Below are 109793 nucleotides of genomic sequence, written 5' to 3'. Positions count from 1 at the left end.
GTCAACGCGACCACGCCGGCGCTGCCGCCCGCCAGCACCGCCTGCCAGCCCGCCACCGCCAGCGCCTCGGCGGCGGCAATCGAGCGGAAGCGCCCCCGCGTGCCCCACAGCATCGGCGGGCGGAAATCGGCGATCAGCATCACGCTGCGGTCGCGGTCTTCCTGAAAGCTGCGCACCTGCAGGCTGCCGCTGCGCGCGGTGGCGGCGGCATCGAGATGGCGCAGGTCGTCGCCCTCGGTATAGGGGCGGATCTCGCGGATCTCATGCCCCTGCCCGCGCAGGCGGGTGGCGGTCACCCCGGCTCGGCGGGTGATCTGCACCGCCCCGCGGCCCGGCCGCCCCAGCCGCGCGCCGATCGCCAGCAGATCCTCGGCGCGCAGGTCTGTAATGGCGGGGGCGAGCATCTGCGACCCCTCAATACGGCCGGACCTGCGTCAACAGCCGGGCCACGATGTCCCGCGCCGACAACCCTTCGGAGGTGGCGCGCCAGCTTGGCACCAGCCGGTGCGCCAGCGCATCGGGGGCCAGCGCCTCCACATCCTCGGGCAGGGCATGGTTGCGGCCGGCCAGCGCCGCCCGCGCCCGCGCCGCGGCGGCCAGCGCCAGCGTGCCGCGGGGCGACACGGCATGGTCGATCAGACCGGCCAGCGGGGCATCCTCGCCAACCGCGCGTGTGCCCATGACCAGCCGCACGATGAAATCCTTCAGCGCCGGGGCCAGATGCACCGCCGCCACCGCCGCGCGGGCGGCGTGCAGCCGGTCATGCCCCAGACGCGGGCCTTCGGGCGGGGGCGGCGCCCGCAGCTCCCCTTCCACCAGATCCAGGATCGCGCGTTCCGCCGCTGCCCCCGGCAGCGCCAGCTGGACGTGCAGCAAGAAGCGGTCCAGCTGCGCCTCGGGCAGCGAGAAGGTGCCTTCATGCTCGATGGAGTTCTGGGTGGCGATAACCATGAACGGGTCGGGCAGCGGCCTCGTGCTGCCGCCCACCGTCACCTGATGCTCGGCCATCGCCTCCAGCAGGGCCGATTGCACCTTGGGCGGGGCGCGGTTGATCTCATCCACCAGCACCAGCGAGTGGAAGAGGGGGCCGGGGGCGAACTCGAAGCTCTCGGAGGCGCGGCGGAACAGCTGGGTGCCGATCATGTCCGATGGCATCAGGTCGGGGGTGCACTGGATGCGGGCGAAGCTGCCGTCGAGCCCCGCCGCCAAACGCTTGACTGCGCGGGTCTTGGCAAGGCCCGGCGGCCCCTCGATCAGCACATGGCCATCGGCCAGCAGCGCGATCACCAGACGCTCGACCAGATGGTCATGGCCGATCAGCCCCGCCGCCATCGCTGCGGTCAGCTCTGCAACCTCGGCCGCCGCAGAGGGCGCCGAAACGCTTTCCAAGAGTGCCACGCCTCACCTCCCCGATCGGCCATGTCCGGGGCAGAGTGGCAGAGGAACGCGCCCCCCGCCACCGCCCGCGCCTCATACTTGCGGATGAGCGGGGAGTGGCCGGGCGCGCTTGCCGAAGGGGCGGGCCGCGCTAGCCTTTCGGGTGCCCCGCTGGCAGGGCGGGTCGCTGCAACAGGGAGGATGGCATGACACGGCTGACGGCACAGGACTTTCCGGCAGAGCTGCTGGAGCTTTACGATTTCTACGCGCATGGCCGCATCACCAAGCGCGAGTTTCTGGACCGCGCTGGCAAGTTCGCCATCGGCGGGCTGACCGCGGCGGCGCTGCTGTCGTCGCTGATGCCGAACTACGCGCTGGCGCAGCAGGTGATGTTCACCGATCCCGGGATCGTGGCGGAATACATCACCTACCCCTCGCCGAACGGACATGGCGAGGTGCGCGGCTATCTGGTGCGGCCGGCTGCCGAGGGCGTGGCGAAGACGGACGCGTTGCCGGGAGTGGTGGTGGTGCATGAGAACCGCGGGCTCAACCCCTATATCGAGGATGTGGCGCGTCGGCTGGCCAAGGCGGGCTTCGTGGCGCTGGCGCCGGATGGGCTTACCTCCGTCGGTGGCTATCCCGGCAATGACGAGCAGGGGCGCGAGCTGCAGCGGCAGGTCGATCCGGCCAGGCTGATGAACGATTTCTTTGCCGCAGTGGAATGGCTTATGGCGAGCGAGATGACGACCGGCAAGGTCGGCATCACCGGCTTTTGCTATGGCGGCGGCGTGTCGAACGCGGCGGCGGTAGCCTACCCTGAGCTGGCGGCGGCGGTGCCCTTCTACGGCCGGCAGGTGCCCGCCGCGGATGTCCCGAAGATCGAGGCGCCGCTGCTGCTGCAATTCGCCGAGACGGATGAGAACGTCAATGCCGGCTGGCCCGCCTATGAGGCGGCGCTGAAGGAACATGGCAAGACCTATGAGGCCCACATCTACCCCGGCACCAACCACGGCTTCCACAACGATTCCACTCCGCGCTATGACGAGGCGGCGGCGAAACTGGCCTGGGAGCGGACGCTGGAGTGGTTCGAGCGTTATCTGGTGTGAGGGGGGCGGGGGGGGCGTCACGTCGTTCCCATTGGGCGGGTGTCACGGGTAGGCTGCTCCCTGACGGAGCTCCGCACATTGAGAGCAGAATTTCGGCGATAGCGGCAGAACAGGCTTCGGGCCGTTATCTCACCTTGGACCGCTCGGTTCGGGCGGGATACGGGAAGCACTGCATCGCCCCCCGCCCGTGCGGGATCTGTCGCCCGGAGCCACCGGCAACACGACACCGGAGAGGCCAGCGCCCGCCGAGGGCGGGGCGGGCGCTGGCCGGGCCCTTTGGGGGCCCGTCGGTGCCAATGGAGAGCGCAGAGCGTGGCGAAGGCGATGGCCGTCGCCAAAGCAAACGAAGCGTGGGGCATAAGTATTCTGACGCGCAGGGATACTCGCCCTCTGAGAGCCAAGCCCGATATGTAACGACCAGATGATATTCACCCCCGCCCGGCGCCCGCCCCCGCCCGCACCGGAACCCCCCGGAGGCCAAGACGTTGGGGGCCCATGCAAGACAGAACCCCCACCCGCCGCACCATCTCGCTCGTCGTTCTCGCGGCCGCGCTGATCCTCCTGCTCCTCGTCGCGCCCGATGTGCTGCTGGTCGTCTTCGCCGGCATCCTGTTCGCGGTGTTCTTCGGCGGCGGCGGTGGTTGGATCGCCCGCAAGACCGGGATGCCGCGACCCTTGGGCATCGGCCTCTTCATCCTGCTGATCGTGATCGCCCTCGCCGCCGCGATGCTGGGCTTCGCCCCCGCCATGGCCGAGCAGTTCGACCAGCTGACCAAGGAGATCCCCGCCGCCTTTCAGAGCCTTCGCGACCGGGTGGAGCAATACAGCTGGGGCAAGCGTGTGACGGATGCTATCGACCCCTCCAGCCTGATGTCGAGCGAGAGCGGCCTTGCTGCCGCCTCGGCCGTGACCGGCACCTTCGGTGCGCTTGGCAATTTCGTCATCATGCTTTTCATCGGCATCTATGGCGCGCTGAACCCCGGGCTCTACCGGTCCGGCGTCCTGGCGCTGCTGGCGCCCTCGCTGCGGCCCCGGGCGGATGAGGTGATGGACAAGGCCGGGAACACCCTGCGCAGCTGGCTGACGGCGCAGCTGATGGCGATGACGGCGGTGGGCGTGCTGACCGGGCTGGGGCTGTGGCTGATCGGTATCCCGCTGGCCTTCATCCTTGGCCTGATCGCCGGGCTGCTGGCCTTCATCCCCAATATCGGCCCGGTGCTGGCCGCGGTGCCCGGGATCTTGCTGGCCTTCCCCGAGGGGCAGAGCACCGTGCTGATGGTGCTTGGGGTCTATGTCGCGGTGCAGGCGCTGGAGAGCTACATCCTTACCCCGCTGATCCAGCAGGAAAAAGTCTCGCTGCCCCCGGCGGTGATCATCACCTCGCAGCTGCTGCTGGGGGTGCTATTCGGCATCCTCGGGCTGGCAATGGCGACGCCCCTGGCAGCTGTCGGGATGACGCTGATCGGCGCGCTCTATGTCGATGACTATCTGGAGCAGGAGCGGGCCTGACACCTGCATTTTGCCGGAACATCGGGCGCGGGCAGGGGTTGGGTCCGCAGAACGGGCCTGCGGGCCTGACCCCTAAAGCAAGGAGACGACCATGCTGAAATTCATCGGTGGCACCATCGGTATCATTTTCCTGATAGGGCTGGCGGTCGTGGTCGGCCTGCTGATGCTGATCTTCTAACCGAATGGGCGGGCCGCAAGGTCCGCCCTTTTCACGTGCGCTCACACTAGGAAGTTGGCTGGGGCGCCAGGATTCGAACCTGGGTATGTCGGTACCAAAAACCGATGCCTTACCACTTGGCGACGCCCCAACTGGCGCGCTGTTTACTCAAGCCGCCGGGGGGCCGCAAGCCCAAAAATCGGCGGGCGGGGGATGACCATGCAAACTCCGTCCTCGTTGCGCCGCGCGCTGGCTGGGGCTAAGGGCAGGGGATGGAAACTGCAGACGTCCTGATCCTTGGTGCCGGCGCGGCTGGCCTGTTTGCCGCGGCCGAGGCCGGGCGGCGCGGGCGGCGGGTGATCGTGCTCGACCATGCCGTGCGGCCGGGCGAGAAGATCCGGATTTCCGGCGGCGGGCGCTGCAATTTCACCAACCTGTCGACGGCGCCGGAGCGGTTTTTGTCGAAAAATCCGCGGTTTGCACTGTCGGCTTTGCGGCGGTTTACGCCGCAGGATTTCATCGCGCGGGTCGATGCCGCCGGGATTGCCTGGCACGAGAAGACCCTTGGCCAGCTGTTCTGCGACGGCAAGGCCACGCAGATCGTGGACATGCTGCTGACCGGCGCGGACCGTGCGGGCGCGAAACTGGTGACGGGGGCGGAGATCGGCGCGGTGCGGCGTGAGGGGGGGCGGTTCACGGTTGAGACCTCGCGCGGGGCCTTTGCCGGGGCCAGCCTGATCGTGGCGACGGGGGGCAAGTCGATCCCGAAAATCGGGGCCTCTGGGCTGGGTTACAAGGTCGCGGAACAGTTCGGTTTGCCGGTGCTGGAAACGCGTCCGGGCCTTGTTCCATTGACGTTTGCGGAGCAGGAGCTGGAGCGGCTGAGGCCTTTGGCGGGGGTGTCGGTGAGCGCGCGGGTGAGCTCGGGGAAGACCGGGTTTGACGAGGCCTTGCTGTTCACGCATCGCGGGTTGTCGGGGCCGGCGGTGCTGCAGGTGTCCAGCTACTGGCGCGAGGGGCTGCCGATCACGGTCGATCTGGCGCGGGGGCAGGATGTGGCGGCGGCGCTGAAGGCGGCGCGGGGCGCGGCGGGGCGGGTGGCGCTGCAGAGCGCGCTGGCGCGGTTGCTGCCCGAGAAGGTGGCGGCGCTGGCGCTGGCAGAGGCGGGGCTGGACGGCGCCAACCGCTTGGCGGATCAGGGAAATCCGGTGCTGGAGCGGCTGGCCTCTGGCATCCACGGCTGGGTGCTGCGGCCGGTGGGGACGGAGGGTTACCGCACCGCCGAGGTGACGCTGGGCGGGGTGGATACGGATGCGCTCGACGCCCGGACGATGGAGGCGAAGGCGGTGCCGGGGCTCTATTTCGTCGGCGAGGTGGTGGACGTGACCGGCTGGCTGGGCGGGTACAACTTCCAGTGGGCCTGGTCCTCGGGCTGGGCGGCGGGGCAGGTGGCGTGAGGTAAGGCTTTGATTCCGTTGAAAAGCCCTATGTGGAAACCATGCAGAAGGCATATGTATTTCATATGCATAGGGGAATTGTCGGGAATTGGTGGGGGTCTGGCCGCTGGGGTGCGGTTTGAGACAGTTTCCCGGCAATACTTTTTGGTATATCCTTCCCCCACCCAGCAACCCCAGAGGCAACCCACATGCCCCGCAACACATCCGTGACAATTGGCGATCACTTTGCCAGCTTCATCACCGAGCAGGTGAAGGCCGGGCGCTACGGGTCCACCAGTGATGTGGTCCGGGCGGGGCTGCGGCTGCTGGAAGAGCACGAGGCGCGGGTGAAGGCTCTGCAGGAGGCGCTGTTGGCCGGGGAGGAGTCGGGCGAGCCGGGTGAGTTTGACTTCGAGGCGTTCAAGGCCCGGAAGCGGGCGGGCCATGCCGAGTGATGAAGGCCCTTGGCTTCTCGCCCGCGGCGCAGGCCGATATCGAGGGGATCTGGGATTACAGCGCGGACAGGTGGGGGCCGGATCAGGCCGACCGCTACACCGATGAGATCCGCGATGCCTGCCTTGCCCTCGCGGGCGAGCGGGCGCGGGGGCAGGCGGTTGACCTGCGGCCCGGATACCTGAAGTACCGGACCGGATCGCATGTAATCTATTACCGGGATCGGGGGGGGCCGGCTGGATGTCATCCGCGTGCTGCACAGCCGGATGGATGTGGAGCGGCATCTGTAGGGGCTGGCATTCTATACGATATGGCTTTGGCGAATGCGGCTGTCTATGCTTGGACCATGGCGGCTCCAGACTTCTCCAAACCAACCATCGATACCCTTGCCAGACGAGCGCGCTTCCAGTGCTCCAATCCTGATTGCGCAGTTCATACCGTTGGGCCGAACAGCGATCCCGAGAAAGCGACGATGATTGGCGAGGCCGCGCACATCATGGGCGCTAAGCTTGGGGCAGCGCGCTACGATGCGGCTATGTCAGACGTGACCCGTGCGGCGATCACGAATGGCATCTGGCTCTGTCGAAACTGTCATGGAGAGATTGATCGGGATGCGGCGGCGTACCCTGCCGAACTGCTTTTCGCTTGGCGGAAAGAGCATGAGGAGCGCGCGGCGCGTGAGCTGGGGACGCGAGGAGATCGCATTCGATACGAGACCGAGATGGCTCCCTTCGATTTCCTTTCAGGGTACCCGCCCATCATTCAACGCATCGTGATCGACAAACCTCCCGGCTGGGAATGGCGCTTCGTCGCGGAGCTGATGAGGCACCTGAACAAGCCTCAGTTCAAGCGCCTCAAGAACCTTCAGGCCGGTCACTATTACAGTCCGCAGCCTCGTGTTCAAAGTGACCAGTTCCTCAGCTGGGTTGTGGAGCGCTCGCGCGTCATGTCGAACCTTGTTGGGCTGCTTGCAAGCCTCATCGGCCGGCTGACAGCAAGTTGGGGAGAACCAGGTGAGCCGGGTGATGTCGAAGAGATGCACGACGTCTGCATTCTGATTCATGGCGCCCTGACTGCCATCATTGATTGCGAGGAGTCCCTGCACTTTGCGCACGTTCCCAATGAGGGTGAGGCCATACGAACGCTTCTAATGAATGTGGTGGGACCCAATGCGGCGAATTTGGCCGAGTTTCCGGATAAACTCGATGAGGTGGTGGCAATGATTCCGACGGATCATGGAGGAACGGCTGAAGAGCCGCTGATCATCCAGTGGACATTCCCTTTCAGTCTTCCCGACAGATTTAATGAACGATTCGAGGAGGCCTTGCGGCTGTACGAACGTGACATCCTGGGTTGATCCCGCGCCAGATTGGCGCGACCCCACTCACCTCGCCATCCTTGGCGAAGGCCATCGCCTTCGCCACTCACTGCCGTTTCATCTTGCACCGGACGGGCCCCCAAAGGGCCCGGCCAGCGCCCGCCCCGCCCTTGGCGGGCGCTTCTCGCCCGCCAGGTCGGGCGCTGGCCTCACTCGGTCTTGGGGTGCCGATGGCACCGGGTGCTTTCGTCGCGCACGGGCGGGGGCGAGGCAGTGCCTCGCCTATTCCCGCCCGATGTGAGTGGTTCGAAGTCGAGGAGGCTTGCCCGAAGTCCGCCAAGGCCTCCCCGCCCCCCCTCACACCCTGACCGGATCCGCCTTCGCCACCGCGTCCAGCGCCATCAGCACCCGCAGCAGCCCTGCCATCTCGTCCAGCGGCACCATGTTCGGCCCGTCGGAGGGCGCGGTGTCGGGCGCCTCATGCGTCTCGATGAACACGCCGGCGATGCCGAGGCTGACGGCGGCGCGGGCCATGGCCGGGGCGAACTCGCGCTGGCCGCCGGTCGAGCCGCCCTGGCCGCCGGGCTGCTGCACGGAATGGGTGGCGTCCATGATGACCGGGTAGCCGGTCTTGGCCATGATCGGCAGGCTGCGCATGTCGGCGACCAGCGCGTTATAGCCGAAGCTGACGCCGCGCTCGGTCAGCAGGATCTTCTGGTTGCCGGTGGAGGCGACCTTGTCGGCCACGTTGGCCATGTCCCAGGGCGCCAGGAACTGGCCCTTCTTGATGTTGATGACGCAGCCGGTCTGGCCCGCAGCCAGCAGCAGGTCGGTCTGCCGGCAGAGGAAGGCCGGGATCTGGATCACGTCGACCACCGCCGCTGCCTCGCGCGCCTGATCCGCATCATGGATGTCGGTCAGCACCGGGCAGCCGAAGGCGGCGCGCACGCCCTCCAGCACCTTCAGCCCCTCGGCGATGCCAAGGCCGCGCTTGCCCGACAGCGAGGTGCGGTTGGCCTTGTCATAGCTGCCCTTGAAGATGAACTGGGCGCCCACCGCCGCGCAGGCCTCGGCCATCGCGCCTGCGATCATCTGGGCATGGTCCGCGCTTTCCAGCTGGCAGGGGCCGGCGATCACGGTCAGGGGGCGGTCATTGCCGGTGGTCAGCCCGCCGATCATCACGTCTTTCATGGTCTTCTCCTTGGGCCTGGTCTAGGCCGAAACCTGTTCCCGCAGGATCGAGGCGGTCAGCGACAGCATCAGGTAGAGCCCGCCGAAGATCAGCATCGCCACCAGGGTGTTCTCAAAGGCGCGCGGATAGGTCGGCTCGTCCGGTGGCAGCGGCTTCACGCCGGTGGAGAGGTAGCGCACCTGCTTGTTCGCCTCGATCCGCGCCACCTCCATCTGCTGCGCGGCCTGGCTGAGCATCAGCTGGCGGGTTTGCAGGTCGGCCTCGGCAATGCGCATCTGGCCCGAGATCATGGCAAGGGATGTGGTGCCGCCGGTGCTTTCGGTCAACTGCGCGCGCAGGCTGCCGATCATGTTCTGCAGGCGGACGATATCACCCTCGGCCCCGGCCACGCGGGCGGCGTTGGGCTGGGCATTGTCGTTGAGCTGCTGCAGCTCCAGCCGCTTTTGCGCCAGTTGCACCTCGAAGGTGCCGATCTGCTGCATGACCACGGCGTTTTCGCTGATCGGGTCCAGCACGCCCAGCTTTTCCTGCATTTCCAGCACCCGGGCCTGGGCCAGCAGCACCTTGGCCTCGGCATCGGCATAGCTTTCGCGGGCGCCCTGCATCTGGTCTTCACGCAGGCGCTGGGTCAGGTGATCGACCTGTTCCTCGGCATAGCCGATCAGCGCCTCGGCGAAGGCGGTGGAGACTTCGGGATCGGCGGCGATCACCTCCATCTTGATGATGCCCTCGGTCGGGTCATAGCCGATCTTCACGTTGCGCTTGTAGGTGCGGTAGGCCGCTTCCTCGGTGGCATCGGGGGCGAGGCGCTGCAGCGGGTCGATGCCCGGCTGGCTCCAGTGATCGCGGAAGCCAAGGTCACGGTCCAGCCGCTGCATCGCCTCGCGCGATTGCATATAGCCCTGCACGGTGATCGAATCCTGGCTGGTGGCGAATTGCGTGCCCGAGAACATCGAGCCGATGCTGGAGGCGCTTTCCGCCTGCTGGATCACGAATTCCGAGCGGGTGGCGAAAAGGGGCGTCGCGATGGCAAAGTAATACCAGCCGGCGATCAGCGTCGGCAGCATCACGAAGAAGGCCAGCCGGGTCATCAGCAGGGCCAGCTTGCGGCGGCGGCGCTTGGCGATGCCGCGCTGGACCTTGAGGATTTCGGAGGCGCGCCGTTCGGGCGTCAGCTGCTGCGAGGCGGGCAGTTGCGGCGTCTGGCGCGTGGTCTGCGGCAGTTGGACCTTGCTCTCCTGCGCTTCCGACACCACGAGGTCGAGCATGTTGGACCGCTGGAACGGGTCGATGCCGCGGCGACGCAAGATGCGCACCGCCTCGAAATCCGAGGTCACCTCGATGCCGTGGCGCTGCGCGACGCGGCGGGCCATGCGCAACTGGCGGCCGGTCAGCCCCTCGGCGCGGATCGCGGCGATCTCTTCCTCGGGTGTGCGTTCGGACGGGCCAAGCACGGTATCGGGCGCGGCGGTGGGATAGCGGTCGGGGCCGAAGCCATCATCTTGCGCGGTGTCGGGCACCATCAGCATCGGTGCCTCGCCCGGGTGCTGGCGCGGCATCGGGGCCAGCACCGGCGTGCTGCGCGGCGGGCGCTGCGGCTCGGGTGCAGCCGGCGCTTCGGTGGCGGGCATCGGGGCCGGCTCCGCCGCGGCGGGCGGGGCGGGCTGAGGGGGCGTGGCCCGGCGGATGCGGAATTTCTTAGCCTTGGTAGGAGTAATCATAAAGCTGTTTTGCCTCTTCCAAGGTCTCGAACATATGCAATTGGCCGTCGCGCAGCACGGCTGCGGAACGGCAGAATTTCTCAAGCGTCTGCGCCTGGTGTGACACCACGATCACCGTGGCGCTTTGCAGGCGGTCGCGCAGGATTGTGCCGGCCTTGCGGTTGAACTCGGCATCCGTGGTGGCGGGCATCCCCTCGTCGATCAGATAGATGTCAAACTCCAGCGCCAGCAACAGCGAAAAGCTGAAGCGCGCCCGCATCCCGGAACTGAAGGTGCCCACCGGCATGTCGAAATATTCGTCGATCCCGCAGAGCCAGCGGCTGAACGCCTCGACATAATCGGGGTCGAGGCCGTAGAGGCGGGCGATATATCGGCAATTCTCGGTCGCGGTGTGCTTGTTGACGACGCCGCCCATGAACCCCAGCGGGAAGGACACGCGGCTGGTGCGGGTGATCTTGCCCTCGTCGGGCTTCTCAAGCCCCGCCATCATGTTGATGATCGTGGTCTTGCCGGTGCCGTTGGGGGCGAGGATTCCCAGCGAGTTGCCGAGTTCAACGCGGAACGTGGCGCGGTCAAGGATCACCTTGCGCTGCTTGCCCGTCCAGAAGGACTTGCTCACGTTCTCAAATTCCAGCATTCGCCTCTGCCCCGTCCTGCTCTCGCAGTTCCGTTCTGCCGCCCGCTGGCCCGCAGGCTGTGGTTGAGGAGGCAGCATAGCCCCCCATTTTGCCCGCATTATGGCGGAACGGTTACAAAAAATCCAATGGCTTGCGCGTCACCGGGGGGACGGGGCGGCGCACAACCGCGGAGTTAGTATTCGACCTTCTGGATGCGCAGCAGCTTGCCGGCCAGCAGCGCGATCCCTGCCGCGGCAAAGCTGAACAGCGCGCCCATCTTGGCGGCGTCCTGCACCAGCCCGGCATCGAAGGCGACCGAGGCGACGAACAGCGCCACGGTGAAGCCGATGGCGGCGACGCAGCCCAGAACGAACACGTCGCGCATCGTCATCCCCTCGGGCAGGCCAAAGCCCAGCAGACGCGCGCCGACCCAGCCCATAGCCAGGATCCCCAGCGGCTTGCCGATCAGCAGCCCCGCCATCACCAGCCAGGTCGGTTCGGAAATCGCGCTGAACTCCACCCCCGCATTCAGCAGGCCGAAGAACAGCAAGATGATCTCCACCGGGTATTTCAGGTGGTGTTCCATCGTGTTCAGCAGGTCATGCATATGCTCTTCCGCCTCGGCGAAGATGCCAAAGCCGCGGTCGGCATGGGGGATCGTCGGCACGATCGGCAGCAGGCCAAGCGCGGGGTGGATGCCCGCCTCCTGGAAGGCATACCAGCTGAGGCAGCCGGCGATGAGGTAGGGCCAGAAGGACAGCACCTTGCGCGCGAAGGTCGAGTTCGGGCGCAGCTGGTTGCCGCGGTCCATGTAGCGCGGCAGCCAGTTGGCCAGCACGAAGACCGCAGCGGCGGCGCCGAAGGACAGCAGCAGCCATTCCGGCGCCAACTCGCCCGAGGGGTAGAAGACGGCAAGGATCAGCAGCCCGCCCGCGTCATCGGCAATCGCCAGCAGCAGCAGGAAGCGGATCGCCGGGTGCCCGGCGCCAAAGACCATGCGGCCGACGAGGTAGGAGAAGGCGATGTCGGTGGCGGTGGGGATCGCCCATCCCTGGCTGACCGTGGCATAGACCCCCAGCACCGCCGCGAGGCCGAGGTAGACGGCCACCGGCCCCATCATCCCGCCCAGGGTGGCGATCAGCGGCGTGACCGCCTTGGACCCGCGCAAGGAGCCTTCCTCCAGCACGACGGCTTCCCAGACTTCCTTGGCGGCCATCGCGAAGAACAGCGCCATCAGCACGTCATTGACCAGATAGTGCAGGGTCAGCGTGCGGTGGATCTCACCGTTCACCTCATGGGCGTGGCCGATGATGAAATCGTCGATCAGCACGAACTCGACCACATCATGATAGCTGTTGGGCGCGATATTGGCCCAGATCAGGGCGATGACCGCGCCCCCGATCAGCAGCAGCGAATAGGTGGTGACAAAATTCCAGACGCGATACATCTCTGCCCCTTGTCCCGATTTCGCATTGGCATAATCGATAGGGTACGGCGGGGCAACAACCGCGCGCAGGGCTTTGTGAATTGGCCGCAGGCACCGGACGCGGTTTTGGCGGGCACAGCAGAATTTGGCACTCTTCGCACCAGGCCGCACCCCCCTTGCCCTGCGGCTTGCGCCTCTGGGCCCTGTTTATCCGCCGCACAATCCCTAGATCTGGCGGATGACCGACATCCCCCTCTCCCTCCTTGAGCGCATCGGCGCCTGCCGCCTCTGCGCCGCCGATTTCGCCTGCACCGCCACGGCCCATGCCCCGCGCCCGGTGGCGTGGTTCGACACTGCGGCCACCCCCGGCGTGATGATCGTCGGGCAGGCGCCGGGGATGCGGGTGCATCTGGCGGGGCGGCCCTTTGCCGACCCGTCGGGCGACCGACTGCGGGATTGGCTGGGGATCGGGCCCGAGACCTTCTACGACCGCGCCCGCGTGGCGATCGTACCGATGGCCTTCTGCTTTCCGGGCTATGATGCCGCGGGGTCCGACCTGCCGCCGCCGCCGCGCTGCGCCGCCACCTGGCGGGCCGAGGTGATGGCGGCGCTTGGTCCGGTGCCGCTGGTGCTGCTGGTCGGCGGCCACGCGCAGCGCTGGCATCTGGGCGTAGCGGCCACCCGCGGCGGGGTCGGGGCCACCGTCGCCCGCTGGCAGGGCCATACGCCCGGCGTCTTCCCCTTGCCGCATCCCTCCTGGCGGAATACGGGATGGCTGAAACGCAATCCCTGGTTCGCGGCCGAGGTGCTTCCCGCCCTCCGCGCCCGGGTTCAGGAGGCCTTGGCATGACCGACACTACCGTTCTCGACCTCGCCCATGCCGCGATGAGCGCCGCGCCCGAGGATGACGCCGCCCGCCTGCGCTTTTATGAGCGCATCGCCGATGCCGAGCTGTTCGTGCTGCTGGAGGAGGAGCCTGCTGGCGACCAGATCCGCCCGCAGGTGTTTGCGCTGGAGGAAGGGCAGTTCGTGCTGGCCTTCGACCTCGAGGAACGGCTCTCGGCCTTCACCGAAGCCCCGGCCCCCTATGCGGCGCTGCCGGGGCGGGTGGTGGTGCGGATGCTGGCGGGGCAGGGGATCGGCCTCGGCCTGAACCTTGGCGTTGCCCCGTCCGAGATGCTGCTGCCGGTGGAGGCGCTGGTCTGGCTGGCGCAGACGCTCGATGCCGGGCCACAGGCGGTGGAGGCGGTGCCGGAGCGGTTCCACCCCCCCGCGCAGCTGCCGCAGGCGCTGCTGACCGCGCTGGACGTCAAGCTGGCGCTGGCGGCGGGGCTGGCGGTGCAGGCGCTGCTGGCGGGCGTCAGCTATGCGGGCGGCCGCCGTGGCCACATGCTGGCCTTTCTGGGCGCCCGGCCCGAGGCGCATCCGGCGCTGGCCCATGCGGTGGCCGAGGCGCTGACCTTCTCGGGCGTGGAGGCCGGCGAGATCGACGTGACCTTCCTCGATCCCGCCAGCCCGGCCGCCCGCCAGATGGCCGCCGTGGCGCTGCGCTTCGACCTGCCGCAACCGGCGGAGGAGACGGAGCAGGTGGTGTCCCCCGCCGCCCCGGGCATGGACCCGAGCAAGCCCCCGATCCTGCGCTGATCGCCCCAAACTCCACCGCCCGGTGACCAAGGCGGCGCACCCACCGCCAACGCCGCGCCTTACCCTTTGCTTTTTCCAAATATCCTCGGGGGGCGCGGGGGGCAGAAGGCCCCCCGCTCCTTCAGGTCAAGGCGGTCCCCTCAATACCCGCGCGACCGATCCACCAGATACATCAGCGGCTCCCCCACCTCGGCGCGGCGGATGTTCTCGGCGACCACCACTGCGGCGGTCTCGGGGTAAGTCTCGGCGGCGATATGCGGGGTCACCGTCACCTTCGGATGCGCCCAGAAGGCATGATCCGCGGGCAGCGGCTCCACCCGGAACACATCGAGCGTGGCGTTGGACAGATGGCCGCTGTCCAGCGCCGCCAGCAGCGCCGCGTCGTCGATCAGCGGGCCGCGGCCGGGGTTGATGACCACCGCGCTGGCCGGCATCGAGGCGATCCGTTCCGCGTTCAGCAGGTTCTCCGTCTCCGCCGTATAGGGCATCAGCAGCACCAGGATCTGCGCCTCGGCCAAAGCCTGTGCCAGCCCCGCATCGCCCGACAGGCAACGGATGCCCGGCAGCGACTTGGGCGTGCGGCTCCAGCCCGTCACCCGGAAGTTCAGCGCCGCCAGCATCCTCGCGCAGGCGCTGCCGAGCTCTCCCAGCCCCAGCACCGTCACCGACCGCGCCCGCGCCGGGCCGGGGGCCGTCTCCGGCATCCAGACTGCATCCGCATTCAGGATATGCCGGTCGAGGCCCAGATGATGCCGCAGCACATGGCCGGTGACATATTCCACCATGCTCTCGGTCATCGCCGGGTCGACCATCCGGCACAGCGGCTGGGTCAGGGTGTCATTCCCTACCAGCTTCTCCACCCCGGCCCAGAGGTTCAGCACCGCCTTCGCGCCGGTGAAGGGCGCGAAATCGCTGACCACGCCGCCATTCGCCACGATCAGGTAATCCACCGCAGCCGGATCGGCGGGCGCCGCCTCGGTCACCACAGCCTCCACCCCGGCGGCGGCCAGCGCCTGCGCCAGCGGCGCCTGATAGCGGGGCCACATCCTGGCCCCCGCGGCGAAATAGACATTGAGCATGGCTTACCTCGGTTTGTGGATATGGGCGCTCTGCACCAGCCCGAAGGCCACCATCAGCACCATCATCGCCGACCCGCCGTAAGAGACAAGCGGCAGCGGCACCCCCACCACCGGCACCAGCCCCATCACCATCGACATGTTCACCGCGAAGAACAGGAAGAAGGTGCCGGCAATGCCGATGGTCAGCAGGGCAGAGAAACGGTCCTTGTTGTTGATCGCCGACACCAGGCAGAAGCCGATGATCAGCACATAGAGCAGCAGCAAGGAGAAGGCCCCGACGAAGCCGAACTCCTCGGCCAGCGTGGTGAAGATGAAGTCGGTATGCTTTTCGGGCAGGAAGTTCAGCCGCGACTGGGTGCCCTGCATGAAGCCCTTGCCGGCCCATCCGCCCGAGCCTAGCGCGATCTTGGCCTGGCTGATGTGATAGCCCGCCCCCAGCGGATCGGCCGAGGGGTCCAGAAACGTGTCGATCCGCCGGAACTGATAATCGTGCAGCAACTGCCACGGTGTCCCGCGCGACGACAGCACCACCGTCACCAGCCCGATCCCCGCGCCGATCACCACCGCGAAATAGATCCAGCTGACCCCCGCCGCGAACATCACGATGGCGCCGCCAAAGCTTACTTGAATGGCGGTGCCAAGGTCTGGCTGGGTCAGCACCAGACCCACCGGCAGCAAGATCAGCACCGCGGGCATCAGCACCCACAGCGGCCGAGAGACCTTCTTGACGTCCAGCCAGTCGTAATAGGCGGCCAGCAGCATCACGATGGAGATCTTCATCAGCTCCGACGGTTGCAGCATCATGAAGCCAAGGTTGATCCAGCGCTGCGCGCCCATGCCGACATGGCCGAAGAACTCCACCACCAGCAGCAGCACCAGCGAGATCAGATAGGCCAGCGCCGCCATGTTGCGCCAGAACCAGATCGGCACGAAGCCGACGATGAACATCAGCGTCAGGCCGACGCCGAAGCGCTTCATCTGCGGCTCGGCCCACCGGTCGAGATTGCCGCCCGCGACCGAATACAGCATCACGAACCCGGCCGAGGCGACGGCGGTCAGCAGCAGCACCAGCGGCCAGTTCACATACAGCACCTTGCGGATGCCGGTGGGCACGGTCTTGACGTTATATTCCAGATAGCTCATCGGCCCGCCGTCCCCTCAGGCCCGCGTCGGGGTGACGGGGCCGGTCTCCGGCGCGATCAGCGGCATCAGGCTGCGCTGCTCCTCGATCTTGTCGCGCTGGCTTTCGGGATAGGCAGTCAGCGGCGGCAACCCGCCCGCCAGCGCCTGCAGCAGCATGTCGCGCGCGATCGGCCCGGCAACGCCGGACCCGCCCGAGCCATGCTCCACCACCACGCTGACCGCGACGCGCGGCGATTCATAGGGGCCGTAGCTGACGAACAGCGCATGGTCGCGGCGGTTCCAGGGCAGCTGGTCGTTCGACACCACCCCCGCCGCGCGTTCGGCGGCGGTGATGTTGCGCACCTGGCTGGTGCCCGACTTGCCGGCCATGACCATCGCGTCATCGACCACCCGCACGCCATAGGCCGTGCCGCCGCGGGCGTTCACCACCGCATGCATTCCGCGCCGAACCAGCCGCAGCTGGCCCTCGTCCAGCCCCAGCGACTCGCCGCCCAGGACCGGCTGCTCGACCCCGTCGATGGACCGCACCAGCCGCGGCGTGACCGCCCGCCCGGTCGCCACCCGCGCCGTCATCACCGCCAGTTGCAGCGGCGAGGCCAGCACGAAGCCCTGCCCGATGCCAGAGTTGAAGGTGTCGCCCACCTGCCAGTCGACACCGCGGTTCGCCACCTTCCAGTCCTTGGTCGGCATCAGCCCCTCGGCCACCGCCGACATCGGCAGGTCATGGCTGATCCCCAGCCCCAGCCGGCGGCCCATTTCCGAGATCTTCTCGATCCCGACCCGCTGCGCGATCTCGTAGTAATAGACGTCGCAGGAATGCTGCAGGCTTTCGATCATGCCGACAGAGCCGTGCCCGCCGCGCTTCCAGCAGTGGAAGCGGCGGTTGCCCAGTTCGGTATATCCCCGGCAATAGACGGTCTCGTCGAAGCCGATCACGCCCGCCTCCAGCGCCGCCAGCGCCACCACCATCTTGAAGGTCGATCCCGGTGGATAGGTGCCCTGCACCGCCTTGTTCGCCATCGGGCGATGGTCATGCTCCATCAATGCCCGGTATTCCGGCCCGCTGATCCCGCGCACGAACATGTTGGGGTCATAGCTGGGCGAGGAGACGATGCCGAGGATATCCCCCGTCTCCACATCCATCGCCACCGCCGCCGCGCTTTCCTCTCCCAGACGCGCCTGCATGTAGTTCTGCAGGCCCATGTCGCAGGTCAGCTGCACCCGGGCGCCTTGCTGGCCTTCCTGCCGGTCCAGCTCTCGCATGACCCGGCCCACGGCATTCACCTCGATCCGCTTGGTGCCGGCACTGCCGCGCAGCTGGTCCTCCAGCTTCGCCTCCAGCCCCAGCTTGCCGATCTGGAACTTCGGGATCTGCAGCAGCGGGTCTGGGTTTTCCATCCGCGCCAGATCATAATCGCTGGCCGGGCCGACATAGCCCACCACATGGGTGAAATCGCCCTTCAGCGGGTAGTAGCGCGACAGGCCCACCTCTGGCGTCACGCCGGGCAGGGCGGGGGCGTTCACGGCAACGCGGCTGAAGTCCTCCCAGTCGAGCCGGTCGGCCACGGTGATCGGGACAAAGGCCGAGTGCTTCTTGGCCTCGGCCAAGGTCCGCTCGATATCCGCGGGCGTCAGCGGGATCAGCCGCGCCAGCCGGTGCAGCACCTCTTCGACGTCGCCCGCATCCTCGCGGGTGATGACCACGCGGTAATTCTGCTCGTTCCCGGCCAGCAGCGCGCCGTTGCGGTCATGGATCAGCCCGCGCGCCGGGGGGATCAGACGGATGTTGATGCGGTTTTCCTCGGCCAGCAGGCGGAAGTTATCGGCCTGATCGACCTGCATCTCATGCATCCGAAGGCCAAGGACGGCGACCACTGCCGTCTGCGCCGTGCCCAGGAGCAGCGCCCGGCGGGTGATCTTGCGGGCGCTTTCCGCGGTGTCTTTTGGTGAGCGTCTCATGCCCGGCTCCCCATTCCGTCAATCTCGCTGGGGGCGCGCAGCCCCAGCGCCAGATGCGACACTGCCACCACCAGCGGATAGGCGATCACCGTCGTGACGAATTGCAGCAGCGTCAGGCCCAGCCCGGTCTGTGGCACCACCACCAGCGCCAGCACCGTGCGGTTGGCCAGCAGCATGAGCGCCATCACGGCCGTCACTGTCGCCCATTCCGCAAGGAAGGGCAGCCCGCGCATGGCACTCGCCCGGTCGCGCAGAAACTCCGACCCCAGCAGTACGACCAATGCCCAGAGGCCGGGCGGGCGCATCGCCAGCATGTCCTCGATCAGGAACACCGCGACGATGGCAAGCGCCGGCACGAAATCGGGTCGCCGCAGCACCCAGGCGCAGGTGATGCACAACAGCAGGTCCGGTCCCGGAATCCGCGCGGGCAGGGTGGACAGAGGCAACAGCCGCACGAACAGCAGGGCGGCGGCCAGCGCCACAAACAGCGCGCGATAGCTCCAGCGGCGGGTGGTGACGGGGTCGATCATCCGCCCGCCTCCGTTTCGCTCGCCGCAGGCGCCTCGGCCCCGGGCTCCACCGGCACGGCAGGGGGCACTTCCGGCGGGATCAGCACGCCGGCATCGGTGATCCGCTCGGCCGGGTGGCTGCGCAGCACGCGCAGGAAATCGAGCCGTTCATAATCGGCAGACATCCGCACCCGCAGCCGGCGGTCGGCGCCCTGCGCCACCTGGCCCACCAGCAGCCCGGCCGGGAACACCCCGCCATCGCCGGAGCTGACGACACGGTCGCCCGGGCGCACCTGTTCGGGGTTCTCCAGAAACTCCAGCGGCGGCGCGGCGGAATTGTCGCCCGCCAGCAGCGCCTTTTGCCCCGAGGGCTGCACCGTCACCGGAATCCGGCTGGTGCTGTCGGTCAGCAGGATCACCCGGCTGGTGCTGTTGCCCACGCCCGAGATCCGCCCGACCAGCCCCAGCCCGTCCATCGTCGCCCAACCATCGACGATGCCATCGCGGCTGCCCACGTTCAGCAGCACCGACTGGCGGAAGGGTGACCCCGAATCCGCCAGCACCACGCCAGACACAGAGGTCAGTTGCGGGTCCAGCCGCACCTGATTCTGCGCCAGCAGCTTGGCATTTTGCTGTTCCAGCTGCACCGCGGCCTCTTTCCAGGCCTTCATCTGCTGCAGCTCGCGCTTCAGCTCGGTGTTCTGCTCATGGATGCGGGCATAGGACCGGAAGCCCTCGACCATGCCCACGGCCTTGGTGACGGGCAGCAGTGCCCAATCCATGTTGGGCACCACCTTGTCGACCAGCGCCGCGCGGAACCGCTCTACCCGCGGGCTGTCAATCCGCCACAGCAGAAAGGTCGCCGACAGGGCCAGTGCCAGCACCACGATCAGGATGCGGCGCACCGGCCCGGCAAAGTCGATGTCGGCGTTGCGGTCTCGTGCCACGGATGGTCCCCAGAGCGGTCAGGTCAGGTGCCAGCGCGGCCCTGGTGGGGGGCCTCTGCCTCAGCTGTCGTAGTCTATCACATGCCGAAGCTGCTTCTCGTATTCCAGCGCCTTGCCGGTGCCAAGCGCCACACAATTGAGTGACTGATCGGCGATGGAGATCGACAGCCCCGTCTGCTCGCGCAGCGCAAGGTCGAGGTCCCCCAGCAGCGCACCGCCGCCCGTCAGCATCACGCCGCGGTCGACGATATCGGCAGCGAGGTCGGGCGGAGTGGCCTCCAGCGCGATCATCACCGCTTCGCAGATCTGCTGCACGGGTTCGGCCAGCGCCTCGGCGATCTGTGCCTGGTTGATCTCGATCTCTTTCGGCACGCCGTTCAGCAGGTCGCGCCCGCGGATCAGCATGCTGGCGCCGCGCCCGTCATCTGGCATCCGCGCCGTACCGATGGATGTCTTGATCCGCTCGGCCGTGGCCTCGCCGACCAGAAGGTTCTGGTTGCGGCGCAGATAGCTGATGATCGCCTCATCCATGCGGTCGCCGCCGACGCGGACCGAGCGGGCATAGACGATGTCGCCGAGCGAGAGCACCGCGACTTCCGTGGTGCCGCCGCCGATATCCACGACCATGCTGCCCGTCGGGTCGGTGATCGGCATCCCCGCGCCAATCGCCGCCGCAATCGGTTCGGCAATCAGCCCGGCGCGGCGTGCGCCGGCCGACAGCACCGACTGGCGGATCGCCCGTTTTTCCACCGGCGTCGCGCCATGCGGCACGCAGACGATGACCTTGGGCTTGGTAAAGGTGGTGCGTTTGTGGACCTTGCGGATGAAATGCTTGATCATCTCCTCGGCCACGTCGAAATCCGCGATGACACCATCCCGCATCGGGCGGATCGCCTCGATGCTGCCGGGCGTGCGGCCCAGCATCAGCTTGGCATCCTCGCCGACCGCAAGCACCTGCTTCTTGCCGTCCTTGACGTGATAGGCCACGACCGAGGGTTCATTCAGGATGATCCCCCGTCCCTTGACATAGACCAGCGTATTCGCGGTCCCAAGGTCAATTGCCATGTCCGACGAGAACAAGCCCCCAAACCATCCCATATGTATTTCCTGCTGCCAGCCCCGCCGGCCCGCGACTCGCGTTCCGCGCGCGGACCAAGGCCCCTTATAGGCAGGCGCGGCGCAGGGCGAAAGGCCCCGCACCGCGCCCATAGGCGGCAATTCGCGCTTGTGATGCGCCCTATCCGGCCGAACGGTAGCTGACCGCCTTCACATCGGCATCGGGCGCCGACTTCTCGCGCCGCACCCGCAGCCGGTTCAGCGCGCCGACATAGGCCTTGACGCTGGCCAGGATCGTGTCGGTATCGGCGGCTGACCCGGTGACGATGCGGCCGTTCTCCTCCATCCGAACGCTGACGGTGGCCTGCGCATCGGTGCCCTCGGTCACGGCATGGACCTGATACAGCTGCAACCGCGCCTCATGCGGGAACAGGGTGCGCACCGCGTTGAAGGCCGCATCGACCGGCCCGTCGCCGGTGGTGGAGGCCGATTGCTCGGTGTCCCCCACCAGCATCCGCAGTTCTGCCGTCTGCGGGCCTTCGGTGCCGCAGACCACGCGCAGGAACTTCACCTGCAGGTAATCGCTGTCGGTATTGGCCGCAGAGTCGGCCATCAGCGCGATCAGATCCTCGTCATAGATTTCCTTCTTGCGGTCGGCCAAGGCCTTGAAGCGCACGAAGACGTCGTTCAGCTGGTTGTCCGCCAGCTCGATCCCCAGATCGGCCAGTTTGGAGCGCAGCGCCGCCCGCCCCGAATGCTTGCCCATGGCGATATTGGTCTCGGTGATGCCGATATCCGCCGGGCGCATGATCTCGAAGGTCTCGACATTCTTCAGCACCCCGTCCTGATGGATGCCGCTTTCATGCAAGAAGGCGTTCTTGCCGACGATGGCCTTGTTGAACTGCACCGCAAAGCCCGAGACCTGGCTGACGCGGCGCGACAGGTTCATGATCTTGGTGGTGTCGATGCCGGTGCTGTAGGGCATGATGTCCTGCCGCACCTTCAGCGCCATCACCACCTCTTCCAGCGCGGTATTGCCGGCGCGCTCGCCGAGGCCATTGATCGTGCATTCGATCTGCCGCGCGCCCGCTTCCACCGCCGCCAGGCTGTTGGCCGTCGCCATGCCCAGATCGTTATGGCAATGGGTGGCAAAGATCACCTGATCGGCGCCCGGTACCCGCTCCAGCAACATGCGGATCAGGGCTGCACTTTCGCGCGGGGCGGTATAGCCCACGGTGTCGGGGATGTTGATGGTGCTGGCCCCGGCCTTGATCGCGGTCTCCACCACGCGGCACAGATAGTCATGCTCGGTCCGCGTCGCGTCCATCGGCGACCATTGCACGTTGTCGCACAGGTTGCGGGCGCGGGTGACCGTCTCATGGATGCGCGTCACCATGTCGTCCTGGCTCAGCTTCGTGATGTCGCGGTGCAGGGGCGAGGTGCCGATGAAGGTATGGATGCGCGGCTGGCGGGCATGGCGGATCGCCTCCCAGCAGCGGTCGATATCCTTGTCATTGGCGCGGGCCAGCCCGCAGATGACGGAGTTTTTCGCCTGTTTGGCAATCTCGCTGACGGCGGCGAAATCGCCTTCGGAGGCGATGGGGAAGCCGGCCTCGATGATGTCGACGCCCATCTCGTCCAGCAGGGTGGCGATCTCCAGCTTCTCGGCATGGCTCATGGTGGCGCCGGGGGACTGCTCGCCATCGCGCAGGGTGGTGTCGAAGATCAGCACACGGTCAGCAGCGGCAACGGCGCCCGGCGCGGGGGACTTGGTCGTGTCGGTCATGGGAAATCTCTCTCGGATTCAGTCTGCTTCTGTCTCTGGGTCCGGCGCTTGTCACCTCCGAGCGGTCGCGCCGAAAGGCACGCTCAGAGGCGGCTAAGAAGAAGCTGGGCGCGGGGGAGCAGGGCGCGGATCGCGCTAGGGGTCGAGGTGATGTGCATGTCCCGTGCCATGCGGGGGACTATAGGGGGATTTCGGGAAAGGAAAAGGGGGTTTTGCGCCTCGCCTTTTTCTTCCGGCGCGATCAGGCGGCTTGCCAGTGGCAAGCCGACCGCGCCGGTTGCCCGGAGGCGCAAGCCGCAGGGCAAGGGGGGTGAAGCTTGGTCCGGAGGGTGCCAAATTCTGATGGGACCGCCCCGGTGGGCACGAATGTGCCCGCCAAGGGGGGGCGGGCACATCAGAATTTCGTCGACGGCCGAAATTCTGAAGAAGGCCGGGGTAGCGCTTGGGGCTCAGGAGAACCAACCGAACTCAAGGCACTCACCCGGCTGGTGTGATTGCCACAACGCCCCTGCAATGATCCACGCCCCACCCCCCTGCGTAAAAATCAAAACGGGGAGCACAAAACATGCGGTCACTGGTCATAGGCGCCTCAGGCGGCATCGGCGCCGCCCTCGCCAAATCCCTCGCCACCCGCGGCGAGGTCGTCGCCCTCTCCCGCACCTCCCACGGCCTCGAGATCACCGACGAGGCATCGGTCGCCGAACACCTCGGCGCCCTGAGCGGCAGCTTCGAACTCATCTTCACCGCCACCGGCGCGCTCGGCACGCCCGAGAAAGCCTTGCGCAGCCTCACCGCCGGCGAGCTCCTCTCGCAAATGGCGATCAACGCCCTCGGCCCGGCGCTGGTGCTGAAACACGCCCTCCGACTGATGCCAAAGGACCGCCGCTGTGTCTTCGCCGCGCTCTCGGCCCGGGTCGGCTCCATCGGTGACAACGCCCTCGGCGGCTGGCATTCCTACCGCGCCTCCAAGGCCGCGCTGAACCAGCTGCTGCATGGCGCCGCGATAGAAATTTCGCGCAGCCACCCGCAAGCCATCGTCGCCGCCCTGCATCCCGGCACCGTGGCCACGCCCTTCACCGAGGGCTACGGCCACGACAAGCACAGCCCCGCCCGCGCCGCGACCGACCTGCTGGCGGTGCTGGACGGTCTGACGCCTCAGCACTCAGGCGGGTTCTTCGACTACTCAGGCGCGACCGTGCCGTGGTGAGGGCGCAATTCCCGAGTGCTTCACTTTACATACGATATCCGCATGGGTCCTGTATGGGTTCTGCATAGCCTTGGGTCAGGCCTGAGCTGCCCCCACGCCCCGCCGCCGCGACAGCCACAGCGCGTTGCCGGTGATCGCCGCCAGCAGCAGCGCGCCGCCCGCAAAGGTGCCCGCACTGGCGGTTTCCCCCAGCAAGGCCCAGACCCAGAGCGGCGCCAGCAGCACCTCGATCAGCCCCAGCAAAGCCAGCTCGCCAGCCGGCACCGCCCGGCTTCCGGCGGTGTAACAGGCCATCCCGAACCCCAGCACCAGCGCCCCCATCGCCATCGCGATCAGCGCATCCCGCGCCGGCACCAGCACGCTATCCCCTTGACCCCACAGCACAATTGCCGCCACGGCCATCGAGGCCAGCCCGCCCAGGAACACCCCCGAGGCAAGGTCCAGCGCCCGTGCATGGCGCACCGCCAGCGTGAAGGCCGAGAAGCCCGCAGCCGACACCAGCGCCGCGATGTTGCCATCCCCCGCGCCAATCGCCAGCCCCTCGCGCACCATCACGAAAATCCCCAGCGATGCCAAGGCGATAGCCACCCATGTCGCCGGCTGCACGGGCTCTTTCAGCACCGGCCAGGCCAGGATCGCGGTGAAGAGGGACGCCGCCGAATAGAGGAAAATCGCATTGGCCACCGTCGTCGCCTGCAAGGCATAGATCGCCCCGGCAAAGGCCGCAACCAGCCCCGCCGCCGCAATCGCCCCCGCCCAACCGCTTGATTTCAAACGCGCAAACGGCGCCCCGCCGGACCGGCGTGACAGCACCCAGAACAGCACCGGCACCATCCCGGCGGACCGCCAGAACAGCACCTGCCAGGTATTCGCCTCGTCGATCAGCCGGATGATCAGCCCCATCAGCGACCAGAGCACCCCCGCCAGCACGACAAGGCCTATCCCGGCCCGGTAGGTCACTGGCTGCATCTGCGGGGCACTCCAAGGGGTTACGCCCCAAACTTGCGGCAGCGCAGCCCCCCGTCTGTCCCGCCTGCGCCGCCCCCATGTCGGGATCAGCCCTCGCGCAGCCATCCCGGCGCATAGGTGACCGTCTCGCACCCCGAAAACCGCGCCAGCCGGCCCAGTTCCGCCTCCAGCCGCGCCAGCCTTTGCCGGCCGAATTTCACAGCGTTTTCAGGCCATAAGGCGGCGACCTGCAACTGCCCCTCGGCCCGCTTGGCCCGCGCGTCGATGCGCCCGACCAGCCGGTCCCCCTCCAGCAGCGGGAACACGTAATAGCCATAGCGCCGCTGCGCCTCGGGCACGAAAATCTCGATCCGGTAGTGAAAGCCGAACAGCCGCTCCGCCCGCGCCCGGTCCCGCAGCGCCGGGTCAAACGGCGACAGCACCCGCAGCCGCGCCGGTGCCTCCGGCAGCCCGGCCGCCTCCGCCACCACCCCCGGCCGCGCGAAACTGCGGCGCAGCACCCCGTCCGCGCCCTCCACCGCGATCTCTTCGATCTGCCCCCGCGCCAGCGCCGCCGCGGACCAGGCCCTCGCCTCCGCCGGCGTCACCTTGGCCCAGAAGGCCGCAATCTCGCCCGAGGTCGCAAAGCCGAGCCGGTCCAGCGCGGCATTGCAGGCCCAGTCGATGGTCTCGGCCTCGGGCAGGTGCGTGGTCTCGGGGTACACCCGCTCCGCAAGGTCATAGACCTTGGCAAAATTCTCGCGGCGCGACACGGCCAACTGCCCGGTGCGCCACAGAAATTCCAGCGCGGTCTTGGAGGGATGCCAGTTCCACCAGCCCGGCCCCTCGCCTTGGGGACGCTCTTCGCCAAGGCTGACCTCGCCGCTGGCGACGGGGCCATTCGCAGCGATATGGGCCAGAATATCCGCCAGCCGCGCCTCGAACTCCGGGCCCTGCCAGCTGCGATAGCGCTCGCGGATCCGCGTCTCATCCCGCAGGAACCTCAGCCGCCAATGCGGCAGGAACGCCATCGGTATCACCGCCGCGTCATGGGTCCAATGCTCGAACAGATCGCGCCGACGCTCCAGCAACGGCCGCAGGTTCTCGGGCCGGTAAGCAGGGCGGCGCGACCACAGGATCATGTGATGCGCGCGTTCCACCGTATTGACGCTGTCCACCTGCACGAAGCCAAGCCGGTCGATCAGCGCCAGCAGGTCATCGCTCTTGGCCGGCCCCGCCGCAGGCTCTGCCAGCGCGTGGCGGTGCAGGAACAGCCGCCGCGCATCGGCATTGCGCAGGACGGGTGTCATGCCTCAGCCCCAGGTCCGGTCCAGCACCGCGAGCCAGTTCTTCCAGGCCAGCTTCTCGATCAGCGCCTCGCCATAGCCATGGGCGCGGAACGCCTCCAGCAGATGCGGCAGGCCTGCCACATCGCCGATGCCCTGCGGAATGGTGGCGCCGTCGAAGTCGGACCCAAGGCCGAGGTGGTCTTCCCCCAGAACCGACAGCAGATGGTCCATGTGCTTCAGCACCGGCTCCCAGCCGATATCGGCGCTTTGCTTGCCATCCTCGCGCAGGAAGGAGGTGGCGTAGTTCAGCCCGACCATCCCCTTGCTCTCGGCAATCATCCGCAACTGCCGGCCGGTCAGGTTGCGGGTGGAGCGGGTGACGGCATGGGCGTTGGAATGGGTGGCGACCAGCGGCGCGTCCGAAAGCGCCGCCACATCGTTGAAGCCGGCCTCGTTCAGGTGGCTGAGGTCGATCATGATTTTCAAGGCGTTGCACTCGGCCACCAGCCGCTTTCCGGCGTCCGTCAGCCCCGGCCCGGTATCCGGCTCGCCCGGAAAGCGGAAGGGCACGCCATGGCCAAAGACCGTGGGGCGCGACCAGACCGGGCCAAGGCTGCGCAGTCCCGCCGCGTGCCAGACATGCAGCGCGTCCAGATCCTCGCCGATCGCCTCGGCGCCCTCCATATGCAGGATGGCGGCGATCTTGCCCGCCTCCATCGCCGCGCGGATATCGGCGGTGCTTCGGCAGATGGCCAGCGCGCCCGTCCGCTCCATCCACATCAGATGCCCCACCATCGCCATCGCCACCGGCATCGCCGCCGTATCGCCGATCAGGTCGGGCAGCGGCAGGTCATAGGGCGGGTTGTTCATCAGCGCCTCGTAATCCGGCGCGTCATGGGCCTTGGGCGAGGGGATGTAGACGGCAAAGAACCCGCCCACGAAGCCGCCCGCTTTCATCCGCGGCAGGTCGAGATGGCCCTTGCCCTCGCCCGTCAGCCAGATCGCCTCGCGCTCGGCGGGGTTGCGCAACAGGCGCAGCAGGAAGTCGTTATGGCCATCGAAAACGGGGGTCAGGGTCATGATGCGGCTTTCGTATATCCGTGCGAGGCGGTGAGGAGTTGGCGGGTATAATCGGTGGTGGCGGCGCGGGCGCGCAAGGCGCCGCGGGTCAGTTCCTCGACAGCCTGGCCGTGCTGCATCACCATCAGCCGGTCGCACATATGCGCCACGACGGCGAGGTCATGGCTGACCATCACATAGGTCAGCCCGCGTTCGGTGCGCAGCCGGTCCAGCAGGTTCAGCACCTCGGCCTGGATCGAGGCGTCGAGGGCGCTTGTCGGCTCGTCCAGCAGCAGCACCCGCGGCTCGAGGATCAGGGCCCGGGCCACGGCCACGCGCTGGCGTTGGCCGCCAGACAGCTGGTGTGGATAGCGGAAGCGGAACGAGGGGCCGAGGCCGACATCGGTCAGGGCCTGTTCCACTCGCGCCTCGCGGTCCGTGAAGCCGTGGATCGCCAGCGGCTCCGACAGCACCCGGTCGACGGTGTGGCGGGGGTGCAGCGAGGCATAGGGGTCCTGGAACACCATCTGCACGCGGCGGTAGAAGTCCGCCCGGCGCGGGGAGGTCAGTTCGCTGCCGCCCAGAAGGATGCTGCCCTCGCTGGTCGGCGCCAGCCCGCAGATCGCCCGCAGGACGGTGGATTTGCCCGACCCGCTTTCGCCGACGATGCCGTAGCTCTCGCCCTCGGCCACCTTCAGCGTGACGCCCCGCACCGCCTGCACGGCATCGGGGCCCGCGCCGAAGGTGACGTGCAAGTTCCGGATGTCCAGCAGCGCGCTCATAGTGCCCAACTCGCGTCGCGGGTCATGGTCGGCAGGGGGCGCGTGTCGTTGTCGATCTTGGGCAGGCAGTTCATCAATCCTTGCGTATAGGGATGCTGCGCCCGGTCGAGTTCCGACGCCTTCAGCTCCTCGACCACCCGGCCCGCATACATCACCAGCACCCGGTCGCAGAAACTGGCGACAAGGCGCAGATCGTGGCTGATGAAGATCAGCCCCATGCCGCGATCCGTCACCAGCGCGTCGAGGATGCGCAGCACCTCGATCTGCACCGTCACGTCCAGCGCGCTGGTCGGCTCGTCGGCGATCAGCAGGTCAGGCTCCGTCACCAGCATCATGGCGATCATCGCGCGCTGGCCCATCCCGCCCGACAGCTCGTGCGGATAGGCGCGGAACACGCGTTCGGGGTCGCGGATCTGCACCGCCTCGAGCATCGCCATCGCGCGGGCCTTCTTCTCGGCACGGCTGGAGCGGCCGTGGAAGGCCAGCGCCTCCATGATCTGGCGGCCGATGGTCATCACCGGGTTCAGGCTGAACTTGGGATCCTGCATCACCATCGACATCCGCCCGCCGCGCAGGGCGCGCCATTGCTTGGGGCTGGCGCTGCGCAGGTCGATCCCGTCGAATTCCAGCCGTTTGGCGGTGGCGGTGCCGGGCGGCGGGGTCAGGCCCAGAAGGGCGCGGCCGGTCTGCGACTTGCCCGACCCGCTTTCGCCGACGATGCCAAGCCGCTCGCGGCCGAGGGTGAAGCTGACGCCGCGCACCACCTCGGACGGGCCCTGCCGCGTCGGGAAGGTGATGCGCAGGTCTTCGACTGTCAGAAGGGCGCTCATTTGCGGGCTTTCGGGTCAAGGACGTCGCGCAGGCCGTCGCCAAGGAAGTTGAACCCCAGCGAGACCACGAAGATGGCAAGGCCCGGCATCGTCACCACCCACCACTGGTCGATGATGAAGCGCCGGCCCCCGGCGATCATCGCACCCCATTCGGGCTGGGGGGGCTGTGCGCCGAGGCCTAGAAAACCTAAGCCTGCCGCCGTCAGGATGATCCCGGCCATGTCCAGCGTCACCCGGATGATGACCGAGGACAGGCACAGCGGCACCACGTGCCCCCAGATGATCCGCACCGGGCGCGCCCCCTGCAGGCGGATGGCGTTGATGTAATCGGTGTCGCGGATCGTCAGCGTCTCGGCCCGCGCCAGCCGCGCATAGGGCGGCCAGGAAGTGATGGCGATGGCGATGATCGCATTCTCGATCCCCGGCCCAAGTGCCGCCACGAAGGCCAGCGCGAGGATCAGCCGCGGGAAGGCCAGGAAGATGTCGGTCACGCGCATCAACACGGTATCGACCCAACCGCCGAAATAGCCCGCGGTGGTGCCGACCAGCAGCCCGATGGGCGTGGCGATCACCGCGACCAGCGCCACCACCATGAGGGTGATGCGCGAGCCGTGGACGAGGCGCGAGAAGATGTCGCGCGCCTGTTCATCGGTGCCCATCAGATGCGTCAGCGAGGGCGGCAGCAGCCGTTCTGTCCGCAAATCGCCACCGACGATCGGGTCATAGGGCGCGATGACATTGGCCAGCAGCGCGACGACGACCAGCGTCACTACGATGGCGAGGCCGATCATCGCCAGCGGATTGGCCCGCAGCGCCAGCCAGGTGCGGTAGCCTTGGCCCAGACGGGCCTGACGGCGCGAGGCGGGCTGTTCGGACAGCAGCCATTCGCGGCGGGAGAATGTGGCGGTCATGCGCGCCTCCGGGTTCTGGGCCTCATCCGCGACGCCTCACACGAGGGTCAAGGAGGGTGTAGAGAAGGTCGGACAGCAGGTTCAGCCCGACGAAGACCACGCCGATCACCAGCGTGCCGCCAAGCACGGCATTCATGTCGGCGTTCTGCAGGCTGTTGGTCAGGTATTGGCCAAGGCCCGGCCAGGCGAAGACGGTCTCGGTCAGCACCGATCCCTCCAGCAGGCCCGCATAGGACAGGGCGATCACCGTCACCAGCGGCACCGCGGCATTGCGCAGCGCATGGACCCAGATGATCCGCCATTCCGGCACGCCCTTGACGCGGGCGGCGATGACATATTCCTGCGCCAGTTCGTTCAGCATGAAGCTGCGGGTCATGCGGCTGATATAGGCCATCGAGAAATAGCCCAGAAGCGAGGCGGGCAGGATGATATGCGAGAAGATGTTGCCGAACGCCGCCCATTTGCCCTGCATGGCGCTGTCGATCAGCAGAAGGCCGGTGGCGGGGGTGATGTCATATTCATAGCTGATGTCGATGCGCCCCGGCCCGGCAACCCAGCCGAGCTTGGCGTAGAAGATCAGCAGCCCCAGAAGGCCCAGCCAGAAGATCGGGGCGGAATAACCGATGAGGCCGACGACGCGCACCACCTGGTCCGCCAGCCGACCCTGCTTGACGGCCGCCAGCACCCCCAGCGGCACGCCGAGGATGGTGCCGAGGATCACGCCGAAGGTGGCAAGCTCCAGCGTGGCCGGAAAGACGCGCATGATATCGTCTAGGATCGGACGCTTGGTCATGAAGCTGTCGCCGAAATCGCCGGTGAACACCTTTTGCAGGTAAATCCAGAATTGCTGGATCAGCGGCTTGTCGAGCCCCAGTTCGATATAGACCCGGTCATACACGGCCTGGCTGGCGCGGTCGCCCACCACCGACAGCACCGGATCGACGGGCACGACGCGGCCGATCAGGAAGGTGACGAACAGCAGGCCCAGGAAGGTCAGCGCGACCGAGGCGAGCAGCTTGACGGCCTTCCACGCGAAGGGGAGGGCGCGGCTGCGCCCTCCGGTCTTTGTTGCGCCAGACATCAGTCTTTGGTGACGTTGGCGAAGGAGTTGTCCTGGAACGACGGCCCGATGACGAAGCCGCTGACGTTCTTGCGATGCGCCATGACTTCGATTTCCTGGAACATGATCACGAAGGGCGAGACGGCCTGATGCTCTTTCTGCAGCTCGATATACATCTCGGCGCGCTTGTCCGCGTCACCCTCGAGCACGGCGGCATCGGCCTTGGCGGTCATCTCCGGGATGTCCCAGGCGTTGCGCCAGGCCAGCGGCTTCGACGCCGCATCATCCGAGTTGTCGGGGTTGCGCGCGAAGGTATCGGCGTTCGTGTGCGGGTCCTGATAGTCCGGGCCCCACTGGCCGATATAGATGTCATGGCTGCGGGCGCGGTACTTGGTCAGGGTCTGGCCGCCATCGCCGGGGATCAGTTCCAGCGTGATGCCGGCCTGCGCCATCGTGCCCTGGATCGCCTCGGCAAGGCTGGTGATCTCGGGTGTGTTGCGGGTGTCCATGGTGACGGTAAAGCCGTCGGGCAGCCCGGCCTCGGCCAGCAGTTCCTTGGCCTTCTCGACGTTCAGGCTGTAGGGGTTTTCCTCCAGCACGCCCAGGAAGCCCTTGGGCAGGAAGGCCTGGTGAACGGTGACGCGGCCCTTCATCAGCGTGTCTGCGATGGTCTCGTAATCCACCAGCCATTTCATCGCCTCGGCGACCTCGGGCTTGGCGAGGTTCTCGTTCTTCTGGTTCAGGCCCATGTAGTAGATTGAGCCCTTGACGCCATCCTCGACCACCAGATCGGGGTTCGACGACATCGCAGTGATCTCATCGGGGCCAAGGTCGCGGGCGATGTCGATGTCGCCCTGCTCCAGCAAGATCCGCTGGGTGGCCGGTTCCGGGATGTGGCGATAGATGACGCGGGCCATCTCCGGAGCGTCGCCCGAATAGTTCGGGTTGCGCTCCATCACCACGACCTCGTTGGCGCGCCATTCGCGGATGGTGAACGGGCCCGAACCGGCATAGCCGGTCTTCAGCCAGTTATAGCCGAAATCGCCATCGACCTCATTTTCCTGCACCAGCTTCATGTCAACGACAGAGGCGACGTTGGCGGTGAGGCAATAGAGCACGAGCGTCGGCGCATAGGCCTGATCCATCTCGAATTCGAAGGTGTAATCGCCGGTCTGGCGGATCATCTGGTCGACGTTGTCGGCGGTGAAGCCGAACTGCGTGAGGATGAACGCGGGCGACATGTCCATCTTCACGGCGCGGGTCAGCGAATAGACGGCATCTGCGGCGGTGATCGGGTTGCCGCTGGCGAAGGTGCGGCCTTCCTTGATCTTGAAGCTCAGCGTCTTGCCGTCTTCGGAAACTTCCCAGCTTTCCGCGACCTTGCCGCTGATGTCCGACACGTTCATCGGATCATAGCCGATCAGCGTTTCATAGCTGTTCCCGGCGATCTCGCCGGCGGTGAATTCGAAAAGTTCGGCGGGGTCGAGCGAGATGACGTCATCGATCGACCAGGCCATGATCAGCGTGTCGGCGGGCGTCTCGGCCCAGGCCGCGGGCGCGGCGACGGCGGTAAAGCTCGCAACCGTGGCGGCGAGCCACTTCGTCTTGTGAAACATGGATGCATCCTCTGTTGGACTGGCTCGTCCCCGCGACCTTCAGGACGTCGGGCGGCACAAGTGTGATTAACCGCTTGGTAAAAAACGAAGTCAAGACCCGCGGCCCGGCGATCTGCCGCATTTTGTGGCAATCCGCCGCGCCGTCGGGGAAGCCGCGCCGGACTGCCTGAAGCTTCGGCAGCGGAGGAACGCGGGGATGTTTTGGTGGGATGGGCGGGGTTGACCGTGGCGGCGAATGGTGGCCGTCTGGCACCCGCAGCGCAGGAGAGCCCCGATGCCAGACCAGACCGCAACCGCCATCGTCACCGGCCATTCCCGCGGCCTCGGTGCCGCCATCGCCGCCGAGCTTCTGGCGCGCGGCGCGCGGGTTCTTGGGCTCGCGCGCAGGGGCAATCCGGCGCTGGCAGAGGCCTATCCGGAGGCGCTGGCAGAGGTTGCGCTGGACCTTGCGGACCCGGCGGCGCTGGCGGAGTGGCTGGGCGGGGATCGACTGCGGTTGCATCTGACCGGGGCAGGGCCGGTGCTGCTGGTCAATAATGCCGGCATGGTGGAGCCCATCGGCCCTGCCGGCACTCTCGACCCGGCTGCCATCGCCAGGGCCGTCGCGCTGAACGTGACCGCTCCGCTGATGCTGGCCGATACACTGATCGCCGCGACGACGGGCGCGCCCGACCGCCGCGTTCTGCATGTCTCCAGCGGGGCCGCGCGCAACGCCTATCCGGGGTGGAGCCTCTACTGCGCCACCAAGGCCGCGCTCGACCATCACGCCCGCGCCGTGGCCGAGGACAAACGCCCCGGCTTGCGCATCGAAAGCCTCGCGCCCGGGGTGATCGACACCGACATGCAGGCCGCGATCCGCGCCACAACCGAGGCGCAGTTCACGATGCGCGAACGGTTCGTGGGACTGAAGGAGAGTGGCGGGCTGTCCAGCCCCGAGGATTGCGCCCGCCGGCTGGTGGCGCACCTCACCGGGCCAGCCTTTGGCGCGTCGCCAGTCACCGACCTGCGCGACTTCGGCTGAGGGCTCAGGCCGCCGCGCCGATGCGCCGGGCCTTCAGCGTGGCATGGGCGAAGGCCGCGGCAAAGGCGGCGGTCATCAGCAGCACGATGGTCGGGGCGGGCGCGCTGTCCAGCGCCACGCTCAGCACCACCCCGCCGATGGACGACCCAAGCGCCACCGCGACCGACACCGCCATCATCGACCCGAACCGCCGCGTCAGCAGGAAGGCCGTCGCCCCCGGCGCGATCAGCAGCGCCACCGCCAGGATCACCCCCGCCGCCGTCAGCGCGCCGACGATGGTGGCCGACAACAGCGCCAGCAGCCCATAGTGCAGCGCACCCACCCGCAGGCCCACCGCCCGCGCCTGCGCCGGGTCGAAGGCGTGTAGCAGAAACTCGCGCCATTTGGCCAGCAGCACCAGCGTCACCACCACGCCGATGATCCCGGTCTGCCACAGGTCGGCGGCGGCAAGGCCCTGAATGTCGCCAAAGAGGATGTGGTCGAGGTGCAGTTCCGTCTGCACCTGCGAGTACAGAACCAGCCCAAGCGCGAACATGCCCGAGAAGACGACGCCCATCACCGTGTCCTGCTTGACCCGGCTGCGCTCTCGGATGAACCCCGTCGCCAGCGCGCAGGTCATGCCGGCTGTGAAGGCCCCCACCGCCAGCGGCAGCCCGGCCATCCAGGCCAGCACCACGCCGGGGAAGACGGCGTGGGACACCGCATCGCCCATCAGCGACCAGCCCTTGAGCACCAGAAAGCAGGACAGCAGCGCCGTCGGCACCGCGACCAGCACGGCCCCCAGCAGGGCGTTTTGCAGGAAGGGCAGCTGGAAGGCCGCGATCAGGTCCATCATGCCGCGGCCTCCGCACTGCGCCGGCGCGCGGCGATCAGCCCATGCTTGGGGGCGAAGACGAAGGCCAGCAGGAACAGGCCGGTCTGCGCCAGGACGATGATGCCGCCGGTCGCCGCATCGAGGAAGTAGCTCGCATAAGCCCCCGCTGCGCAGGTCAGCGTACCGATGGCAACCGACAGGCGCAGCAGCACGGCAAAGCGGTCGGTCAGCAGGTAGGCCGTCGCCCCCGGCGTCACCACCAGCGCGATCACCAGGAACGCCCCGACCGTCTGCATCGCCGCCACCGTCGCCGCGGCCAGCAGCGTGAAGAAGATGCCCCGCAGCAGCACCGGGTTCAGGCCGACGCTGCGGGCATGGGCCTCGTCGAAGAAGGTCACCATCAGGTCCTTCCACTTGGCGCCAAGGATCGCCAGCGACACCACGCCGATGATCGCCAGTTGCAGCGTATCGGCCGGGGTGATGGCCAGCACATTGCCCATGATGATCGTCTGCACATTCACCGGCACGGGGGAGACGGAAATCATGAACAGCCCCAGCCCGAAGAAGCTGGAGAAGATCAGCCCGATGATCGCATCCTCCTTCAGCCGCGTGCGCTGGTTCAGCACCAGCATCGCCGCCGCCGCCAGCCCGCCCGACAGGAAGGCGCCAAAGGCGAAGGGCAGCCCTAGCATCCACGCCCCCGCCACGCCCGGCACGATGGAGTGCGACAGCGCGTCCCCGATCAGCGACCAGCCGCGCAGCATGAGGAAGGCGGAGAGGAAGGCGCAAAGGCCCCCGACCAGAGCGGAGACCCAGATGGCGTTGACCATGTAGCCATAGGTGAAGGGCTCGAGCAGCAGGCTCATGCGCGGGCCCCGGTCTTGGCGGGCATATCGGCGGCGAAGGCCAGATTACGCAGCGCGCCGCCGAAGGTGTCTTCCAGATTGGCGCGGGTGAAGACCTGCTCCGTCGGCCCCTCGGCCAGCACGGTGCCGCGCACCAGCACGATGCGGTCGCAGAACTCCGGCACCGCGGCAAGGTCATGGGTGGCGACCAGCATCACCCGCCCCTCGGCGCGCAGCTCCTTCAGCAGCGTCACGATGGCGGCCTCGGTCTGCACATCGACGCCGGTGAAGGGCTCGTCGAGCAAGATCACCCGCGCCTCCTGCGCCAGCGCCCTTGCAAGGAACACCCGCTTGCGCTGGCCGCCCGACAGCTCGCCGATCTGGCGCAGCCGGAACTCCTCCATCCCCACCCGTGCCAGCGCGGCAGACACCGCCTGCCGGTCGGCAGGGCGGGCGCGGCGGAAGAAGCCCATATGGCCGAAGCGGCCCATCATCACCACATCCTCGACCAGCACCGGGAAGGTCCAGTCCACCTCCTCGGCCTGCGGGACATAGGCGACAAGGTTGCGCTTCAGCGCCTGCGGGGCGGGCAGGCCGAGGATCGCCACCTCACCCGCCGAGGGGCGCACGAAGCCCATGATCGCCTTGAACATGGTGGATTTGCCGCCCCCATTCACCCCCAGAAGCCCGGTGATGCTGCCGGTCGGCAGGGTGAAGGCGGCATCGCGCAGCGCGGTGTGGCCGTTGCGATAGGTCACCGTCAGGCCGCGCACCGACAGGCCGGGGGGGGGCGTCACCGGCGCGCTGCCGGCAAGGCTGAGCGCCGGGGCGGTCATTGGGCAAGTCCCTTGGCAATGGTTTCCGAGGTGACCCGCAGCAGGTCGATATAGGTCGGCACCGGCCCATCGGGCCCGCTGAGCGAGTCCACATAAAGCACCCCGCCATAGGCCGCGCCGGTTTCCCGCGCCACCTGCTCTGCGCCATCGGCCGGGATCGTGCTTTCGCTGAAGACCGCCGGAATGTCATGCTCGCGCACCGCGTCGATCACCCGCCGCACTTGCTGCGGCGTGCCCTGCTGGTCGGAGTTGATCGGCCAGAGATACAGCTCCTGCAGCCCGAAATCGCGCGCGAGGTAGCTGAACGCGCCCTCGCTGGTGACCAGCCAGCGCCGGTCCTCGGGGATCGCTTCCAGCTGCGCGCGGATCGGCTCCACCGCGGCCATGATCTCGGCCTTGTAGGCCTCGGCATTGGCCTTGTAGATCTCGGCATTCGCCGGGTCATGTTCCATGAAGGCGTCGCGGATATTGTCCACGTAGATCATCGCGCCGTCCGGGCTCATCCAGGCATGGGGGTTGGGCTTGCCCTCATAGGGTCCGTCGGCGATGCCCATCGGCTCCACGCCCTCGGACACGACGATGCCGGGCACGTCGGGCAGGTTGCGGAAGAAGCGCTCGAACCATTGCTCGAGGTTCAGCCCGTTCCACAGGATCAGGTCGGCATCCTGCGCGGCGATGATGTCGCCGGGGGTGGGCTGGTAATTGTGGATCTCTGCCCCCGGCTTGGTGATCGAGGTGACCACGGCGGCATCCCCCGCCACATTGGCGGCGATGTCGGCGATGACAGTGAAGGTGGTGACGGCCCGGAACTTGTCCTCGGCAACAGCCGGGCCCGCCAGCAGCATCAGCGCGGCGAGCGCCCCGGTCACCCGGCCCCTCCGTCCTCTGATCCCTGCATTTCGCGTCGGTCCCGGCATCGTCATCTCCTTTTTGAGAGTCGTTCTCAAGAAAGGTAGGATGCTTGTGCAGAATTGCAACTGCAAACTATTCGCAAGAGAGTGAAGGGGGCGTTGCGGGGGGCAGCGGATGTATTTTGCACACGCCGCGCCTGTGGTAGTTCGTGCGCGCCGCCTTCGAAGGATCCCGCATCTTGACCGCTCCAGTCACCGCCCCCACCCTGACCCGCTGGATGCGCGAGGAGTAGCTGCTTCTGCTCTTGCTCGCCCTGTTGCCCCTGCTGCTCTGGCAGGTGCCAACGCGCCCGGCGAACATCGCCGCGCTGGTGGACTGGAAGACCATCGGCGCGCTGGCCGGGCTGATGGTGCTCAGCCGCGGGCTGGAGGTGAGCGGGGTGATCGACCGCGCCGGCCGCGCCGCCCTGCGCGGGCTGCGGACAGAGCGGGGGCTGGCTGTGGCGCTGGTGCTGTTCGCCGCGGTGCTGTCTGCCATCGTGACCAATGACGTGGCGCTGTTCGTCACAGTACCGCTGACGCTGGCGCTGTCGAGGCTGGTGCCGCTGCCGCTGGGGCGGCTGGTGATCTTGCAGGCGCTGGCGGTCAATGCGGGCTCGGCCGTCTCGCCGGTCGGCAACCCGCAGAACCTGTTCCTGTGGCAGGTCTCGGGCGCGGGCTTCGGGGAGTTCGTGCTCGCGATGCTGCCGCTCGCCGCCGCGATGCTGGCGATCCTGCTGGCGCTGGTGCCGCTCGCCATCGGCAAGCAGACGCTGACCCTCTCCGAGCCCACCGCGCCCCTGCCACTGAACCGGCGGTTGATGGCCGTCTCGCTCGCCGCCTATCCGCTCTTCCTGCTGCTGGTGAATGCCGGCTTCGCCGTCCCGGCTGCCGGCGCCATCCTCGCGCTCTACGCGGTCGCCTTCCGGGCGGTGCTGCGCTGGCTCGACTGGCCGCTGCTGCTGGTCTTCATGCTGATGTTCGTCAACCTCGGCCTGCTGGGACAACTGCCCGCCATTGCCGCCGCGATGCCCGCGGCGCTGGCCCTGCCCGGCGGGGTCTTTTCCGTCGGCGCGGTGCTGTCACAGGCCATGTCCAACGTGCCGGCCGCGATCTTCCTCGCGCCCTTCACCGAGGATTGGCGCGCGCTGGCCTGGGGCGTCAGCGTCGGCGGCTTCGGCCTCGCCATAGGCTCGCTGGCCAACCTTATCGCGCTGCGGCTGGTGCGGGAGCCGGGGCTGTGGCGGCAGTTCCACCTGTGGTCGCTGCCGATGTTCGCCCTCAGCTTCGCTGTCGGCGCGCTCTTGCTCGCAAGCTAGACCACGGGCCCACCGCATTGGCGCACCCCATTGGCGGGCGCCCCCGGGGCCGCTATGGTCAGCGTCCCGCAGACAGGAAGCTGACGCCATGACCGCACTCGACCCGACCCGCCGCATCCCGCTCCTCATCGCCGGTGAAATCGGCGCCCGCGCCGATCAGGTGGCGCAGGCCATCGCGCTTCTGGATGGCGGTGCGACGGTGCCCTTCATCGCCCGCTACCGCAAGGAAGTGACCGGCGGGCTCGATGACACGCAACTGCGCACCCTTGCCGAGCGGCTGGTCTATCTGCGTGAACTGGAAGCCCGCCGCGCCGCGATCCGCGACTCGATCGCGTCGCAGGGCAAGCTCACGGCGGATCTGGAGCTGGGCATCGCCGGGGCGGTGACGAAGGCGGAGCTGGAAGACCTCTACCTGCCCTACAAGCCCAAGCGCCGCACCCGCGCGATGATCGCCCGCGAGAACGGGCTTGGCCCGCTGGCCGACGCAATCCTGCAGGACCGGCGCTCCGATCCGGCGGCGCTGGCGGCGGGATACGTCACCGAGGCGGTGCCCGATGCCAAGGCCGCGCTGGAGGGCGCGCGCGACATCATCGCCGAGGGGCTGTCCGAGGATGCCGACCTGCTGGGCCGGCTTCGCGCCCATATGAAGAAGGTCGCGGTGCTGTCGGCGCGGGTGGTGGAGGGCAAGCAGGCCGAGGGTGCCAAGTTCTCGGACTACTTCGCCCATTCCGAAAGCTGGGCCACTGCGCCCAGCCACCGCGCCCTGGCGATGCTGCGCGGGCGCAACGAGGGCGTGCTGTCGCTGGATCTGGAGATCGACGCCGATGCCGCCCCCGGCACCGGCCCGGCGGAAGCCATCGTCCGCGGCGCGCTGAAGGCCGGCGGCCAACTGCCCGGCGATCTGTGGCTGGCACAGGTGGCGGGCTGGGCCTGGCGCGTCAAGCTGCGCACCTCGCTGTCGCTGGACCTGATGACCGACCTGCGCGAGCGGTCCGAGGCCGAGGCGATCCGCGTCTTCGCCCGCAACCTCAAGGACCTGCTGCTGGCGGCCCCGGCGGGCGGCAAGGCGGTGCTGGGGCTGGACCCCGGCATCCGCACCGGCTGCAAGGTCGCGGTGATCGACGCGACCGGCAAGGTGCTGGCGACCTCCACCGTCTATCCGTTCCAGCCGAAGAACGACCTGCGCGGCGCGCAGGCAGAGCTTGCCATGCTGATCCGCAAGCATGGGGTAGAGCTGATCGCCATCGGCAACGGCACCGCCAGCCGCGAGTCGGAAAAGCTGGTGGCGGACCTTCTGGCGCAGCTGCCCGCGGGGCCGAAGCCGACCAAGGTGATCGTGTCCGAAGCCGGCGCCTCGGTCTATTCCGCGTCCGAGCTGGCGGCCAAGGAGTTTCCCGATCTCGATGTGTCCCTGCGCGGCGCGGTGTCCATCGCCCGCCGCTTGCAGGACCCGCTGGCCGAGCTGGTGAAGATCGAGCCCAAGAGCATCGGCGTCGGGCAATATCAGCATGACGTGGACCAGCACCGACTTGGCCGCTCGCTGGAGGCGGTGGTGGAGGATGCGGTGAACGCGGTCGGGGTGGATGTGAACACCGCCTCGGCCCCGCTGCTGGCCCGGGTCTCGGGCCTCGGGCCATCACTGGCCGAGGCCATCGTCGGGCACCGCGACGCCAACGGCCCGTTCGCCACCCGCCGTGCCCTGCTGAAGGTGGCGCGGCTGGGGCCGAAGGCCTATGAGCAGGCGGCGGGCTTCCTGCGGATCCCGGGTGGCAAGGAGCCGCTGGATGCCTCCTCGGTCCACCCCGAGGCCTATGACCTCGCTCGCCGCATCGTCGCCGCCTGCGGGCGGGACCTGCGCGAGGTGATGAAGGATGCAAGCGCGCTGAAACGGCTGGAGCCGGCAGAGTTCGTCGATGACCGCTTCGGCCTGCCCACGGTGAAGGACATCCTCGCCGAGCTGGAAAAACCCGGCCGCGACCCGCGCCCCGGCTTCAGGACCGCGACCTTCGCGGACGGGGTCGAGGACATCAAGGACCTGAAGCCGGGGATGCTGCTGGAAGGCACGGTGACCAATGTCGCGGCCTTCGGCGCCTTTGTCGATATCGGCGTGCATCAGGACGGGTTGGTGCATGTCAGCCAGCTGGCCGACCGTTTTGTGAAAGACCCGCATGAGGTGGTGAAGGCGGGCGATGTGGTGAAGGTCCGGGTGACGGAGGTGGATGTGGCAAGGAAGCGCATCGGGCTGACCATGCGCAAGGAGGCGGCGCCGGTGGAGCCGCGCGCCCCTGCGCAGGGCGGGCCCAAGCCCGGCCCGCGCGCGCCGATGGCGGCGTCCCCCAAAGCGGCTGGCGCTGACGTCGGCGGCCTCGGCGCCGCGCTGCTGGATGCGATGCGCAAGCGGTGAGCGGGGGAGGGGGGCTGTCTGCCCCCCTCTTGCGGCTTTGGCCGCAATTCACCCCCCGAGGATATTTCCGAAAAAGCAAAGCTGAATTTACGCTTTGTTGACTCTTGTCGGCGCAACCTCGGCGCGCGGTACAGGCGGGGACGCCGATGACCGCAAAAAGCAAGGGTGCCCTGTCTCCCCCGCTCAGGCGGCCCGAGGCGGGGCACCAGCTGGAATTGCTTTTTCGGAAATATCCTCGGGGGTGAATTCGCGCGGCACGCGCGAAGAGGGGGCAGACAGCCCCCTCCCTCCGCCGGCCCCCGCGCCCCCCCGCTCAGGTTCCCCGCGGCTTGGCGCGCAGGGTGGGTTCCGCGACTGTCGGATCCTCGGGCCAGGGGTGGCGCGGGTAGCGGCCGCGCATGTCCTTGCGGACCTCGGCATAGGTATTGGCCCAGAAGCCCGGCAGGTCCATCGTCACCTGCACGGGCTTGGCGCCGGGTGAGAGCAGGGTGATGCGCAGCGGGCGGCGTTTGGGGCCGACCACGGGATGCAGGGTGACGCCGAACATCTCTTGCAGGCGGATCTCGATTCCCGGGGCCTCCCTGGCATAGTCGATGGGCACCCGGCGGCCGAGCGGGGTCTCGAAGTGCTCGGGCGCGAGGCGGTCAACGAGTTGCTGGCCGTCCCAGCCGAGCAGGGCCTTGAGGGCCTCGGTCAGGTCGAGTGCACGCAGCTCGCCCTCGCTGCGTTTGCCGTTGAGATATGGCAGCAGCCAGCCCTCGGCGCTGTCCAGCAGGGCGGTATCGGTCATCTCGGGCAGCTCGGCACCCTCCTCGCGCAGCAGGTCCACCCGGGCGCGCAGGCGGGCGGCGCGGGGGTGCCACGGCAGGCCGATCTGGCGAAGGCCGTCGAGGGCGGCGCGGGCGAGGGCCTCGGGCGGGGCGTCGGGCCAGGGGCGGTCGTCCAGCACCAGCGGGCCGAGGCGCTCTTGCCGCCGGGCCAGCACCCGCCCCTCGCGGCGTGACCATGCGCAGTGGTCGTGCCAGGCGATCTGGTCCGCGAAGAGTCGGCGCAGAGCGGGTTCGCGGATCTCCACCGCCTGCCGCACGCCCGCCTCGCGCGCATCTCCATCAAGGTCCGTCGCCACGATCAGCCGCGATTGCGCCAGCGGGTCCGTCTCCTTCAGCACCGCGCCCTTGCCGCCTGACAGCAGGTAGCGCGGGGCCTCGCCCTTGCGGCGAAGGCCGATGCGGTCAGGGTAGGCCAGCGCCGCCATCTCGGCGGGGGTGTAGGAGCCGTCGTTCGCCGGGGCCATCCGGGCCAGCCGTTTCGCCTCGGCGCGGATGCGTTCGATGGTGCCGCGGTTCACCGGCCAGACATGGTCCGCCTCGAAGGCCTTGGGATCGCGCAGGGCCGCCAGCCGCAGGGTCAGGTCCACCGGCGCGCCTTTCAGCGGGTCGCGTTCGGCCAGCAGGGCCGCCAGTGTCGCCGCTGAGGGTCCGGCCACAGCCAGCATATGCGCCAGCCGCGGGTGGGTCGGCAGGGCAGCCAGCGTGCGGCCATGCGGGGTGATGCGCCAGCCCTGGCCGCGGTCCTCCAGCGCCCCCAGCCCCGCCAGCAGCGCCTGCGCCTCGGCCAGCGCCGGGCCGGGGGGCGGCGTGAGGAAGGCCAGCGCCGCAGGGTCCGCGCCCCACAAAGCCAGCTCCAGCGCGAGGCCGGCAAGGTCTGCCGTCTCGATCTCGGGCGGGGGGAAGGCGGCAAGGCTGCCCTCTTCGCCGCGCGACCACATGCGGTAGCAGACCCCGGGCGCGACCCGGCCGGCGCGGCCGCGGCGCTGCTCGGCCTCGGCCTTCGTCACCCGTTCGGTCACCAGCCGCGACATGCCGCTGCCCGGATCGAACCTTGCCCGCCGCGCCCGGCCGCCATCGACCACCACCCGCACATCCTCGATGGTCAGCGAGGTTTCGGCGATGGCGGTGGCGAGCACCACCTTGCGGCCCGAGGCGGCGGGCGCAATCGCCGCGCGCTGCGCCGCAAACTCCATCGCGCCGAAAAGGGGATGCACGGTGCAGCCCGCGGGCAGGCGGCCGCGCAGCAGCCCTTCCACCCGCCGGATCTCACCCTCGCCGGGCAGGAACACCAGGATGCCGCCCTCGGTCTCGGCCGCGGCCTCGGCCACCAGCGCGGCCACCGCAGGCTCGAAGCGCATGGTGCGATCCAAGGGGCGCGGCAGCCAGCGCGTTTCCACCGGGAAGGCGCGGCCATCCGAGCGGACCAGTGGCGCGCCGTCCAGCAGCGCCGCCACGGGTTCGGCATCGAGCGTCGCCGACATCACCACCAGCAGCAGATCCTCGCGTAGCGCGCCGCGGACCTCCCATGCGAGGGCAAGGCCCAGATCGGCATTCAGGCTGCGTTCGTGGAACTCGTCGAAGATCAGCGCGCCGATGCCGGGCAGGTCGGCGTCGGACTGGATCATCCTTGTCAGGATACCTTCGGTCACCACCTCGATGCGGGTGGATTTCGACACCTTCGCCTCGCCGCGGATGCGGTAGCCGACGGTCCGGCCCACTGGCTCGCCGAGTGTCGCCGCCATCCGCTCGGCCGCGGCGCGTGCCGCCAGACGTCGCGGCTCCAGCATGACGATGCGCCCTGTGGTCAGCCCCGCCTCCAGCATCGCCAGCGGCACGCGGGTGGTCTTGCCGGCGCCGGGCGGGGCCACAAGAACGCAGCGGCCCTCCGCTTGGAGGGCCGCGGTCAGCGCAGGAAGCGCCTCGTCTATCGGCAGCCGGTCAATCAAAAGCCTTTCAATCATTGGGGCCTTATCGCCGTTTCAGCACGCCTTTGCCATAGAGTGTATCCATCTCGACCTCGCCCACCCGCAGCACGCCGTTCTGCGCCGGGCGATAGATCAGCCGGAACGGGAAGCGGGTCTTCTCGGCCATATCCTCGGCCGAGAAGCCTTGCAGGCGGCGGTATTCGCCTGCGCAGGTGATCCGGTCCCCCTGCTTCACCGGGTTCGACAGCTTCACCTGGCTGCGGCGCTTGCCGTCGAAGAGCGTCAGGTTCAGCTTGCAGGCCTCGGCCTCTGGCACGTCGCGCAGGGTGGCATAGGCGGCGGTCATCGGATCGACTGTGCCGCCTTGGGTGGCGGGGTCGATGTCCTGATCTTCGGGCTTGCGCGGCGGATTGTAGACCTTCAGCTGCGGCACCCCGGCGCGATATTCCATCACCGATTCCGACTGGCGGCGGCCGGTATCGGCCGTTTCGTGATAGGTGCGCGGGGTATAGCGGGTGCCGCTGAGGCTGCCCGACACCTTGGCATCATAGCGGATCTTCTTGATCGCGGCGAGGACGCCGCTGCTTTGCAACTTGCCCGAAGCGGCATAGGTCGCCCCGTCAATCGCCCCCGCGATCGACAATGTTCCGGCGCGCAGCCCGCGCAAGTGCAGGTCGAAGACGGCGCTGTCGGTCTGGTTGGCCGCCGCGGGGTGCGGGCCAAGTGGCAGCGCGGCCAGCGCCAGCACGAGGGCGGCCAGGGCGGGAGGCGAAGGCAGGAGGCGGCGCAGGAAAGGGATCATTAGGATTCTCGCTGTTGCGGGGCCGATGCGCTGGACATATCCCGGACGGGGGCGGCAAGACATCCCCGGGCCCGTCAACTTTAGTGACAAGTCCGCTAGCAGCCTCGTGGTTGCATGACGGCATGACATTTGCATGATGGGCGGCAGAATAAGGGGCGCCAGATGACGGGTCTTGAGGTGGCAGAACTGGCCCGCGGCGTGCGAGGCGGAGAGCGGCGGGCACTGGCGCGGGCGATCACGCTGGTGGAAAGCCGACGGGCCGATCACCGAGTTGCGGCGGGCGAGTTGCTGGATGCGCTGGCGGGCACTGGGCGGCAGGCGCTGCGCATCGGGCTGTCGGGCACGCCGGGGGTGGGCAAATCCACCTTCATCGAGGCCTTCGGGATGATGCTGACCGCGCAGGGGCTGCGGGTGGCGGTGCTGGCGGTCGATCCCTCATCCGCGCGGTCGGGCGGCTCGATCCTTGGCGACAAGACCCGGATGGACCGGCTGTCCCGCGATCCGCGCGCCTTCATCCGGCCCTCGCCCAGTCAGGCGCAGCTGGGGGGCGTGGCGCGGCGGTCGCGCGAGGCGGTGGCGCTGTGCGAGGCGGCGGGCTTCGATGTGGTGCTGATCGAGACGGTGGGGGTGGGCCAGTCGGAAACGCTGGTCGCCGGAATGGCCGACCTCTTCGTGCTGCTGCTGGCCCCCGGCGGCGGGGATGAGCTGCAGGGCGTCAAGCGCGGCATCATGGAGATTGCCGACCTGATCCTGGTGAACAAGGCCGATGGCGACCTGAAGCCCGCCGCCCTGCGCACCGTGGCCGATTATGCCGGCGCGCTGCGGCTGCTGCGCAAGCGGGTGCAGGACCCGGAGGGCTTTCCCAAGGCGCTGCCGGTCTCGGCGCTGGAAGAGGCGGGGTTGGCCGCGGCTTGGGCCGAGATGAAGGCGCTGGCCGACTGGCGCCGCGCCAATGGCCATTTCGCCCGGGTCCGCGCCGAACAGGCCCGCAGCTGGTTCGAGGATGAGGTGCGCCAGGGTCTGCTGGCGCGGCTGGAGCGGGACGCGGGCCTGCGCGCCCGGATGGCCGCCCTGGGCGATGCGGTCGAGGCGGGCCGCGCCGCCCCCTCCCGCGCCGCCGCCGAGGTGCTGGCGGCGCTGGAGGCGGCTCAGGGGTGAGCGGCGCGGGAGTCGGGCGGCGCCTGCTCGCGCTCCGCCAGCCCGTAATCGCGCAGCACCTCGGCCACCCGTAGTCGGTAGCCGGCGAAGACCCCGCCGCGCCCCGCCGCCTGTGCCGCCCGGTGCGCGGGCCGGTTGCGCCACGCCGCCACCGCCGCCGCATCGGTGAAGAAGGACAGCGACAGCAGCTTGCCGGGCGCGCTCAGGCTCTCGAACCGCTCCACCGAGACGAAGCCGGGCAGCGCCTCCAGCTCTGCCCGCAGCAATGCGGCATGGTGGAGATAAGCCTCGCGTTGCCCCGGGGCCGGCTCCAGCTCGAAGATCACCGCGATCATGGGGCGGGCGCGGCATGGGGCGTGGAGACCAGCCGCAGAAAGGTGCGGTCCTCGCGCAGCAGGAACTTCTCGCGCTGCGCGAAGGCGTAGTTTTCCTGCCCCAGCGGGTCGGCGGCCAACCGGGCGCGGTAGGCCTCATAGGCAGCAAGGCTGGGGATGGTGTAGATGCCATAGGCCAGCGTGCTGGAGCCTTCGGCCGGGGCGAAATAGCCGATCAGCCCGGCCCCGCAGCGCGGGATGGCCTGGCCCCAGGTGCGGGCATAGGCGGCGAACTCGGCATGTTTGGTCGGGTCGATCTGGTAGCGGATCACGCATGTGAGCATGGGAGGTCCTTTCCTTGTGGGTGCAGCCTACCCGCTTGCGCGGCGCCCATGCTTCGCCCATGATCGAACCATGACCGAAGGCCCCGACATCTCCCGCACCGCCGCGCTGATCGGCGACCCCGCCCGCGCCGGGATGCTGGCGGCGCTGATGCGCGGGCAGGCGCTGACCGTATCGGAACTGGCGGCAGAGGCCGGGATCGGCCTGCCCACCGCCAGCGCCCATCTGGCCCGGCTGGAGGGCGGCGGGCTGATCGCCCCGCGCCGGCAGGGGCGGCACAAGTATTTCGAGCTGGCCTCGGACGACGTGGCGGCGCTGCTCGAGGCGCTGATGCGGTTCTCGGGTGGCGCCGCCCCGACGCGGCTGCCGGGCCCCCGTGATCCGGCGCTGCGGCAGGCGCGGGTCTGCTACAACCATCTGGCCGGGGAGCGCGGGGTGCAGCTCTACGACAGCCTCGTCGCGCGCGGCTTCCTGCAGGCGGCCGGTGAGGGCCTTCGCCTGACCGAAGACGGCGCCGGGTTCATCGCGGGTTTCGGCATCGATATGGCTGCACTTCACGCCGCGCGCCCGCCGCTCTGCCGCGAGTGCCTTGACTGGAGCGCGCGGCGCAGCCATCTGGGGGGCAGGCTCGGCCGCGCCTTCCTGCTGGCGATCGAGGCGAAGGACTGGGCGCGGCGCAGCCCCGGCAGCCGGGTGATCGCCTTCACCCCCGAAGGCGCCCGTCGTTTCGCGCTGGCCTTTCCGGCAACACGGGCGGATGACCTTTCGCGCATCGCGCGGGGATGAATCGCTTGACGCCTGCCAGCTTTGCCCGTAATTGGCGCGGACGGAATTCGGGGCACCCGCGTGAGGCGCCCCTTTATGGTATGATGCGGGCCGCTCTGTCGCAATGACATCGGCCCGGGAAACGAAGGATGAAACGATGTCGCGCGTTTGCGAACTGACCGGGAAAGGCCCGATGACGGGCAACAACGTGAGCCACGCGAACAACAAGACGCGTCGCCGCTTCCTGCCCAACCTGAACGAAATCACCCTGATCTCGGACGTTCTGGGCCAGTCCTTCCGGCTGCGCATCTCGGCGGCCGGCCTGCGCTCGGTCGACCACCGCGGCGGTCTGGACGCGTTCCTCGCCAAGGCGAAGGATGACGATCTGTCCTCGAAGGCACTGAAGATCAAGAAAGACATCGCCAAGGCGCAATCCGCCGCGGCCTGATCCTGCTGATTGTCTGATTGCGCGGCCCTGCCCATCGGCGGGGCCGTTTGCATTTGCGGCTGCTGCATTATGCCGCTTTCCCGGCGGGTGCCGCGCCCGCTAGGGTGCCCGCATGAACAGGCGTCCCGCCCATACCGTCTTCTTGCTGCTGCTGGCACTGCTGCTGGGGCTGACGAGCCAGTCGCTCGCCACCGCCCGCGGGCAGACGCGGGCCGGCGAGGCAGTGGTGATCTGTTCGGGGGACGGCTTCGTCACCATCGAACTGGATGCGCAGGGCAACCCGGTTGGCCCGGCGCATCTGTGCCCCGACATGGTGCTGGCCTTCTTCGCGGCGATGGACCTGCCGCAGGTCGCCCTGCCGCAGCGCGAGGGCCGGACCGAGCGGGCGGCGCCGCCGCCGGGCCAGACTGCGGCTTCGCACAGCGCCCCTGCCGCAAACGCCCGCGCGCCTCCGACCACGGTCTGACGCTTCACCGCTTTCAGGCCCACGCTTTTCAAGGAGTTACGCCATGCGCGTTCCCATGTTCAAATCCGCCGCGGCGGTTGCTGCCCTTCTGTCCTCGCTGATGCTTCCGGGCCTCGCCCGGGCCGAGGGCGGGATCACCGTCTCTGATCCCTACGCCCGCGCCTCCACCATGATGTCCGCCTCTGGCGCGGCCTTCATGGTGATCGAGAACCACACGGCTGCCGATGACCGGCTGGTCTCTGCCGCGTCGGACATTGCCGAGCGGGTGGAGCTGCACACCCATGTCGCCGATACCAATGGCGTGATGCAGATGATCGAGGTGCCGGAGGGCTTCATGATCCCGGCGAATGGCAGCCATGCCCTGCAGCGCGGGGCGGATCATGTGATGTTCCTCGGCCTGACTCGGCCTCTTGCGCAGGGCGATATCATCCCGGTGACGCTGACCTTCGAGACGGCGGGCGAGGTGGTCGTCGAGGTGCCGGTGGATCTGGAGCGCAAGCCGATGCATGGCCAGATGCAGGGGCAGATGCAGGGCAAGATGCAGATGGGCGCGCCCAGCAACTGAGGCTGCGCCAAGGGCCGGCGCCGGGGGGCTGTCTGCCCCGCCCCAATGGTAAAGGCGGGGGGCCTTCTGCCCCCCGGACCCCCCGAGGATATTTGGAAAAGGCAAAGGGAAAGAGGGTGTTACGCCAGCAGGCTGTCGACCCAGGCAGGGACGAGTCTGGTGGCGGGGCCCTGGCGGGCCTCGTCGAACTCGGCCGTGAGCGCGGAGGGGTCGAGGTTCAGCTCCAGCGTCTGCGCGCCGGCGCGGGCGGCGTTCTGGGCGAAGGCGGCGGCGGGATAGACCTGGCCCGAGGTGCCGATGGAGACGAAGAGGTCGGCCTCGCGCAGCGCCTCCCAGATCTGGTCCATGTGATAGGGGATCTCGCCGAACCAGACGATATCGGGGCGGGTTGCGGGTGCGGCGCAGGCGGGGCAGGGGTCTTCTGGGGCCATGACCGCAGGGGCGGGCCAGCGATGGCCGCACTCGGCGCAGAGCGCGCCGGCGAGGCTGCCATGCATGTGCAGGACGCTCGAGGCGCCGCCGCGTTCGTGCAGGTCATCGACATTCTGAGTGACGATCAGCAGATCATGCCGCCCCGCCGCCTGCAGCCGGGCCAGCGCCTTGTGGGCGGCGTTGGGCTCGGCACTGGCGGCCGCGGCACGGCGGGCGTTGTAGAAGCGGTGGACGAGGGCGGGGTCGCGGGCGAAGCCTTCCGGGGTCGCCACATCCTCGATCCGGTGCTGTTCCCACAGCCCGTCCGCGGCGCGGAAGGTGGCAATCCCGCTTTCGGCGGAGATGCCGGCGCCGGTCAGCACCACGATCTTGTGCGGCGCGGCCATCCCGTCAGCCGCAATAAGCCTCGGCCGTCGCGCCGAAGTCGCGGTAGCGCAGCCAGAACGCCTCATCCCGCGGGCGGCTCGATTGGCGCACTTCCTGCGCCTGATGCGGGTCGCGGAAGAACTTGGCCGCGGCGCGCTGATCGGCGCGCGACAGGGTCTGGTCGGCGACGCCCTGGATGCAGCCGCAAAGCTGCGGCGTGGCCTGCGCCCGGCCCGAGGCGAGGCAGGCCGAAGAGATTGGGCCCGCCGCGGCAGGTCCCGCAAGAAGCGCGGCCAGCGCGGCCGCAAGCAAAGCTGTTCTGGTCATGTCACTGCCCTTCAATCCCGGCGCCGCTGCCGGTTTGCCCGGCCTGATCGGGTCTGCGGCGCCCTTTGTCATTGGCGCAACTATGCCGATTCGCAGCAGATTTTTCAATCTCTGCTGAAGGAATGCGCCGATTTGACCGCCCGGCGCAGCCGGTGGTGGCGCGGCGCGCAAAGGCCCCCGGATATGGGGTCAGCCGGCCGGCACGGCCTCATATCCCGCCGCCGCCAGCGCCGCGATCACCGCCTCTGGCGCCGCGCCGGTGACAATCTCGGCCCGCCGCGTGGCCAGATCGACCGTCACGCTTGCGCCCGCGTCCACCCCGGCCACCGCCGCCTCGACCGCGGCACGGCAATGGCCGCAGCTCATTTCGGGTATGTTCAGGATCATTGTCGCCCCCTTTGCGCCTGCCTTGCCCCTGCATCCCGCGGCCCGCGCCAAACGTCAACTGCGCAAGGGCGCGAAGCCCGGCTTGACCGCCGCGGCAAACCCGCTCATATGGCCCGCATGACCGAACTTTCCCAGATCCGCAACTTCTCGATCGTGGCGCATATCGACCACGGCAAATCCACCCTCGCCGACCGGCTGATCCAGCTGACGGGGACGGTCGCCGCGCGCGACATGAAGGCGCAGTTGCTCGACAGCATGGATATCGAGCGGGAACGCGGGATCACCATCAAGGCCAACACCGTGCGGATCGAATATCCGGCGAAGGATGGCAAGACCTATATCCTGAACCTGATCGACACCCCCGGCCATGTCGACTTCGCCTATGAGGTCAGCCGCTCGATGCGCGCCGTCGAAGGCTCGTTGCTCGTCGTCGACGCCTCGCAAGGCGTCGAGGCGCAGACGCTGGCCAACGTGTATCAGGCGATTGACGCGGGGCATGAGATCGTGCCGGTGCTGAACAAGATCGACCTGCCCGCTGCGGAGCCCGAGCGGGTGAAGGAGCAGATCGAGGATGTGATCGGCATCGACGCCAGCGAAGCCATCCCGATTTCCGCCAAATCCGGCCTTGGCATCCCCGATGTGCTGGAGGCGATCGTCACCCGCCTGCCGCCCCCCAAGGGCGACCGCGATGCACCGCTGAAGGCGATGCTGGTCGACAGCTGGTATGACAGCTACCTTGGCGTCGTCGTCATGATCCGGGTCATGGACGGGATGATCCGCAAGGGTGACCGCATCAAGATGATGCAGACCGGCGCGGTTTACGGCGTCGACAAGCTGGCGGTGCTGAAGCCGCAGATGGTGGATATTGCCGAGCTTGGGCCGGGCGAGATCGGCATCTGGACCGGATCGATCAAGCAGGTGCGCGACACGCGGGTGGGGGATACCATCACCCATGAGCGCCGCCCCTGCCTTGAGGCGCTGCCGGGCTTCAAGCCGGCGCAGCCGGTGGTGTTCTGCGGCCTCTTCCCCGTCGATGCCGCGGATTTCGAGCCACTGCGCGAGGCCATCGAAAAGCTGTCGCTGAACGACGCCTCCTTCAGTTCGGAAATGGAAACCTCGGCCGCGCTTGGCTTCGGCTTCCGCTGCGGCTTTCTGGGTCTGCTGCACCTTGAGGTGATCCGCGACCGGCTGGAGCGGGAATATGACCTCGACCTGATCACCACGGCCCCATCGGTCGTGTTCAAGCTGCATATGAAGGACGGCGAGGTGCGCGACCTGCACAACCCCGCCGACATGCCCGACCTGACCTTTGTCGACCATATCGAAGAGCCGCGGATCAAGGCCACGATCATGGTGCCCGACGAGTATCTGGGCGACGTGCTGAAGCTTTGCCAGGATCGCCGCGGTATCCAGTTGGACCTGACCTATGCCGGCAGCCGCGCGATGGCGGTCTATGACCTGCCGCTGGCCGAGGTGGTGTTCGACTTCTACGACCGGCTGAAATCGGTCACCAAGGGCTATGCCAGCTTCGACTACCAGATCAGCGAATACCGCGAGGATTTCCTGGTGAAGATGTCGATCCTGGTGAATGACGAGCCGGTGGATGCGCTGTCGATGATGGTGCACCGCGACCGCGCCGAAAGCCGCGGCCGGGCGATGGTGGAGAAGCTCAAGGAGCTGATCCCGCGGCACATGTTCAAGATCCCGATCCAGGCGGCCATCGGCGGCCGGGTGATCGCGCGCGAGACGCTGTCGGCGATGCGCAAGGACGTGACGGCCAAATGCTATGGCGGCGACGCCACCCGCAAGCGCAAGCTGCTGGACAAGCAAAAGGCCGGCAAGAAGAAGATGCGCCAGTTCGGCAAGGTGGAGATTCCGCAAGAAGCCTTCATCTCGGCCCTGAAGATGGACGACTGAAGGGCCTCGCCCGGGCGCATTCGGGCCATGCCCTCAGAGCTTTCGGGCTTTGCCCTTGTGCCGGGGCCTGCGAGCGCTTATCTCTACCGTATGGGATTGTGCCTGCACCTGATTGCGACCTGTCCCTTCCCCGATGGCAACGGCCGGCTTTTCGCCGACAAAGGCGACCCGCCTTGGCCCGTGCCAGCCTCTGATCCTGCTTTCGTCCGTGCGGCGCGCCCTTTGCGGCGCGCGTCCGGGCTACTCAGGCATCCGGGGCCCTCGTTCTGAAAGGACGACAGATGACCATGGATGATCTGATCCGCGTCGAAAAAGTCTTCACGCCCGCCGCCCGCCCGCGCTTCAACGCCGACGCCGTCACGCTCGCCGTGCGTGCGCTGACCGATGACGCCACCGCGGCGCGCGAAGCCAAGACCGCCAAGCTGCGCACCGCCCGCCTGCAATATGAGGCGACCGAGAAGGCCCAGAAGGCCGCCGAACCGAAAAAGCCGGCCAAGAAAGCCGCTGCCAAGCGTGCGACCCCGGCGAAACCCGCCGTCTGAACCTTGCAGGCCGCGGTGCCGGACGGGGACCGCGGCCTTTGCGCGGGGCAAAATTTCGCCCCGCCGTCATGTTTCTGAAACGTTCCCTCTGGACAGCGGTGGCTCAGCAGATACTATATGTTGTGTTCACGGTGCTGATCCCCGCAAGGGGTAAGGCATGGGAAGCCGGTGCAAACCCGGCACTGCCCCCGCAGCTGTAAGCGGCGAGCCAAGGCCAACAACGCCACTGGGAAACCGGGAAGGCAGGCCAAGGCCGCGACCCGCGAGTCAGAAGACCGACCCTGAACCGATAATCAGCCACGGGCGGAGGGCCCGGTAGGGATGGTCCGTCGCGCGCGCCGCGGCCCCGTTTCTGCTTGCCTCCCGTGCCGTCCGAACCGGAGCAGAACCATGACCGTCACCGTCTATTCCAAACCTTCCTGCGTGCAATGCGTGGCCACCTATCGCGCGCTTGACCAGCGCGGGATCGATTACAGCGTCATCGACCTTTCCGAAGATGCCGAGGCGCTGGACCGCGTCACCGCGCTTGGCTACCGGCAGGTGCCGGTGGTGGTGGCGGGCGGTGATCACTGGGCCGGGTTCCGTCCCGACAAGATCGGCGCGCTCTGCTGATTGCGGCGCCATGGGCGGGCTCGTGTTCTTCTCCTCGGCCTCGGGCAATACCGCGCGCTTCGTCGAACGGCTCGGCCTGCCGGCGCAGCGGATCAGGATCCGGATGTCCGACCCCCTGCCGGTCCCGCCCCAGCCCTACCTGCTGATCTGCCCCACCTACGCGGACAATGACGGGGGCGGCGCTGTTCCCAAGCAGGTCATCCGCTTCCTCAATGATCCCGCTGCCCGCGCCCTGCTGCGCGGGGTCATCGCCGGCGGCAACCGCAACTTTGGCCGCTTCTACGCCCATGCCGGCGACGTCATCGCCAAGAAATGCGCCGTGCCGCTGTTCTACCGCTTTGAACTCGCGGGAACCGATACCGATGTCTCGCGCGTCCGCGACGGGATCGCCGCCTTCTGGAGAGACCAATGCTCGACCGTTCCGTGACCCCCGAACCCGAAACCGCTGGCGCACTCGATCACCATGCGCTGAACGCGATGCTGAACCTCTATGATGATGAGGGCAGGATCCGGTTCGAGGCCGACCGCAAGGCGGCGCGGGCCTATTTCCTGAACCACGTCAACCAGAATACCGTTTTCTTCCATAGCCTTGAAGAGAAGCTCGGCTATCTGCGCCGCGAGGGCTATTACGAGCCCGAGATGCTGGACCGCTATGGGCCCGCCTTCCTGCGCACGATCTTCGATGCCACCTATGCCCGCAAGTTCCGCTTCCCGACCTTCCTCGGCGCCTTCAAGTATTACACGAGCTACACCCTGAAAACCTTTGACGGGAAACGATATCTCGAACGCTACGAGGACCGCGTGGTCATGGTCGCGCTGACGCTGGCGCAGGGCGACGAAGCGCTGGCGCTGCAGCTGATGGACGAGATGATCTCGGGCCGCTTCCAGCCCGCGACGCCGACCTTCCTCAACGCTGGCAAGAAGCAGCGGGGCGAGCTGATCTCGTGTTTCCTGCTGCGCATCGAAGACAACATGGAAAGCATCGGCCGCGGCATCAACTCGGCGCTGCAATTGTCCAAGCGCGGCGGCGGCGTGGCGCTGATGCTGACCAATATCCGCGAGGCGGGGGCCCCGATCAAGGGCATCGCCAACCAGTCCTCGGGCGTGATCCCGGTGATGAAACTGCTGGAGGACAGCTTCAGCTATGCCAACCAGCTGGGCGCGCGGCAGGGCGCGGGCGCGGTCTACCTGAACGCGCATCACCCCGATATCCTGCGCTTCCTCGACACCAAACGCGAGAATGCGGATGAGAAGATCCGCATCAAGACCCTCAGCCTGGGCGTGGTGATCCCCGACATCACCTTCGATCTGGCGAAGCGGAATGAGGATATGTATCTGTTCTCGCCCCATGACGTGCAGAAGGTCTATGGCCTCGCCTTCTCGGAAATCTCGGTCACCGAGAAATATGCCGAGATGGTCGATGACCCGCGCATCCGCAAGACCAAGATCAAGGCGCGCGAGTTCTTCCAGATACTTGCCGAGATCCAGTTCGAAAGCGGCTATCCCTATATCATGTTCGAAGACACGGTGAACCGCGCCAACCCGGTGGCGGGGCGGATCAGCATGTCGAACCTGTGCTCGGAAATCCTGCAGGTGAACGAGGCCAGCAGCTATCACGATGACCTCTCCTACGATCATCTGGGCACCGACATTTCGTGCAACCTCGGCTCGCTGAACATCGCCGCGGCGATGGATGGCGGCGATCTGGGCGGCACGGTGGAGGTCGCGGTGCGGGCGCTGACCGCGGTGTCGGACATGTCGGCGATCAACTCGGTGCCCTCGATCCGCCGCGGCAATGATGAAAGCCACGCCATCGGGCTGGGGCAGATGAACCTGCATGGGTATCTGGCGCGCGAGCGCATCCATTATGGCAGCGCCGAGGGCATCGACTTCACCAACATCTATTTCTGCACGGTGCTGTTCCATTGCCTGCGCGCGTCGAACGCCCTGGCGCGGGAACGGGGGCACAGCTTCCGCGGCTTTGCGGCCTCGCGCTATGCCGATGGCAGCTTTTTCGACGATTATGTCAGCGCCGACTGGCAGCCCGAAACCCCGCGGGTGGCAGAGCTTTTCGCCAAGGCCGGCATCCCGGTGCCGACGCGCGAGGAGTGGGCGGCGCTGAAGGCCGCCGTGATGGCGCATGGCCTTTACAACCGCAACCTGCAGGCGGTGCCGCCAACCGGCTCGATCAGCTATATCAACAACTCCACCTCCTCGATCCACCCGATCACGTCGAAGATCGAAATCCGGAAAGAGGGCAAGATCGGCCGCGTCTATTACCCCGCGCCGTTCATGACCAACGACAACCTCGAATACTACCGCGACGCCTATGAGATCGGCCCCGATGCGATCATCGACACCTATGCCGCGGCCACCCGCCATGTCGATCAGGGCCTGTCGCTGACCCTGTTCTTCCGCGACACCGCGACCACGCGCGACATCAACCGCGCGCAGATCCGGGCCTGGAAGGCCGGGATCAAGACCATCTACTACATCCGCCTGCGCCAGATGGCCCTTGAGGGGACCGAGGTGCAGGGCTGCGTTTCCTGTTCCCTGTGAGGCTGACGATGAAAGACATGATGCCAAAGCGCAGCGCCGTTCGCGCGGTGAACTGGAACCGGCTGGAGGATGACAAGGACCTTGAGGTCTGGAACCGGCTGACGGGCAACTTCTGGCTGCCCGAAAAGGTGCCGCTGTCCAATGACGTGCAAAGCTGGGCGACGCTGACCCCGGCGGAACGGCAGCTGACGATCCGGGTCTTCACCGGGCTGACGCTGCTGGATACCGTGCAGAACGCCGTGGGCGCGCCGACACTGATGGCCGATGCCGCCACCCCGCATGAGGAGGCGGTGCTGTCCAACGTCGCCTTCATGGAGGCGGTGCACGCCCGCAGCTATTCGTCGATCTTCTCGACCCTGTGTTCGACGGCCGAGGTGGACGACGCCTTCCGCTGGTCCGAGGAAAACCCGCATCTGCAGCGCAAGGCCGCGCTGATCCTCGATGAATATGCCGCCGGGGCCGACCCGCTGCACCGCAAGGTCGCCAGCGTGTTTCTGGAAAGCTTCCTTTTCTATTCAGGCTTCTACCTGCCGATGTTCTGGTCAAGCCGCGGCAAGCTGACCAACACCGCCGACCTGATCCGCCTGATCATCCGCGACGAGGCGGTGCATGGCTATTACATCGGCTACAAGTATCAGCGCGCCCTGGAGCGTCTGCCCGAGGCGCAGCGGCAGGAGGCCAAGGACTTCGCCTTCTCGCTGATGTTCGATCTTTACGACATCGAGCAGCACTATACCGCCGAGCTTTATGACAGCGTCGGGCTGACCGAGGATGTGAAGAAGTTCCTGCATTACAACGCCAACAAGGCGCTGATGAACCTGGGCTATGAGCCGCTGTTCCCCGCGCAGGTCTGCGATGTGAACCCGGCGATCCTGGCGGCGCTGTCACCCAATGCCGATGAGAACCACGACTTCTTCTCGGGCTCCGGCTCCAGCTATGTCATCGGCAAGGCTGTGGCGACCGAGGATGCGGACTGGGACTTCTGAGGCTTAGTTTTTCTGAGCCTCAGACCGCCTTTCCCACCAGCTTCAGCACGGCGCCCGCGGCGCGGTGCTGTTTGGGCCAGCGGATGAAGATGATCGACGGGCTGGGCAGATCGCCTGCCTGCATCACCGCGGGCAGCGCGGCCAGCGTGGTCACGGTGCTGCGTTCGGCGGCGGTGGAGGCGCTGGAGACGATGGTCACCTCCAGATCCATCGGCACCCCGGCGCGGCGCAGGCCGGCGGTGAAGGCCGCGACCTTGCGCACCCCCATGTAGAGCGCGAGCGTGGTGCCGGGGCGCAGCATCTCGGCCCAGTCGGGCTCCGGGTCGCCGGGGCGGCAGGTGGCGGTGGCGAGCATCAGCCGGTCGGTCTGGCCGCGCTCGGTGAGCGAGCGGCCAAGGCTGGCGCAGGCGGCGCTGGCGGCGGTGATGCCGGGCACGATTTCCACGGCGATGCCGGCGGCGCGGGCGGCTTCCAGCTCTTCCGTCGCGCGGCCGAAAATGCCGGGGTCGCCGGATTTCAGCCGCACCACGCGCTGGCCCTGAAGGGCGGCGGCGACGATCACCGCGTTGATCCGCTCCTGCGGCCAGTCATTCGCGCCGACCTCCTTGCCGACGAAGACCCGGCTGGCCTTGGGGCGGGCGAGGCCAAGGACCGCGGGGTCCACCAGCCGGTCGTAGAAGATGACATCGGCCTGTTGCAAGTGCCGCAGGGCCCGCAGTGTCAGCAGGTCCGCCGCGCCGGGGCCCGCGCCGACGAGGGCGATGGAGCCGGGTTGCGGGGCAGACCGCGTGGCCCATCTGCGCAGCATCGAGAGGGGGGTCATGATCGGGTCTCCTCAGGCAGCATGGCGAAGGGGGCGGTTGGCCCAGAGGCTTTGCGCCAGCGCCCGCGCGTCGTCGGGATCCTCCGCCCGGCCAAGGGTCATCAGCGCCAGCGCGGCGGTGCCGGTGACGGTGGCGGTGGCCAGCGGGTCGGTGAGGCTGCCAGCCCAGAGGGCGGTCAGCGCCTCGGGGTGGGTGGCGGTGCCCGGCAGGCCGCCCGGGATCGCGGGCGCGGTGGTTTCCTCGGGATGCCCGCCCGACAGCTGGAACAGCAGCGTGTCCTTGGCCGGGTTCCGCTCGAACTCGCCGCCGCCGCCCTTGATGATGCAGGCCCGCGGCTGGCCCATCAGCGCCGAGGCGGCTTGCTGCAGCTGCCGGTAGGGCGGGTGGAACACGCCCTGCACCGCGGCGGGGGCAAGGGCGGGGTTCAGCACCCGCAGCACGGTGTTGATGCAGGAGCGCAGGCCCAGAACGTCGCGCAAGCGCAGCAGGTGCATCGCCTCGGGGCTGAAAGCTTCCAGCGGCAGGTAGGCGATGCCGTCACGGTCAAGCAGGGCGGCGAGGGTACTGCCGTCGGCCTGCGCGATCCCGGCAAAGGGCAGCGCGGCGCGGATGTCGGCGCCATCGGACTGGTGCGAGTTCCAGCCATGCAGCAGCACCCGCGCGCCCACCAGCGCCACCAGCCGGGCCGAGAGCAGGAACCACGGCAGCCCGCGGCTGCGCCCGGCAGCGTAGCTCGGCCAGTCGAGATCGACTGCGGGCAGGGGCGACAAGGTTGCGCGCAGGGCGGTCGCAAAGCCCGCGACCTCCTCGGGCACCTCGCCGCGATAGCGCATCAGCATCAGGAGGGCGCCAATGGCCTCTGGCGATGCCTGACCGGACAGGATGATTTGCATCGCCGCAGTCGCCTCCTCACGCGTGAGGTTGCGGGAACGGCCGGGGCCGCGGCCAAGGATGCGCACGAAGGGGGCGAGGTCGGTGGGGGAGAGGGCGTTCATTCCGCAGCCTCCAGCCGGGGCATCCGGGCGAGCAGGGCGGCGAGTTCCGGCTTGCACGACCCGCAGGAGGTGCCAGCCTGAAGGGCGGCGCCGATCGCCTCGACGCTGGTCAGGCGCTGCGCGGCGATGGCGGCGGTGATGGTGTGCAGCCCGACGTTGAGGCAGGCGCAGACGGTGGGGCCGGGATCGGCCTGCCCCGCGCCGGGGCGGCCGGCCAGCAGGCCGGGATTGTCGGCGCCGATCTGCGCCGCGACATGGCCGCGGGCCAGCTGCACCGGCTCTGCCGCGACGAACAGCGCCGCAAGCACGCGGCCACCCGCCATGAAGGCCAGCCGCGCGCCGCCGCGGCGGGCGTCGAGCACGCTGAGGCACTCGGCACCCGGCAGGCCGAACAGGGCGCGGGCATAGGCTTCCCAATCCGCCGGGGCTTCCAGCCCGGCCAGCTCGGTGCGGTGGCCTGCGGCGTGGCGGGCAGTGGCCCAGTAATCGGCCTGCAGCAGGGCTGGGGCGTTGGCAGAGACGGCGAAGCCGTACCAGGCGGCGCCAAACGGCTGGAGGGCGGCCACGGCAGCCTTGCTTTCGGGCTGGCCCGAGACGGGATCGGTCACGCCGGCAATCAGTGCGTCGATACGGCCCGAGGCGGCGGTCTCTCCCGTCCAGTGCATCGGCGCGAAGACCTGCCCGCGCTGTACGGCATCGGTGATCGACACGCGCAGGATGGCGCTGCCCTCAGGGCTCGTCACCCGGGCCAGCGTGGCGGGGGCGAGGCCGAGCTCGCTTGCGTCCTGGGGGTGAACCTCCACGAAGGGTTCGGCGATGTGCTGGCTGAGGCGGGGCGACAGCGCGGTGCGGGTCATGGTGTGCCACTGGTCGCGGATGCGGCCGGTGTTCAGGCGGAAGGGATAGCGCTTGCCGGTGCGCGCTTCGGGCAGGCGGGGGGTGATCGGCAGCATCCGGGCGCGGGCGTCGGGGGTGTAGAACTGCCCGTCGCCGAAGAAGCGCCCGCCTTGCCGGGTGGTACTGACCGGCCAGCGGGTGGGGGGGAGGGCGTCGTAGTCGGCGTGCTGAAGTCCCGAGATGTCGAAGTCGCGCCCCAAGGCCCCGGCCACGCCCGACAGCGCCGCATACTCTGCGAAGATGGCACCCGCGTCGGGCCAGTCGAACGCCTCGCCCCAGCCCATCCGCGTGGCGACATCCGCGATCATCCGCCAATCGTCGCGCGCCTGTCCGGGGGCGGGCAGCACCTTGCGCTGGCGGCTGATGATCCGGTCGGAATTGGTGACGGTGCCGGATTTCTCGGCCCAGGCGGTCGCGGGTAGGACCACGTCGGCGAGGCGCGTGGTGTCGGTGCGGGTGATGTCGCTGACCACGACGAAGTCGCAGTCCCTGATCGCCTGCGCGACGCGGTCGGCATCGGGCATCGAGACGGCGGGGTTGGTGTGGATGATCCACAGCGCCTTGATCTGGCTGGAGCCTGCGGCGCGGAACAGGTCCACGGCTTTCAGCCCGGGCTTGTCGGCCATGGCGGGGCTGGCCCAGAAGCCTTGCACGGCGGCGCGGTGGGCGGGGCTCTCGATATCCAGATGGCAGGCGAGCATGTTCGCTAGCCCGCCCACCTCGCGCCCGCCCATGGCGTTGGGCTGGCCGGTGACGCTGAACGGGCCCATGCCGGGGCGGCCGATGCGCCCCGAGGCGAGGTGGCAGTTGAGGATGGCGTTGACCTTGTCGGTGCCGCTGCTGGACTGGTTGATGCCTTGCGAATAGACGGTGACGGTTTTTTCGGTGGTGGTGAACCAGTCGAGGAAAGTTTCCAGATCGGGGGCGGGCAGGCCGGTCAGGGCCGGGTCGCTGGCCCGCGCCCCGGCCAGGGCCGCGTCGAAGCCGGTGACGTGATCGGCCACGAAGCGGGCGTCCACCGCGCCGCGATCCGCCAGCGCGACGAGGGCGGCGTTGAACAGGGCGGCGTCGCTGCCCGGCGCAATCGGCAGGTGCAGGTCGGCCAGATCGCAGGTGGCGGTGCGGCGCGGATCGACGACCACGACGCGGGTGCCGCGCGCCTTTTTCGCCGCCGCCAGCCGCTGATAGAGCACCGGGTGGCACCAGGCGAGGTTGCTGCCCACCAGCACCACCAGATCGGCATTGTCGAAATCTTCATAGGTGCCGGGCACGGTATCGCTGCCGAAGGCGCGGCGGTGGCCGGCGACCGAGGAGGCCATGCAGAGCCGCGAATTGGTGTCGATATTGGCCGAGCCGATGAAGCCCTTCATCAGCTTGTTGGCGACATAGTAATCCTCGGTCAGCATCTGGCCCGAGAGGTAGAAGGCGACCGAGTCCGGGCCGTGCTGAGCTATGGCTTGGCTGAAGCGGGCGGCCACAAGCTCCAGCGCGCTCTCCCATGTCGCGGGCTGGCCGCCGATCTGCGGGGTGAGGATGCGGCCCTCCAGCCCCACCGTTTCGGCCAGCGCGGTGCCCTTGGAGCAGAGCCGGCCGAGGTTGGCGGGGTGGGCCGTGTCGCCCTTCACGGTCAGCCCGCCCTTGCCATCGGGCGTCGCCAGCAGGCCGCAGCCGACGCCGCAATAGGGGCAGGTGGTGCGGATCGCGGTCATGCCGCGCGCCCGGCGATCAGGCGGGCGCAGTCGAGCAGGATGCGCCCCTGCCGCACCTCGGCCGGGTAGGTCGCCACCGCGCCGCTGTCGGCCCCCTGCGCGAGGCCGGTTTCCAGCGAGAACACCCAGTTGTGCAGCGGGCAGGTGACGGCGTTGCCATGCACGATGCCCTCGGACAGCGGGCCGCCCTTGTGGGGGCAGCGGTCGTCGATGGCGAAGACCTGATCGGCTGCGGTGCGGAACAGCGCAACGCAGCCGTGGCGGGTTTTGACCACCCGCGCGCCGCGGCGGGGGATGTCCTCGAGCGCGCCGATGTCGAGCCAAGACTGGGTCATTCCGCGGCCTCCCGGGTCAGATCGGCAAGCGGCGCGAAGGCGGCCTGCGCGGCGGGTGTAGCGCGGTCAGCCCAGGGATCGCGCTGGTAGACGGTCTGCGACAGGTCGAACCGCTCGATCAGCCCGGCGCGGATGGCAGGGTCCATCACCTGCTGCTGGACCCAAGGAAGGCCGACCTTGGCGAGCCATTTGTAGGGGCGGTCCAGATATTTGGCATGTTCGCGGTAGAGCTGCACGAAGGCGACGGTCAGGTCGATCGCCTCGGCCTCTGTCGCGACCTTGGCGAGGGGTTCGGTGTGCTTGAGGTCCATCCCCGCCGCGCCGCCGACACCAACCTCGAAACCGGAGTCGACGCAGATGATGCCGACATCCTTGCAGGTGGATTCGGCGCAGTTGCGGGGGCAGCCCGAGACGGCCAGCTTGACCTTGTGCGGGGTCCAGGAGCCCCAGAGCCGCTGTTCCAGCTTGATGCCAAGGCCGGTGGAATCCTGCGTGCCGAAGCGGCAGAAATCGGTACCAACGCAGGTTTTGACGGTGCGCAGCCCCTTGGAATAGGCGTGGCCCGACACCAGCCCGGCCGCGTTCAGGTCGGCCCAGATATGGGGCAGGTGTTCCTTCTTCACCCCCAAGAGGTCGATGCGCTGGCCGCCGGTGACTTTCACCGCCGGGATGGCGTATTTGTCGGCGGCATCGGCGATGGCCCGCAATTCCCGCGGGTTGGTCATGCCGCCCCACATCCGCGGGACCACGGAATAGGTGCCGTCCTTCTGGATATTGGCGTGGTTGCGTTCGTTGACGAAGCGACTTTGCGCGTCATCCGTGTAGTCCAGCGGCCAGTCGGCCAGCAGGTAGTAGTTCAGCGCCGGGCGGCAGACATGGCAGCCGCAGGAGGTTTTCCAGCCAAGCTCCTGCATCACCGCAGGCATGGATTTCAAGGCCTGCGACTTGATGAGCCGCCGCACATCCTCATGCGTCAGGTCGGTGCAGCGGCAGACCGGCTGCGCGGTGGGCAGCTTGAAGTCATCGCCAAGCGTCACCGCCAGCAGCTGTTCGACCAGCCCGGTGCAGGTGCCGCAAGAGGCGCTGGCCTTGGTGGTGGCGCGGATATCGGCGAGCGAGGAGGCGCCTGCGCCGATGGCCGCGGTGATGGTGCCTTTGCAGATGCCGTTGCAGCCACAGATCTCCGCCTCAGGCGGCAAGGCTGCAACGGCTGCCAGAGGGTCCGTCTGGGCACCCCCCTGATAGGCGGGGCCGAAGATCAGGGTGTCGCGCATCGCGGTGATGTCGGCGGCCTCCTTGATCAGCCCGAAGAACCACGCGCCATCGGCGGTGTCGCCATACATCACCGCGCCGATCAGGCGCGCGCCCTCGATCACCAGCCGCTTGTAGATGCCGCGGGCCGGGTCGCGGAACACGATATCCTCGCGCCCCTCGGCCTCGGCAAAGTCGCCGGCGCTGAACAGGTCGACGCCGGTGACCTTCAGCTTGGTCGCGGTCTGAACCGGGCGGAAGGCGGCGTGGGTTCCGGCCAGCGTGGCGGCCACCACCTTGGCCTGATCGTAGAGCGGGGCGACGAGGCCGAAAAGCTGGCCGTCATGCTCGACGCATTCGCCAAGCGCGAGGATGTCGGGGTCCGAGGTGCAAAGCTGGTCGTTCACGGTGATGCCGCGGCCGACTTCCAGCGCCGCCGAGTTGGCAAGCCGGGTTTCGGGGCGGATGCCGACAGCCATGCAGACGAGGTCGGCCGCGTAGACGGTGCCGTCTTCCAACAGCACGGCTTCCACCCGGTTCGTGCCGAGGATGGCCTTGGTCGCGCCCTTGCAATGGATGCGCAGGCCGCGCTTTTCCAGATCCTTTTGCAGCAGGTAGCCTGCCGCCGGGTCGAGCTGGCGTTCCATCAGGTGGCCCATCAGGTGGATCACCGTCACCTCCATCCCGCGCGCGGCGAGCCCCGCCGCAGCCTCCAGCCCCAGCAGCCCGCCGCCGATGACCACCGCCTTGCCGCCGGGCTTCGCCGAGGCTTCGATCATGGCGTTGGTGTCATCAAGGTCGCGGTAGCTGACGACGCCGGGCAGTTTGTGCCCCGGCACCGGGATGATGAAAGGGGCGGAGCCGGTGGCGATCAGCAGCTTGTCGTAGGCCACGGTGCCATTCGCGCAGGTGACAGTCCGGGCTGCGCGGTCGATGGCGGTGATCGCCTCACCAAAGCGGCAGGTGATGCCCTGCGCAGCATACCAGGCGTCATCATGGGTGACGATTTCGGCATAGCTCTTCTCGCCCGACAGCACCGGGGACAGCATGATGCGGTTGTAATTGCCGCGGGGTTCGGCGTTGAACAGGGTCACGTCCCAGCCGCCCGGGTCCGCGGCCAGCAGATGTTCCAGCGCGCGGCCAGAGGCCATGCCCGCGCCGATGACGACAAGTCTGCGTTTCATCAGGCAGCGTCCTTCTTCTTCTGGTGGCCGTGCTCGTAATCCTCGAGGAATTGCAAAACCTCGGCGCGGTAGGCGTAATAGTCGGGGTGTTCCAGCAGGGCCTTGCGGGTGCGGGGGCGCGGAAGGTTCACCTCGGTGATCTTGCCGATGGTGGCGCGGGGTCCGTTGGTCATCATCACCACGCGGTCGGCGAGCAGGATTGCTTCGTCGACATCGTGCGTCACGCAGACGGCGGTGACCTTGGTGCGGGACCAGACCTCCATCAGCACCTCTTGCAGCTCCCACCTTGTCAGGCTGTCGAGCATTCCGAAGGGCTCATCCAGCAGCAGGAGTTTGGGCGAGAGGGCGAAGGCGCGGGCGATGCCGACGCGCTGGCGCATGCCGTTGGACATTTCGCTGGCCTGCCGGTCCATCGCGTCGCCAAGGCCGACACGTTCGAGGTAGTATTCCACCACCTCCTGCCGTTCGGCCCGGCTGGCGGTGGGGTAGACGCGGTCGACGCCGATGGCGACGTTTTCCTTGGCGGTGAGCCAGGGGAAGAGGCTGGGGGACTGGAAGACCACGGCGCGTTCGGGGTTGGCGCCCATCACCTCACGCCCATCAAGCTTGATGGCGCCGCTGGAGATGTCGTTGAGGCCGGCGGCCATGGTGAGGACAGTGGACTTGCCGCAGCCGGAATGGCCGATCAGGCTGACAAACTCGCCTTTCCGCAGCTTCAGGTCGAACTTGTCCACGACGGTCAGCGGGCCCTGCGGGGTGGGGTAGACCTTGGAGAGCTGCGAGAACTCCAGGTACTTGTCCGAGGCCGGGCTTTTCGCGGCCTGCGCATAGGCGCGCGGCGTGCCGTGGATTGGCGTGACCTGCGGCAGCAGGCGGGTTTCGGCGACCTTGCCGGAAATTCCGGCATCCATCAGGTACTTCGTCACCTCGGCCCGCAGCGCCTTGAAGGTGGCGTCATGGTTCATTGCGGTGCGCGAGCGGGGGCGGGGGATCGCCACCTTGAAGGCCGGGCCAAGGGTGCCATCGGGGTTCAGCGGCACGATGCGGTCGGCCAGCAGCAGGGCTTCGTCCACGTCATTGGTGATGAGCACGACCGTCTTCTGGTCGGCCTGCCAGATCTGCGTGATCTCATCTTGCAGGTTTGCGCGGGTCAGCGCGTCGAGCGCCGAGAGCGGTTCATCCATCAGCAGCACGGCGGGGTTCATCGCCAGCGCCCGGGCGACGGACACGCGCTGGCGCATTCCGCCCGACAGCTCGGCCGGGCGGCGGGCCTTGGCATGGCCGAGGCCGACCATGGTGATGAACTTGTCCACGATGGCCGCGCGCTCTGCCCGGCTGGCCTTCTTGTGGACCGCGTCCACTGCCAGCGCGACGTTGCCCGCCACCGTCAGCCAGGGCATCAGCGAGTAGGACTGGAACACCAGCCCCCGCTCTGGCCCCGGGCCGGTGATGGGGGCGCCCTTGAACAGCACCTCGCCGCTGTCGGGCGTGGTCAGCCCGGCCATCAGGTTGATCAGCGTGGTCTTGCCGGTGCCCGAAAAGCCGAGGATCGCCAGGAACTCGCCTTCGACCACGTCGAGGGTGATGTCCTTCAACACCTCCACCCGGTCCAGCCCCGAGCCGAAGCCCTTGCCGGCGCTCTTGAATGTCAGGATGCCCATGCTGTTACCGGTTGTTCGAGAAGGTGAAGAGCGATTGCAGCGCGAACATCAGCCGGTCGAGGATGAAGCCGATGATCCCGATGGTGAAGACCGCAACCATGATCCGGGCGAGGCTGCTGGAGGATCCGTTCTGGAACTCGTCCCAGATGAATTTGCCAAGCCCTGGGTTCTGCGCCAGCATTTCTGCCGCGATCAGCACCATCCAGCCCACCCCCAGCGAGAGCCTGAGGCCGGTGAAGATCAGCGGCAGCGCCGAGGGCAGCACCAGCCGGGTGATCTTGGTCCAGGTGTTCAATTGCAGCACCCGGCTGACCGAGATCAGGTCTCGGTCGATGCTGGCAACGCCAAGCGAGGTGTTGATGAGCGTCGGCCAGAGCGAGCAGAGGGTGACGGTGATCGCTGAGGTCAGGAAGGACTTGGAGAAGACGCCGTCCTGCGTGACGTAGACGGCCGAGACCACCATCGTGACGATCGGCAGCCAGGCCAGCGGCGAGACCGGCTTGAAGATCTGGATCAGCGGGTTCAGCGCGGCATTGGCGGTGGGCGACAGGCCGGCGAGGATCCCCAGCGGCACGGCGATGGCGGTGGCGATCAGGAAGCCGAAGAACACCGTCTGCACCGAGGTCCAGATCTGCGCGTAATAGGTGGGCGAGCCGGTATAGGAGCGTTCGCGCACCCGGTCTGCCTGCCCGGCGGCGACCAGTTCGGCATTACGCTCATCCTGCCGCAGCTGGAACTCGGCGGCCTTGCTGCGTTCGGCGACATGGTCGGCGTGCAGCACCTGTGCCTGCTCCCACACCTGCGCCGGGCCGGGGATGGCACCAAGCGAGGTGACGACGCGGGGGGCAAGCGTTGCCCACAGCATCAGGAACAGCGCGATGGCCAGAAGCGGCACCCCCAGCAGGCGCCAGATATGTTTCATCTGCGCGGCCGGGTTGTCGCCGGCCAAAGCGCGCAGCAGCGGGGTGACGAAGGACAGGCCGAGGACCTGAAACCAGCCGTCGAGCTTGTTGATCCGGGTGAACAGCCGGGCGCGGCGGGCGGCGCGGTCTGCAAATTGGGCGGGGTCGAGGGCGCTCATGTCATGTCTCTCCTGATGGCAGGGTTACCCCTGCACCTCGTTGCCGATGACGCGCTGATCGCCCTTCAGGCCGATGGGCAGGCTGTCGATATAGGCGTTGGGGCTGCGGCCATCGAAGGGCAGGGCGTCGATGGCGCGGGAGGGTTCGGTGCGGTAGCCGTCGCTGCCGAAGGGGAAGGCCTCGGCCGGGGCGAGCCCGTCATCGACCAGCGATTGCGCGGCGTCGAGGTAGATGTCGGACAGGAAGACGCTCTGTGCGGTTTCGGTGTACCAGGCATCGGGCTGCGCTTCGGGGATCTGGCCCCAGCGGCGCATCTGGGTCAGGTACCAGACGGCATCGGAGGTGAACGGGTAGTTCGCCTGATAGCGGAAGAAGACGTTGAAATCGGGCACCGGGCGGACATCGCCCTTTTCATATTCGAAGGTGCCGGTCATCGAATTGGCCAGCACCACCGGATCGGCGCCGACATAGTTGGGGCTGCTGATGATCTGCACCGCTTCCATGCGGTTGGCGTTGTCATTCTCGTCCAGCCACATCCCGGCGCGGATCAGGGCGCGGGTCAGGGCCTTGACCGTGTTCGGGTTCGCTTCCACGAAGTCGGCGCGCAGGCCGAGCACCTTTTCGGCGCGCATCGGGAAGATGTCGAGGTCGGTCGCGACCGGAACGCCGATGCCCATGGCCACGGCCTGCTGGTTCCACGGCTCACCCACGGTATAGCCCGAGATAGTGCCGGCCTCGAGCGTGGCGGGCATCTGCGGGGGCGGGGTGACCGAGAGCAGCACCTCACCGCCGATCTGGCCGGCGGAGTTGTCGGGGCTGTAATAGCCGGGATGAATGCCGCCCGCCGCCAGCCAGTAGCGCTGTTCGAAGTTGTGGGTGGAGACCGGGAAGACCATGCCGAGGTTGAACGGGCGGCTCTGCGCGGCAAAGGCGTCCAGCGCCGGGCGCAGAGCTTCGGCGGAGATGGGGTGGACGGGCTTGCCGGTCGCATCGGACGGGATCGCGGGGCGCATCAGCGCCCACACCTCGTTCGACACGGTGGTGGCATTGCCGTTCAGGTCGAACACGAAGGGCGTGACGATATGGGCCTGGGTGCCAAAGCCGATGGTGGCGGCCAGCGGTTGGCCGGCCAGCATATGGGCGCCGTGCAGGTTGCCGTCGATGACGCCGTCGAGCAGGACCTTCCAGTTTGCCTGCGCCTCGAGCGTGACATAGAGGCCCTCATCCTCGAAATAGCCCTTCTCATAGGCGATGGCCAAAGGGGCCATGTCGGTCAGCTTGATGAAGCCGAGCGTCAGGTCTTCGATTTCAGGCAGGGTATCGGCGGCCGATTGCGAGGCAATGGCGCTGAAAAGGGCCGTGAAGGCAAGCTTGCGGATCATGGGTCATGTCCTCTGGCTGGGCCCCGCCGGGGGATGGGCTGGGGCGAAAAACAAAAAAGCCGCCGACCAGTCGCTGCGGATTGCGCAGAACGGGTCAGGCGGCTGTGCCTGTGTTCCCACCATCGGGAACCGGATTGTCTGGAAGTCACGCCATTGCAACTTCGCTGTTACAAGTAACCGTTGTCTCGGCGGTCAGGTCAAACGGCAGGGCAGGGCGGCGGGCTGTTTTTCTGCTGTGCTGCAAAAATGAGCGCGCTTTCGCGTCAGTGTGGGGCCAGCAGATCAAATACGCGACTGTCGAAGAACGCATCGGGCGACAGAATCATCTGCCCCTGTTCTGACGCCACCGCAGTCGCGTGGTGCAGGCTGCCCTCCAGCTTTTCCGACGCACCCGGCAGATCGGCGCCGGCAGAGCGCAGGTTGCGCCGGTAAAGATCGGTGCGGCAGATGGAAGAGGCGGCGGCAATGCTGGCGGCGCGGTCGAGGTTGAAGCGGTCCGCCATCTGCGCCGCGAACCACGCCGCCTGTGACCGCCAGGGGAAGCTTGCCGCGCCTTCGAAGAAGCGGATCATGTCCGGCACGCGCCGCAGATCGCCGGCGGGCGAGATCACCATATTGCCCGACAGCGCCCGTTCCAGCACCTCGACCGGGGCATTCACATAGTCGGGCCGCGCCAGGATATCCGCCGCCACGCCGCGATTGCCGCTCTGGTGCAGCCAGCGCGCCGCGCGCCAGACCGCCCGCATCAGCCGCCCGGTCAGGGCCGGGTTCGCCTCGGACCAGTCATGGCGCACGGCCAGCACCTTTTCCGGCGCCACCGCCCAGATCGCGCGGCTGGGCAGCACCAGCGTGCCGACGCCGGCATCGACGGCGACCGACCCCCAGGGCTCGCCCACGCAGAACGCGTCGATCTCGCCCCGCGCCAGCGCCTCGACCATCTGCGGCGGCGGGATGGTGGCCAGTTCATACTCAAGCTCGGCGCCGGTCAGCCAGTAGGAGACCAGTTCGGCATGGGTGGAGAAGGGGAAGGGGATGCCGATGCGCAGCGGGCCCTCGGCAGCGCCGACCAGCGCCGTGCGGGCGGCGCGCGCATCGTGAAAGTCGAAGCCATAGCCCGCGGCGCGCATCCGGGTGGCCAGCCGCTGCGACAGGCCGATGACATCGCCATTCACCGACAGCACCTGCAGGATATCCAGCCGCGTCGCCGCGCCGCCAAGCCCCATCGCCATCGCAATCGGCACCGGAGCCAGCATCTGCGCCGCCTCTACCTGGCCGAAGACCAGCATGTCGCGCAGCATCGACCACGAGGAGGCGCGGATGAGGTCCAGCGCGATCCCTTCCTCGGCGGCAAAGCCCATCTCGCGCGCCACGGCCAGCGGCGCCATGTCAAGGAGCGGCACGAAGCCGACGCGGAGCTGATCGATCATCATGACAGCAGCCCCGCGGCGGTGACCAGCGCCGAGGCGACCTCGGCCACCTTGCGGCCCTGATCCATTGCCGTCTTGCGCAGCAGGGCATAGGCATCATCCTCGGAAATCCCCCGCGCCTTCATCAAGATGCCCTTGGCGCGGTCGATCACCTTGCGCTCTTCCAGCGCGCGGCGGGTGGTTTCGAGTTCGGTGCGCATCCGGCGGAACATCTGGAACCGGGCGATGGCGGCATCCATGACGCCGGCCAGCCGCTCTGGCTGCAGCCCCGCCACCACATAGGCCGACACCCCCGCCTCGATGGCTTGCCGGGTCATGTCACGGTCGGTGCGGTCCACGAAGAAGGCCACCGGACGTTCCAGCGGGTCGGAGGCCAGCGCCATCTCCTCCAGCACATCGCGCGAGGGGTCGGCCATGTCGATCAGCACGATGTCGGGCGCAATCTCGCGCACCCGGCGGGCGAGGGCGGCACTTTCGGCGATGACCGTGATGTCATGGCCCAAGGGAGCCAGGCTCTCGATCACCTGCCGCGCGCGGGCCAGGTCTGGTTCGACGATGACGATGCGGAGTTTCATCGGGTGCGGTGCTGTCCCTGCTGCTGGAAGGACACCGCCAGAATTTGGTCGCAGCGGCCATGTGGAGTGCTGGGGGTCAGGGGTGGATGGCGGTCGCCGGATAGATGAATGACTTCTTTTTGGGCGATGCGCCTGTTTTTGGTGCGGTGCGACGGCGGTTGGGTGGGCAAGTTGGCGGGCTTTATCCTCCGCCTCAGGCGGAGCTGTGCCAAGGGGCGCGGCGGCCGCCCTGCGCCGGGTAGGTCCTTTGCCGATTTTGCATTTGTATTCGCTTTTGCGCTGCGCAACTGTCCGGGCCTGCACGTTCAAGGGGCCGGCCATGCATGTTTCCACAGCTGCACAAGCTGCGCAGAGCCCGCGCGCCTTGGACTCGCTCACGCCGGCCTTGCTCTCATGATGCCCGCTGATCGGCCGCAAGACCCCACCAGCAGCGCGGCTCGTCCCGGGCGTGCGAGCGGGATGCGGCGCTGGTTCGGGCAGGTGAAGGGCGGGCTTCTGCTGTCGGTCACCATCGCCTTCGCGGCCAGCTTCTTGTCCGAGCATTACGGCGCCCCGGCGATGCTGTTCGCGTTGCTGCTGGGGATGGCGTTCAACTTTCTGGCCGTCGATCCGAGGGCCGCGCCGGGGATCACCTTCAGCTCGCAGACCGTGCTGCGACTGGGCGTCGGCCTGCTGGGCCTGCGGCTGACCTTCGGTGACATCACCGATCTGGGGCTGGTCGCCGTGCTGGGGGCGGCCGGGCTGCTGCTGCTGACATTGGCCGCGGGAACGCTGATCGCGCGGCTGTTCGGCCGCTCGCTCGCCTTTGGGCTGCTGACCGGCGGGTCGGTGGCGATCTGCGGCGCTTCGGCCGCGCTGGCGATTGCGGCGGTGCTGCCGCGGCGCCACTTGTCTGAGCAGGACGTGATCTTCACCGTGGTCGGGGTCACGGCGCTCTCGACCCTGGCGATGGTGCTCTACCCCGTGCTCTTCGCGGCGCTGGGCCTGACCGAGGTGCAAAGCGGCTGGCTGATCGGTGCTACGGTGCATGACGTGGCGCAGGTGGTCGGCGCCGGCTATTCGATCGGCGAGGAGGCAGGCGACATTGCCACCTTCACCAAGCTGCTGCGCGTGGCGATGCTGCCGGTGGTGCTGATCGTGGTCAGCCAGGCCTATCGCAGCGAGGCTGGCGGCCCCGTTGGGCTGCCGTGGTTCGTGGTGCTGTTCATGGCGCTGATGCTGCTGCGCAACCTGCTGCCGATGCCGGCGCCGCTGCTGGAGGCGGTCAGCGAGGCCTCGCGCTTCATGCTGCTGACGGCGATTGCGGCGCTTGGGGTCAAAAGCTCGCTCAAAGAAATGTTCGCGGCCGGGATGCAGGGGTTTGCGGTGATCGGGCTGGAGACGCTGGTGCTGCTGGCGATGGCATTGAGCTTCGTCGGGCTGATCTGGGGCTAACAGCGCCGGGGCGAAGGCGTGGTGTGGACCCGCACAAGGGCACCGGCCAGATCAAGGGCCTGCAGGGTCAACGGTTAACGGTTAACGGTTAAAGGTTAACCGTCAAAGGTCAGCATGATGGTCAGGTGACCGGGTGCAGAACCGCTCCCCCCCACAGCCGTTAGAGTGCGCCCCCTTGGGCGCAGTTTTCGCACTGGCGGACAGCGGAAGCGCAGGGGGAGCCTGCGCCGCGATCACGCGGCGAGCGTGTCTCGGCCATGATCGGCCGCAGAGCGCCCGCCCGGCCCGGTCTCGATGGTGAAGCGGCGGATTATCTGCGTCAGGAGTTCGGCCTCGCCGGTCAGGTCGCGGCCGGCGGCGGTTGTCTCCTCCACCATGCCGGCATTTTGCTGGGTGCTCTGGTCCAGACGGCCGACCGCGATGTTGATCTCGGAGATGCCAGTGGATTGCTCGCGGGCCGAGGCGGCAATAGCCGAGACGTTTTCCGAGATGCTGGTGATCGAACCCACGATGAGGTGCAAGGACGCGCCCACCTGGTTCACCAGATCGACACCGCGACCGACATGACGACTGCTGTCCGCGATGAGCGCGCTGATCTCGCGCGCCGCCTCGGAGGATCGCTGCGAGAGGGCACGAACCTCGGAGGCGACGACGGCAAAGCCGCGGCCGGCATCACCGGCGCGGGCCGCCTCGACCCCGGCGTTCAGCGCCAGGAGGTTGGTCTGGAAGGCGATGTCGTCGATGACGGTGATGATCCCCGAAATCCGGCTGGAGGATTGCTTGATCTCGTCCATCGCGGCAATTGCATCCTTGACCACCACGTTGCTGCGCTCGGCGCTCTGGCGGGCCTGCAGCACGGTCTGGTCCGCTTGCCCGGCGCCCTGCGCTGCCGATCCGACCGCGGCCGTCAACTCGGTCAGCGCCGCGGCAGACTGTTCCAGCGTCGCGGCGCTTTGTTCGGTGCGGCGCGAGAGGTCCTCGGCCGCCGCGGCAATACTGCCCGACCCGGCATGGATCGACAGGGCGCTGTCGCGGATATCGCCGATGGCGGTGGCCAGCGAGGCGACGGCCGCGTTGAAATCGACCCGCAGCTGTTCATACCCGTCCTCGAAGCGCTGCTCGATCTGCACCCGCAGGTCCCCGTCGGCGAGGCGGCGGAGCCCGTCTGCCAGGGCGTTGACGACGCGGTCCTGGGCGGCAGCGCTGATCTGGCGCTCGCGTTCGACGGCGTCGCGCATCGCGTCGCGCTGTGCCGCGTTGGCGGCCTCGCGGGCCCGGTCCAGCCGCTCCTGCTCTGCCCGGCGCTCGCGCTCCTGGGTTTCACGCAGGCGTTCCGCTGCGGCGGTCTGGCGGTCCTGCGCCTCACGCTCGGTGCGCGCGCGGGCCTCTTCGCCCTCCAGCCTGCGCTGTTCGATGATGCCATCGCGGAACACGGCCAGGGCCCGCACCATCTGGCCGATTTCCCCGGAATGCCGGCGCATCCCGTCAAGTGCTGCGAGGTCGCCGCCGGACAAGCGGGCCGTTGCCCCCGTCACGGCAAGCAGCGGCTTCACGATCATCCAGGTGACCATCGCGCCGGCCAGCGCCAGGATGGCGAGGCTGGCAAGGGCCAGGGCCTGCATCCAGACGGTCGCCTGGGCGGCGTCTGCCTCGATCTCTCGGCTGTCGCCGGCGATCTGCAGCAGCCTTGCGTCCGCGTCTCGGGCGGTAAAGGCTTGGATTTCGCCAACGCGCCGGGTGGCCTCTGCCGCGAGTTCTTGCGCGGCGCTTTGGGCGGCCAGCATCTCGCGGCGCTGGTTGACGATGCCGCTCACCGGGTTGACGAACCCGGCCAGAGCCTCCAACTCGCCCAGTTCCGGCAAGGTCGCCTGCACGTCGCCGGAGTGGGACAGGCGTGCGATGGTTGCCGCCGCGCTTTCCAGCCGGCCCTGCACGATGGCGAGTTCGGCATCATCCTCCGCCTGACCGGCTTCAAGGGCACTGGCGTAGAAGCCCTTCACCGCGAGGTTGAGGTCATCGGCAGCGCGGATCCAGAAGATCGCCTCCTGCACATCCGAGGTTTCGGGGGGGGTCCGGATGGCACGATTGCCCCCAGGGTCGAGGGCTGGGCGCGGTCAGCGGCCTCGATCTCGGCGGCGATTGCCGCGTCGAAGAAGGCATTGTCGGCCTGTTCGGTGAGGGTGATCCCGGTGGCATAGAACAGCGCCTCCACCTCGGCCTTCACGCGCTCAATCGCGGCTTTGCTGACAAATTCCCGCAAGCGGGCCGCCTGCAGCTTCTTGAGCGCGGTGCCCATTGCCCCCGTATGGGGCTCCAACGCCGCGACGGTGTCCTCGGGCAGCTTTTCCATCAACGCCGTCAGCGCCTCGGTGCTGGCATTGGCCCCTTGTGCAGCCTGGTCCAGCGCGGTGGCATCGGGCGCTTGCAGCATACCCACCAGCGCGTCATTCAGCCTCGACGCGATGGCGATCACCTCGGTGCGCGTCTTCAGGGCCGGGATCTGCTCCTCGGCAAGGTAGGTCATGTCCTTGGCGACCGAGCTGAACACCACAAAGCCCACAGCGACGGCGGTTGCGGCCAATCCAGCCAAGGTCACCACGATCACCGCGATCTTGGTGGCGATACTGCCAAGGATCTTGCCCAATATGCTGTGCATCGTTGCGTCCTGCTGGTTGTGTTGGGTTGGGTCTGCGGCAGGGGTTTTCAGCCGCCAGCCATCGGCACGATGGCGCCGTCGGGGTCGATCTCCGTCAGGAACACCTTGTCGAGCCCCTGATTGTCGGTCGGCGAGAAATTGAGCGTCAGCCCGTCGATATCCACCTCGCGCAACCCGCGCAGCGCCTCCAGATAGCGCTCGCGGGTCAGGGCGGGACCGGCGGCTTGCAGGGCGGCAATGGCAAGGCGGCCAGTCAGATACCCCTCGAAGTTGATGAAACCGGGCTGCAGTGCCGGATCCTGCGCAGCGAGCGCGGTGCGGAACACCGCAGCCACCGGCATCGCAGGATCGTGGGGAGAGGGGACGATCTGCGACATGACCATTCCTGCCCCGTCAGAGCCGAGTTCGGCCGCAATCTCCTCTGCGCCGAACGAGATGCTGATATAGCTGGGCGTGAACTCGAGGCTCTGGGCCGACAGGACGAATTCGGTGATCGGACCGGCCACCGCAACCAGGGCCACGGCTTCGGGCTTGGACCGGCGGATGTCGATCAGCGCGGCTTTCACCGCGACCGTGTTGCGCATGTAGGTGCCTTCTGCCACCGGGGTCAGGCCGCGCCGCTGCAGCGCTGCGATCAGGCCGGACTGGCCCGCACGCCCGAAGCTGTCATCCTGGTAGAGGATGGCGATGCGCTTCATCCCGCGCGTATCGACCAGAAACTTGGCCCATTCTTCGGCCTCGGCCGCATAGCTAGCCCGCAGGTTGAAGACATTGCCAAGTTCCGCGTCGCGCAGGAAGGCCGCGCCGGTGAAGGGGCCGATCACCGGTAGCCCGGCCGCGCTGGTCAAAGGGTGCATCGCCGCCATCGTCGGTGTGCCGGTCGCGCCGATCAGGGCGATATGGGCATCCTCGCGCAGCACATCGCGCAGGACCGGGACAGAGCGGGCCGGATCGTAGCCGTCATCCCGCGTGTCGAGCCGCAGCATCCGCCCGTGGACGCCGCCGTTGCGATTGGCTTCGGCAAAGGCAGCCTCGATCCCGTCGCGCATTCCCGTGCCAAGGCTGGCGGTCGGACCGGTGACCGCCGCGATCTGCGCGAAGCGCACCTCGCTGGCCGTGATGCCCTGATCTGCCATCGCGGGCGGCGCGCCGAGACATCCCAGCAAGATCGCGGCGGTTCGGGCCAGCAGGGACAGCGCTGCGGTGCGGACAGACATCAGGAGACTCCTCGTTCGGTGTGCCGGCACGCTAGCCTGCGAGGGTTTAAGAATCCGTGAGGCCGAGAGGGAGGATTGCACCTGCGGGAGCATTGCGTGGGGCCTTCAGAAATAACTTCGCACCAGCGCGCCCGAGATCAGCGCCCAGCCATCCGCCACTACGAAAAACGCCAGCTTGAAAGGCATCGACACGATGGCGGGGGGCACCATCATCATGCCCATCGACATCAGTACCGCCGAGACGACGAGGTCGATGATCAAGAAGGGCAGGTAGATCAGGAAGCCGATCTCGAAGGCGCGCTGAATTTCCGACAGCAGGAAGGACGGCACCAGCAGCGACAGCGGCGCGGCTGCGGGTTCGGTGCCGGTGCCGGCGGGCGGGCGCAGGGCGGCGAGGGCGGCAAAGGTCTCGCCGTCGATGCGGTTGCCCATGAAGCCGCGGAACGGCGCGATGGCGAGGGTGAAGGCCTGATCCAGCGGCAAGGAGCCGTCCATTGCCGGCTGCACGCCGGCCGCCCAAGCCTCGGTGAAGACCGGCTCCATGATGAACCAGGTCAGGAACATCGCGAGGCTGACGATGAGCATGTTGGGCGGGGATTGCTGCAGGCCGATGGCTTGCCGCAGGATCGACAGCACCGTCACCAGAAACGGGAAGCAGGTGATCATGATCGCGAGGCCGGGCGCGAGGCTGAGCACAGTGATCAGCGCCAGAAGCTGGATCGAGCGGCCGGTGAGCGAGCCTTCCTCGCCGAGCGACAGGGTCAGTTCCTGCGCGCCGGCAGCGGAGACGCCCAGCAGAAGCGCCGCGACCGAGCCCGCCAGAAGCACCGCATAGGCAAAACGCTGGCCCACCGCTAGAGCCCGTTCTGCAGGTCGGCGACCTCGGTCAGGCGGACGGCCAGCTGGCCGGCCTGATCGCCGTCAAGCTCCGTCAACTCGCCGCGCGCGATAAGCTTGTCGCCGACATAGAGCTCCACCGGATCCTCGACCCGGCGATCAAGCGGCAGCACCGCATCGCGCTTCAGCCGCAGCAGGTCGCGCAGCAGCGGCCGCGCCTTGCCGACCGAGATGGTGATCTCGATGGGGATCTGGGTGAAGGGGCTGGCGCCGGGGGCGGGATCATCCATCGGCTGTGTCCTTTGTATCGGGTTGGAAGAAGGCGCTGATCGCGACCTCGATGGCCTTTACGACACCATCCAGATCGACCTGCCGCTCGGTCTGGCCAAGGCGCAGATAGACCTGCCCCTCGCCGAGCGAGGGCTCTTCGGTGATCCGGAAGGGCGGGGCGGCGCCGCTGGCCAGCATCGCCTCGACCGTGGCACGGCTGGCGGGGTGGAGCAGCACCTCGACCGGGCCCTCGGCCAGGGTTTTGGCCATCGGGCGCAGCGCATCGAGGACGACGGCCCCCAGGGTCTGCCGGGCAATGGCGGGCAGCACCTTTGCGGTCATGTCGAACAAAAGCGGCTCCAGCGCCCCAAGCACATGCGCCCGCGCCTCGTGATAGGTGAAGGACAGCGCCTGAAGGTTGCGCCCCAGGTCGCCGCGCAGCTTGGTGATCTCGGCGTCCTGCGCGGCGACGGCATCGTCCCAGCCCGCGGCATAGCCCTGGTCGAAGGCCGCAAGGCCGGCCTCCGTCTCCGCGGCCAGCGGGTCCGGTTCGGGCTCGGGCGGCTTGCTGGCGAAATCGAACTCCTCAAGCTGCAGGCGCCGGGGCATCAGACCTTCTCCTCATCGGGGGTTTCCATCCAGCTGCGCAGGATCTCGGCGGTTTCCTCCTGCCGCTCTGCGATGAGGCGGCGCAAACGGGCGACGGGATCATCGTCATCGCCGGTGTTGATCTCGGCCATCGGGAATGCGGTTCCAAGCGCCGGCAGCCCGCCCATGTCGCCAAAGCCGGACATCATGGTCAGCCCGGGCGCAAATTCGCCCTCGTCGATCTCGCCGGTCAGCGCCGGCAGGCTGGCGGGTGGCGGCAGCTCGGCCGGCTGGCGCGCCCGCGTGCTGGTCAGGATCGGGCGTAGCACGAACAGGCCGAGCACCAGTGCCACCACGGCCAGCACCAGCACTTGCGCCAGCTGCATCATATCCAGCGGCGGCATCGTGAAGAGCCCGCCCGTCGCCTCGGTTCCGGCATCCGTGGGCGCCTCGAAGGGCAGCGAGCGGAGGGTGAGCGTATCGCCGCGCTCCTCGTCCAGCCCCACGGCCGAGGCAACAAGCTCGCGCAGCAGCGCGATCTCCTCGTCGGGGCGGGGCTGCCAGCTGGTCTCGCCCTCGGTACCCGTCACCTGCACCCCGTCCACCAGCACCGCCACGCTCAACCTGCGGATCGCGCCGGGGCTGCGCAGCACCTCGCGGGTGGTTTCCGACACCTCGAAATTGGTGCGCTCACGGGTCTCGCTCTCCGAGCTTTGCGAACCGCCCCCCGCGCCCCCGTCGCCCTCGGGCAGGTTCGAGGCGACGGTGACCGCGCCAGCCTTGCTGTCCTTGGCGGTATTGCTGCGCTCTTCAGTCTCGGTGGAGATCGCAACGCGGCCCTGCGGGTCAAAGCGCCGCTCGGTGATCGCCTCACGCTCGGTGACCGTCTCGACCGCGACCTCGACCACGGCGCGGCCATAGCCGACGCGCGCCTCCAGCAATCTCTCGACATTTCGCTTGATAGTGGCGGCGCGGTCCTCGCTGCCCTGCGCGGGGGTGCCGTCATCGCCGGCGATGACCGTGCCGCTGTCGGCGTCGATCACCGACACATCCTCGGGCGTCATCCCGGCAACGGCCGAGGCGACGAGGAATTTCAGCGCCTTGGCATGGGTAGGGGCCAGGGCCCCGGTGCCGGTGGTGACGGCGATGGAGGCACTGGGCCGGCGATCCTGCCGGAAGGGCTGGCCGGTCGGCACCGCCAGATGGACGCGCGCAGAGCGGATCTGCGGGGAGGCGACGATGGTGCGGGCCAGTTCGCCCTCTTTCGCGCGCCAATAGGCGGCATCGAACATCTGGGCGGTGGTGCCGAAACCCGACAGCGAATCAAGGAGTTCGTAGCCAGCGCCACCCGTGGCCGGCAGCCCCTCGCCGGCCAGCGCCATGCGCAGCGAATCGCGCTCCGCCGCAGCGACATAGATGGCATCGCCGCGCACCTCATAGGGAACCGCGCGGGCATCGAGCGCGGCGATCACCTCGGCGGCGCCGCGCCCCTCCAGCCCGGCATAAAGCAGCGCCATCGAGGGCCGCCCCCCGGCCAGCCCCGACAGCATCAGTACGGCGACAAACATCGCCACCGTCGCCCCTGCAACCACCAAGCGCCGCGAGGTCTCAAGGGACTGCCACAGGGCAACCAGCTGCTGCAAGACTCACCTCCTTGGCCGGGCTTCTGCCCTGTCGTCGTGGCGGATCTTGCGTTGGTGCGACTTAACAATCGGTTAGTGACCTTCAGGCTAGATGGGCGGCATCGGATGATCCGGGGACCGCCATGTCAGAACCGCTGGCTGAAGACCAACCACCTGCCCGCAAGTCGAAGCTGCCGCTGCTGATCGGGCTGGTGCTCGCGATGCTGCTGGGGGGCGGCGGGTTCTATGCCGTCTATTCCGGCGTGCTGTTCGGCCCCGGCATAGAGCATACGGAAGAGTCTAAGATCGCGCCCTTGCCCGACATCGCCTTCGTGCCGATTGCCCCGATGGTGATCTCGCTTGGGAAGGGCGGCAGCGCCCGGCACTTGCGCTTCACTGCGCAGGTCGAGGTCACGAAATCCCATGAAAAAGAGGTCACCCTGCTGATGCCGCGGATTCTCGACGTGCTGAACGGCTATCTGCGGGCGGTCGATGTGCGCGATCTTGAGGATCCGACGGCGCTGATCCGGTTGCGCGCGCAGATGCTGCGCCGGGTGCAGATCGTCGCGGGTGAGGGGCGGGTGCGCGACTTCCTCGTCACCGAATTCGTGCTGAACTGAGGGGGACGCGGATGGAGCTTATCGCCGATATCCTGCTGGGCGCCGGCGCGCTGGGGGCTGCGACCTATTGCCTTGTGCTCTCGCGCCGGCTGGCGGCCTTTACCCGGCTGGAAAGCGGCATGGGCGGGGCCATCGCGGTGCTGTCGGCGCAGGTCGATGACATGACCCGCGCGCTCGACCGAGCGCGGGGGGCCGCAACCTCGTCGGCCGAGGCGCTGGAGGGGCGGACCCGCCGCGCCGAGCAGGTGGCCGAACGGCTGGAGCTGTTGCTGGCCGCGATGCATGACCTTCCCGAGCCGGGAATGGCGGAGCAGAACCCCCGCCGCACGCGGGTGGTGCGGCGGCGCGCCCGCCCGGAACGACTCGAGGCCGCGGAATGACCCGGCCTGCGCGCGAAACCCCTGCCCGGCTGCGGCGGCGGCAGGGCAGGGGCGCCTTGGTGGTGATCGTCGCTCTGTTTGCCGGATCGGGGTTGATCCGGCTGGGCGAGGGCGCCATCGCCGTCGCGCGCACCGCCGAGGCAGAGGCTGTGCCCGAGCCGCAAAGCTGCGCGCCGCCCGCCGATCTTGCCACCGTGCTGGCGGCGCTGCGCGAGCGCGAGGCGCGGCTGGTCGCGCGCGAGGCAGAGCTTGACGACCGGGCGCAGGCGATCTCTGTCGCCTCGGCCCAGATCGACCAGAAGATCGCCGATCTGGTGGCCGCCGAGGACAGGCTGGCCGCGACCCTGACTCTCGCCGATGACGCGGCCGAGGATGACGTCGCAAGGCTGACCGCGATGTATGAGGCGATGAAGCCCAAGGATGCGGCGCCGCTGTTCCAGGAGATGGCCCCAGACTTCGCCGCCGGATTCCTGGGCAGGATGCGCCCTGATGCTGCCGGCGCGCTTCTGGCGGCGCTGGAGCCGAAGACCGCCTACACGATCAGCGTGCTTCTGGCGGGCCGCAATGCTGCCGCGCCAAGCCAGTAGCCGCGTGAGGTTTCGTTAACCCCTCTCTGCCACGGTCGGCCCGACCCGCGGGACTCGCCATGAAAGACTTGTCGCCATGAAAGACTCGCCGCCATGATCGGACTCGCCGGCATCGCAATCATCTTCATCATGGTCTTCGGCGGCTACATCGCTGCCGGCGGCAAGATGGGCATCATCCTGCACTCGCTGCCCTATGAAATGGCGATGATCCTCGGCGCCGCCGTCGGTGCCTTCGCGCTTTCCAACGACATGGCGGGCGTCAAGCAGACGGCCCGCGATATCGGCAAGGTGTTCAAGGGCCCGAAATGGAAGCCGCAGGACTACCGCGACCTGCTGTGCCTGCTGTTCGAGCTGATCCGACTGGCGCGGCAGAACCCCGTTGCCATCGAGGAACACATCGAGGCGCCGGGCAATTCGCCGATCTTCAGCAAATACCCGAAGATCCTGACCGACCACGAGGCCATCGATCTGATTTGCGACACGATGCGTTCTGCCTCGATGAACTACGACGACCCGCATCAGGTGGAGGAGGTGCTCGACAAGCGGATGGAGGCGAACCTGCACCATGCGCTGCATTCCAGCCATGCTTTGCAGACAGTTGCGGACGGGTTGCCGGCGCTTGGCATCGTCGCCGCCGTGCTGGGGGTGATCAAGACCATGGCCTCCATCGACCAGCCGCCCGAGGTGCTGGGGAAGATGATCGGCGGCGCGCTGGTCGGCACGTTTCTGGGGGTGTTCCTCGCCTATGGCTTCGTCGGCCCCTTCGCGGGGAAGGTGAAGACGGTGGTCGAGGAGGACGCGCATTTCTACAACCTGATCCGCGAGGTGCTGGTGGCGAACCTGCACCAGCATGCCACCAATATCTGCATCGAGGTCGGGCGGCAGAACACGCCCCACCACATCCGCCCCAGCTTTTCCGAACTGGAAGAGGCGCTGAAGGCGGTGAAGCAGGAGGCGGCATGACCGGCGCATCGTTCGCCCGAATCGTGGCGCTGCTTCTGGTGGTTCTGGCAGCGCCGGCCGCGGCCGAGACATTCCGGCTGCGGTCAGGCGAACATGCCGATTTCTCGCGGCTGGTGCTGGACGATCTGCCGGCTGGCACGTCCTGGTCGCTTGGCCGCGCCGGGACGACGTATGAACTGCGCCTTGCACTTGAAGGTGCCGGATTTGACGCCGGGCAGGTGTACCGGCTGATCCCGAAGACCCGGCTGCTGGGGGTCGAAGATGCCGGAGGTGGCGCTTTGCGCCTGCGCGTCGCGGCCGACCACCACGCCATCGCCTTTGAGACAGCGCGGGGTGCGTTGGTGATCGACATTCGCGCCGGCCCGCCCCCCGCCGGCTCGCGCTTCGAGCAGCCCGTCGATCCACCTCAAGCACCTACCCCAGCCGTGGCGAGTGCCGGATACCGCCCGGTGGTCGAACCCTCGCCGCGGCTCGAGGTGTTCTGGCCCGGCGGGGTGGGCCCTGTGGCTGTGGACCTGGCGCAGGACCCCTCGCCCCCGGCGGCTGCGCCGCCGCTTGCGCCCAGCCTTCCGGATCCGCGGGTGGTACAGGCCGAAGCGGATCTGATGATGCAACTTGGCCGCGCGGCGGCGCAGGGACTGGTCGAGATCGAGGTGCCGGACCCGAGGGAGATGGTGGGGCGCCCGGAGATACTCGCCCCCTGGGCTGATGACGAAGCTCAGGGGGATGCCGGGACGACCGCCGAGGCGGAGACGCAGCTGACGACGGAGCAGCCCTCCCCGCCCGCGGCGACATCGCCGCCCGACCCCTCGGCCCAACCCGATCCGGCGGGCCACTTTGCCATCCATGCCGAAACCAGCATCGACCGAGCGATGGCCGATGAGGCCGAGATCCCCGGCGTGACGTCGGAGGGCGAGGCCTGCCTGCCGGATGCCGCCGTCGATCTGGCCGGCTGGGGCGATACTCGCGCCTTTTCCGAACAGCTGTCCGATGCACAGGCCAGCCTGCTGGGCGAATTCGACCAGCCAGATCCGGCGGCGGTCGAACGGCTGGTCAAGCTCTACCTCTACCACGGCTTCGGCGCGGAGGCTCGGGCGACCGCGGCGGCCTTCGGGCTTGAGGGCGAAAGCGCGGACCTGCTACTGACCCTCGCGCAGATCCTTGATGACGGCCACGCGCGCGGCCCCGGCCCACTTGCCAGAATGGCCGATTGCGACACGGCGGCCGCGCTTTGGGCGGTGATGGCCGAAGCGCGGATCGCGCCGGGCGCCACGGTCAATCATGGGGCAGTGCTGCAGGGATTTTCGGCGCTTCCACTGCATCTGCGCCGCGCGCTCGGGCCCGGTCTGGTCCAGCGGCTCATCGAGGTTGGCGCGCCAGACGCCGCGCGCGCGGTCCGGGACGCAATCTTGCGGGCGGCGGGCGATCATGGCCCCGGGCTGCAGATGATCGATGCGCGGCTGGACCTTGCGCTGGGTAACAGCGCCGCGGCAGAAACCGAGCTTGGCGAGGTGGTCAAGAGTGACGGGCCGCTCGGTCCCGAGGCGCTGATCCTGCTGATCGACAGCCACCTGCGCGAGGGCAGGCCGGTGCCCCCCCCGCTGACCGAGGCCGCCGCGGCGCTGGCCTTCGAGCATCGGGAGGCTGCTCTTGGCCCGGCTTTGGCGCGGGCGCAGGTGCTGGGGCTCGCCTCCGTTGGCGGATTCGCTGCGGCAAGCGAGGAACTGGCGCGTGCTGGTCCGCGGTGGGACCCGGGCGCTCGGCGGGCCGTCGCGCGCGAGCTGGTCGGGATGCTGGCGGACTGGCCCGATGTTTCGGTCTTCCTGGCGCGCTATTTTGCGGACAGGGAGTTGTTCGACCGGGCGGATCCGCCCGTCGATCTGCGGCTGGATGTCGCCCGCCGGCTGCTGGATAACGGCTTTGCGGTCGAGGCGCGACAGGCCCTCGGCCCTGGCCGCATGGTTGCCGAGGGGCGGATGCTGGCCGCCCGCGCAGCTTTGGTGGAGCGTGACGCAAGCCAGGCTCTGGCGCTGCTGGCCGGGATGGTGGGGGCCGAACCCGCCGCTTTGCAGGCCGAGGCGCATAGCCTTGCCGGCGATCACGCAGCCGCGGCCACGGCCTATCGGCGCGCTGGCTTGCCGGACGAGGCGGCGGCAGAGCAATGGCGCGCCGGCGACTGGCAGGCGGTGCGCAGCAGCGGGACCGATCCGCAGCGGGCGGTTCTGGCTCTGGGACCACCGGATGACGTGGCGGGCGCCGCAGTCACCCCCTTGCCAGAGGCCCCGGTCAGCCTTGCTGGGGGACAGGCGCTGTTGGAGGAGAGCCGCTCGGCGCGCGATGCATGGTCTGCTCTGCTGGCGGCGCCCGGCCCCGGGGCACCCGGTCAAATGGCCGGCGCGGCGGCAACGTCCACGGGCCCGGCAACTGACCCCTAGGTGTTCAGTCCCGGCTGACGGTTACCAAATCTCAACCCTCCCCGCCTAGCCTGACCACGGCAGCAAGAATTGCGGCAGGGACATCGTGCAGATAGATTTCCTCCTCCGGTCGATCCGGTTCATCGTGGCTGTTTGCGCGCTTGCGGTCGTTGCGAGGCCTGTCACCGCGGTGCCCGCCGATCTGTCCCTCGTCTGCGAGCGGGCCGCCGAGCAGGCCGCGCAGCAGATGGGCGTACCGATCTCGGTGCTGAAGGCCATCTCGCTGACCGAGACCGGCCGCAACCGAGGCGGCGAGATACGGCCCTGGCCCTGGACGGTCAACATGGAGGGCGCCGGCCATTGGTTTGAGACCGAAGATGAGGCGCGCAGCTTCGTCTATGGTCATTTCAAGCGCGGTGCCCGCAGCTTCGATGTCGGCTGCTTCCAGATCAACTACAAATGGCACGGCGAGAATTTCTCCTCGATCGACCAAATGTTCGATCCGCTGGCGAATGCGCTCTACGCAGCGAAGTTCCTGCGGACCCTCCACGCCGAGAAGGGCGACTGGACCGGGGCGGCCGGGGCCTATCATTCGCGTACGCCGCAGTTCGCCGAGAAATATGCCGCCCGCTTCGACCGCTTCCGCGCCGGCCTTCGGCATCAGGATCTGGGGGACCTGCCCGAGATCCCCGACATCGTGCTGGCCGCTGCACGGCCGGTCCGGCCGCTGGTGCCAAGGGAGAACCGCTTCCCCTTGCTGCAGGCCGGCAGCGGCGCCGGGCTTGGCTCGCTGGTCCCTATCGGCAACGGCGCGGGTGCAAGCCTGTTTGCATCGGCGCAACCTCTGCCGCTGACAGATACGGCACCGGAGGCCGCACCCGATCCTGACTCCCCCCCCGGCGAGGGCAGATGATGCCGCAACTCACGCTCGGCACGGTCTTCCAGCCGACGGTGCTGCTGGCGCTGGCGATGATGGCGGTCATCGTGATGATGATCCTGCCGATGCCGGCCTGGGTGCTGGATACCGGGCTTGCCATCTCCTTCGCGCTGGCGATCCTGATCTTCACCATCACGCTGTTCATCGAGCGACCACTGGATTTCTCGGCCTTCCCGACGATCCTGCTGGCCTCGCTGATGCTGCGACTGTCGCTGAACATCTCGTCAACCAAGCTGATCGTCGGGCAGGGGCACACCGGCACTGCTGCCGCTGGCCATGTGATCGAGGGCTTTGCCAATTTCATCATGGGCGGGTCGGTGCTGATCGGTCTCGTGGTGTTCTGCGTGATCCTGATCGTCAACTTCATCGTCATCACCAAGGGCGCCGGGCGGATGGCCGAGGTCAGCGCCCGCTTTGCGCTGGATGCCATGCCCGGCAAGCAGCTGGCCATCGACGCCGACATGAACGCAGGGGCCATCGACCATGCCGAGGCGCGGGCGCGGCGAGAGCGGGAACAGGCGGAGACCACCTTTTTCGGCTCGCTCGATGGCGCGTCGAAATTCGTCAAGGGCGACGCGGTGGCGGGGTTGCTGATCACGCTTCTGAACCTGGTGATGGGGCTGGTGATCGGGGTCAGCCTGCACGGGATGCCGATCGGGCAGGCGCTCGAGACCTATGCGATCCTCACCGTGGGGGACGGGCTGGTCAGCCAGATCCCGGCGGTGATCATCTCCATCGCCGCCGCGATCCTGCTGTCGCGGGGTGGCTCCAAGGGTGCGGCGGATATCGATTTTTTTCGCCAGCTTGGTCGCTATCCGGCGGCGCTTGGCACGGTTGCGGTGCTGATGGCGCTGTTCGGGCTGGTGCCGGGGCTGCCCTTCGTGCCGTTCATGGCGGGCGGGCTGATCCTCGGGGCGACCGCCTACCGGGTGCAGCAGGGCGCCGCCCGCCGTGCGGCGGAGGCCCTGCGCGCAGAGACCCCCGCAGCGCCGGCACTGGCGCCGCGCTCGCTTGGCGATCTGCTCGACCTCGATGATATCCATGTGGAATTTGCGCCGAACCTTGTTGGCATGGTGCTGGACCCGGCGACCGGCCTTGACGCGCGTATCGGCAATATGCGCAACCATGTGGCTGCGCTTTATGGGCTGATCCTGCCCGAGATCCGCCTTACCGACGATGGCGGGCTCGATCCCGGCTGCTATCGGATCCGCATCCAAGGCGCCGAACAGGCCCGCGACCGGCTCCTGCCGGGCCAGGTGCTGGCGCTGCTGGCCGACAACCGTGACCTGCTGCCGCCCGGCGAGGAGGTGCGCGAGCCGGTCTATGGTGCGCCTGCACGCTGGCTGCCGCCGGCGCTGCAAGAGGATGCGGTGCTGGCGGGCTCGACCGTCGTCGGACCGACCGAGGTGCTGGCGACACACCTTCTTGAGGTCATCAAGCGCAACTTCCCGCGGTTGATGACGCTGAAAGCCCTGCGCCGGCTGCTCGATGAGATGACCCGCCTGTCCGATCCGGCGCGGGCGGAATCGAACCGGCGGCTGATCGAGGAACTGGTGCCCGACAAGGTGCCGGTCGACCTGCTGCTGGCGGTGCTGCGGTTGCTGCTCGAGGAACGGGTATCGATCCGCAACCTGCCGCTGATCCTGGAATCCATTGCCGAGGCGCGGGGCAGCAGTGGGCCCGAGGCGGTGTGTGAGCATGTGCGCCGCCGCCTAGGCTTCCAGCTGGTGGCCGAATTGCGCCGAGCTGATGGCACCTTGCCGCTGCTGCAGCTTGCCCCGGAATGGGAAGAGACTTTCACGACATATCAGATCGAGGGCGAGCGCGGTCAGAGCGACGTCGCGCTGCCGCCCGACAAGTTCAACCGGCTGGCGATGAACGTGGCCGAGAAGATCGCCCGCGCGGGTGAGAGCGGGACCTATCCCGCGCTGGTCACGTCTGCGCGGCGGCGGCGGTTCCTGAAGACGGTGCTGGGGGCCAAGGGCGTAGCGGCGCCGGTGCTGAGCTTCGACGAGATCGGGCTTGATGCCCGTCCCGCACTTGTGGGCATGGTTCCGGCATGACCGGGCTGCTGCAGCCGCTGCTGGATCTGGCGGCGGATGGTCTGTTCGCAGCGTTCATCGTCTTCCTGCGCGTGGGTGCGGCGATGGCGGCGCTGCCGGCCTTTGGCGAGCAGACGCTGCCGCAAAGGGTGCGGCTCGCGATGGCGCTGGCCTTCACCGCCGTGGTCTTCCCCGCGGTCGCGGCCGAGGTGCAGCCCGTAGTTGCCAATGGCCGCCTGATCGCGCCCTATCTGCTGACCGAGACGCTGGCGGGGCTGGCCTTTGGCCTCGTGCTGCGGCTCTTCGTGCTGGTCCTGCAGATGGCAGGGGCGATCGCCGCGCAGGCCACCTCGCTCTCGCAGCTTTTCGCGGGCTCGGGCGTGGAGCCGCAGGCGGCGATGGGCCATCTGCTGACGGTGGGGGGCCTTGCCCTGGCGGTGATGGCCGGGCTGCATGTGCGGCTGGCCGAGGCGCTGATCCTGTCCTATCAGGCGCTGCCGGCGGGAGGCTTCCCGTCCGCGGCCGATATCCTCGGTTGGGGCCTCGGCAATGTGGCGCGGTCCTTTGCGCTGGCCTTCTCGCTGGCGGCGCCCTTCGTGATCGCCTCGCTGATCTACAACGTCGCGCTTGGCGTCATCAACCGCGCGATGCCGCAGCTAATGGTCGCTTTCGTCGGCGCCCCGGCCCTGACCGCCGGCGGGCTGGTGCTGCTGGCACTGGCGCTGCCCTCGGCACTGGCGCTGTGGCAGCTGCAGTTCCAGGCCTTCCTCGCGGCGCCGTTCGACGTGCCGCCATGAGCGAGGCGCCGGACGATGGCGAAAAGGACCACGAGCCAACGCAGAAGCGGCTGGACGATGCCCGCCGCCGCGGCGACATCCTGCGCGCGCCGGAGCTCAATGTGGCTGCGGGCTATGCCGGCATCCTTCTCACCGCCGTGACCCTCGGCGGCGCGACGGTGACCGCCTTGGGTGACACCGGGATGGTGCTGCTGGGGCAGGCCGACCGGCTGGCGCCCCTGCTTGTGGCGGGGGAGGCGGGCCCGGTTGGAGGCCTGATCGCCAGCGTTGGCCTTGCGGCATTGCCCTGGCTCGCGGCGCCGATGCTGGCGGTGCTGGCGCTGCTGCTGGCGCTGCGCGGTATCGTCTTCGCGCCCGAGAAGTTGATGCCCGACCTCAAGCGCATCTCGCCGCTTGGTAATGCCACGCAGAAGTTCGGGCGCGCGGGATTGTTCGAATTTGCCAAGAACTTTGCCAAACTGGCGCTGGTTTCGGTGCTGCTTGGCCTGTTTTTGGCCAGCCGGATGCCGGCGATCCTCACCGCGCAGAACCTGCCCGCGGCGATGTCGGGGGCGCTGCTGGCCGATCTGCTGGTCGATTTTCTGGTGCTGGTGCTGGGAATCGCGCTGGTGATGGGGCTCGCCGATATCCTGTGGCAACAGGCGGAGCGGATGCGGCGCCTGCGGATGACCCGGCAGGAGGTGATCGAGGAGTACAAAGCCAGCGAGGGCGATCCGCATATGAAGGGCCGTCGCCGACAGCGCGGCCGCGAGATCGCGATGAACCGGATGCTCGCCGATGTCGCCCGCGCCGATGTGGTGATCGTCAACCCCACCCATTTTGCCGTGGCGCTGAAATGGGAGCGCGGAAGCGGCCGGGCGCCGGTCTGCGTGGGCAAGGGCGTGGACGAGATCGCGGCACGGATCCGGGCGGCCGCAGCCGAGGCCGGTGTGCCCCTGCATTCCGATCCACCGACCGCCCGCGCGCTCTACGCCACGGTCGGGATCGGGCGCGAAATCCGGCCCGACCAGTACAAGGCCGTCGCCGCCGCGATCCGCTTTGCCGAGGCGATGCGCCGCCGCGCGCGCGACCGATGGGGCGGGAGCGGCGGATGAGCCGCGCCGAGGATCTGGCGGCCCTCGCCCGGCTTGCGGCGCTGGAGCGTGACCGGCGGCTGCAGGTTCTGCGCGATGCCGGAGTGGCGCGCTCGGTGACGCTGGCGGCGCTGGCGCAGCTGACTGCCGCGCAAGCCGAGGCGCAGGAAGCAGCGCGCAGCGATGGCTCGCCGGCGCTGCAGGGCTGCGCCGAACAGTTCCAGGACTGGATCCGGGCCCGCAAGGAAGCGCTCAACCCCGAACTCGCTCGGGAAACCGCCGCCTGGCTGGAGGCGCGCGCTGCTGCCGCAACAGCTCAGGGTCGGCGCGATGTGCTGGACCAGTTGGCGGCCGCGCAGCGGGCAGAGCGCCTGCGTCAGCGGATCGCGCGGCAACAGGGTTGAACCGCGCGGGGGCTGATCAGCCCCTCCTTTGGCAGCCGCATTGGCCCCGGGCACCTGGCTGTTCAGCGCGCGGCTAGAAGGCGCTCGCGGGCCGTCCCGGCTGTCTTGGCACGGCCCTCAGCTGTCCTGCCGCACGATATCGACGATCAGAACGTCACTGACGATCGGCCCGAGGGACTTTTGCGCGACCTCCAGCAGGGCGTGCCGCAGCACGGTCATGTTGTTCGCCTCGGTGAAGGCGCCGCGGAAGCCGCCGGCATTGGCGTGGTCGAACAGCACCTGCAAGAAGCCGTCGCGCAGCTTGGGCTCGCGCTGATAGACCAGCTCGCCGGTGGCGAGCTGCACCTCGAGGCTGATCGACAGGATCACCAGCGCAGTGACCCGGCCACCTTCGACGACTGGCACCACGAATTGGTTGTTCATCTTCACATAGTCGCGGCTAGGGGCCTCTTCGCCCTCGGCCTTGGCGGCAGTTTCTGCCGTCGCCGGTGGGGCGCAGACGTCTTCGGCGGCATGCGGGTCCGGCTCGGGCTTCAGGGCGATCCCGGCGCCAAGGCCGGCACCGAGGCCGAAAAGCGCCAGCAAGATCGGCAGCAGCTTGCGCAGCATCGCCTACATCGGCAGCAGGATATCGGCGACCTGCTGTCCATAGCGGGGTTGCTGCACATCGGTGATCTGGCCGCGCCCGCCATAGGAAATGCGCGCCCCGGCGATCTTGTCATAGGTCACCTCGTTCTGGCGCGAGATATCCTCGGGCCGCACGAAGCCGGCAACCAGCAGCTCGCGGATCTCATTGTTCACCCGCACCTCCTGGCTGCCCTGCACCCGCAGCACCCCGTTCGGCATCCGCTCGGTGATGGTCGCGGCCACGCGCAGCGTGAGCTTTTCCTGGCGGCTGACCGACCCGTCGCCCTGATAGCTGGAGCTGCTGCCGCCGGAGACGGCATCGGCCAGGGTCGCGCCCTCTGGCAGCAGCGGGTCCAGCCGCTGCGGGATGCCGAGGAGGCTGGGCAACCCCATCTCCTCCGAGGCGCTGCGGCTGCGGTCGGTCGAATTGGTGATCTGCGCCTGATCGTCGATCTCGATTACCACGGTCAGGATATCGCCGCGCTGCATGGCGCGCCGGTCACCCAGAAGCGACTCGCGGGTGCCGGACCAGAGCGAGGCGCCATCCGCCGGCATCGGCCGGTCGGTCACCTCGGGGAAGTTGTTGCCGGACATGGCGTAATACTCGCCGCTGCCCTCCAGTGGGGTGAAATCCGGCGCGCGGCCGACATTTTCCAGCCGCGCGCAGGCGGGTAGCGCGGCAAGCAGCAGCAGGGCAGGGGTCAGGCGCATCATCGTCCTCATCTGTCAGGAGCCCACATGCACGGTGCCATCGGCGGCCACGCGGCCGGTGATGGTGGTGCGCGAGGCGATGTTCATGGCGCGCAGGCTGTCGCCCGCGCCGCCGCGGCCGAGGGCGCGGCCTTCGGCGAGGATGGTCAGCGCGCCGCGGCGATAGACCAGTGTCACCGTCTGGTTGCGCTCGACCAGCGCCGGCGGGCCGATATCGCCTGCCAGGATCGGCCGGCCGGCATAGATCGCGACCCGCGCCTCTTGCCCCAGCACCTCCGCTGGGTCGGCGATGGCATCTGGCATCATGCCCTCGGCCCATGCCAGATCGGCGGGGGTGATCAGCGCCTGCGCGCGGATGGTGCGGGCGGCAACCAGCATCTCGGCCCGAGCGCTGGTCGCCAGCATCAGCAGCGCCACGATCAGCAGCCAGATCTCGCGCCCGAACATCAGCGCACCTGCGCGGTGGCGCCGAGCATCTGGTCGGCGGCAGTGATGACCTTGGCGTTCAGCTCATAGCCGCGCTGCGCCTCGATTAGTTCGGTGATCTCGCGCACGGCATCGACGGAGCTGTCCTCCAGATAGCCCTGGCGCAGGGTGCCGAGCCCGTCCTCGCCCGGGGACGAGACCAGCGCGGGGCCAGAGGCGGCGGTCTCCAGAAAGAGGTTGGAGCCGATCGCCTCCAGCCCCTTTTCATTCGTGAACCCGGCGAGGGTGAATTGCCCCAGCAGCTCTGGCTCGATCCGGTCGTTGAAATAGGCATAGACCTCGCCCGCGGCATTGATCGACAGCGAGCGGGCATCGGCGGGGATGGTGATGCCCGGCACCACCTCATACCCGTCAGAGGTGACGATCAGCCCGTCTGGTGAACGTTTCAGCCCGCCATCGCGGGTATAGCCCGAGGCCCCCGAGGGCAGCGTCACCTCGAGATAGCCCGCACCCTCGATGGCGACATCGAGATCGCCGCCGCTTTGCGACAGCGAGCCCTGCGCGATATTGACCGACACCGCCGCCGCCCGCACGCCAAGGCCAAGCTGCACCCCGGTGGGCAGCACCGTGCCATCGGTGGCGTTGATCGTGCCGGGGCGCGCCGCCTGCTGGTAATGCAGGTCGGCAAACTCGGCGCGGCGGGCGTTGTAGCCGGTGGTGGACATGTTGGCGAGGTTGTTCGAGATCACCTCGACCCGCATCTGCTGGGCGCTCATGCCGGTGGCGGCGATCTGAAGGGCGCGCATGAGGGCTCCTAGCGGCTGAGGGCGGAGATGACGCCGCGGATGCGTTCGTCCTCTCGGTCAAGGAAGGTCTGGCCAAGCTCATAGGCGCGCTGCACCTCGATCATGCGGGCGATCTCCTTGACCGGGTTCACGTTGGAATTCTCGACATAGCCCTGCAGGATCACGGCGCCCTCCAGCGGCTCCACCCCCGCCTCGACGTCGAACCTCGTGCCGCCGCGGTGCCGCAACCCGTTCGGGTCGGCGGGAACAAACAGGCCGATCTGCGCGACCGGCGCGCCATCCGCCGACAGCGTGCCATCGGCGGCCAGCGCCACCGCGCCCGCGCCCGGCGGCACGAAGACCGGCGCGGCCCCGGCATCGAGCAGACGGTGGCCATCGGGGGTCACCAGCTCGCCCTCGGCCGAGGGGGTGAAGCTGCCGGCGCGGGTCAGCTGGTTGCCCTCGGGCGTTTCGATCAGGAAGAACCCGTCCCCTTCGATGGCGAAATCGAAGCTGCCCCCCGTTTTGGTCAGCGGGCCCTGTTGGAGGTCCACGATCCGGGCGCTGGCATGGGCCATCGACAGCGAGGGCTCATCGCCATCCAGCGCCGCGACATGTTCGGCGAAGATCACCCCCTCCTTGCGAAAGCCGGTGGTGGAGAGGTTGGCGATATTGTTCGCCACCGCCTGCATCTCGGCCAGCAGGCCCGACTGGCGGCTCAGCGTGGTGTAGCCCGCGTTATCCATCGCTCAGCCCCCCGCGATCATCGGGATCAGGCGTGTGGTAAAAAACGACACCAGCGCCTCGGACATGAACGACATCGACACCCAGAACACCGCCAGCATCAGCCCGACCTTGGGCACGAAGGTCAGCGTCATTTCCTGGATCGAGGTCAGCGCCTGGAAGAGGCCCACCGCGATGCCCGCAACCAGTGCCACCGCCAGCAGCGGGGCCGAGATGATCACCGCGATCCACAACCCCTGGCGCAGCGTGTCGAAGAAGACGGCGTCATCCATCGTCATACCGGCATCCTCAGGATCTCCTGATAGGCCTCGACCACCTTGTCGCGCAGCGTCACCGCGGTTTCCACGGCAAGCTCGGTCGCGGCCAGCGCCTGTACCAGCGCATGGGGATCGGCGCCGCCCGTCATCGCGGCTCGGGCGGTATCCTCGCCGGCCTTCAGCGTTGCGGCAAAATCCTTGGCATAGCCCGCAAACCCGCCCTCGACCGCAGAACCCGCCGGCCCCGGCTGCGGAGCCGTGGCCGGACGGGACTGCGCATAGGTCTGCGCGGCGAAAGAGGTTCTCACGTCCATTCTGGATCCCTCCTTGCCCTATCGGCGCAGGAGATCGAGCAGGCTTGCCGACATTTGCCGGGCCTGATCGAACATCCTGAGATTCGCCTCGTAGCTGCGCTGCGCTTCGCGCGCGTCAGCGATTTCGACCACCAGATCGACATTCGAGCCGTCGTGATAGCCGTTCTCATCGGCCAGCGGGTGGCCGGGGTCGTAAATCCGCGCCAGCTCTGACCGGTCCAGATCGACCGGCCCCAGAGTCACCAGCCCGGTGCGGCGCCCGCCCTCGACCTGCTCCTCGAAAGGGGCGGTCTTGCGGTGGTAGCCGGGGGTGTCGGTATTGGCGATATTCTCGGACACATGGCGCAGGCGCATCGCCTGGGCCTGCATTCCGCTGGCCGAAAGCGCGAGGGCATTGCTGAAATCACTCATCCCGACCCCCCTCAGCGACGGCCAAGCGAGGTGCGCAGCACCCCGAGCGAGGTCTTGTAGAGCGTCAGCGCCAGATCATGCTGCCGCTTCACCTCCACCGACTTCACCATCTCGCTCTCCAGCGAGACAGAGTTGCCGTTGGGCGAGCGATTGCCGGGAGCCTCGCGCGGGATCATGGCTGCGGCGGGGCTGTCTTCTGCGCCCAGATGCCCCGTGCGGGTCTGGCGCAGGGCCATGCCTTCGGCCGCATAGGTTTCGGCAAAGGGCGCAAGATCACGGGCGGCATAGCCCGGCGTATCGGCATTGGCGACGTTCTGCGCCACCGCGTTCTGCCGCTGCGCGGCATGCTGCGCCATCGCCTGCGCCATGCGCATGATCTCGGGCTGTTGGAACATCGGGGCTTCTCCTCCGAGCTTTCAATCAAGCCTTAACTCCGATTCGTTTAGAAAACCTTTCATGAACAAAGCGAGGACGGGATGGCATTCGCGGAACTTGAACGGCTTTGCGCGCAGATCGCGGCGGTGGCGCAGGTCCGCCCCGTAGGGCGGGTAGCGGCGGTCGGGCGCGGGACGGTTCTGGTCCGCGGCCTCGGCCCTCACGCGACGCAAGGAGACGGGGTGCGGATCCTCTGCGCCAGCGGCCGGATACTGGCCGGCGAGGTGCTGGCGCTGGCCCCCGAGGCGGTGACGGTGCTGCCCGATGGCGCACCGGATGGCATTGGGCTCGATGACGCGGTGGAGCTGACGGGGCAGGGCGGTATCGCGCCGTGCGCGGACTGGATCGGCCGCATCGTCGATCCGGCGGGCCTGCCGCTGGACGGGCGGTCGCTGCGCCGCGGCCCGGTGGAACGCCCGCTCCCCGCCGGCCCGCCCCCTGCCGCGCAGCGCGGGCGGCTGGGGCCGCGGCTGCCGACCGGCGTCGCGGTTTTCGACACGCTGCTGCCGCTGGTGCGCGGCCAGCGGATCGGGCTGTTTGCGGGCTCTGGCGTGGGAAAATCCTCGCTTCTGGGCAAGTTCGCGCGCGGGGTCGCCGCCGATGTGGTGGTGATCGCGCTGGTCGGCGAGCGCGGGCGCGAGCTGCGGGAGTTCGTGGAAACCGTGCTTGGCCCCGAGGGGATGGCGCGCTCGGTGATCGTCGCCGCCACCTCCGACCAGTCGCCGCTGGTGCGCCGCCGCTGTGCTTGGGCCGCGATGGCGGTCGCCGAGCATTTCCGCGACGAGGGTCGCCATGTGCTGCTGCTCGCCGACAGTATCACCCGCTTTGCCGAGGCACACCGAGAGGTCGCGCTCGCCGCCGGCGAGCCCGCCACCCTGCGCGGCTTCCCGCCCTCCACCTCGCATCAGATCATGTCCCTCGCGGAACGGGCGGGGCCGGGGCGCGAGGGATCGGGCGATATCACCGCCGTCTTCTCGGTGCTGGTCGCGGGCTCCGACATGGAGGAGCCGGTGGCCGACATCCTGCGCGGCGTGCTCGACGGACATGTCGTGCTGGACCGTGCTATCGCCGAGCGCGGCCGCTTTCCGGCGATCGACCTGCTGCGCTCGGTCTCGCGCTCGCTGCCCGCAGCCGCCAGCGCCGAGGAGAACCGACTGATCGCCGAGGCGCGCCGCCTGCTGGGGGCCTATGACCGGGCCGAGATGATGATCCAGGCGGGGCTTTATGCCACCGGCAGCGATGCGCTGATCGACGCCGCCATCCGGGTTTGGCCGGCGCTGGACGGGTTTCTGGCCGAGGATGGGGAGGGCGGGGTGGATGCCAGCTTCGCGCGGCTGGAGACCTGCCTTGCGGCAGCCGCCGTGCCAGAGCCGCGACAGCCGGGGCGCGCTGCCCCGGTTGTGTCACGCCTGTAGGCGGGAGTGGATGCCAGCTGGCGGAAGCAGGCCTCGCGGCGCTGGTCACAGTCCCTAGACGGGCAGGCAACTTGGCTGCCCTACGGGTGACCCCTTGCCTATCTGTTCTCGCGCGAGGACCCCTCACGCCAACCGCGACAGCAGGCTCCCGGATTGCGCGTTCTGCAGCAGGGTCAGCGCCGCGGCACCGCTGCTGATGCTGGCGACCTGCTGCGCCTGCGAGCGGAGCAGGAACAGCTTGATCAGGTCATCCACCTGCGCCGGATCGGAAAACTGCGCGACCTCGCTGCTGCCAAGATAGCGGTCGGCCCGGCTCTTCATCGTGCCGAGCTGCTGGTCGAGGTCAATCGCCGCAAAGCTTGTGGGCAGGCCAAAGGCGGTCTGGAACACGCTCCGCAGCGGTGCGGAGCCCAGGATCGTGAACCATTTGGTATCTTCGGAGCTTTGCTTGCCCGCCAGCTTTTCCAGCTCGCGCCGGGCATTCATCGCAAGGCGCATCTCGTCATTGACCTCCCCCACGGCCTCCTCGAACTGGCGATCCTGATAGGCGGCGATGATATCGTCGGCGAAGGTCGAGATCTGGGTGCTAGGGGTGGCGAGGTCGAAGGCGAAGGCACTCGCCAGCTGGAAATAGGCTTTGTCCGCCAAACGATTGGCCAGATCGCCGTCATCAAGCGTGCCATCGGACAGCACCTTCTGAATGAAGAACCGGCTGTCGATGTCATTCTGCAGCCCGAAGGCGCCAAGCGCCACCTTCAGCAGGCGGCGATCAGCGACGAGGTCTTCGGCGGTTGTCACACTGCCGATCTTCTCGCGAAAGTACTCGGTGTCGCGCTGTACGCTGGCCTGCTCGGTGAAGGCCTGTTTCTGCGCCTCCATCGTGCGGGTCAAGAAAGACCAGCCGGCGAACCCCGCGAAAGGCACCACCGGGGCAAAGGTCATGTCCGCGCTGCGGCGAGCAGCCGCTCCTCCCGGGGCAGCAGGCATCGCAGGGCCTTGAGCGCCTGGTAATGCTGATCCTCCAGCACCGCGGTCGTCGCCATCGTCAGATGCGCCCGGCTGTCATGGTCGGTCAGCACCTGGCTCAGCTGCTCGATCCCGCGCAGAAGCTGCATCCGCGCCTGCGCGGCATCCGTGTCACCTGAAAGTACAAGCTGGGCGATATAGCACACCCGGCGCACCGGCGTTGTCACCTCCTCTGGGTGGATCGCATCGCGCAGCCGCAAGATATGCGCATTCGGCGTCATGATCGCGAGGCGCGAGCGGCGGTCGCCATTCTCGATGACCGCGCCGTTGATCAGCACCCGCTCCTTGGGGGCGAGTTTCAGGACCAACCCGGTCATGGCTCGCCACCGTTTTCGCGCAGGCCTTTCATGATCGAGGTGTTGATGTCCACCAGAACCTCGGCCGTCGCCTTGCTGGCCAGCACCTTTGAGGAGTGCAGGTTGGTGAACTGCGCAAGGTAGAAGATCTGGGCCCGCAGCGGTGCGGGCAACTGGTTGCCGGGGTCGGCCACGTCAGCCGCCAGCAGCGTCCACAGCCGGCGGTTGTCATGGATCGCGCGGGCCAGCGAGGTGAAACCTGCGTCGCCAAGCGCACTGGCGGCTTTCAGTCGGTGCGTAATTCGGGCGAAGACCTCGTATTCGGTGCCGCGCAGGGTGCGGGTGGGTTGGTCGGGGGCAGCATAGGCCGTTTTGGCCAGATGGGCGGCGTTCACGGGAAATCCTTCCTGTGGCTGTGGACGTCAGAACGCGGCGATGCCGCGCGGAGAGGGGACGCGCCGCGGCGCGCCCCCGGCCGTCATCAGCGGAACAGCGAAAGGATGTTCTGGGGCTGCTGGTTGGCAATCGACAGCGCCTGGATACCCAGCTGCTGCTGGGTCTGCAGCGCCTGCAGCCGGGCCGAGGCCTCTTCCATATCGGCATCGACCAGCACCCCGATCCCGGTCTTCATCGCGTCGGACAGATTCGAGATGAAGTCGTTCTGGGTCGTGATCCGGTCTTCGACCGAGCCGAAGGCCGCAGCAGCGTCCACCGAGTTCTTGATCAGCCCCTCGATGGCGGCCAATGCGCCAGCGGCGTTGGAGGTCGTCGTCACGTCGAGCGTGCTCAGCGCGCCAAGGCCCGCAGCACCTGATGGGCCGGCCGTACCACCCGAGGTCGCCCGCAGGCCTGCCTCGATCGCGGCGCCGGAACCGTTCGTGATCGTCATGATGTTGTCGCTGCTGCCCACCTCGACGGTATAGTCCCCGTCGGTTGCGGCGCCGAAGAAGGCATTGATCTGCGAGATGAGGTTGCTCGCGACTTCGGCAGTGCCATCATCGGTGCCGGCGACATATTGGAAGGTGCGCGAGCCCGTTGCTGTGCCGCCACCCGCCGTGTTGATCACGAGGTCATCAAGCGTGATCTCGTAGCCGGTGCCGGCCGCCACCTGACCGATGGTGATGTTGATCACGCCCGCCGCAGCAACGGATGTGAGGGTCGGCGCCGTCGCGGCGGTGGTCGTGGTGCCCACGCCGCTCAGATAATCGCCGGGCGTGGTGAGCGTGCCGGTGCCGAAGGCCTGCGGGGTGGCGGTTCCCGTGACCGACAGGTTCTGACGCTCGACCGAGATGTGGCTGGCGCTCACCGTGCCGTCCGACTTGCGGTCAAGCGAGGACAGGACCTTGACGTCCGCGGTGCTTGATCCGTCGATCAGGTTCAGGCCGTTGAACTGGGCGGCGCCCACCACCGTGCCGATCTGATCGACCAGTGCGTCGATATCGGTCTGCAGCTTTCCGCGATCGACGTTTTCTTCCTGCGCCGAGACGATCTTGCCCTTCATCTTGGTCAGCAGGTCGGTGATGGATTCAGAGGCCTTGCGTGCCACGGCAACGGTGGCCTCACCCAGTGAAAGGCTGTCCGAGATGCCGGAAAAGCCTTTCACATCCGATTCCATGACCTTCGAGATGGCCCAGACCGCGGCGTTGTCCTTGGCGCTCGCCACCGATTTGCCGGTGGCGATTTCGGACTGGGTCTTGGCCAGGCCGGTATTGATGCCTTTCAGCGTCTGCAGCGCGACCATCGCGCTGGTATTCGTCAGAATGCTCGACATTTGGTCATCCTTAAGCGTCGGCGCTTTGCACCGGGTGTTTCACATGCCACCCTTCCGGGCAGCGATTTCTGGCATTCTGACCTGTGCGGCCGGGAATCCCCGTTGCCGCGTCACCCCCTTCAAGGATGCAAGGGCGACCATCGCCGCCAATCTCTAAGAGAGTGCTAAGCGACCCGTCCCAAGTCCCGGGATTTTTCGAAAAATCCGCAACTTGCCTTAACGTGGGTGAGGCGGCTCCTGTACCTCTGGCCGTTCGGATCAGGCGCGCCGCTCAAGGTTGCCCTGCGGGGCGCCGATCATCTGCGGGCGGCCCGAGGCATCATAGCTTTGCAGGCTGCGCCCGGCGCGCCGCAGACCGTCAATGCGCTGAAGGGCGGACCGCATCCCCTTCAGCGTGACGCCAAGCTGGCGCTGATTGGCAGCCGCCTGTTGCCGCAGCCGGGCCAGCGCCGCGGCCTCGCCCGATTGCGCCGGCTGCGGGCTCTGCGCGCGCGCCTCCAGGGCGGCGACCAGCGCCACTTTTTCCTGGGGCATCAACGCCAGTTTCTGCAGATCCCCGGCGCGAATCGCGTTCGCTTCATCTTCCAGCAGCCGGGAAAGTCGGTGCAGGATCTGCATTTCGTCAGTCATTCGGTCCTCGTTTCCTTCAACGCCTCATACAGGGTCTCGGCAAGCCCGATCCCGCCGCTCTGCACCATTGCACCGGCCTGTTCGCGCCGCAGGAACGAGGCGAACTGCTCCTCTCCCGCCCCGCCGCCAAAGCTGCCCCGCGCGGCGCCAAGGCACGCGGCAGCCAGCATTTCGGCCAGGAACGCCGTCTCCAGATCCTGCGCCGCGGCCCATAGGGCGGCATCGCGCCGCGGGGGCGCGCTCCCCTCAGGCCGGGGTGGGGCGGAAACGGCAGGGTGCTGCGCAGCGATCATCAGCGGTCCTCGGGGCGGGGCGGCCTGTCGAATTGGCCGGACTTTCCGCAGCATGGGGGGGCGGGGGTAAATATCCGGTAACCTTGTGCTGCAAGGGTGCAGGCATTGACGGCAGAAGTCGTGGTGCGAATGACACTGGCATTTCCGGGCGAGGCGGCCCTTCCCGCCCTGACATCTTCCCTTGCGGCGGCTCCGGCTGTGTCGGCGGGCACCGTGCAGCCGGGGCAGGACCCCTTTGATCCCGATCTTCCGCCTGTTGCAGGGCCGGGGTCTGGCCTTGGGTCTGCCTCGCTTGCGCCAGCGCCACCACTCTGGCGTCTTGCTGTCAGCCTGCCCCTCGGGATGGCGACCGAAACCCTGCAGGCCGACGCCAAGCCTGAAGGCGACGCTCTCTCCGACCCCGCCGTCGCCCCGTCCCGGCGCAGTCTCCTGCCCGAGCCGGACCCTACAGCCTTGCCAGACCTTGCGGCTGGAGTGCTCGCGCCGCCGGCGCTCCTCTCTCCCGCTCTGGCGGCACTGCCGGCCGCAACGCCGCCGCTGGCCGCAGCCTCGCGTGCGGCAGCGGCGTCACAGCCGCTTGTCGAGGGGCAACCCTCCGTCTCCGCGCTGGCTCAGGTACCGCCGGGCCCTTTGCGCAGCGCGGCCCAAACCCCCATGCTGCCGGGAGGGGCAGCGCCAGAGTCCTCACTGCCCGGCATTACCCCGCTGCCAGCCCCGGCCCCGTACATTGCCTCCAGCGATGCAATCGCTGCGGCCATGGCGGGCGCCGTTCCGGATCCGGGCGACGCCCGCGAGGCCAGAGCCGCGGAACCTGCTGCGCAGTCCGGATGGCCCCCCCCGCGGCGGCCCTCGCTGCTGCGGGAAAACCCCGCCGCGGCGCAGGCTGCCGGCCAAGGGACACCGCAGGCCCCGATATTCAGCGCCGCGGACGGGGCAGCAGGCAGCAAGGCCGGCGGCGCGTTCCCCGCCCAGCCGACCGTGGCCATCCCGACCGCGGCCGGTTCACAAGATAACGAGACTCAGGTGGCGGGCCTCTCTATCCCGCAGTCAAAGGATACCGATCCCGCCGCAGGGCCGTCACCCGGCCCGGGCGTTGCCCCTTCCACCGCCCACCCTTCCGCCACTGCCCTGACGGCGCCGGGATCGGCGCCCCTTCCGGCCGGTCTGTCTGTCCAAGAGACAACCGCGACCGACGTCCCCCGAACCGCTTTCGAACCTTTGGCCTCGCTTCGGGATACCGCTGTCTTGGTTCCTCCGGCCACTGTAGCTGCAGCGGCCGATCCGGCTCTGACGCTCTGGCAGGGCAGACTTACGCCGGTCGACGGTTCGGCCACCGGCGCGCCGAGGGGCGCCCAACCGACGCCAACACCCATCACCCCGGGCCCGGTCACCGCGTCCTCCCCGCGCCGGGCGCCCTTGGTCACGCCACTGCCCGCAAAGCCGGCGCCTGACGATGCTCCCGTCGCCGGCGTGAAGGTTCCGCCAACCGTGCCCGGACAACCGACAACCACTCTCACCGCTATCGCGCCCGCGGCGATGCAAGACCCGGCATTCCCCTCCGTCCCGCCCGCTTCCGCGCTCGCAACCGCGCCCAAGGCCTGGCGCCTCAGTGCCGAGCGCCCGGTGTCCGGTCTCCTCGCGGCCGAGCTTGCCGCCGATGGCCGCACCGCCACCGCGCGCCCTGTGCCCGACGCCGCGCCGCTAGCGACCGCTGCCCGGCAAGCGTCTCCCGAAACGCCCGCATCCCCAACACCCTCGCCCCAGACGCCCTCCCTGACTTCCCCCGCCCAACAGCTAGCCGCGCCGTTGCTCGCCCCGCCAATGCCCGGCTTCGTCCAACCCGTGCAGCCGCACGCCGCCGCTGCCGCCCCATCCGATCCCGGGCCCCAACCCCCGCGCAGCGCTGCTGCCGAGTCTGCGCCGCCCGAAGCGTCTGCCGCCGTACTGCTAGCGGGCCAGGCGCAACCGCCTTCGCCAGAGTCGGCGCCCCCGCTGGCGCCGAACGCGCCGCTGCTGTCCGGCCTCGCCCCGTCTGATCCTCCCGCGCCGCGCGGCGCCGAGAGCCCCGCCACTCTCGCCTCGCCGATGCCCGCGCTTGGCCCGCAACTGGCCGAGGCGGTGGCGCGCTTCCCCGACCGCCCGGTCGAACTGACCCTCTCGCCCGAAGAACTGGGCCGGGTGCGGCTGACCCTTTCCACCTCGGACGCCGGCCTTGTCCTGGCCGTCAGCGCCGAGCGGCCCGAAACGCTCGACCTCATGCGCCGCAACATCGACCAGCTGGCCCGCGACTTCCGCGAGATCGGCTTTTCCGACCTGTCCTTCAGCTTCACCCAGCAGGACCGGCGCCCGCAGGCGGGCCCGCACTCCGCCTTGCCTGATGCGTCCGCCCCCGCCGAGGCCGCCGCACCTGCCGCCCTGCCCACGGCCCCCGCCCCCCGCCGCCCCGCCCCCGCCGGCGGGCTTGACCTGCGCATCTGACCTTCAGGAGCCCCCGATGACCATCACCGCAACCCAGCCCGCAACCGCCCCCTCGGCCGCCGCAGCCACCCCCGCCGCCTCCGGCGCGGTGATCAGCAGCGACTTCCAAACCTTCTTGTTGATGCTGACCACGCAGATGCAAAATCAGGACCCGCTCAACCCGATGGAATCCTCGGATTTCGCCGTGCAACTGGCGACGTTTTCGGGGGTGGAGCAGCAGGTGCAGACCAATGACCTGCTGCAGGGGCTGATCGGGCAGGTGGGGCTGATGAACATGTCCGACCTCGCCGGCTGGGTCGGGATGGAGGCGCGGGCCGAGGCGCCGGCCTGGTTCGACGGCGCGCCGCTGCCACTGACCCTCGCGCCGCGGGCCGGGGCAGATGCGGCGGTGCTGGCGGTCTATGACGCGGCCGGCAGGTTGGTCGCCGAAGAGCCGGTGCCGCTGAACGCTGGCGAGATCGACTGGGTCGGCACCGACAGCGCCGGCACCCCGCTGCCCGAGGGCGCCTACAGCTTCCGCCTGATCAGCTCCAGGGGCGGCGAGATGATGGGCACCGACCCGGTGGAGACCTACGGCAAGATCGTCGAGGCCCGCAGCGAGGCCGGGGCCGTCATGCTGGTGCTGGAGGGCGGGGTGGAGGTGGCGGCGGATGCGGTAACGGCGCTGCGGACGCCGGAGTGAGGGGGCGCTAGCTGGTGTGCCGGACGTGTTCCGTGATACTGACGCGGTGCCCTTCCACATTGGGCAAGGAAACGCCGCATGACGCTGGACCAGATCCTGATCTTCCTGCCTGCCGCATTCCTGCTTGGCGCATCGCCCGGCGCGAACAATCTTCTGGCCTTCACCTCGGCCACGAAAGCGGGGTGGCGACCTGCGGCCGAGGGTGTCATCGGCCGTCTGGCGGCATGGGTCGTTCTGGTCGTCCTCGTCTCTCTGGGCCTCGATGCGCTGCTGCGAACCTCCGAGATGGCATTCGTGGCGCTCAAGTGGCTCGGTGTCGCCTATCTGCTGTATCTTGCGCGGCAATTCTGGACGGCTGACGTGGCGGCAGAGATCGAGGTTCCGGATGCCTCGACCCTGAGGAGACGGGAGTTCATGACCCTCATGGGCAATCCGAAGGCCTATCTGCTCCTGACGGCCTTCCTGCCACAGTTCCTGAACGACGCCGGTCCCGTGACACTGCAGCTGTTCGCGCTCGGGGGGCTCTATCTCGTCGCCGAGGGACTTGCCGCCCTGCTGTGGGTCAGCGCCGGCGCGGCGCTCGGGGCCGGTGTGCTGACCCCGCTCCGGCGCCGTATCGTCAACCGCACCTCCGCCGGGCTCCTCGGCGGCGCGGCGATCTTGCTTGCGCGATCCGAGAAGGTGGCCGCCTGAACCGGCCGGCGGGGGACTTACCCCCTCACAGCATCTCCGCCACCGCCACGCCCGCCAGCGCAATCGCCGCCCCCAGTGCCATCAGCCCGGCGGCCCGCCGGCGCGACGGCACCGTCACCACCACCACCGGCTCGGTCTGGCGGATCAGCGCTGCCTCGGCCAGTTGCGGCAGCCTTGGCCCGAACCGTCCCAGCACCCGGGCGGTGCGGGCGAGGTCGCGCAGCATCGCCCGGGGCCCCAGGTTCTCGCGGATATAGGTCTCCACCACCGGGCGTGCGCCCTGCCACATGTTCAGATGCGGGTCGAGCGAGCGGGCCACGCCCTCGACCACCACCATCGTGCGTTGCAGCAAGATCAGCTCGGTCCGCGTCTCCATCCCGAAGCGCTCTGTCACCTCGAACAGATAGGCCAGCAGCCGCGCCATCGAGATCTGGCTGGCATCCATGCCGAAGATCGGCTCACCCACCGCCCGCAGCGCCCGGGCGAAGGCGTCGACATCGCGGTCGCGCGGCACATAGCCCGCCTCGAAATGCACCTCGGCCACGCGGCGGTAATCCTTGGCGATGAAGCCCATCAGGATCTCGGCATACACCCGGCGGGTATATTCGTCGATCGTACCCATGATCCCGAAATCATAGGCGATGATATCGCCATTCGCCGCGACCTTCAGGTTGCCCTGATGCATGTCGGCGTGGAAATAGCCGTCGCGCAGCGCATGGCTCAGGAACAGCTCCAGCACCCGCCGCGCCAGCGCCGGGGCGTCATGCCCGGCCGCCACGATGGCTGGCACATCGCCCATCGGCGTGCCCTCGGCCCAGTCCATCACCATCACCCGGCGGCCCGACAGGTGCCAGACCGGTGTTGGCACCCGGAAGCCGGCATCGTCCTTGGTGTTGGCGGCGAATTCCGAAGCCGCCGCTGCCTCCAGCCGAAGGTCCAGCTCTCCCAGAACCACGCCCTCGAAATGCCGGATCACCTCTGACGGGCGCAGGCGGCGCGAGGCGGGGGAGGCCAGCTCGATGATCGCGGCGGCAAGGTGGAAGGCATCGACATCGCGGCGGAAGGCCCGCTCGATCCCCGGGCGCAGCACCTTGACGGCGACGTCCTGCCCGGTCGCGGCCAGCGTCGCCCGGTGGACCTGAGCAATCGACGCAGCGGCTACAGGTTCGGAAAACGCGCTGAACACCTGGTCGACCGGCAGGCCGATATCGCTCTCGAAGCTCGCCTTGGCGGTGGCGATGTCGAAGGGCGGCAGCCGGTCCTGCAGCATCCGCAGCTGCAGTGCCAACTCCGGCCCCACCACATCGGGGCGCGTCGACAGCACCTGCCCGAACTTGATATAGGCGGGCCCCAAGGCGGTGATCGCCCGCGTCACCGGCGGCAGCGCCGGATCACCCCGGTAGCCCAGCCATTTGAACGGCCATCCCATCACCCGCGCCAGCAGGCGCAGCCGCGGCGGTACGTCCATCGCCTCCAGCGCGACCTTCATCGCCCCGGTGCGTTCAAACGTCGCGCCGGTGCGGATCAGCCGCCAGATGTTGTGCGGGCCGCGCATCAGATCTTCCAGCCCGAATGCAGCGCAGCGATACCCATCGTCAGGTTGCGGTATTTCACTTGGCCAAAGCCCGCCTGCCGGATCATGCCCGCGAAGGTCTCCTGATCGGGGAACTTGCGGATCGATTCCACGAGGTACTGATAGCTGTCACGGTCGCCCGCGATCACCTGCCCCATCACCGGGATGACGTTGAAGGAATAGCGGTCATAGGCCCATTGCAGGCCCGCGTTCGGCAGTTGGCTGAACTCCAGCACCATCAGCCGCCCGCCGGGACGCAGCACCCGGAACGCCTCGGTCAGCGCGTCCTGCACCCGGGTCACGTTGCGGATGCCAAAGCTGATCGTATAGACGTCAAAGCTGCTGTTCGCGAAGGGCAGGGCCATCGCATCGCCCACCACCCAGTCCAGCTGTTCGGCAAGGCTCTCCGCCTCGGCCCGCTTCTGGCCCTCGATCAACATGCTCTCGGTCATGTCGCAGACGGTCGCGGTCGCCCCCGGCGCGCGGCGCAGGAAGCGGAAGGCCACATCGCCGGTGCCCCCCGCCACGTCCAGCAGCTTCTGCCCCGGCCGCGGCGCCAGCCAGTCCATCATCGCATCCTTCCAGACGCGGTGGATGCCTACGCTCATCACGTCATTCATGATGTCGTATTTCGAGGCGACGCGGCTGAACACGCCATGCACCATCCCGGCTTTCTCGCCCTCGTTCACGGTCTGAAAGCCGAAATGCGTCGTCGTTTGCGTGTCGTCGGTCATCTGCGCCCTGCCCGAAATTGCCTCAGGGGGGATATACTCCGATCCGGGCCGAGGCCAACCAACATTGTGCCGCAGGCCGCGCCGCCCTAGATCGGGCAGGCGCGCAACCGCCAACCGAAAGTCCCTGCCTTGCCCGAACTGCCCGAAGTCGAAACCGTCCGCCGCGGGCTTTTGCCGGCGATGGAAGGGCGCGCGATCCTTGCCGCGGCCGTGAACCGCCCCGACCTGCGCTGGCCATTCCCAGAGAGGATGGCGGATCGGCTGACCGGCGCGCAGGTGCTGGCGCTGCGGCGGCGGTCGAAATACATCCTGGCCGACCTCTCCACCGGCGAGACGCTGCTGATCCACCTTGGCATGTCGGGCCGGATGCTGGTCTCGGGCGTGATGCTGGGCGAGTTCCACCATGACCACCCCGCGCCCGAAAAGCATGACCATGTGGTGTTGAGCATGGAGGGCGGCGCCCGCGTCACCTTCAACGACGCCCGCCGCTTCGGCGCGATGGACCTTTATCCTACGGGCGACACCCACTGGCTGCTGAAGGGCCTCGGCCCCGAACCCTTCGGCAATGACTTCAACGAAACCTACCTCGCCGCCCGTCTCCACGGCCGCGCCGCGCCGATCAAGGCGCTGCTGCTCGATCAGCGCGTCGTCGCCGGCCTTGGCAATATCTACGTCTGCGAGGTGCTCTTCCGCGCCGCTATCGACCCGCGCCGCGCCGCCGGCAGCCTGACCGCGCCGCAGGCCGCCGCGCTGGTGCCCCTGATCCGTGACGTGCTGGCGGAAGCGATCGAGGCGGGCGGCTCCTCGCTTCGCGACTACCGCCAGACCGGCGGCGAGCTTGGCTATTTTCAGCACGCCTTCCGCGTCTATGGCCGCGAAGGCGAACCCTGCGTTACCCCCGGTTGCACCGATACCGTCACGCGGATTGTGCAGTCCGGCCGCTCCACCTTCTGGTGTCCGTCCTGCCAGCATTAGGGCAAACCTGCTTGCCAATGGCACCCGTCCTGCTAGGAGTCTGGCCGGACCGAAGGAAAGGTGTTGCCCGATGGCCTACCAGACGCTGATCGTCGAGATTGAAGACTCCGTCGCCCTGATCCGCCTCAACAGGCCAGATGCGCTCAACGCCCTCAACTCGCAGATGCTCGGCGAGCTGGCCGAAGCGCTGAGGGCCCTTGATGCGAATGACAAGGTGCGCTGCATGGTGCTGACCGGGTCGGAAAAGGCCTTCGCGGCCGGCGCCGACATCAAGGAAATGGCCGACAAGACCTTCGTGGACATGTTCGGCGCCGATTACTTCGCCCCGGAAGGCGAGGCTATCGCCCGCGTCCGCAAGCCGATCATCGCCGCCGTGTCGGGCTATGCCCTTGGCGGGGGCTGCGAATTGGCAATGATGTGCGACTTCATCATCTGCTCGGAAACCGCCAAGTTCGGCCAGCCCGAAATCAACCTTGGCGTCGTCGCGGGCATCGGTGGCACCCAGCGGCTGACCCGCTTCGTCGGCAAGTCCAAGTCGATGGACATGCACCTGACCGGCCGCTTCATGGATGCGGCCGAGGCGGAACGCTCGGGCCTCGTCAGCCGCGTGGTCCCGCCCGGCAAGCTGGTGCCCGAGGCGCTGGCCATCGCCAAGAAGATCGCCGAGAAATCCGCGCTGACCGTGATGGCGGTCAAGGAGGCGGTGAATCGCAGCTATGAAACCACCCTGCGCGAAGGGGTTCTGTTCGAACGCCGGCTGTTCCACGCCCTGTTTGCGACCGAAGACCAGAAGGAAGGCATGGGCGCCTTCCTTGAAAAACGCCAGCCGCAGTTCCGCGACCGCTGAAAACCTGCCGGTCGGGGCGTGAATATGCCCGGGCCCAGTTGACTTGCCCCCGAGTCGCGACTAGAAGCGCGGCTTCAGATTTACCCGAACTCGAACGGAAAACCGACACATGGCCAATACGCCCCAGTCCAAGAAGCGCGCACGCCAGAACGAGCGCCGGCAAGACGTGAACAAGGCGCGCCGCTCGCGCATTCGCACCTACCTGCGCAAGGTCGAAGAGGCGCTGGCCTCGGGCGACCAAGGCGCTGCCGCCACCGCTCTGAAAAGCGCGCAGCCGGAACTGGCCCGCGGCATCACCAAGGGTGTTCTGCACAAGAACACCGTGGCGCGGAAAATGTCGCGTCTGTCGGCCCGCGTGAAGGCTCTCGCCGTCGCCTGAAGCGGCCGCAGCGCATTCCCTCGCAATCCTAAAAGGACGCAGCAGAAATGCTGCGTCCTTTTATCTTTTCCCTTTGTTTTCAAGGGGCTTGTGGCCGTTTTGCCCGCCCCCCCGGATTCGGTCCGAGTCAAGCGTGAAGTTCGGTTGCACAGGCTTCCACCGGCTTGCTACCTTTGACATGCGATTCACATCGTCTTGGGGGGACATGGTGTAATCCATCAGCAATCGCGGCCCTGCCAGGCCGCGAAACGACGGAAGCCCCGCTGCCGGGGCGGCCGGATGGATCATCATGTCAGGCCAGCGGCAAGGGGTTTGCCGTTTGTCCTGCGACCAGCGTGTCCGACATGTCCGGAGGGGGGTCTCCGGCGCATGTTTGCGTGTTGGCTGTCCGAAATCCCGGTTTTTCCGGGGCTGCTCCGCGTCCTCTGGCGCGGCGTCCTAGGGCGAGTCGAATCGCTGACCTCGCGGCATCTGTTGCCGCGTAACAGTGATGAAACGGACGGGCACATAATAATGACGAACGATACCTGGGGGCGCGTGCGGGATGAACTCTTCAAAGCGGTGGGCAAGAACAACTACGTAACCTGGATCGAGCCCTTGAAGCTCGCGGACCTCTCGGGCGGGATCGCCCGGATCGAGGTGCCCAACAGCTTCATGGGCGACTGGGTCTCGCGCAATTTCGGCGACCAGATCCGCAGCCTGCTGAACAAGTCGGGGCAAGAGGTGGATCGCCTCGAATTCCACGTCTCGGCCACCCGCCCGGTTCAGGCCGCGCGCCTTGCCGATCCGGAGGTCAAGGCCACCCCGAAGAAACCCGCCCGCTCGGTCCTGAACGGCCGCGGGTCCGACGATGGCGAGCTGCCTGGCGCGCCCCTCGATGGCCGCTTCACCTTTGACAGTTTCGTGGTCGGCAAGCCGAACGAGCTGGCCCATGCCGCCGCGCGCCGCGTGGCCGAGGGTGGCCCGGTCACCTTCAACCCGCTGTTCCTGTATGGCGGCGTCGGGCTCGGCAAGACCCACCTCATGCACGCCATCGCGCATGAGCTGCAGCTGCGCCAGCCCGAGGCGCGGGTGCTGTATCTGTCCGCCGAGCAGTTCATGTACCGCTTCGTGCAGGCCCTGCGCGAAAAGCAGATCATGGATTTCAAGGAGCTGTTCCGCTCTGTCGACGTCCTCATGGTCGATGACGTGCAGTTCATCGCCGGCAAGGACAGTACGCAAGAAGAGTTCTTCCACACCTTCAACGCGCTGGTCGATCAGCACAAACAGATCGTGATTTCCGCCGACCGTGCCCCGGGCGAGATCAAGGATCTGGAAGAGCGCATCAAGTCGCGCCTGCAATGCGGGCTGGTCGTCGACCTGCACCCGACCGATTATGAACTGCGCCTCGGCATCTTGCAGACCAAGGCCGAAGGCTACCGCCAGCAATATGCCGGCCTGCAACTCGCGCCCGGCGTGCTGGAGTTCCTTGCGCACCGCATCACCACCAACGTCCGCGTGCTGGAAGGCGCGCTGACCCGCCTCTTTGCCTTCGCCAGCCTTGTCGGGCGCGAGATTACGCTCGATCTGGCGCAGGACTGCCTGGCCGATATCCTCCGCCACAGCGACCGCCGGGTGACCATTGAGGAAATCCAGCGCAAGGTGGCCGAGCATTACAACATTCGCCTGTCGGACATGATCGGGCCCAAGCGGGTGCGCACCATCGCCCGCCCGCGGCAGATCGCCATGCACCTGTGCAAGCACATGACCACCCGCAGCCTGCCGGAAATCGGCCGCCGCTTTGGCGGGCGCGATCACACCACGATCATGCACGGAATCCGCAAGATTGACGAGCTGCGCGCCGCGGACAGCCAGCTGGCCGAGGATCTGGAACTGCTGCGCCGGCTCATCTCGGCCTGACGCCCCCGGCGGCCCCTTCGGCCGCCTTGCACCGAGACTGGCGGCCCCGCCGGGGCCGCTTGTGCCCGGCAGGGCGGCCGAAATGTCACAACATTGACGTCGCCGCGCCGCACTGCCGCAACACCCGCGCCGGGCGGCCCTTGACGGCCCTGCCGTTCCAGCCGACAGTCGCGCAAAATACTTGAGCCTCGGGGGATTTGCGCTAGTCTTCCCCTCCCGGCGACATGGGGGATTAGGATGAAATTCAGCATCGAGCGTGCCGCGCTCCTCAAGGCGGTCGGTCAGGCCCAGTCGGTTGTCGAGCGGCGCAACACCATCCCGATCCTCGCCAATGTGCTGATCGAGGCGGAAGGCGACCGCGTCAGCTTCCGCGCCACCGATCTGGATATCGAGGTGGTCGACAAGGCCCCCGCCCATGTCGACCGCGCCGGGGCCACCACGGTGTCCGCCGTCACGCTGCATGAGATCGTGCGCAAGCTGCCCGATGGCGCGCTGATCACCCTGGCCGACGATGGCGCCACCGGCCGCCTGACCGTCACCGCCGGCCGCTCCACCTTCAACCTCGCCACGCTGCCGAAGGAAGACTTCCCGGTGATGGCCTCGTCGGAATATGCCGCGAACTTCTCGGCCCCCGCGCCGGTGCTGCGCCGCCTGTTCGACAAGTCGAAATTCGCCATCTCCACCGAGGAAACCCGCTACTACCTCAACGGCGTCTACCTGCATGTCTCGACTGGCGAAGACGGCCCCGTGCTGCGCTGCGTCGCCACCGACGGCCACCGCCTCGCCCGCATCGACGCTGCCCTGCCGCCGGGCGCCGAAGGGATGCCGGGCGTGATCGTGCCGCGCAAGACGGTGGGCGAGCTGCGCAAGCTGCTGGATGATGACGAGGCGCAGATTGCGGTTTCCGTCAGCGAGACCAAGATCCGCTTCGCCACACCGGCCATCACCCTCACCTCCAAGGTGATCGACGGCACCTTCCCCGATTACACCCGCGTCATCCCCACCGGCAACACGCGCCGGCTGGAAGTGGATGCCAGCGAATTTGCCAAGGCGGTGGACCGCGTGGCGACTGTGTCGTCCGAACGCAGCCGCGCCGTGAAGCTGAGCCTTGATGAGGACCGTCTGGTCCTGTCGGTCAACGCCCCCGACAGCGGCGCCGCCGAGGAAGAGCTGGCGGTGGCTTATGGCGACGAGCGGCTGGAGATCGGCTTCAACGCCAA

At 68.0% G+C, this 109793-nt stretch carries 108 protein-coding genes, 1 tRNA gene and 1 riboswitch (2 of these 110 cut by a window edge); of the genes, 42 read left to right on the top strand and 67 right to left on the bottom strand.

What is annotated here, in order from left to right; genetic code table 11:
• Nucleotides 1–404: the beginning of a DUF58 domain-containing protein gene (locus Q8S30_RS13845; RefSeq protein WP_305666591.1), read on the bottom strand. 460 nt of this gene lie to the left of the window's left edge; only the first 404 of its 864 coding nucleotides appear in the window; it begins with the start codon at nt 402–404; its stop codon lies off the left edge, out of view.
• Nucleotides 405–414: 10 nt separating this feature from the next.
• The gene (locus tag Q8S30_RS13840; RefSeq protein WP_305666638.1) at nt 415–1389 is read right to left on the bottom strand and encodes a MoxR family ATPase; all 975 of its coding nucleotides are present in this window, start codon (nt 1387–1389) and stop codon (nt 415–417) included.
• A gap of 194 nt (nt 1390–1583) precedes the next feature.
• Here Q8S30_RS13840 and yghX point away from each other — a divergent pair, with 194 nt between their 5' ends.
• Together yghX and Q8S30_RS13830 are read left to right on the top strand one after the other, a co-directional pair.
• Nucleotides 1584–2483: a YghX family hydrolase gene (gene yghX / locus Q8S30_RS13835; protein WP_305666590.1), complete on the top strand. Its 900-nt coding sequence runs from the start codon at nt 1584–1586 to the stop codon at nt 2481–2483.
• A gap of 495 nt (nt 2484–2978) precedes the next feature.
• Complete coding sequence (locus Q8S30_RS13830; RefSeq protein ID WP_305666589.1) at nt 2979–3992, top strand: AI-2E family transporter; 1014 nt, start codon at nt 2979–2981, stop codon at nt 3990–3992.
• Between the two features lie 233 nt (nt 3993–4225).
• On the opposite strand, the gene Q8S30_RS13825 is transcribed toward Q8S30_RS13830, so the two are convergent.
• Nucleotides 4226–4300: transfer RNA gene (locus tag Q8S30_RS13825), tRNA-Gln, on the bottom strand.
• A gap of 121 nt (nt 4301–4421) precedes the next feature.
• Between Q8S30_RS13825 and Q8S30_RS13820 the strand changes: the two genes are divergently transcribed.
• The 3 genes from Q8S30_RS13820 (at nt 4422) to Q8S30_RS13810 (ending at nt 7395) form a co-directional block, all read left to right on the top strand.
• Nucleotides 4422–5606: an NAD(P)/FAD-dependent oxidoreductase gene (locus Q8S30_RS13820; protein ID WP_305666588.1), complete on the top strand. Its 1185-nt coding sequence runs from the start codon at nt 4422–4424 to the stop codon at nt 5604–5606.
• 188 nt (nt 5607–5794) lie between these two features.
• Nucleotides 5795–6040 carry a type II toxin-antitoxin system ParD family antitoxin gene (locus tag Q8S30_RS13815; RefSeq protein ID WP_305666587.1) on the top strand — a complete coding sequence of 82 codons (246 nt, stop codon included), beginning with the start codon at nt 5795–5797 and terminating at the stop codon, nt 6038–6040.
• The gene (locus Q8S30_RS13810; protein ID WP_305666586.1) at nt 6040–7395 is read left to right on the top strand and encodes a type II toxin-antitoxin system RelE/ParE family toxin; all 1356 of its coding nucleotides are present in this window, start codon (nt 6040–6042) and stop codon (nt 7393–7395) included. Before Q8S30_RS13815 ends, Q8S30_RS13810 begins: the two co-directional genes overlap by 1 nt.
• A 318-nt stretch (nt 7396–7713) precedes the next feature.
• Here the strand turns inward: Q8S30_RS13810 and kdsA are convergent, their stop codons facing one another.
• From kdsA to Q8S30_RS13790, 4 genes are all read right to left on the bottom strand, one after another.
• Nucleotides 7714–8547, bottom strand: coding sequence for a 3-deoxy-8-phosphooctulonate synthase (kdsA, locus tag Q8S30_RS13805; RefSeq protein ID WP_305666585.1), 834 nt, complete (start codon nt 8545–8547; stop codon nt 7714–7716).
• Nucleotides 8548–8568: 21 nt separating this feature from the next.
• Nucleotides 8569–10179 (bottom strand): capsule biosynthesis protein, encoded by a 1611-nt coding sequence (locus Q8S30_RS13800; protein ID WP_371135518.1) that lies wholly within the window; start codon nt 10177–10179, stop codon nt 8569–8571.
• A 67-nt stretch (nt 10180–10246) separates the two neighbouring features.
• Nucleotides 10247–10906 carry an ABC transporter ATP-binding protein gene (locus tag Q8S30_RS13795; RefSeq protein ID WP_305666583.1) on the bottom strand — a complete coding sequence of 220 codons (660 nt, stop codon included), beginning with the start codon at nt 10904–10906 and terminating at the stop codon, nt 10247–10249.
• A gap of 173 nt (nt 10907–11079) precedes the next feature.
• On the bottom strand, nt 11080–12333 hold the full coding sequence (locus Q8S30_RS13790; protein WP_305666582.1) for a Na+/H+ antiporter NhaA: 1254 nt from the start codon (nt 12331–12333) through the stop codon (nt 11080–11082).
• A gap of 217 nt (nt 12334–12550) precedes the next feature.
• Here Q8S30_RS13790 and Q8S30_RS13785 point away from each other — a divergent pair, with 217 nt between their 5' ends.
• The gene (locus Q8S30_RS13785) at nt 12551–13162 is read left to right on the top strand and encodes a uracil-DNA glycosylase family protein (protein ID WP_305666581.1); all 612 of its coding nucleotides are present in this window, start codon (nt 12551–12553) and stop codon (nt 13160–13162) included.
• Nucleotides 13159–13956 carry an SseB family protein gene (locus Q8S30_RS13780; RefSeq protein WP_305666580.1) on the top strand — a complete coding sequence of 266 codons (798 nt, stop codon included), beginning with the start codon at nt 13159–13161 and terminating at the stop codon, nt 13954–13956. Before Q8S30_RS13785 ends, Q8S30_RS13780 begins: the two co-directional genes overlap by 4 nt.
• Nucleotides 13957–14096: 140 nt before the next feature.
• Here Q8S30_RS13780 and Q8S30_RS13775 read toward each other — a convergent pair whose 3' ends face one another.
• The 7 genes from Q8S30_RS13775 to Q8S30_RS13745 form a co-directional block, all read right to left on the bottom strand.
• Nucleotides 14097–15035 carry a glyoxylate/hydroxypyruvate reductase A gene (locus Q8S30_RS13775; RefSeq protein WP_305666579.1) on the bottom strand — a complete coding sequence of 313 codons (939 nt, stop codon included), beginning with the start codon at nt 15033–15035 and terminating at the stop codon, nt 14097–14099.
• 3 nt (nt 15036–15038) lie between these two features.
• Nucleotides 15039–16178 (bottom strand): rod shape-determining protein RodA, encoded by a 1140-nt coding sequence (rodA, locus tag Q8S30_RS13770; RefSeq protein WP_305666578.1) that lies wholly within the window; start codon nt 16176–16178, stop codon nt 15039–15041.
• Nucleotides 16179–16193: 15 nt separating this feature from the next.
• Nucleotides 16194–18137: a penicillin-binding protein 2 gene (gene mrdA / locus Q8S30_RS13765; protein WP_305666577.1), complete on the bottom strand. Its 1944-nt coding sequence runs from the start codon at nt 18135–18137 to the stop codon at nt 16194–16196.
• On the bottom strand, nt 18134–18667 hold the full coding sequence (locus Q8S30_RS13760) for a rod shape-determining protein MreD (protein WP_305666576.1): 534 nt from the start codon (nt 18665–18667) through the stop codon (nt 18134–18136). The genes mrdA and Q8S30_RS13760 overlap by 4 nt, the downstream gene beginning before the upstream one ends.
• Complete coding sequence (gene mreC / locus Q8S30_RS13755; protein WP_305666575.1) at nt 18664–19593, bottom strand: rod shape-determining protein MreC; 930 nt, start codon at nt 19591–19593, stop codon at nt 18664–18666. Before mreC ends, Q8S30_RS13760 begins: the two co-directional genes overlap by 4 nt.
• 60 nt (nt 19594–19653) lie before the next feature.
• Nucleotides 19654–20691: a rod shape-determining protein gene (locus Q8S30_RS13750; RefSeq protein ID WP_305666574.1), complete on the bottom strand. Its 1038-nt coding sequence runs from the start codon at nt 20689–20691 to the stop codon at nt 19654–19656.
• Nucleotides 20692–20830: 139 nt separating this feature from the next.
• Nucleotides 20831–22435 carry a 2-isopropylmalate synthase gene (locus Q8S30_RS13745; RefSeq protein ID WP_305666573.1) on the bottom strand — a complete coding sequence of 535 codons (1605 nt, stop codon included), beginning with the start codon at nt 22433–22435 and terminating at the stop codon, nt 20831–20833.
• 565 nt (nt 22436–23000) lie between these two features.
• Here Q8S30_RS13745 and Q8S30_RS13740 point away from each other — a divergent pair.
• Nucleotides 23001–23642, top strand: a complete 642-nt coding sequence (locus tag Q8S30_RS13740; protein ID WP_305666572.1) for an SDR family NAD(P)-dependent oxidoreductase — start codon at nt 23001–23003, stop codon at nt 23640–23642.
• 75 nt (nt 23643–23717) lie between these two features.
• Here Q8S30_RS13740 and Q8S30_RS13735 read toward each other — a convergent pair whose 3' ends face one another.
• From Q8S30_RS13735 to Q8S30_RS13700, 8 genes are all read right to left on the bottom strand, one after another.
• Complete coding sequence (locus Q8S30_RS13735; RefSeq protein WP_305666571.1) at nt 23718–24611, bottom strand: DMT family transporter; 894 nt, start codon at nt 24609–24611, stop codon at nt 23718–23720.
• A gap of 86 nt (nt 24612–24697) precedes the next feature.
• The gene (locus Q8S30_RS13730) at nt 24698–25900 is read right to left on the bottom strand and encodes a winged helix-turn-helix domain-containing protein (protein WP_305666570.1); all 1203 of its coding nucleotides are present in this window, start codon (nt 25898–25900) and stop codon (nt 24698–24700) included.
• Nucleotides 25901–25903: 3 nt separating this feature from the next.
• Complete coding sequence (locus tag Q8S30_RS13725; RefSeq protein WP_305666569.1) at nt 25904–26959, bottom strand: dipeptidase; 1056 nt, start codon at nt 26957–26959, stop codon at nt 25904–25906.
• Nucleotides 26956–27720 carry an ABC transporter ATP-binding protein gene (locus Q8S30_RS13720; protein WP_305666568.1) on the bottom strand — a complete coding sequence of 255 codons (765 nt, stop codon included), beginning with the start codon at nt 27718–27720 and terminating at the stop codon, nt 26956–26958. Before Q8S30_RS13720 ends, Q8S30_RS13725 begins: the two co-directional genes overlap by 4 nt.
• Nucleotides 27717–28550, bottom strand: a complete 834-nt coding sequence (locus Q8S30_RS13715; protein WP_305666567.1) for an ABC transporter ATP-binding protein — start codon at nt 28548–28550, stop codon at nt 27717–27719. The genes Q8S30_RS13720 and Q8S30_RS13715 overlap by 4 nt, the downstream gene beginning before the upstream one ends.
• The gene (locus Q8S30_RS13710; RefSeq protein WP_305666566.1) at nt 28547–29461 is read right to left on the bottom strand and encodes an ABC transporter permease; all 915 of its coding nucleotides are present in this window, start codon (nt 29459–29461) and stop codon (nt 28547–28549) included. The genes Q8S30_RS13715 and Q8S30_RS13710 overlap by 4 nt, the downstream gene beginning before the upstream one ends.
• 22 nt (nt 29462–29483) lie before the next feature.
• Nucleotides 29484–30542 carry an ABC transporter permease gene (locus Q8S30_RS13705; RefSeq protein WP_305666565.1) on the bottom strand — a complete coding sequence of 353 codons (1059 nt, stop codon included), beginning with the start codon at nt 30540–30542 and terminating at the stop codon, nt 29484–29486.
• Entirely contained in the window at nt 30542–32137 is a 1596-nt protein-coding gene (locus Q8S30_RS13700; RefSeq protein WP_305666564.1) for an ABC transporter substrate-binding protein, read from the bottom strand. Before Q8S30_RS13700 ends, Q8S30_RS13705 begins: the two co-directional genes overlap by 1 nt.
• 274 nt (nt 32138–32411) lie before the next feature.
• Here Q8S30_RS13700 and Q8S30_RS13695 point away from each other — a divergent pair, with 274 nt between their 5' ends.
• The gene (locus tag Q8S30_RS13695; RefSeq protein WP_305666563.1) at nt 32412–33158 is read left to right on the top strand and encodes an SDR family oxidoreductase; all 747 of its coding nucleotides are present in this window, start codon (nt 32412–32414) and stop codon (nt 33156–33158) included.
• Between the two features lie 4 nt (nt 33159–33162).
• Here Q8S30_RS13695 and Q8S30_RS13690 read toward each other — a convergent pair whose 3' ends face one another.
• The 4 genes from Q8S30_RS13690 to Q8S30_RS13675 are packed head-to-tail and all read right to left on the bottom strand — an operon-like array spanning nt 33163 to nt 36498.
• On the bottom strand, nt 33163–33993 hold the full coding sequence (locus Q8S30_RS13690) for a metal ABC transporter permease (RefSeq protein ID WP_305666562.1): 831 nt from the start codon (nt 33991–33993) through the stop codon (nt 33163–33165).
• Complete coding sequence (locus tag Q8S30_RS13685; RefSeq protein ID WP_305666561.1) at nt 33990–34838, bottom strand: metal ABC transporter permease; 849 nt, start codon at nt 34836–34838, stop codon at nt 33990–33992. Before Q8S30_RS13685 ends, Q8S30_RS13690 begins: the two co-directional genes overlap by 4 nt.
• Entirely contained in the window at nt 34835–35653 is an 819-nt protein-coding gene (locus tag Q8S30_RS13680; protein WP_305666560.1) for a manganese/iron ABC transporter ATP-binding protein, read from the bottom strand. The genes Q8S30_RS13685 and Q8S30_RS13680 overlap by 4 nt, the downstream gene beginning before the upstream one ends.
• On the bottom strand, nt 35650–36498 hold the full coding sequence (locus Q8S30_RS13675; RefSeq protein ID WP_305666637.1) for a metal ABC transporter substrate-binding protein: 849 nt from the start codon (nt 36496–36498) through the stop codon (nt 35650–35652). The genes Q8S30_RS13680 and Q8S30_RS13675 overlap by 4 nt, the downstream gene beginning before the upstream one ends.
• Nucleotides 36499–36821: 323 nt before the next feature.
• Here Q8S30_RS13675 and Q8S30_RS13670 point away from each other — a divergent pair, with 323 nt between their 5' ends.
• On the top strand, nt 36822–37862 hold the full coding sequence (locus Q8S30_RS13670) for an SLC13 family permease (protein WP_305666559.1): 1041 nt from the start codon (nt 36822–36824) through the stop codon (nt 37860–37862).
• A gap of 88 nt (nt 37863–37950) precedes the next feature.
• Nucleotides 37951–40266, top strand: coding sequence for a Tex family protein (locus tag Q8S30_RS13665; protein ID WP_305666558.1), 2316 nt, complete (start codon nt 37951–37953; stop codon nt 40264–40266).
• A 313-nt stretch (nt 40267–40579) separates the two neighbouring features.
• Here the strand turns inward: Q8S30_RS13665 and hrpB are convergent, their stop codons facing one another.
• Both hrpB and Q8S30_RS13655 read right to left on the bottom strand, forming a co-directional pair.
• Nucleotides 40580–43042 carry an ATP-dependent helicase HrpB gene (gene hrpB, locus Q8S30_RS13660; RefSeq protein ID WP_305666636.1) on the bottom strand — a complete coding sequence of 821 codons (2463 nt, stop codon included), beginning with the start codon at nt 43040–43042 and terminating at the stop codon, nt 40580–40582.
• 22 nt (nt 43043–43064) lie between these two features.
• A complete protein-coding gene (locus Q8S30_RS13655) occupies nt 43065–43823 on the bottom strand; it encodes a DUF3108 domain-containing protein (RefSeq protein ID WP_305666557.1) in 759 nt (252 codons plus the stop codon).
• Nucleotides 43824–43985: 162 nt separating this feature from the next.
• On the opposite strand from Q8S30_RS13655, the gene meaB reads away from it, so the two are divergent.
• Entirely contained in the window at nt 43986–44981 is a 996-nt protein-coding gene (gene meaB / locus Q8S30_RS13650) for a methylmalonyl Co-A mutase-associated GTPase MeaB (RefSeq protein ID WP_305666556.1), read from the top strand.
• On the opposite strand, the gene Q8S30_RS13645 is transcribed toward meaB, so the two are convergent.
• Both Q8S30_RS13645 and Q8S30_RS13640 read right to left on the bottom strand, forming a co-directional pair.
• The gene (locus Q8S30_RS13645; protein ID WP_305666555.1) at nt 44972–45316 is read right to left on the bottom strand and encodes an antibiotic biosynthesis monooxygenase; all 345 of its coding nucleotides are present in this window, start codon (nt 45314–45316) and stop codon (nt 44972–44974) included. The two genes, meaB and Q8S30_RS13645, sit on opposite strands and share 10 nt — an antisense overlap.
• Entirely contained in the window at nt 45313–45639 is a 327-nt protein-coding gene (locus tag Q8S30_RS13640) for an NIPSNAP family protein (RefSeq protein WP_305666554.1), read from the bottom strand. The genes Q8S30_RS13645 and Q8S30_RS13640 overlap by 4 nt, the downstream gene beginning before the upstream one ends.
• A 70-nt stretch (nt 45640–45709) precedes the next feature.
• Here Q8S30_RS13640 and Q8S30_RS13635 point away from each other — a divergent pair, with 70 nt between their 5' ends.
• From Q8S30_RS13635 to Q8S30_RS13620, 4 genes are all read left to right on the top strand, one after another.
• On the top strand, nt 45710–46423 hold the full coding sequence (locus Q8S30_RS13635; protein ID WP_305666553.1) for a helix-turn-helix transcriptional regulator: 714 nt from the start codon (nt 45710–45712) through the stop codon (nt 46421–46423).
• Between the two features lie 136 nt (nt 46424–46559).
• Nucleotides 46560–46850 (top strand): 50S ribosomal protein L28, encoded by a 291-nt coding sequence (rpmB, locus tag Q8S30_RS13630; RefSeq protein WP_305666552.1) that lies wholly within the window; start codon nt 46560–46562, stop codon nt 46848–46850.
• A 112-nt stretch (nt 46851–46962) separates the two neighbouring features.
• A complete protein-coding gene (locus Q8S30_RS13625) occupies nt 46963–47316 on the top strand; it encodes a hypothetical protein (protein WP_305666551.1) in 354 nt (117 codons plus the stop codon).
• Between the two features lie 43 nt (nt 47317–47359).
• A complete protein-coding gene (locus tag Q8S30_RS13620; RefSeq protein WP_305666550.1) occupies nt 47360–47881 on the top strand; it encodes a copper chaperone PCu(A)C in 522 nt (173 codons plus the stop codon).
• A 119-nt stretch (nt 47882–48000) separates the two neighbouring features.
• On the opposite strand, the gene Q8S30_RS13615 is transcribed toward Q8S30_RS13620, so the two are convergent.
• From Q8S30_RS13615 to Q8S30_RS13605, 3 genes are all read right to left on the bottom strand, one after another.
• Entirely contained in the window at nt 48001–48699 is a 699-nt protein-coding gene (locus Q8S30_RS13615) for an NAD-dependent deacylase (protein ID WP_305666549.1), read from the bottom strand.
• 4 nt (nt 48700–48703) lie between these two features.
• Entirely contained in the window at nt 48704–49006 is a 303-nt protein-coding gene (locus Q8S30_RS13610; protein WP_305666548.1) for a hypothetical protein, read from the bottom strand.
• Nucleotides 49007–49195: 189 nt separating this feature from the next.
• On the bottom strand, nt 49196–49393 hold the full coding sequence (locus Q8S30_RS13605) for a cation transporter (RefSeq protein WP_305666547.1): 198 nt from the start codon (nt 49391–49393) through the stop codon (nt 49196–49198).
• Nucleotides 49394–49510: 117 nt separating this feature from the next.
• Here Q8S30_RS13605 and lepA point away from each other — a divergent pair, with 117 nt between their 5' ends.
• The 6 genes from lepA (at nt 49511) to nrdF (ending at nt 56009) form a co-directional block, all read left to right on the top strand.
• Complete coding sequence (gene lepA, locus Q8S30_RS13600; RefSeq protein WP_305666546.1) at nt 49511–51310, top strand: translation elongation factor 4; 1800 nt, start codon at nt 49511–49513, stop codon at nt 51308–51310.
• A 281-nt stretch (nt 51311–51591) separates the two neighbouring features.
• Entirely contained in the window at nt 51592–51852 is a 261-nt protein-coding gene (locus tag Q8S30_RS13595; protein ID WP_305666545.1) for a hypothetical protein, read from the top strand.
• A gap of 112 nt (nt 51853–51964) precedes the next feature.
• Nucleotides 51965–52151: riboswitch (cobalamin riboswitch) on the top strand.
• Between the two features lie 91 nt (nt 52152–52242).
• A complete protein-coding gene (gene nrdH / locus Q8S30_RS13590; RefSeq protein WP_161347718.1) occupies nt 52243–52464 on the top strand; it encodes a glutaredoxin-like protein NrdH in 222 nt (73 codons plus the stop codon).
• Nucleotides 52465–52474: 10 nt separating this feature from the next.
• The gene (gene nrdI / locus Q8S30_RS13585) at nt 52475–52891 is read left to right on the top strand and encodes a class Ib ribonucleoside-diphosphate reductase assembly flavoprotein NrdI (RefSeq protein ID WP_305666544.1); all 417 of its coding nucleotides are present in this window, start codon (nt 52475–52477) and stop codon (nt 52889–52891) included.
• Nucleotides 52873–55023: a class 1b ribonucleoside-diphosphate reductase subunit alpha gene (gene nrdE, locus Q8S30_RS13580; protein ID WP_305666543.1), complete on the top strand. Its 2151-nt coding sequence runs from the start codon at nt 52873–52875 to the stop codon at nt 55021–55023. The genes nrdI and nrdE overlap by 19 nt, the downstream gene beginning before the upstream one ends.
• 8 nt (nt 55024–55031) lie before the next feature.
• Entirely contained in the window at nt 55032–56009 is a 978-nt protein-coding gene (nrdF, locus tag Q8S30_RS13575; protein ID WP_305666542.1) for a class 1b ribonucleoside-diphosphate reductase subunit beta, read from the top strand.
• 19 nt (nt 56010–56028) lie between these two features.
• On the opposite strand, the gene cobA is transcribed toward nrdF, so the two are convergent.
• The 10 genes from cobA to Q8S30_RS13525 form a co-directional block, all read right to left on the bottom strand.
• A complete protein-coding gene (gene cobA, locus Q8S30_RS13570; protein ID WP_305666541.1) occupies nt 56029–56832 on the bottom strand; it encodes a uroporphyrinogen-III C-methyltransferase in 804 nt (267 codons plus the stop codon).
• A gap of 12 nt (nt 56833–56844) precedes the next feature.
• Complete coding sequence (locus Q8S30_RS13565) at nt 56845–57828, bottom strand: glycosyl transferase family protein (protein ID WP_305666540.1); 984 nt, start codon at nt 57826–57828, stop codon at nt 56845–56847.
• Complete coding sequence (locus Q8S30_RS13560) at nt 57825–60434, bottom strand: nitrate reductase (protein ID WP_305666539.1); 2610 nt, start codon at nt 60432–60434, stop codon at nt 57825–57827. Before Q8S30_RS13560 ends, Q8S30_RS13565 begins: the two co-directional genes overlap by 4 nt.
• Nucleotides 60431–60769: a nitrite reductase small subunit NirD gene (nirD, locus tag Q8S30_RS13555; protein WP_305666538.1), complete on the bottom strand. Its 339-nt coding sequence runs from the start codon at nt 60767–60769 to the stop codon at nt 60431–60433. Before nirD ends, Q8S30_RS13560 begins: the two co-directional genes overlap by 4 nt.
• Complete coding sequence (gene nirB, locus Q8S30_RS13550) at nt 60766–63204, bottom strand: nitrite reductase large subunit NirB (RefSeq protein ID WP_305666537.1); 2439 nt, start codon at nt 63202–63204, stop codon at nt 60766–60768. The genes nirD and nirB overlap by 4 nt, the downstream gene beginning before the upstream one ends.
• Nucleotides 63204–64865 (bottom strand): ABC transporter ATP-binding protein, encoded by a 1662-nt coding sequence (locus tag Q8S30_RS13545; RefSeq protein ID WP_305666536.1) that lies wholly within the window; start codon nt 64863–64865, stop codon nt 63204–63206. The genes nirB and Q8S30_RS13545 overlap by 1 nt, the downstream gene beginning before the upstream one ends.
• Nucleotides 64866–64869: 4 nt before the next feature.
• A complete protein-coding gene (locus Q8S30_RS13540) occupies nt 64870–65946 on the bottom strand; it encodes an ABC transporter permease (protein ID WP_305666535.1) in 1077 nt (358 codons plus the stop codon).
• Between the two features lie 24 nt (nt 65947–65970).
• Entirely contained in the window at nt 65971–67329 is a 1359-nt protein-coding gene (locus Q8S30_RS13535; protein ID WP_305666534.1) for a CmpA/NrtA family ABC transporter substrate-binding protein, read from the bottom strand.
• A gap of 263 nt (nt 67330–67592) precedes the next feature.
• On the bottom strand, nt 67593–68756 hold the full coding sequence (locus tag Q8S30_RS13530) for a CmpA/NrtA family ABC transporter substrate-binding protein (protein WP_371135517.1): 1164 nt from the start codon (nt 68754–68756) through the stop codon (nt 67593–67595).
• Nucleotides 68756–69331 carry an ANTAR domain-containing response regulator gene (locus Q8S30_RS13525; RefSeq protein WP_305666532.1) on the bottom strand — a complete coding sequence of 192 codons (576 nt, stop codon included), beginning with the start codon at nt 69329–69331 and terminating at the stop codon, nt 68756–68758. Before Q8S30_RS13525 ends, Q8S30_RS13530 begins: the two co-directional genes overlap by 1 nt.
• A 396-nt stretch (nt 69332–69727) precedes the next feature.
• Here Q8S30_RS13525 and Q8S30_RS13520 point away from each other — a divergent pair, with 396 nt between their 5' ends.
• Nucleotides 69728–70765: a YeiH family protein gene (locus tag Q8S30_RS13520; RefSeq protein WP_305666531.1), complete on the top strand. Its 1038-nt coding sequence runs from the start codon at nt 69728–69730 to the stop codon at nt 70763–70765.
• Between the two features lie 233 nt (nt 70766–70998).
• Here the strand turns inward: Q8S30_RS13520 and Q8S30_RS13515 are convergent, their stop codons facing one another.
• From Q8S30_RS13515 to fliF, 7 genes are all read right to left on the bottom strand, one after another.
• On the bottom strand, nt 70999–72816 hold the full coding sequence (locus Q8S30_RS13515) for a methyl-accepting chemotaxis protein (RefSeq protein WP_305666530.1): 1818 nt from the start codon (nt 72814–72816) through the stop codon (nt 70999–71001).
• Nucleotides 72762–73421, bottom strand: a complete 660-nt coding sequence (locus tag Q8S30_RS13510) for a hypothetical protein (RefSeq protein ID WP_305666529.1) — start codon at nt 73419–73421, stop codon at nt 72762–72764. Before Q8S30_RS13510 ends, Q8S30_RS13515 begins: the two co-directional genes overlap by 55 nt.
• 47 nt (nt 73422–73468) lie before the next feature.
• Nucleotides 73469–74638, bottom strand: a complete 1170-nt coding sequence (locus Q8S30_RS13505; protein WP_305666528.1) for an ABC transporter substrate-binding protein — start codon at nt 74636–74638, stop codon at nt 73469–73471.
• A gap of 105 nt (nt 74639–74743) precedes the next feature.
• The gene (gene fliP, locus Q8S30_RS13500) at nt 74744–75490 is read right to left on the bottom strand and encodes a flagellar type III secretion system pore protein FliP (protein ID WP_305666527.1); all 747 of its coding nucleotides are present in this window, start codon (nt 75488–75490) and stop codon (nt 74744–74746) included.
• A 2-nt stretch (nt 75491–75492) separates the two neighbouring features.
• The gene (locus Q8S30_RS13495; RefSeq protein WP_305666526.1) at nt 75493–75765 is read right to left on the bottom strand and encodes a FliM/FliN family flagellar motor C-terminal domain-containing protein; all 273 of its coding nucleotides are present in this window, start codon (nt 75763–75765) and stop codon (nt 75493–75495) included.
• Entirely contained in the window at nt 75758–76354 is a 597-nt protein-coding gene (locus Q8S30_RS13490) for a flagellar biosynthesis protein (RefSeq protein WP_305666525.1), read from the bottom strand. The genes Q8S30_RS13495 and Q8S30_RS13490 overlap by 8 nt, the downstream gene beginning before the upstream one ends.
• The gene (gene fliF / locus Q8S30_RS13485) at nt 76354–77976 is read right to left on the bottom strand and encodes a flagellar basal-body MS-ring/collar protein FliF (protein WP_305666524.1); all 1623 of its coding nucleotides are present in this window, start codon (nt 77974–77976) and stop codon (nt 76354–76356) included. Before fliF ends, Q8S30_RS13490 begins: the two co-directional genes overlap by 1 nt.
• A gap of 122 nt (nt 77977–78098) precedes the next feature.
• Between fliF and fliL the strand changes: the two genes are divergently transcribed.
• The 10 genes from fliL to Q8S30_RS13435 all read left to right on the top strand — a co-directional run bounded on the left by fliL (nt 78099) and on the right by Q8S30_RS13435 (nt 88172).
• Nucleotides 78099–78575 carry a flagellar basal body-associated protein FliL gene (fliL, locus tag Q8S30_RS13480; protein ID WP_305666523.1) on the top strand — a complete coding sequence of 159 codons (477 nt, stop codon included), beginning with the start codon at nt 78099–78101 and terminating at the stop codon, nt 78573–78575.
• An 11-nt stretch (nt 78576–78586) separates the two neighbouring features.
• Nucleotides 78587–78955 (top strand): DUF6468 domain-containing protein, encoded by a 369-nt coding sequence (locus tag Q8S30_RS13475; RefSeq protein ID WP_305666522.1) that lies wholly within the window; start codon nt 78587–78589, stop codon nt 78953–78955.
• Nucleotides 78952–79542, top strand: coding sequence for a MotE family protein (locus tag Q8S30_RS13470; RefSeq protein WP_305666521.1), 591 nt, complete (start codon nt 78952–78954; stop codon nt 79540–79542). Before Q8S30_RS13475 ends, Q8S30_RS13470 begins: the two co-directional genes overlap by 4 nt.
• Nucleotides 79543–79635: 93 nt before the next feature.
• On the top strand, nt 79636–80505 hold the full coding sequence (gene motA, locus Q8S30_RS13465) for a flagellar motor stator protein MotA (RefSeq protein ID WP_305666520.1): 870 nt from the start codon (nt 79636–79638) through the stop codon (nt 80503–80505).
• Complete coding sequence (locus Q8S30_RS13460; protein WP_305666519.1) at nt 80502–82940, top strand: hypothetical protein; 2439 nt, start codon at nt 80502–80504, stop codon at nt 82938–82940. Before motA ends, Q8S30_RS13460 begins: the two co-directional genes overlap by 4 nt.
• 85 nt (nt 82941–83025) lie before the next feature.
• Entirely contained in the window at nt 83026–83832 is an 807-nt protein-coding gene (locus Q8S30_RS13455) for a transglycosylase SLT domain-containing protein (RefSeq protein WP_371135516.1), read from the top strand.
• Nucleotides 83832–85919, top strand: a complete 2088-nt coding sequence (gene flhA, locus Q8S30_RS13450; protein WP_305666634.1) for a flagellar biosynthesis protein FlhA — start codon at nt 83832–83834, stop codon at nt 85917–85919. Before Q8S30_RS13455 ends, flhA begins: the two co-directional genes overlap by 1 nt.
• Entirely contained in the window at nt 85916–86695 is a 780-nt protein-coding gene (locus tag Q8S30_RS13445; protein WP_305666518.1) for a flagellar biosynthetic protein FliR, read from the top strand. The genes flhA and Q8S30_RS13445 overlap by 4 nt, the downstream gene beginning before the upstream one ends.
• The gene (locus Q8S30_RS13440; protein WP_305666517.1) at nt 86692–87789 is read left to right on the top strand and encodes a flagellar biosynthesis protein FlhB; all 1098 of its coding nucleotides are present in this window, start codon (nt 86692–86694) and stop codon (nt 87787–87789) included. The genes Q8S30_RS13445 and Q8S30_RS13440 overlap by 4 nt, the downstream gene beginning before the upstream one ends.
• Entirely contained in the window at nt 87786–88172 is a 387-nt protein-coding gene (locus Q8S30_RS13435; RefSeq protein WP_305666516.1) for a hypothetical protein, read from the top strand. Before Q8S30_RS13440 ends, Q8S30_RS13435 begins: the two co-directional genes overlap by 4 nt.
• A gap of 117 nt (nt 88173–88289) precedes the next feature.
• Here Q8S30_RS13435 and Q8S30_RS13430 read toward each other — a convergent pair whose 3' ends face one another.
• From Q8S30_RS13430 to Q8S30_RS13390, 9 genes are read right to left on the bottom strand one after another with little or no spacing between them, the layout of a single operon-like run.
• Nucleotides 88290–88781 (bottom strand): flagellar basal body-associated FliL family protein, encoded by a 492-nt coding sequence (locus Q8S30_RS13430; protein WP_305666515.1) that lies wholly within the window; start codon nt 88779–88781, stop codon nt 88290–88292.
• 3 nt (nt 88782–88784) lie between these two features.
• A complete protein-coding gene (gene flgH / locus Q8S30_RS13425; protein WP_305666633.1) occupies nt 88785–89513 on the bottom strand; it encodes a flagellar basal body L-ring protein FlgH in 729 nt (242 codons plus the stop codon).
• A gap of 12 nt (nt 89514–89525) precedes the next feature.
• On the bottom strand, nt 89526–89957 hold the full coding sequence (gene flgA / locus Q8S30_RS13420) for a flagellar basal body P-ring formation chaperone FlgA (RefSeq protein WP_305666514.1): 432 nt from the start codon (nt 89955–89957) through the stop codon (nt 89526–89528).
• Nucleotides 89957–90742 carry a flagellar basal-body rod protein FlgG gene (gene flgG, locus Q8S30_RS13415; protein ID WP_305666513.1) on the bottom strand — a complete coding sequence of 262 codons (786 nt, stop codon included), beginning with the start codon at nt 90740–90742 and terminating at the stop codon, nt 89957–89959. Before flgG ends, flgA begins: the two co-directional genes overlap by 1 nt.
• Nucleotides 90743–90750: 8 nt before the next feature.
• Entirely contained in the window at nt 90751–91467 is a 717-nt protein-coding gene (locus Q8S30_RS13410) for a flagellar hook-basal body complex protein (RefSeq protein WP_305666512.1), read from the bottom strand.
• A gap of 3 nt (nt 91468–91470) precedes the next feature.
• Nucleotides 91471–91737, bottom strand: coding sequence for a flagellar biosynthetic protein FliQ (locus tag Q8S30_RS13405; protein WP_305666632.1), 267 nt, complete (start codon nt 91735–91737; stop codon nt 91471–91473).
• A 2-nt stretch (nt 91738–91739) separates the two neighbouring features.
• Entirely contained in the window at nt 91740–92036 is a 297-nt protein-coding gene (gene fliE / locus Q8S30_RS13400; protein ID WP_305666511.1) for a flagellar hook-basal body complex protein FliE, read from the bottom strand.
• A gap of 18 nt (nt 92037–92054) precedes the next feature.
• Nucleotides 92055–92447 carry a flagellar basal body rod protein FlgC gene (gene flgC / locus Q8S30_RS13395; RefSeq protein ID WP_305666510.1) on the bottom strand — a complete coding sequence of 131 codons (393 nt, stop codon included), beginning with the start codon at nt 92445–92447 and terminating at the stop codon, nt 92055–92057.
• A gap of 11 nt (nt 92448–92458) precedes the next feature.
• Nucleotides 92459–92842, bottom strand: coding sequence for a FlgB family protein (locus Q8S30_RS13390; protein ID WP_305666509.1), 384 nt, complete (start codon nt 92840–92842; stop codon nt 92459–92461).
• 81 nt (nt 92843–92923) lie between these two features.
• Here Q8S30_RS13390 and Q8S30_RS13385 point away from each other — a divergent pair, with 81 nt between their 5' ends.
• Entirely contained in the window at nt 92924–94297 is a 1374-nt protein-coding gene (locus tag Q8S30_RS13385; protein WP_305666508.1) for a FliI/YscN family ATPase, read from the top strand.
• A gap of 123 nt (nt 94298–94420) precedes the next feature.
• Here the strand turns inward: Q8S30_RS13385 and Q8S30_RS13380 are convergent, their stop codons facing one another.
• The 6 genes from Q8S30_RS13380 to Q8S30_RS13355 form a co-directional block, all read right to left on the bottom strand.
• Nucleotides 94421–95239, bottom strand: coding sequence for a DUF1217 domain-containing protein (locus Q8S30_RS13380; protein ID WP_305666507.1), 819 nt, complete (start codon nt 95237–95239; stop codon nt 94421–94423).
• Nucleotides 95236–95640: a flagellar biosynthesis repressor FlbT gene (gene flbT, locus Q8S30_RS13375; protein ID WP_305666506.1), complete on the bottom strand. Its 405-nt coding sequence runs from the start codon at nt 95638–95640 to the stop codon at nt 95236–95238. The genes Q8S30_RS13380 and flbT overlap by 4 nt, the downstream gene beginning before the upstream one ends.
• Entirely contained in the window at nt 95637–96014 is a 378-nt protein-coding gene (gene flaF, locus Q8S30_RS13370) for a flagellar biosynthesis regulator FlaF (RefSeq protein WP_305666505.1), read from the bottom strand. The genes flbT and flaF overlap by 4 nt, the downstream gene beginning before the upstream one ends.
• A gap of 86 nt (nt 96015–96100) precedes the next feature.
• Complete coding sequence (locus tag Q8S30_RS13365) at nt 96101–97390, bottom strand: flagellin (protein WP_305666504.1); 1290 nt, start codon at nt 97388–97390, stop codon at nt 96101–96103.
• A gap of 258 nt (nt 97391–97648) precedes the next feature.
• Nucleotides 97649–98020 carry a hypothetical protein gene (locus tag Q8S30_RS13360; RefSeq protein ID WP_305666503.1) on the bottom strand — a complete coding sequence of 124 codons (372 nt, stop codon included), beginning with the start codon at nt 98018–98020 and terminating at the stop codon, nt 97649–97651.
• A complete protein-coding gene (locus Q8S30_RS13355; RefSeq protein ID WP_305666502.1) occupies nt 98017–98313 on the bottom strand; it encodes a rod-binding protein in 297 nt (98 codons plus the stop codon). The genes Q8S30_RS13360 and Q8S30_RS13355 overlap by 4 nt, the downstream gene beginning before the upstream one ends.
• A gap of 2085 nt (nt 98314–100398) precedes the next feature.
• Between Q8S30_RS13355 and Q8S30_RS13350 the strand changes: the two genes are divergently transcribed.
• From Q8S30_RS13350 to Q8S30_RS13340, 3 genes are all read left to right on the top strand, one after another.
• Complete coding sequence (locus Q8S30_RS13350) at nt 100399–100791, top strand: flagellar hook-length control protein FliK (RefSeq protein ID WP_305666501.1); 393 nt, start codon at nt 100399–100401, stop codon at nt 100789–100791.
• 16 nt (nt 100792–100807) lie between these two features.
• Nucleotides 100808–101473: a flagellar hook capping FlgD N-terminal domain-containing protein gene (locus tag Q8S30_RS13345; RefSeq protein ID WP_305666500.1), complete on the top strand. Its 666-nt coding sequence runs from the start codon at nt 100808–100810 to the stop codon at nt 101471–101473.
• 78 nt (nt 101474–101551) lie between these two features.
• Nucleotides 101552–102166: a LysE family translocator gene (locus tag Q8S30_RS13340; RefSeq protein ID WP_305666499.1), complete on the top strand. Its 615-nt coding sequence runs from the start codon at nt 101552–101554 to the stop codon at nt 102164–102166.
• A gap of 25 nt (nt 102167–102191) precedes the next feature.
• On the opposite strand, the gene ubiB is transcribed toward Q8S30_RS13340, so the two are convergent.
• Nucleotides 102192–103721: a 2-polyprenylphenol 6-hydroxylase gene (gene ubiB, locus Q8S30_RS13335; RefSeq protein WP_305666498.1), complete on the bottom strand. Its 1530-nt coding sequence runs from the start codon at nt 103719–103721 to the stop codon at nt 102192–102194.
• A complete protein-coding gene (gene ubiE / locus Q8S30_RS13330; RefSeq protein ID WP_305666497.1) occupies nt 103721–104473 on the bottom strand; it encodes a bifunctional demethylmenaquinone methyltransferase/2-methoxy-6-polyprenyl-1,4-benzoquinol methylase UbiE in 753 nt (250 codons plus the stop codon). The genes ubiB and ubiE overlap by 1 nt, the downstream gene beginning before the upstream one ends.
• 129 nt (nt 104474–104602) lie before the next feature.
• On the opposite strand from ubiE, the gene mutM reads away from it, so the two are divergent.
• The 5 genes from mutM to dnaN all read left to right on the top strand — a co-directional run.
• Complete coding sequence (gene mutM / locus Q8S30_RS13325) at nt 104603–105448, top strand: bifunctional DNA-formamidopyrimidine glycosylase/DNA-(apurinic or apyrimidinic site) lyase (protein WP_305666496.1); 846 nt, start codon at nt 104603–104605, stop codon at nt 105446–105448.
• 70 nt (nt 105449–105518) lie between these two features.
• The gene (locus tag Q8S30_RS13320; protein ID WP_305666495.1) at nt 105519–106295 is read left to right on the top strand and encodes an enoyl-CoA hydratase; all 777 of its coding nucleotides are present in this window, start codon (nt 105519–105521) and stop codon (nt 106293–106295) included.
• Nucleotides 106296–106404: 109 nt separating this feature from the next.
• Complete coding sequence (gene rpsT, locus Q8S30_RS13315) at nt 106405–106674, top strand: 30S ribosomal protein S20 (protein ID WP_305666494.1); 270 nt, start codon at nt 106405–106407, stop codon at nt 106672–106674.
• Between the two features lie 513 nt (nt 106675–107187).
• The gene (dnaA, locus tag Q8S30_RS13310; protein ID WP_305666493.1) at nt 107188–108573 is read left to right on the top strand and encodes a chromosomal replication initiator protein DnaA; all 1386 of its coding nucleotides are present in this window, start codon (nt 107188–107190) and stop codon (nt 108571–108573) included.
• 237 nt (nt 108574–108810) lie between these two features.
• Nucleotides 108811–109793, top strand: partial view of a DNA polymerase III subunit beta gene (dnaN, locus tag Q8S30_RS13305; RefSeq protein WP_305666492.1) — the 5' portion only. 136 nt of this gene lie beyond the right edge of the window; 983 of the gene's 1119 nt are visible here — the first part of the coding sequence; it begins with the start codon at nt 108811–108813; its stop codon lies off the right edge, out of view.

It is taken from the genome of Frigidibacter sp., assembly GCF_030695035.1.
Taxonomy (GTDB): Bacteria; Pseudomonadota; Alphaproteobacteria; order Rhodobacterales; family Rhodobacteraceae; genus Frigidibacter.
This window is presented reverse-complemented; position numbering and strand designations above follow the sequence as displayed.

Coding starts and splice junctions, on each gene's coding strand:
- Q8S30_RS13380 (WP_305666507.1), bottom strand. CDS start 95,239: ATGACCTTTGCCCCGGTGGTGCCTTTCGCGGGGTTCGCCGGCTGGTCT.
- Q8S30_RS13410 (WP_305666512.1), bottom strand. CDS start 91,467: ATGGATAACGCGGGCTACACCACGCTGAGCCGCCAGTCGGGCCTGCTG.
- yghX (WP_305666590.1), top strand. CDS start 1,584: ATGACACGGCTGACGGCACAGGACTTTCCGGCAGAGCTGCTGGAGCTT.
- Q8S30_RS13725 (WP_305666569.1), bottom strand. CDS start 26,959: ATGACCCTGACCCCCGTTTTCGATGGCCATAACGACTTCCTGCTGCGC.
- Q8S30_RS13320 (WP_305666495.1), top strand. CDS start 105,519: ATGGCCTACCAGACGCTGATCGTCGAGATTGAAGACTCCGTCGCCCTG.
- Q8S30_RS13690 (WP_305666562.1), bottom strand. CDS start 33,993: ATGATGGACCTGATCGCGGCCTTCCAGCTGCCCTTCCTGCAAAACGCC.
- Q8S30_RS13810 (WP_305666586.1), top strand. CDS start 6,040: ATGAAGGCCCTTGGCTTCTCGCCCGCGGCGCAGGCCGATATCGAGGGG.
- Q8S30_RS13745 (WP_305666573.1), bottom strand. CDS start 22,435: ATGACCGACACGACCAAGTCCCCCGCGCCGGGCGCCGTTGCCGCTGCT.
- Q8S30_RS13345 (WP_305666500.1), top strand. CDS start 100,808: ATGACCATCACCGCAACCCAGCCCGCAACCGCCCCCTCGGCCGCCGCA.
- meaB (WP_305666556.1), top strand. CDS start 43,986: ATGACGGGTCTTGAGGTGGCAGAACTGGCCCGCGGCGTGCGAGGCGGA.
- Q8S30_RS13625 (WP_305666551.1), top strand. CDS start 46,963: ATGAACAGGCGTCCCGCCCATACCGTCTTCTTGCTGCTGCTGGCACTG.
- cobA (WP_305666541.1), bottom strand. CDS start 56,832: ATGACCCCCCTCTCGATGCTGCGCAGATGGGCCACGCGGTCTGCCCCG.
- Q8S30_RS13645 (WP_305666555.1), bottom strand. CDS start 45,316: ATGATCGCGGTGATCTTCGAGCTGGAGCCGGCCCCGGGGCAACGCGAG.
- Q8S30_RS13610 (WP_305666548.1), bottom strand. CDS start 49,006: ATGACCAGAACAGCTTTGCTTGCGGCCGCGCTGGCCGCGCTTCTTGCG.
- Q8S30_RS13540 (WP_305666535.1), bottom strand. CDS start 65,946: ATGAGCGCCCTCGACCCCGCCCAATTTGCAGACCGCGCCGCCCGCCGC.
- Q8S30_RS13700 (WP_305666564.1), bottom strand. CDS start 32,137: ATGTTTCACAAGACGAAGTGGCTCGCCGCCACGGTTGCGAGCTTTACC.
- Q8S30_RS13495 (WP_305666526.1), bottom strand. CDS start 75,765: ATGGATGATCCCGCCCCCGGCGCCAGCCCCTTCACCCAGATCCCCATC.
- Q8S30_RS13740 (WP_305666572.1), top strand. CDS start 23,001: ATGCGGTCACTGGTCATAGGCGCCTCAGGCGGCATCGGCGCCGCCCTC.
- Q8S30_RS13430 (WP_305666515.1), bottom strand. CDS start 88,781: ATGCTGCGCAAGCTGCTGCCGATCTTGCTGGCGCTTTTCGGCCTCGGT.
- Q8S30_RS13535 (WP_305666534.1), bottom strand. CDS start 67,329: ATGATCCGCAAGCTTGCCTTCACGGCCCTTTTCAGCGCCATTGCCTCG.
- Q8S30_RS13780 (WP_305666580.1), top strand. CDS start 13,159: ATGACCGACACTACCGTTCTCGACCTCGCCCATGCCGCGATGAGCGCC.
- Q8S30_RS13815 (WP_305666587.1), top strand. CDS start 5,795: ATGCCCCGCAACACATCCGTGACAATTGGCGATCACTTTGCCAGCTTC.
- flgC (WP_305666510.1), bottom strand. CDS start 92,447: ATGAGTGATTTCAGCAATGCCCTCGCGCTTTCGGCCAGCGGAATGCAG.
- Q8S30_RS13635 (WP_305666553.1), top strand. CDS start 45,710: ATGACCGAAGGCCCCGACATCTCCCGCACCGCCGCGCTGATCGGCGAC.
- Q8S30_RS13470 (WP_305666521.1), top strand. CDS start 78,952: ATGACCCGGCCTGCGCGCGAAACCCCTGCCCGGCTGCGGCGGCGGCAG.
- Q8S30_RS13710 (WP_305666566.1), bottom strand. CDS start 29,461: ATGACCGCCACATTCTCCCGCCGCGAATGGCTGCTGTCCGAACAGCCC.
- Q8S30_RS13830 (WP_305666589.1), top strand. CDS start 2,979: ATGCAAGACAGAACCCCCACCCGCCGCACCATCTCGCTCGTCGTTCTC.
- Q8S30_RS13445 (WP_305666518.1), top strand. CDS start 85,916: ATGACCGGGCTGCTGCAGCCGCTGCTGGATCTGGCGGCGGATGGTCTG.
- nirB (WP_305666537.1), bottom strand. CDS start 63,204: ATGAAACGCAGACTTGTCGTCATCGGCGCGGGCATGGCCTCTGGCCGC.
- Q8S30_RS13775 (WP_305666579.1), bottom strand. CDS start 15,035: ATGCTCAATGTCTATTTCGCCGCGGGGGCCAGGATGTGGCCCCGCTAT.
- Q8S30_RS13475 (WP_305666522.1), top strand. CDS start 78,587: ATGGAGCTTATCGCCGATATCCTGCTGGGCGCCGGCGCGCTGGGGGCT.
- Q8S30_RS13440 (WP_305666517.1), top strand. CDS start 86,692: ATGAGCGAGGCGCCGGACGATGGCGAAAAGGACCACGAGCCAACGCAG.
- nrdE (WP_305666543.1), top strand. CDS start 52,873: ATGCTCGACCGTTCCGTGACCCCCGAACCCGAAACCGCTGGCGCACTC.
- Q8S30_RS13730 (WP_305666570.1), bottom strand. CDS start 25,900: ATGACACCCGTCCTGCGCAATGCCGATGCGCGGCGGCTGTTCCTGCAC.
- flgG (WP_305666513.1), bottom strand. CDS start 90,742: ATGCGCGCCCTTCAGATCGCCGCCACCGGCATGAGCGCCCAGCAGATG.
- motA (WP_305666520.1), top strand. CDS start 79,636: ATGATCGGACTCGCCGGCATCGCAATCATCTTCATCATGGTCTTCGGC.
- Q8S30_RS13460 (WP_305666519.1), top strand. CDS start 80,502: ATGACCGGCGCATCGTTCGCCCGAATCGTGGCGCTGCTTCTGGTGGTT.
- Q8S30_RS13520 (WP_305666531.1), top strand. CDS start 69,728: ATGCCCGCTGATCGGCCGCAAGACCCCACCAGCAGCGCGGCTCGTCCC.
- ubiE (WP_305666497.1), bottom strand. CDS start 104,473: ATGACCGACGACACGCAAACGACGACGCATTTCGGCTTTCAGACCGTG.
- Q8S30_RS13750 (WP_305666574.1), bottom strand. CDS start 20,691: ATGGGATGGTTTGGGGGCTTGTTCTCGTCGGACATGGCAATTGACCTT.
- Q8S30_RS13785 (WP_305666581.1), top strand. CDS start 12,551: ATGACCGACATCCCCCTCTCCCTCCTTGAGCGCATCGGCGCCTGCCGC.
- Q8S30_RS13720 (WP_305666568.1), bottom strand. CDS start 27,720: ATGAGCGCGCTGCTGGACATCCGGAACTTGCACGTCACCTTCGGCGCG.
- nrdF (WP_305666542.1), top strand. CDS start 55,032: ATGAAAGACATGATGCCAAAGCGCAGCGCCGTTCGCGCGGTGAACTGG.
- Q8S30_RS13435 (WP_305666516.1), top strand. CDS start 87,786: ATGAGCCGCGCCGAGGATCTGGCGGCCCTCGCCCGGCTTGCGGCGCTG.
- Q8S30_RS13405 (WP_305666632.1), bottom strand. CDS start 91,737: ATGGATGACGCCGTCTTCTTCGACACGCTGCGCCAGGGGTTGTGGATC.
- Q8S30_RS13530 (WP_371135517.1), bottom strand. CDS start 68,756: ATGATCGATCAGCTCCGCGTCGGCTTCGTGCCGCTCCTTGACATGGCG.
- Q8S30_RS13795 (WP_305666583.1), bottom strand. CDS start 10,906: ATGCTGGAATTTGAGAACGTGAGCAAGTCCTTCTGGACGGGCAAGCAG.
- flgH (WP_305666633.1), bottom strand. CDS start 89,513: ATGATGCGCCTGACCCCTGCCCTGCTGCTGCTTGCCGCGCTACCCGCC.
- nrdH (WP_161347718.1), top strand. CDS start 52,243: ATGACCGTCACCGTCTATTCCAAACCTTCCTGCGTGCAATGCGTGGCC.
- Q8S30_RS13390 (WP_305666509.1), bottom strand. CDS start 92,842: ATGTTCCAACAGCCCGAGATCATGCGCATGGCGCAGGCGATGGCGCAG.
- Q8S30_RS13735 (WP_305666571.1), bottom strand. CDS start 24,611: ATGCAGCCAGTGACCTACCGGGCCGGGATAGGCCTTGTCGTGCTGGCG.
- fliE (WP_305666511.1), bottom strand. CDS start 92,036: ATGGACGTGAGAACCTCTTTCGCCGCGCAGACCTATGCGCAGTCCCGT.
- rpsT (WP_305666494.1), top strand. CDS start 106,405: ATGGCCAATACGCCCCAGTCCAAGAAGCGCGCACGCCAGAACGAGCGC.
- Q8S30_RS13705 (WP_305666565.1), bottom strand. CDS start 30,542: ATGTCTGGCGCAACAAAGACCGGAGGGCGCAGCCGCGCCCTCCCCTTC.
- lepA (WP_305666546.1), top strand. CDS start 49,511: ATGACCGAACTTTCCCAGATCCGCAACTTCTCGATCGTGGCGCATATC.
- Q8S30_RS13800 (WP_371135518.1), bottom strand. CDS start 10,179: ATGCCCGCCACCGAAGCGCCGGCTGCACCCGAGCCGCAGCGCCCGCCG.
- Q8S30_RS13595 (WP_305666545.1), top strand. CDS start 51,592: ATGACCATGGATGATCTGATCCGCGTCGAAAAAGTCTTCACGCCCGCC.
- Q8S30_RS13350 (WP_305666501.1), top strand. CDS start 100,399: ATGCCCGCGCTTGGCCCGCAACTGGCCGAGGCGGTGGCGCGCTTCCCC.
- flgA (WP_305666514.1), bottom strand. CDS start 89,957: ATGTTCGGGCGCGAGATCTGGCTGCTGATCGTGGCGCTGCTGATGCTG.
- Q8S30_RS13355 (WP_305666502.1), bottom strand. CDS start 98,313: ATGATCGCTGCGCAGCACCCTGCCGTTTCCGCCCCACCCCGGCCTGAG.
- Q8S30_RS13385 (WP_305666508.1), top strand. CDS start 92,924: ATGGCATTCGCGGAACTTGAACGGCTTTGCGCGCAGATCGCGGCGGTG.
- Q8S30_RS13560 (WP_305666539.1), bottom strand. CDS start 60,434: ATGACCGCGATCCGCACCACCTGCCCCTATTGCGGCGTCGGCTGCGGC.
- ubiB (WP_305666498.1), bottom strand. CDS start 103,721: ATGCGCGGCCCGCACAACATCTGGCGGCTGATCCGCACCGGCGCGACG.
- Q8S30_RS13340 (WP_305666499.1), top strand. CDS start 101,552: ATGACGCTGGACCAGATCCTGATCTTCCTGCCTGCCGCATTCCTGCTT.
- Q8S30_RS13685 (WP_305666561.1), bottom strand. CDS start 34,838: ATGAGCCTGCTGCTCGAGCCCTTCACCTATGGCTACATGGTCAACGCC.
- Q8S30_RS13760 (WP_305666576.1), bottom strand. CDS start 18,667: ATGATCGACCCCGTCACCACCCGCCGCTGGAGCTATCGCGCGCTGTTT.
- rodA (WP_305666578.1), bottom strand. CDS start 16,178: ATGAGCTATCTGGAATATAACGTCAAGACCGTGCCCACCGGCATCCGC.
- dnaA (WP_305666493.1), top strand. CDS start 107,188: ATGACGAACGATACCTGGGGGCGCGTGCGGGATGAACTCTTCAAAGCG.
- Q8S30_RS13790 (WP_305666582.1), bottom strand. CDS start 12,333: ATGTATCGCGTCTGGAATTTTGTCACCACCTATTCGCTGCTGCTGATC.
- Q8S30_RS13680 (WP_305666560.1), bottom strand. CDS start 35,653: ATGACCGCCCCGGCGCTCAGCCTTGCCGGCAGCGCGCCGGTGACGCCC.
- Q8S30_RS13695 (WP_305666563.1), top strand. CDS start 32,412: ATGCCAGACCAGACCGCAACCGCCATCGTCACCGGCCATTCCCGCGGC.
- fliL (WP_305666523.1), top strand. CDS start 78,099: ATGTCAGAACCGCTGGCTGAAGACCAACCACCTGCCCGCAAGTCGAAG.
- Q8S30_RS13620 (WP_305666550.1), top strand. CDS start 47,360: ATGCGCGTTCCCATGTTCAAATCCGCCGCGGCGGTTGCTGCCCTTCTG.
- Q8S30_RS13365 (WP_305666504.1), bottom strand. CDS start 97,390: ATGTCGAGCATTCTGACGAATACCAGCGCGATGGTCGCGCTGCAGACG.
- Q8S30_RS13675 (WP_305666637.1), bottom strand. CDS start 36,498: ATGCTGCTGGCGGGCCCGGCTGTTGCCGAGGACAAGTTCCGGGCCGTC.
- Q8S30_RS13490 (WP_305666525.1), bottom strand. CDS start 76,354: ATGCCCCGGCGCCTGCAGCTTGAGGAGTTCGATTTCGCCAGCAAGCCG.
- kdsA (WP_305666585.1), bottom strand. CDS start 8,547: ATGAAAGACGTGATGATCGGCGGGCTGACCACCGGCAATGACCGCCCC.
- Q8S30_RS13510 (WP_305666529.1), bottom strand. CDS start 73,421: ATGCACAGCATATTGGGCAAGATCCTTGGCAGTATCGCCACCAAGATC.
- Q8S30_RS13605 (WP_305666547.1), bottom strand. CDS start 49,393: ATGATCCTGAACATACCCGAAATGAGCTGCGGCCATTGCCGTGCCGCG.
- Q8S30_RS13715 (WP_305666567.1), bottom strand. CDS start 28,550: ATGAGCGCCCTTCTGACAGTCGAAGACCTGCGCATCACCTTCCCGACG.
- mrdA (WP_305666577.1), bottom strand. CDS start 18,137: ATGAGACGCTCACCAAAAGACACCGCGGAAAGCGCCCGCAAGATCACC.
- Q8S30_RS13505 (WP_305666528.1), bottom strand. CDS start 74,638: ATGTCTGTCCGCACCGCAGCGCTGTCCCTGCTGGCCCGAACCGCCGCG.
- Q8S30_RS13565 (WP_305666540.1), bottom strand. CDS start 57,828: ATGAACGCCCTCTCCCCCACCGACCTCGCCCCCTTCGTGCGCATCCTT.
- Q8S30_RS13640 (WP_305666554.1), bottom strand. CDS start 45,639: ATGCTCACATGCGTGATCCGCTACCAGATCGACCCGACCAAACATGCC.
- nrdI (WP_305666544.1), top strand. CDS start 52,475: ATGGGCGGGCTCGTGTTCTTCTCCTCGGCCTCGGGCAATACCGCGCGC.
- flbT (WP_305666506.1), bottom strand. CDS start 95,640: ATGACCGGGTTGGTCCTGAAACTCGCCCCCAAGGAGCGGGTGCTGATC.
- Q8S30_RS13545 (WP_305666536.1), bottom strand. CDS start 64,865: ATGGGCATCCTGACATTCAAGAGCGCCGGCAAGGGCTTCGGCTCGGGG.
- Q8S30_RS13360 (WP_305666503.1), bottom strand. CDS start 98,020: ATGACTGACGAAATGCAGATCCTGCACCGACTTTCCCGGCTGCTGGAA.
- flhA (WP_305666634.1), top strand. CDS start 83,832: ATGCCGCAACTCACGCTCGGCACGGTCTTCCAGCCGACGGTGCTGCTG.
- rpmB (WP_305666552.1), top strand. CDS start 46,560: ATGTCGCGCGTTTGCGAACTGACCGGGAAAGGCCCGATGACGGGCAAC.
- Q8S30_RS13615 (WP_305666549.1), bottom strand. CDS start 48,699: ATGGCCGCGCCGCACAAGATCGTGGTGCTGACCGGCGCCGGCATCTCC.
- Q8S30_RS13820 (WP_305666588.1), top strand. CDS start 4,422: ATGGAAACTGCAGACGTCCTGATCCTTGGTGCCGGCGCGGCTGGCCTG.
- Q8S30_RS13665 (WP_305666558.1), top strand. CDS start 37,951: ATGACCGCACTCGACCCGACCCGCCGCATCCCGCTCCTCATCGCCGGT.
- Q8S30_RS13525 (WP_305666532.1), bottom strand. CDS start 69,331: ATGAAACTCCGCATCGTCATCGTCGAACCAGACCTGGCCCGCGCGCGG.
- Q8S30_RS13655 (WP_305666557.1), bottom strand. CDS start 43,823: ATGATCCCTTTCCTGCGCCGCCTCCTGCCTTCGCCTCCCGCCCTGGCC.
- nirD (WP_305666538.1), bottom strand. CDS start 60,769: ATGACCCAGTCTTGGCTCGACATCGGCGCGCTCGAGGACATCCCCCGC.